Here is a 111,968-nt window from a genome sequence, read left to right as displayed (position 1 = left end):
TCGGAGACCTCCAAGGCGGCCAACGTCTTCGCGGCGATGCGCCGACGGGACATCCTGCTGCACCACCCCTACGACTCCTTCTCCACCTCCGTACAGGCCTTCCTCGAGCAGGCCGCCGCGGACCCGAAGGTGCAGGCCATCAAGCAGACGCTCTACCGCACCTCCGGGGACTCCCCCATCGTCGACGCCCTCATCGACGCCGCCGAGGCCGGCAAGCAGGTCCTGGCGCTGGTGGAGATCAAGGCCCGGTTCGACGAGCAGGCCAACATCTCCTGGGCCCGGAAGCTGGAGCAGGCCGGCGTACACGTTGTGTACGGCATCGTCGGGCTCAAGACCCACAGCAAGCTGTCGCTGGTGGTGCGGCGCGAGGGCGACCGGCTGCGGCGCTACTGCCACATCGGAACCGGCAACTACCACCCGCGGACGGCGCGCTACTACGAGGACCTTGGCCTCCTCACCTCGGACGACCAGGTCGGCGAGGACCTGTCGAAGCTGTTCAACCAGCTGTCCGGCTATGCGCCGCGCTCCACGTTCAAGCGGCTGCTGGTGGCCCCGCGCTCCCTGCGATCCGGCCTGATCGACAGGATCGAACAGGAGATCGCGAACCGCCGGGCCGGCCTGACCGCGCGCGTGGTCATCAAGGTCAACTCGATGGTCGACGAGGCCGTCATCGACGCGCTCTACCGGGCGTCCCAGGCGGGCGTGTCCGTGGATGTCATCGTCCGCGGCATCTGCGCGCTCCGACCGGGTGTGCCGGGGCTCAGCGAGAATATCCGTGTGCGCTCGGTCCTGGGACGGTTCCTCGAGCACTCCCGAGTGTTCGCCTTCGGCAACGCCGGCAGCCCCGTGGTGTTCATCGGTTCGGCCGACATGATGCACCGCAACCTCGACCGCCGGGTGGAGGCGCTGGTGCGCCTGTCCAACCGCGAAGACATCACCGAACTCGTCGCCCTGCTGGACCGCTACATGGACGAGCGCACCGCCAGCTGGCACCTCGACTCCGACGGGGTGTGGATACGCCACAACAAGTCCGACGACGGCGCGCCGCTGGACGACATCCAAAGCTGGCTGCTGGACTCGCGCCGCCGCCAGCGCGGCGCGGTCCGTCTCTGATGCCGCCCGTGCGCTCCTCCGACGAGCCGGAGATCGCGGCCGCGACGTTCGACGTCGTGGCCGCGGGGGTGCTTCCCTGGCGCATCAACGGCGACGGGCTCCAGCTGCTGCTGATCCACCGGGACCGCTACGACGACTGGTCCTGGCCCAAGGGCAAGCTGGACGAGGGAGAGACCGTGCCCGAGTGCGCGGTCCGCGAGGTCCGCGAGGAGGTGGGCCTCGACGTCGCGCTCGGGATTCCGTTGCCCGCCATCCGCTACGCGGTCGGGTCCGGAACGAAGGTCGTCTACTACTGGGCCGCGCACGTGGGCCGCGCCAAGGCGGTCCCGGACGGCAGGGAGGCGGACGCGATCCGCTGGGCGGCGCCCTCGGAGGCGCGCCGCCTCCTGACCAACCCGACCGACGTCGAGCCCCTGGACGCGCTGCTCGCGGCGCACGAATCCGGGAACCTGGACACGATGCCGTTCATCGTTGTCCGGCACGCGAAGGCCAAGCCGCGCTCCAGCTGGACCCAGGAAGAGGGCAAGCGACCCCTCGCCGCCACCGGCAAGCGTCAAGCGCTCGCGGTGTCCAACCTCCTGGCCGCCTGGCGGCCCGGCAAGGTCGCCACCAGCCCATGGACCCGCTGCGTGCAGACCGTGACGCCCTACCTCCAGCAGACCGGCTTCGCCGTGAAGACCGTCGGGGCCATCACCGAGCGGGACAACAAGCGGAACCCCGCCAAGGCGCGCCGCGCCATCGAGAAGCTCCTGGACAAGGGGCAGTCCACCGCCGTGTGCACGCACCGCCCGGTGTTGCCCAACGCGTTCGCCGTGCTCCGCGACAGGTTGCCGAAGAAGGCCGCGGCCCACCTGCCCGCCACCGACCCCTACCTGCGCCCCGGCGCCATGGTTGTTGTCCAGCAAAGTGCCGCCAAGGGGCGCAAGCTGGTGTCCGTAGAGGTCTACGAGTCCTTCGAGGACTAGTGTTACGTCCACCCCTTCCAAGGAGTCAGCGATGACAAAGCACCGGTCGGCCCAACAGCCGGAGAAGATTGTCCACGAGCGCCTGCGGCTCGACCGCGACGACGACCGCGGCCGCTACGCGCTGTGGCAGGACGAGACCTACATTGGCTTTGTGGGCTTCACGGAGGACGGCGACGTCGTGGACCTCCAGCACACCATCATCAACGAGGCTTACGGGCGCCGCGGCTACGCCCGAGCGCTGGTGACCCTGGTGCTCGAGGACCTGCGCGCACGGGGAAAGAAGATCGTTCCCGAGTGCACCTACGTGCAGGACTACCTTCGGCGCTACCCGGAGTACAACGATCTTCTGGCGGAATAGCCCGGGGTTCGCCGTCCGCGCGTTTGCGTGGGCTGGCGCGGTGTCCGCCGCGCTCCTGCTCTCCGCGTGCGGCGGGGCTCCACCGCCCGCATCCGGCGTGACGGATTCCCCCGCCGCGACGACGGCGGGAACGACCGCGGGCCCCAGATTCGGCGCCTACATCGATACGACGTCGTACCCGGTGCACGACTTCGCCGCCGAAGGACCGGCGTCGAAGGTGCTCGGCTTCATCGTCGCCTCTCCCACGGATCCCTGCCTGCCGTCGTGGGGTGGGTATTATTCGCTCGACGAGGCGGAGTCCGCGCTCCGGATGGACGCCCGGATCGCCTCCGTGCGCGGCGCGGGCGGCGACGTGATGGTGTCATTCGGCGGGGCGGCCCGGGACGAGCTCGCCACGGTGTGCGCCGACGGCGGACTCCTCGTCGACGCCTACCGCTCGGTGGTGGAGCGGTACGGAACGGACGCCATCGACCTCGACATCGAATACAACGATCTGCTGGACTCCGCGTCGAACCTGCGCCGCGCCGAGGCCATGGCGACCCTACAGCGGGAACGGTCCGACGCCGAGCCGCTGGAGATATGGCTGACACTGCCGGTAAAGCCCGGGGGGCTGACCGCGGACGGAGTGCGCGTGGTTTCGCAGTGGGTGGACGCCGGAGTAAAGCTGGCCGGCGTCAACATCATGGTCATGGACTTCGGCGGCAGCAAGCCGGCAGACGTCGGCATGGCCGCCGCGGCCAAGCGGGCGGCACTGGCCACCCACGGCCAACTCGCCGATGTCTACGGCCGCTCCGGCTCCGCCCCGTCCTCCGAGGCGTTGTGGGCAAAAATCGGGCTAACGCCGATGATCGGACAGAACGATGTCCGCGAGGAGGTCTTCGACCTGGGGGATGCCGCGGAGATCAACCGGTTCGCGCTGGCCCATGGACTCGGCCGGCTCTCCTACTGGTCCCAGAACCGCGACAGGCAATGCGGTTCCGATGTCGCCGACCCCGGGCAGGCCAGCGACCTGTGCAGCGGCGTCGACGACGAGCCGGGCGCCTTCGGTCGGGCGCTCGGCGCCGGGCTCTGACGGCCCGGCGCCCCACCGCTAGCCCGGCGTCGGCAGGACGCCGGCCTCCGCCGTGGCGGATCCGGCCCTCGACGGCGCCACCACGCTGTTGGTCCGCTCGGGCTTGTACCAGCCGACGGCCCGCCCCTTGAGGGCCTGGATAAGGGACGCATACAGGAGGTACGCCCGGAGCGGTTCGTAGATGAGCCGGTAGATGGGCACCACCAACAGGTGCATCGGGCTTTCGTGAACCATCAGGATGGCGATCACGCACACCACGGCGTGCATCAGGGCGACGAACAGGGCGAACAGCGCGATGCTCTCCCAGTTCCCCGCCATGAGGCTGAGGACCGCCATCACGATGGTGAGGGGAAGGAACAGCAGCGGGACGACGGTGGAGAGCAGGATGTGCGGGAGCGCCACCATGCCCAGCACGCCGTACTTGGGGCGGAAGATCATTCCGGCGTGCTTGCGGAGCGCCTGGAGGTTGCCAAACGTCCACCGCAGCCGCTGCTTGGCCAGTCCGCCGACAGTCATAGGCGCCTCAGTCCATGCCACGGCCTCGTTCTCCTGGACGATCGAATAGCCCATGCTCTGGATCGTCAGCGTCAGGTCCGCGTCCTCCGCCATGGTCTCGTGGGAGTAGCCGCCCGCTGCGACCATCGCGTCGCGGCGCCACGCGGCGCAGGCACCCGGGACGATGGAGATCGCCCCGACGACCCCCTCGGCCATGCGGGTGACGCAGATGCCGGAGATGTACTCGAGGCTCTGCCACGCGGTGAGCAGGTTCTTGCGATTGCCGACCTTGACGTGCCCGGCGACGGCGCCGACCTCTTTCCCGCGGTGCGGCTCGAGGAAGTGCCTGGCCAGCATCCGGACCGTCTGTGGTTCGAAGATCGTGTCGCCGTCGAGCGTGACGATGATGGCGCCCCGAGCCGCGGAGATGCCCAGGTTGCTGGCGACCGACTTCCCGCCGTTGCTTTGTGTGAGCACCCGCAACTGTGGCCAGTCGGCCGCAAACTCCCGCAGGATGCGGAGGGTCTTGTCGGTGGAACCATCGTCCACGGCAATGACCTCCATGGCCGGATAGTCGCTGTTGCGCAGGGCCTCCAGGGTCCGCGCCACCACGGGTTCCTCGTTGTAGACGGGCAGGACCACACTGACCAGCGGCAGCCGATCGTCCGGCGGCATGGAAAACACCTTGCCGCGTTGCCTGCGGAATCCGATGAGGGCCAGGACGAGGTAGAAGGTGGACATGATGGCGAGGGATCCGGTGCCGAACCAGAAAAGCCAGGTGATCACGACGTCGGGCAAAACCATCACGGCGGCCAGGCCGGCGACGGTCGCCACGTCGCCAAGTTCGGGGGTCGCGTTTTTGACCGGGACGAGATCCGGCGCAAGCAGCGGATCAAGGGTGGAGAACGTGTACCCCTTGAACTTCGCCTCCTTGATCAGCTCGCTCAGCATGACCACCGTTGCCGACCGGTCTCCGCCGCCGTCGTGCATGAGCACGATGTGCCCGTTTCCGTCCAGTTCCGGGCGGGCGATCCGCTGGCCGGGTGCGAACGACCAGTCCAACGTGTCGAAGTCCATGTCCACGTGGAGGTAACCCAACTGCTGGGCCTCCAGCAAGGCCAGCGCGTTGTTTTCCGGATCGCCCTCCGGAATGCGGAAAAGCCGCGTGGAGTATCCGCCGACGGCGCGCATGGACCTATCGGTGCCGACAAGTTCCTCGCGATGCTGGGCGTCCTGGGTGTCCCAGGTACGGATGTGCGTCATGGTGTGGTTGCCCACCATGTGCCCTTCGCGAACGGCCCGCCGGAAAACCTCCGGGTTCCTCACCACATTGGACCCGACGTCGAAGAATGTCGCCTGGACCCCCTCCGCGGCGAGCACGTCGAGGATCTGCGGCGTATAGACGGCATCAGGTCCATCGTCGAAGGTCAGCATCAGGACGCCCGGAGGTGCCGCGCCGAAGCGCTCCATCGCGTAGGGACTGTCCCCGATGGCGTCCTTTTCGGCGTCGTCCACGGCTCGGAAGATCGTGTCGCTGAAGGGATCCGCCAGGTAGACCGCGTTGCCGACGTGCTTCACGATCGCCATGCGCATAAAGGCGTAACTGGACTCCGGACCAACCAACGGAATGTCGTCGGGATTTCCGCTGGCGAGCAGTTCGCGCGGGTAGGCCGAGTCCTGGTTGAGCGGCTGATCCCACACCGGATCCACCGCCTGCGGCAGGACCCACGCCACGGAGGCCACCAGCGCCGCGCACAGCAGCGTGGAGGCGACCAGGATGCGGTGCCACCGGCGACCACCCGGGTCGAAGAAGACGGGAAGCGACGTCGCCACCGACCGCACCCGGTGCGGTATGCGATACCGGCGGCCGAAGGTCTGGCCGAACCTGGTCGTGGCCCTCTGGCCCCAGGGAGCGACGTGTCGTCCCGATAAGATGTTCCCCATACTTGCCCCCAAGTAGCAGTCCATTCCGCACGGACTGGCCAGCGGCCTGGTGCGGCGCGCCACCCCCAAGATGCCCCAAGCAACAGGGTGGCACCCGCCCAGACTAGGGCCGATCATGGAGGTGGCGGGGCGCCTGAACCTGTGTGTTTACACAGGTTTTACACAAGAATTCCCCCTCCCGACCCGCGCACAACAAAAAGTCACATGGGACCCGCGCGCTCAACCTCCCGGCGCAGGGCGGGACCTGGCGGCGCGGCTCGCCGAGGGGCCGCGCCTAGGGCCACGGCGGACGGCCAGCGCTCGGGGAACCCGGCTAGACTGGTCCGGTGACTATTCCGACCCCGTACGAGGACCTGCTCCGCGACGTGCTCGCCGACGGCACCCAAAAGTCGGACCGAACCGGAACCGGCACGCGCAGCGTCTTCGGCCGCCAGTTGCGCTTCGACCTGGCCGACTCGTTCCCGCTGATCACCACCAAGCGCGTCCACTTCAAATCGGTCGCGCTGGAGCTGCTGTGGTTCCTTCGCGGCGACTCCAATGTGTCATGGCTGCGGGAACAGGGCGTGACCATCTGGAACGAATGGGCGGACGACGCCGGAGAGCTCGGCCCCGTCTACGGCGTCCAGTGGCGCTCCTGGCCCACGCCCGACGGCGGCCACATCGACCAGATCGCCCAGGTCGTGGAGTCGATCCGGTCCAACCCGGACTCCCGGCGGCACATCGTCTCCGCTTGGAACGTTTCCGAGCTGCGGAACATGGCCCTGCCGCCGTGCCACGCCTTCTTCCAGTTCTACGTGGCCGACGGCAAGCTGTCCTGCCAGCTCTACCAGCGCAGTGCCGACATGTTCCTGGGCGTCCCGTTCAACATTGCCTCGTACGCGCTGCTGACGCACATGGTCGCCCAGCAGACGGGCCTGGAGGTCGGCGAGTTCGTCTGGACGGGCGGCGACGTCCACATCTACGACAACCACGTGGACCAGGTCAAGGAGCAACTTTCGCGCGAGCCCTACGAGTACCCCCGCCTGGAGATCGCACGAACCCCGGACAGCATCTTCGGTTACACACTCGAGGACTTCGACGTCGTGGGCTACCGGCACCATCCCTCCATCAAAGCGCCGATCGCCGTATGACGCTCCCCCACACCGGACCCGCCGACGCCGACGCTCCGGCCGCGGGCCGGCGCGTCGGGATGGTCTGGGCCCAGACGCTGGACGGCACGATCGGCAACCAGGGCACCATGCCGTGGCACCTGCCGGAGGACATGGCGCACTTCAAGCGGACCACCATGGGGCACCCCGTCGTGATGGGCCGCCGCACCTGGGAGTCCATCCCCCCGCGCTTCCGTCCCTTTGCCGGGCGCACCAACATTGTCCTGACGTCGGATCCCGCGACGGGCGCCGCGGTCGGCGCGTCCGGCGGCGTGGTGGCGCACTCCCCCGAGGAGGCCTTGGACGCGGCACGGGCCTCCGAGGGCGCAGGCGAAATCTGGGTCTGCGGCGGCGGGAAGGTCTACGCGGCGTGCGAGCCGTTCGCCGACACCGCCCTCGTCACCGTCATCAACGCCACCATCGAGGGCGACACCACCGCGCCGTCCCTCGGCGACGCCTGGCGCCTGACCATGTCCGAACCGGAGCAAGGATGGCTGACGTCCTCCACCGGCTTGGAATACCGCTTCGAACTTTGGGAGAAAACCCCGTGAAGGAAGCCTTCAAAGCCCTCGCCAACAAGCCGGAGCCGCTCTTCGCCCTCGGCTTTATGCTCTTGCCGCTCCTCGCCCTGATCTGCGCCGCCCTGGGGCTGTGGATGATCGTGACCGGGCAGAGCATCGGCGGGCTGGTGGTCCTGTTCACCATCACGCAGGCGTTCGCCCTGGGCGGCTTCTGGGCGATCAACCGCCGGCGCCGGCTCCTCGACGCGGACCCGGGCGCCCGCTGACCTCCCCCACCCCGGTCTCCGCCCGCCGCCCAGGGCCGTAACCAACTCTCGCTACCGCGCGCGGCCCACCTACCATGGACGTATGACTTCTTCAGTTGGTTTCGTCGGTTACCGGGGCATGGTCGGTTCCGTCCTGATGCAGCGCATGCAGGACGAGGGAGACTTCGCGGGCCTGGACCCCGTGTTCTTCTCCACCTCCAACGCCGGCGGCGCCGCCCCGGCCTTCGCCGAGGGTGCCGGCCCGCTCCAGGACGCGTACGACGTCGACGCGCTCGCCAAGCTGCCCATCATCGTCACCGCGCAGGGCGGGGACTACACGTCCGCCGTCCACCCTCAGCTCCGGGCGCGCGGATGGGACGGACTATGGATCGACGCGGCCTCCACGCTGCGCATGAACGACGACTCGATCATTGTGCTGGACCCGGTCAACCGCAACGTGATCGATGCCGGACTGTCCAACGGCACGCGCGACTACATCGGAGGCAACTGCACCGTCTCCTGCATGCTGATGGGCCTCGGCGGGCTCTTCCGCAACGGGTTGGTGGAGTGGAGCACGTCAATGACGTACCAGGCGGCCTCCGGCGGCGGCGCCCGCCACATGCGCGAGCTGCTGACGCAGTTCGGGGACATCAACTCGGCCGTCTCGGCGGAGCTCTCCGATCCGGCCTCGGCCATCCTGGAGATCGACCGCCAGGTCCTCGCCAGCCAGCGGGGCGGCCTGGACGCCACACAGTTCGGCGTGCCGCTTGCCGGTTCCCTCATCCCCTGGATCGATGCCGACCTCGGCAACGGACAGTCCAAGGAGGAGTGGAAGGCCGGCGTGGAAACCAACAAGATCCTCGGCCGCGCCGCGGGCGAGGAGATCGTCGTCGACGGGCTCTGCGTGCGCATCGGGGCCATGCGGTCGCACTCGCAGGCCCTGACCATCAAGCTGACCGAAGACCTCCCGGTGGCGGAGATCGAGCGGCTGTTGGACGCCGACAACGAGTGGGCCACTGTCGTGCCGAACACCAAGGACGCCTCCATGAAGCAGCTGACCCCGGTGGCGGCCTCCGGGACGTTGGACATCCCGGTGGGTCGCATCCGCAAGCTGGACATGGGTCCGGAATACATCTCGGCGTTCACGGTCGGAGACCAGCTGCTTTGGGGCGCGGCCGAGCCGCTTCGGCGCATGCTCCTGATCGCGCTCGGCAGGCTCTAGCCCCGGGGACCGCGCGGCCCCGCCCGGCCGCCGCGCGGAGCCCGCGGCGGCCCTAGTTCTCGCGCCTGACCCGCACGACGTCGTCGTTCGCGGCGTCGTAGAGGCGCTGGAGCTGCTCCAGCCGGGCGTCGTCGATGTCGCCCGCTTCGCGCGCCTTGACGCCCTGGTCCAGTAGCCGCTTGGCCTGCTTCAGGTTGGCCTGGGCCAAGTCCATCGCGTGTTCGAGGCTTGTGGTGTGTTCCATGACCCCATAGTGCTCCGCGTCGCGACGAAATGTCCACGGTCTTGTGCGGGCTTCGGGCGAGTGCCGGGCGGCCCTCCCCGCCGGGCGGCCCTACCCGGCGAGGAAGGCCACGTGCTCCCGCGCACGCGCCGCAAACGCCCTCGAGTGGCCCGGCGCGAGGGGGTCCTCGAAGGGTTCCGCCACGCACAGCGGCTTGGTCCGTGTGCCTCCCACGCTCCATGTGCCCACCGCGGTCCCCCCTGCCACCAGGATCCGGCGGAAAACGCCGTTACCCCCCGGAACCACGCGGTCGGCGTGCCGAGGTGGCAGCGTCGCGGACCGGTCCCGGTATCCGAGGAGCAGTTCGTCGAAGCCCGGAAGCGCCAGCACGGACCGGGAGCCGGGCGCCGGCGGGCCGGCGGCGTCCAGGAACGCGCCCGCGCGCGGATCCATCCAGTGGGTTTCCCCGCCGATCACGCGCGCCAGCAGGGTGCCGGGCGATTCGGCGATCGCCGCCAGCGCGGCCCGCACAGGGCGCACAGGCAGTCCGAGCCACCAGGCGAGGTCGCGTTCGGTGGCCGGCCCGTGGCTGCGGAAGTAGCGAACGGCCAGCGTGCGGAGCGCCTCCGCGGACGTGGCCGGCTCTCCCGCCGCTTGTGGGCCCAGCCAGCGGCCGTAGCGAACGAACAACTGTCCGTGTGTGGCGCCGTCGTCCACCAAGGGGCCCTGAATCAGGATTCGCCTGACGCTCAGGGCGAAGAGCAGGTGGATGCCGCGCTGGCCTGAGGTGGGCTGGCCGGCCGCGCGGAACGCCTGAAACAGTTGCTCGCGGGTGGCGCCGCGCTCGCCGCAGCGCTCCACGGCCACGGGCGCGAGCGCGTCGACGTCCTGCTCGGAGATTCCGAGTTCCCGACGGCGCGCCGCGCCGGCCGCGTACATCCGTTCCCCGGTCACCGACAGCACCAGGTGCACGTCCACCGGCGCCAGCAGCATCAGCGTTCCGCGGGCGCCCCACGTGCGGACCACGCTGCCTTGGTTCAGGGCCGCGCGCACCTCCGACGCCCGGCTGCCCGGCTGGCGCACTCCCAGGGCCCAGAACGCCTGCCGGAGGTCCTGCGCCTGCATCATGCCCATCCACGCCACGGTCGGCGCCAGCCCCGCCGCGCGCCCGAACCCGGGGACCAGGCCCTGGGCCGACAGCCGCGCCCGGGCGATCGCCCGAAGCTCCGCCCGGTTCGGCGGGACAAGCCGGTCCCCCATGGCTACAGGGCGCAGTTGATGAGAAGCGGCTCGTTGTGGAGCTCGATGCCGAACTTCTCCTTCACCCCGGCGCGCACGGCCCGAGCCACCGCAAGGATGTCCGCCGCCGTCGCCGCCCCGCGGTTGGTGATGGCCAGCGTGTGTTTGGTGGAGAGCGCGGCCCGCCCGTCGGCCAGGTACTCACCGGCCGTTCCCGGCAGCCCGTAGCCCTTCCCGAAGCCGGCCCGGTCGATCAGCCAAGCGGCCGACAGCTTGACCAGCCCGTCCTCCCCGGCCGGGAACCGGGGCGCGTCCGCAGGCAGCGTTTCGGCGACGCCGGCGTCCACGATGGGGTTGGTGAAAAACGACCCGGTGCTGAACGTGTCCCGGTCGCGGGAGTCCAGGACCATCCCCTTGCCGGCGCGCAGCCGCAACACCTCCGTGCGGATCCGTGACGAGTCGACCCGGTCGCCCACGCCGCAGCCGAGCGCCTTGGCCAGCTCCGCGTAGGCGATGGGGGCGCCCAGCTCCCCGGGCTCGAGTTGGAATTCGACCGTCAGCACCACGTAGCGCGGCGATCCGTTGGCGGTGGTGCGCTTGAGGAGCGAGTCGCGGTACCCGAAGCGCAGGTCGGCGCTGGCGAAGCCGCGGATGGCCCCGGCCTCCCGGTCCCAGGTCCGCACCCGGGAGATGGTCCGCGAGACGTCCGTGCCGTACGCCCCGACGTTCTGCACCGGCGTCGCGCCCGTGGAGCCGGGGATGCCGGAAAGGGCCTCGAGCCCGACGAGCCCCGCCGCGAGCGTCCGGGCGACGACGTCGTCCCACGGGTGCCCCGCCTGCACGGTGACGGTGGCCCCGCCGCAGGAGGCGACCGTGTCGTCGATAGTGATGCCGCGGGACACGATGCGCAGGACGGTGCCCGGGTAGCCGGCGTCGTCGACGACGAGGTTGGAGCCGCCCGCGACGATGAGAAGGTCCTCCGCGGCGGCGTCGGCGGCGGCCACCGCCTCGATGATCTCGCGCTCGGTGGCGGCCTCGAGGTACTGGCCGGCGGGGCCGCCGACCGCGGTGGTGGTCAGGGAGGAAATCAACGTGGTGCTCACACCACCCAGCCTAATCGGGATCGGCCGATTCTCCCGCGGCCGGGCTCCCCGGGCGGCCGGACGGCGCGGAGGGGACGGCCCGCGCCGGGGCGGAGGGCCGCGTGTAGCCCGCGAGGAAGAACGAGACGACAACCAGGATTCCCAGCGAGGCCAGGGCGTTGAGCAGGCCCACCTGGTCCGCCAACAGGCCCAGGAACGGCGGGCCGCAGAGGAAGGCCCCGTAGCCGATGGTGGACACCACGGACACCCGGGCCGCCGCGCGCAGGGGATCGTCCGACGCCGACGTCATGGCCACGGGGAAAACAAGTGCCACCCCGAGGCCCCAGAGGGCGAGACCGACGAAGGCCATGGGCACGGAGGTGCCCCAGGCAAAAAGGAGCACCCCGGCGAGCGCGGCCACGGCGCTGGCGCGCATCGCCGCGACGCTGCCGATCCGCTCCAGGATGCGGCCGCCGCAGAGCCTGCCGGTGGCCATGGCCGTCACAAAAACGCCATAGCCGAGGGCGCCCACCGCGTTGGCCGTGGAGTACCCGTCGGCTAGGGCGAGGGCTACCCAGTCCCCCGCCGCGCCCTCTGCGAGCGCCATGCCGAGTACCATCACGCCCAACAGGACGGTGCGCGGTTCACGCCAGGTGCGGCCCATCACCGAGCCCGAGGAGGAGGCGCCGGCGGTTGTCCCGCCGGTGTCGGCGCGGAACGCGCGGGCGGCCCACAGCACGAGGCCGGCCACGGCGGTGCCGGCCGCCAGGTAGTGCCAGCCCACGGGGAGGTGGACCCAGGACGCGAAGGCCCCGATGCCCGCCCCGGCGATGGTCCCGAGGCTGAAGCAGCCGTGCAGCACCGGCATGACGGAGCGGCCCAGCTCCGTCTCCATGGCGGCGCCCTGGACGTTGGAGGCCACGTTCCAGCAGGCGGTTCCCATGCCCAGCAGGGCCAGGGCGGCACCGGTCGCGGGCACGCTGCCCAGGACGCTTGTCCCGGCTCCGGCGGCCGCAAGGGCCGCCGCCACCAGCAGCGCGCCGCCGAGGATGGTGCGGCCGGACCCGACGCGCAGGACGATCAGCCCCGAGAGCGACACGCTCACGAACGAGCCGAACGTCATGCACAGCAACAGCAGGCCCACCTGGCCGTGGGTGAGGCCCAGGTCGTCGCGGACGGACGGGAGCCGGGAAACGAGCGTGGAAACAACGACGCCGGACGCGAAGTAGGCGGCGACGACGCCGTTGCGCCACGCGATGGTGGAGCGCCGGCGGGTCGGGAAGGGAGCGTGCGTCAGAAGCGCACCACGGCCTGAGCCTTGACCAGGACCTTCTGGTCGCCCACCCCGACGGTCAGGTCCACGCGCGCGGTCCTGGCCTCGGGATCGAGCTTGCCGATGGTGCCGGTCACGGCGATCTCAGTGCCCGGCGCGTCGGTCGGGTTGGACCCGGCCGGATCCTCGACGAGGACGGGCTTGGTGAAGCGCGTCTGGTAGTCGACGATGGCGGAGGGATCCCCTATCCAGTCAGTGACCAGCTGCACGGCCGCGCCCATGGTGAACATGCCGTGCGCGATCACGCCCGGCAGCCCCACCTCGACGGCGAAGCGCTCGTTCCAGTGGATCGGGTTGAAGTCCCCGCTGGCTCCGGCGTAGCGGACCAGGTCGGCGCGGTTCACGCTGACGGTGGCCGTGCCGATGGACTGCCCCGCCTCCAGGGAATCGAAATCGATGGCGGTCATTGCTAGTCCTCTCCGCGCACGAGCAGCGACGATACGGTGGTGGCGACGGGCTCGCCGGCGGCATTGGCGATCTCCGACCGCGTGGTGATCATTGCCCCGCCGCCCATGGCGCGGACCTGGTCGACGTGCAGCTCGACGACCAGTGCGTCCCCGGCCACGATGGGGCGGTGGTGCGTGAAGCGCTGGTCGGCGTGGACAACGCGCGAGAAGTCGATGCCGGAGCCGGGATCCGCGATGAGCTGGGCGTCGGCCCGCTGCGCGACGATGATCGCAAAGGTTGGCGGCGCGACGACGTCGTCGTGGCCCAACTCCGCGGCGGCCTCCGGCTGGAAGTGGGCGGGATGGGTCGCCTTGACCGCGGTCGCGAACTCCCGGATCTTCTCCCGGCAGACGACGTAGGGCTCGCCGGCGGGGTAGGTGCGCCCCTGCAGGGCAGGATCGATGGTCATGTCACTCCTGGCTCGGGGCGGCAGCCGTTCTGCCGCCACCATCAACCTTATCTGGCCAGCGCGGGCGAAGTACGGTATGATGCTTTTATCATATCGTTTTACTGGAGTGTGGCTCGTGAAGCTCGAACCGGGGCAAGCGCCCCTGTATGAAATCAAGGCGAACCTCTTCAAGGCGTTGGCCCACCCGGCGCGCATCCGCGTACTCGAGCTGCTCAGCGCGGCCAACGGAGAGCCGGTGGCAGTGGCTTTCCTCTTGGAACAGATCGACATCGAGGCCAGCCACCTTTCGCAACACCTGAAAGTGTTGCGCCGACACCGGGTGGTCGTGTCCGAACGGCGGGCCAGCAACGTCTACTACACGCTAGCGCATCCCGGCGTGTCGGAGCTGCTGCGCATCGCGCGCCGCTTCCTGCTGGACAACATTGAGCAGGAGCAGGCGTCTCAGGCGGCGCGGCTGCCGTCCACCGGTCCGGGCAGGCCGGTCCACGCGTCAAAGGCCGCGGCAGAGGCGCGGGCGAAGCCCGAGGGCCCCGGCGCCCCATGAGGGCGCGCACGGCGGCCATGACTTCCCACGCCCGGGCCTTCCTGCCCAGCCGCGGCGACTACGCGGGCATGGGGACGACATGGAGGGGCGACGTCCTCGCCGGCATCACGGTGGGCATCGTGGCGCTGCCGCTGGCCCTGGCGTTCGGCGTCTCCTCCGGGGTGGGCGCGGCCGCTGGCCTGGTCACGGCGGTTGTCGCGGGCGCCGTCGCCGCGGTGATGGGCGGGTCGCACGTCCAGGTGTCGGGACCGACCGGGGCCATGGTGGTGGTGCTTGCCCCCATCGTCGCCTCCCACGGGGCGGGTTCCGTCGCGCTGCTCACCCTGATGGCCGGCGCCGTTGTGCTGGCCATCGGGTTGCTGCGCCTCGGGCGCGCGATCGCGTACATCCCGTGGCCTGTGGTGGAAGGCTTCACCTTGGGGATCGGATCAATCATCTTCCTGCAGCAGGTCCCGCTGGCCACGGGAACCTCGTCCATCCCCGGCGTGAACACCGCCGTCGCCGCGTGGCAGGCGGCCGCGTCGGCGACGTTGCCCACGGCCGCGGCGACGCTCGGGGTGGTCGCCGCCGTCGCCGCCCTGATGGTGCTCCTGCCGAGAATCCGGTCGGGCATCCCGGCCAGCCTCATCGCCATCCTCCTAGCGACCGTCGCCGCGGAACTGATGCGCCTGGACATTCCACGCATCGGCGCCCTGCCGTCCTCGCTGGCCGCGCCGGTCCTACCGGCCGCGACCCCACAACTCGTCGCCGACCTCGCCGGACCGGCCGTCGCCGTCGCAGTGCTGGCTGCCATCGAATCCCTGCTCTCCGCCCGTGTCGCCTCCGGCCTGAACGGACCGGACGGATCGTCGACGGGTCCGTACCAGCCGGACCGCGAACTCACCGGGCAGGGGCTGGCATCGATCGCCGCCGGGCTCTTCGGCGGCATGCCGGCCACGGGGGCCATCGCCAGGACGGCCGTGAACGTCCGCAGCGGCGCCCGTAGCCGCCTCGCGGCGATCGTCCATGCCCTTCTCCTCCTGCTGGTGGTCTACGCCGGAGCCGCGCTGGTGGCGCGGATTCCGCTCGCGGCGCTCGCCGGGATCCTGATGGTGACGGCCACGCGCATGGTCTCGCGCCACACCGTGTCGTCGATCCTGCGGTCCTCCCGCGCCGACGCCACCCAGTTCGTGGTCACCGCAGTCGTCACCGTGGCGTTCGACCTGATCGAGGCCATCCAGATCGGTCTGGTGGTGGCCGCGTTCTTCGCGCTCCGCGGCGTCGCCAAGCTCTCCGGCGTCCGGAGGGAGGAGCTCCCCGGTGATCCGGTCCCCGGAGACGAACGGATCGCCGTCTTCCGCCTGGAGGGATCGATGTTCTTCGGCGCGTCCGAGAGGATCCTTCGGGAGATCGAATCCGTCCGCGGGATCGAGGTGGCGGTGCTGCGGCTGTCCCACCTGCGGATGCTGGACGCGACGGGAGCGAAGGCCCTGGCCGAAGTCGTCGGCTCCCTGGAGCGGCGGAAGGTGACGGTGCTGATCAAGGGCATCCAACCGCAACACGCGCGGCTGGCCGACACGGTCGGAATCATCGCCGCGCTGCGGCACTACAAGCACCGTTTCGACGACCTCGGGGCGGCCATCGAGCACGCGCGGGACCACGTGCGGCGCAACCGGGAGGCGGAGACGGGCGCCGGTCCTTTCGGTCCCCCTGCCGCGGGCGGCCCGGAGCAGCTGTAGCGCCGGATTCGATCCAGCGGATCGACCCTGTGCCCGATTCAGGCTTCTGGGTCACGTCGGCGAGGCGTGCCGTCGATCACCCTAGCCCCGGGCGCGTGGTTCCTTGCGCACGGGAGACCGCTTGCGGGCGGGCTTGCGTTCCCGCGGCGGCTGGGGCGTGGGCGGATTGAGCTTGCGGTACTCGCGGACGTCGCGTCCCCGGACCATCAGCCCCCCGACGTGCGTCAGGAGTCCCAGCAGGATGATCCCGACGGCCGTGTACATCAGGGTGCGGTTCTCCGTGGCCGCCCCGACGATCGCCAGGACGATGCCGACGGCGGACGTCGCCATGGACACAACGACCAATCGCTTGTAGAGGGTCGAGGCGGCATCCCACGGCGTGCTGATCATGCCCACCAGTCTATCGGCGGACCGGGATCAGAATAGCGCATCCTGGAGCAGCGGCACCGCGGTGGAGTGGGCGCCGAAAAGCAGCCGCCGCCCCTTCAGGACGGACGCGTCCGCCAGGAACCTGTCGCCGCTCCCGTCAAGGCGGACCTCCAGCGCCTGCCCGAGGACCGAAGCGGCGGTGAACCCGTGGGCCCCGCGATCGAGCGCGCCGGGATAGGAATGGAGGGTCCGGGCGTCCCAACCGCGCAACAGGTCGGCGGCCGCCGTGGGCGCCACCCACGGCTCGGCGCGGGTGGAAAAGGGCACTTCGGAGGCCTCGGCGGAGCGCTCGAGGAAGGATCCCACCCGCCGGGCGAGTTCGCCGTTCAATCCGGCCAGGGAAACGGCGTCGTGCGCGCCGCCGGGACCGGCCAGCGCGCCCGCCTTGGCAGCCGCGCGCACGGACTGCCCCAACCCCAGGGACTCGGTGACCAGATCCTCCAGGATGCGCACCGCTCCCCCGTCGTCCGCCAGCGCGACGTACGACGCCGCCACGGCGCCCTGTTCCGCGAGGCGGCGCCACTTGCCAACCGCCGCCGCGGTCCCGACCTTGGACGCCCCGTTCGCGAAGCTCGCCACGTAGAGCCAATGCTCCTGCGCCAGATAGTCGCGCAATCCCGCCGGCGCGCTACCCGAGCGGTGGAAGTCGTGCATGTGGCGCGTCTCGTCGCGGGCAAAACAGGGTCCGCACTGGTGGCCCCGTTCGGCCGGCGAGGCCGCCGGGCACTCCACTGCCGTCCTGTCCCGGCGCCCGCGCACCCTGGTGTGCCCGAGGCACCAGCGCCCCGCGGCGACGGCGAAGGACAGGCGCGTGCCGGGATCCAGCACAACGTCGGCCACCCCGTCCGCAGCGCCCAGCGCGAGGCGGGGAACGCCGTCGGACGAGGGCCAGCGGATGCCGTGGCAGAGCAGTCCCCCGCGCGCCGGCGCTGCCTCCTGGATGCCAGCCATCGGGTCGATCCAACCTCCCTGCGTTGAGGACCCCAGCTTGGGACCGGATCCGATTCTGCCGCGACAAGGCAAAAGACCCCCGGCGAAACGCCGGGGGTCTTTCCGTCTGGTAGCGGTGCCGGGACTCGATCCCGGGACCTCACGATTATGAGTCGTGCGCTCTAACCAGCTGAGCTACACCGCCACGAATGAGAAAGAACCCGCGCCTACATCTTCTCCAAGAGAGACATCGACGCGGGCCCTAATCATTCAGAGCCCCCCACCGGAATCGATCCGGTGACCTCGTTCTTACCAAGAACGCGCTCTACCACTGAGCTAGGGGGGCAACGGAGAAAAACTTTACCAGCATTCTTCCGCCGAATGAAATCGGAAAAGCCCTCCGTGGCGGACGCCACACGCGGGTCCTCCGGAGGCCCTGCGTGCCGGAGGTCCCACACCCCCGTCGCGCGCGGAAAACACCACTTTAGGGTCCGCCGCGCGGGGGCCCGCCGGCCAGCCAATCCGCCGCCAACCCGCGCCAGGGAGGCCGAAACGCGTAGACGCAGCCCAGGCGGATCCGGGCTGCCTCGGTGTAGGCGTCCAGCCTGTCCTGTCCGGCCCCCAGCGCCTCGGCTGCCGCCGCCACGGCCTCGACCGCCGTGCGGCGAGCCCGATCGTCGATGACCCCCTGGTCCCGGCGGAGGTCCACGTGCGCCAGCAGGTTTCCGAGATCGAGCTCGACGTCGGCCCGCGCGGCCGTGTCGAAGTCGAGGATGCCGAGCCGCCGCGTCTTCGGGTCGAAGAGCATCTGCTTGTCGTGCAGGTCCCGATGGGCCAGGGACTGGCGACCCGGACCGGCCGCTTCCAACGCGGCGGAGGCACGCCCCAGGCGCGCGTCGAGTTCCACCTTCGCGGCAAGGGACAGGCGCAGCGGATCGTGTTGCGCGAGGTGGCCCGCCCACGTCCGGAGCACACCCAGCTCGCTGGCGACGTTGTGCACCGGCAGCCCGGACGCGTCAGTGGAGGCCAGGCGCGGCCAGGCGACCGCCCAGGCCGCCCAGGCGCGGTGCCACGCCTCCGGCGGCAGACCGCCCAGCGCCTGGCCCGGCACCTCGGAGAAGCGCACAACCCCGTCGCCCTCCGCCAGGACCTCGGGCACGTGCAGGCCCGCCGCGGCGGCCGCCTCCGCGAGACGGCGGGACACCACCGCGACGGCGGCCGCCTTGCCGGGGCGCAGGACCTTCACGTATTCCGGGCCCCGCTCTCCGTTGCGGCGCAGCACCGCCCGGCGGCCGTAACGGTGCACCAGCAGGCTGCCTTCCCCGGCGAGCGCGGGCAGCCCGGGATCCGCGGCGTGCGGAAGCAGGCTGGCGGTCTGGCCGTCCCAGCGTCCGGCGCGGAGCCGGCCCGCGTCGTCGACGCCTTCGAACGTCTGCGTGCCGTCCGGCTTGGGCCAGGCGCGCCGGACGGATACGCCGCAGCCGTGGATTTCCAGACGGCCGGGCAGCACCGGCGGCGGATCTGCCGGCCCCGTCCGCGCGCTCACCGGGCGCCCCCGTTCTCCGGCGCCTCGGGAGGTCCGGGCTGACCGCCGGGCCCGCGGGCCATGCGGGCCGCGAGGCGCAAGCGGTCCACAACGCCCCGCTCCCACCCCGCGCGAGCCGCGCGGAACGGTTCGAGCGCGCGCAACATCAGATGCACCCCGGTCCAGGCCTCGACGCCGGTTGGCGCGTCCCGCAGGTCGCGATAGGCGTCCTGAAGCGGGATCAGGTATGTTTCGCCGCGGCCAGCGAGCAGTTCGGTGGCCGCGAAACAGCCCACGTCCCAGCCTGCCGGCCCCATGGCGGTGCGGTCCAGGTCGATCAGCCGCTGTCCGTCCGGCCCGCCGAGCACCTGGTCTGCGGAGAAGTCGCCGTGCAGCGGGACGTGGCGGCCCTGAAGCGGCTCCACGGCGCGAAGCAGCTCCGTGGCGGTTGCGGCGGCGAGCGTCGCCGTGCCGGGCAGGACGTCCGCGATCCCGCGCGCCACGGCCATCAGGCCGCGGCGCGGGTCGACGACGCCGTCCGGGCGCACGCCGCTGGAGTGCAGCGCCGCCAGGATGCGGCCGGCGGCTGCGGCCTCTTCCGCGCCGGCCCCGACCCTGCCAACCGGCCGGCCGGACCATGCCACGCCTAGGTCGCCGTTGCCGTAGTGCGCGTAGTCGAGCGTGCGGGGGTCCCGCCCCACGCGGGGAACAAGCACCGGCACACCGCGGGCGCGCAGCTCCCCCAGCAGGCCGGGAAGCCCATGGAGCGGGTGGACGGTGGTCTTCACAACCCGGCGGTCCCGGGTCTCGGTGCCACCCTCGGGTCCCGCGTCGTCGCGTCCCGTTCCCCCCGGGCGGCGCACCTGGAGCACAAGGCGCCTCCACGGGTTGTAGTTCAGCACGGTCCCGGCCGGGGACCCGTCGGCGCGGAGCAGTCCGGCCTCCCCCACCGCCGCGCTCAGGCGGTTGTCCAGGCCCACCGGCCCGGACATCAGGACGTGTCCCGGCGCGCCGGGGATCTCGACCTCGGACAGCGCGTAGCCGCCCGCGCCGGCCTTGCGCCGGAGCTTGGCCGCCTTGTCCCCTGCCGCGGGGGCGAACCCGGCGACCCACCGCGCGCCGCCGCCGCCTCCGACACGCCCGATCACCGACCGCCCCGGCTTGTGCCGGAGGTGGTCGACTTCGGCGCTCCCGCAGCCGAGCGCCTCCAGAACACCCGCCGACGCGGGGTGGGCGCCCAGCAGGACCGCCGCGGCCGGCAACAACGCCGCCGCCGTCCCGCTCATGCAGACACCTCCCTCGGCGCCGGGGTTGTCGTCGTCGTCCGGTCGTTCGTTTCCCCGGAACCCCCGGAGCCCGCGGAGCCCGCCGCCTCGCGGGCCACCCAGCCCGCGAACATGCCGGACGGATCGCGCAGCAGCTCGGCGGGCGTCCCATCCAGGACAACGCGTCCCCGCTCGATCCACACCACGCGGTCGGCGGCCAGCGCCGTCGCCGCATCGTGGGTGATGCTGATGGTCGTGCGCCCCGCGGTCAGGCGCCCCAAAGCCTCCAGCACCAACGTCGCCGACGCCGGGTCCAGGCCGGTGGTGGCCTCGTCGAGCACCACAACGGCGCTGTCGCGCAGCATGGCACGGGCAATCGCGATCCGCTGGCGCTGGCCGCCGGACAGCGTGCCGCCGCGTTCGCCCAGCACCGTGTCGTAGTTGTCCGGAAACTCGTGGATGAAGTCGTGCGCCTGGGCCCGGCGCGCCGCGTCCATGATCTCGGCGTCGGTGGCGCCGAGACGCCCGTAGCGGATGTTCTCGCGGATGGTCCCGCTGAAGAGCACGGACTCCTGCGGCACCAGGCTCACGTGCGAGCGCAGCGAGGCCAGCGTCAGCCTCCGGACATCCAGGCCGTCCAGCATCACGGCGCCGGCCGAGGGTTCCAGCAGGCGCGAAAGCAACAGCGAGAACGTCGATTTTCCCGAGCCGGACGGTCCGACGACGGCGACCTTCTGGCCCGCCGGGATGGTGAGCGTCAGGCCGTCCAGCACTTTTTCTCCGCCGTAGCCGGCCGTCACGTCGCGCAGCGCCAGGTTGCCGTCCGCTCGGGCCAGCGCCCGGGCGTCCGGTGAGTCCGCGATGCCGACGGGCACGTCGAGCAGGTCCGCGACGCGTTCGCCTGAGGCCGCGGCGCGCGCGATGCGGCCCGTGTACTTGGCCATGTCGCGCAGCGGCTTCATGGCCGTCTTGAGGTAGGTCAGGAAGATCACCAGGTCCCCCGGGGTCATGCCGCCCTGCACCACGCGCCAGCCGCCGCCGACCAGCACGGTGGCGGTGGCAACGCCCACGATGACATCGGTTCGGCGTTCCAGGCCGGCCGAGAGCCGCTTGGCCAGGACGCCGTCGCGCAGCGTCCTGTTGTTGCTGCCGGCGAACCTGCCCTCCAGCTCCTTCTCCAGGCCGTACGCGTGGACCACGCGCATGGCGCCGAGGCTCTCGTTGGCGATGTTGGCCAGCTGCCCCTCCCCCTTGCGCGTTTTGCGCGAGGCTCCGGTGATTTTCCCTGTGCTCCCCCGCGAACTCAGCAGGTAGGCCGCGGCCGCCACAACAACGACGAGGGCCAGCAGCGGGTCCAGCCAGAACATCACGCCTGCCATGGCCACCAGGGTGAGGATGTTGGCCAGCATGGGCAGTCCGGCGGTGACGGCGACCTCCTGCAGCTTCCCGACGTCGCCGACGAGCCGCTGGACCGTGTCTCCGGTCCTCGCGCCCGAGTGGTACGCGCCGGAGAGCGACTGCACGTGCGCGAAGACGCGCTGCCGCAGGGCCGTGGCGACGCGCGATCCGGCGAGCGCGAACGCCACCGTGGCCAGGTAGTTGGCCAGCGCCCGCAGTCCCACGATGACCACAACGGCCGCGCCGCAGGAGAGCATCAGCGAGAGCGTGGCGGCCGGGACGGAGGCGCCAAGTTGCGCGCCCAGGCTCTGGGAGACGGCGTCGACGACGAACTTGGTGGGCCAGGGCTCCAGCACCCGGAAGGCCACCTCGAAGATCAGGGCGACTATGCCCCCGGCCATCAGCTTCCGGTTGCCGGGGAGGTGCGGGCCCAGGACGGCCAGGGTGCGGCGCAGGGGGCCCGGGGGCCGCCGGTTTGTGCCGGTCTTCACGGCACTCACAACGACGCCCCCGCCGGGACGCTGTCCGCCACGGGAACCAGGTCCAGGCCTCCGAGCGCCCGTTCCAGGACGCGTTCCCAGCCGTGCTCGGCAACGGCCTCCGCCCGGGCGTTTCCGCCCAGCGTTGCGCGCCGCGCGGGATCCGCGGCGAGCGCATCCAGCGCCCGGGCCAGCGCACCGGCGTCGGACGGCTCCACCAGGACTCCGGTCCGCCCGTCGGCCACGATCCCGGGGACCTGCCCCACGCGGCTCGCGACGACGGGGAGGCCCGCGGCCAGGTACTCGTAGATTTTCAGCGGGGAAAAGTAGGCGTCCCGCGCGGCCGCGGCAGGGTAGGGCGCCACGGCGATGTCCGCCCGGGCAAGGAGCGCGCCGATGCGCTCCGGCTCCACGGCGCCGGCGAAATCGATCCGCGCGCGCACGGAGGGTCCGTGCGCGGCGGCCCTCGCCCTCAGGGCTTCCGCAAGTGGCCCGTCTCCGACGATCTCCAGCCGCCAGTCCCCGGCGGAACGGGCGACGGCGTCGACCAGCGTCTCGACGCCGTGCCATGGCTTCAGGGTCCCGACGAAAACGACCGTCGGAACCGCGTCGGCGCGGGGCCGGCTGCCCCGGTCGCCCGGGCGGATCCGTGTGGTGTTCACGCCGTTGGCTACGACGCGCACGCGCCGGGCCGCGGAGGCGTCGGCGTGGCCCAGCACCCAGTCGGCGACCGGCCCGGACACACAAACGGTCCGTGCCGCGGCGCCGACCTGGCGGCTCAGCGCCCGCCAGGAGTGGTCCTCCAGCACCAGCTCCCGGTGGGTGCGCTGTTCGTCGATGAGGGGCGCGTTGACCTCCAGGACGCCCGGAATGCCCTCCGCCTCGGCAAGCGTGGCCAGGACGGTACTGAAGAGGCTGTAGCGCTCGTACACGAGGTCCGCCCCGTCCGCGGCGATGCGCCCGGCCATTTCCCGGGAGGCGGCCAGCTGCGCGGCCTCGCGCTCTGCCGTTGTGCCCGGCGGGATCCGCAGCTCGGTGACCTGAACGTCGGCCAGGTCCGCGGGGACGTGGCCGCCCGCACGCGTGCAGTACAGGCGCACAGTGGCGCCTCGGGCGCGCAGCGCGCGGACGATCTCCTGCACGTGCACGGACGCGCCCTTCGTCCCGAAGAACGGTATGCCGGGGTCCACGCAGGCGTAGGCCACCCGAACGCCCGTGAGGTCCGCGACTTCGGCGAGCTCCGCGGGGTCGGCGAGCTCCGCGGGGTCGGCGAGCTCCGCGGGGTTCGGCGCCCCGGCCTGCTGGGCGGCGACGGCGCCACCCGGCGCGGCACCGTCCTCGAGCCGGGCCAGCGCGCGGGCCTGCGCGGCCGAATCGAACCGCCGCTCCACGAGGGCGCGGCCGGCGCGCGCCAGGTCGCTGCGCGGAAAGGCTGGATCCGCGGTCCGGACCAGCGCGCGGACCAGGGCCCCGGCGTCGTCCGGATCGATCAGGATGCCCGTGGCCGAGCCGGGGGTCCCGTTGCCGTTGACGACGGCCTCGGGGATGCCGGTCACCGCCGTGGCCACGCAGGTCACACCGATGGCCAGAGCCTCCAGCAGCACGGTGGGCAGGCCGTCCGCGTTGCCGTCCGCTCCGACCGTGCAGGGTGCGGCGAAAACGTCCGCCCAGTCCAGGAGCGCGCGGACCTCCGCCTGTGTCTGCGGCCCTAGGAGCGCCGCCGTGTTTCCGGCCTGCCGGGCGAAGGGCCCGCCGGCTTTCCCGCCGGCGGGCTCAAGGCCCAGCCGCGCGATGTGGGCGGCGAGCCCGGCGCGGAGCTCGCCGTCGCCGGCGATGCGGACGTCCGCCGCGACGCCGCGTGCCGCCAGGGCCGCCACGGCGTCGATCAGCTGCGCGAAGCCCTTCTTCTCGACGAGGCGCCCGACCGCCGCGATCCTCAGCCGTTCCCCCGGGACGCGGGGCTCGCGGAAGGGGAAGCGCGCCAGCTCCAGGCCGTTGTAGAGCAGATGGGTGCGTTCCGCGAGATCAGGGTAGTGCCGGGCCAGGTGCTCCAGGTTGAAGCGGCTGATGGTCACGGTGTGGGACGCGCGGCGCAGGGTCGTGCCCAGGCGCTCGCGGTCGACGGACTCGTGGAACAGGTCCTTGGCGTGGGTGGTGACGGAAAAGGTGATGCCGGCGAGCTCCGCGGCAAGCTCCGCCGTCCTGCCGGCGAGGGAACCGAAGTGCGCGTGCAGGTGGGTCAGTCCGGACCTGGCGGCGGACGTGGCGAGCGCGATTCCCTGGTGGACCTCGGTGGGATCGTAGCCGGCGAGCTCGGGCAGGAGGGCCGCGTAGCGGTCGGCGAATCCGGGCACCGTTCGGGTGGCGTCCCCCACCAGCTCCCACGCGTCGGAGAGCTTCAAGGGCTTGGGCACAAACGTGACGGGCGTCTGCACGCGGGCCAGCTCCGGGTGGAACCGGGCGTCGGTGCTGTGGCGAAGGGCAAAGATCTGCAGGCTCTCGCCGGCCGCCTCGCGGGCCAGGATCTCCGTCACGATGAACGTCTCGGAAAAGCGCGGGTAGACCTTGAGCACATATCCCGTGCGTCGGGCGTTAGACGGCGACATGGACGTATTCCTCTCTGCTCCCGGACGGGGCCGGGCTGGGGACTCGGAGTGGGGTGGTGGCGGCCGTGAGCCGCAGGGTGTGGCGGGCGATGGCCGCGAGGCCGTCAAGGGCGATGCCGTCCCGGGCCTCGAGCTGGGCGGGGCCGGGGTGGGCCGCGCAGGGGTCCGCCGCACCGGGTTGTCCCTGGCCGTCGTGGCGCCCCGAGCCCGCGATGTCGGCGAACCAGTCGGCGATGGCCGCGGAGTCCAGCCGGTCCGGGGTGAGCACCCGGACCGCGCCGCGCCGCTGGAGGGACACGGCGCGGATGAGTTGTTCCGTGCGCGGCGCCACCCGGGGAACCACGAGGGCCGGCGTCGGGGAACCCAACACCTCGCACACGGTGTTGTAGCCGCCCATCACCACGACGGCGGCCGCGGAGCGGATGTAGGAGAGCCCGTCGGGGACGGACGCGAGCACCCGGGTGCCCGGCGCCGCGGCGGCGACCACCTTCTCGCGCAGCGCCTTGGGCATCTGCGGTCCGGTGACCACGAGGTGCCGGTATCCCTCGGGGACGGCTGCGGCCGCAGCGGCCGCGGTGACGCCGTAGCCGTCGGATCCGCCTCCGGCCATGGTCAGCAGGTAGGGGCGGGCCATCGCGTCGGCGGGTTCGGCGCAGTGGCGGCCGGCGGAGAGGTAGCCGGTGTACCTGACGCGGCCGGCCAGGGCCCGCGGGACCTCGCCCTCGGCGACGGGATCGTGCACGCCGGCGTCCCCGTAGACCCAGACCTCGTCGAAGGTGTCGGCGACCCGGTCCACGCCGATGCTGGCCCACTCTTCGGACGCCGTGCGCGGGTCGTCGAGGACCTCGCGGAGACCGAGGACCACGCGGCAACCGGGATTGTCCCGGCGGAGATTCGCCAGCGGCGCGGCCAGCTCGCCGTCGACGCCGAAGGGGTGCCTGTCCACCACCACTATGTGGGGCCGGAAAGACTGCAGGACGCCGTCGACGACGGAGGAGCGGACGTCCATCAGCCGGTCCATCCCGACGTTGAGCGTGCGGGGCGCGTAGCGTCCGTTCCGCTTGTGGATGCCGGGCATGACCACCCAGTCCCAGCCGTCCGGCGCCGGGTAGCTGGTGGCCGTCCGCTCCCCCGTGATGAGCAGCCCGGAGACGCGCCGCCCGGTGGTTCCGGGGAGGGACCGGCTCAGGGCGTGGGCAATGGCGAGGTTCCGCCGCGTATGCCCCAGCCCCACCGAGTCGTGGGAATAGAGGGCCACACGGAGGCCCGGTTGGTGCTGGGTTCGTGCCATGTGCTGCCCGTCCTTGTCTCTCGCCTCCGGCCGGTGCCGGTGGAGCGCGGTCCCGCGGTGCGGGTGCGCCGTGCAACAGCGTGCCAACGGAACATGAGCCGGAGATGAACCGTTCATGAGACGCCTCTCATCAGGGCGTGGGGGCAGCAAAAAGGCCCGGCCGGGACACGTTGAACGTGTCCCGGCCGGGCCGGTTTATGCGGTGCCGGCGGCCGGGGGCCGCCGGTCTCGGCTAGTAGCCCCGGCTGCCGCCGCGGGCGCCGTCGAAGCCGCGGGAACCGGTGCGGGGCTTGCGCGATCCGCCGAAGCCGGCGCCGGAGCGCTCTCCGCCGCGCTCGGGCCGGTCCGAACCCTGGCGGCGCTCGCCGCGGTCGTAGCCGCCCTCTTCGCGCTTGCGGAATCCGCCGCCGCCGCTGCCGCCACGGCCGCCGCCGAAGCCGCCGGAACGCGGCGCGGAGTCGCGCTCGCTGCGCGGGGTGCGGCCGTTGTCCAGTTCCAGACGGATCAGCTCGCCGCCGATGCGCGTCTTGGACAGCGCCTGCCACTGGTCCTGCGAGAGCTCGGCCGGGAGCTCCACCAGGGTGTGGTCGGCGCGGATGTCGATGCCGCCGATGTCGGCGGAGCTGAAGCCGCCCTCGTTGGCGAGCGCGCCGACGATCGAGCCGGGCATCACACGCTGGCGGCGCCCGACGGCGATGCGGTAGGTGGCGTTGCCCTCGGTGAGCGCGCGGGACGGGCCGCGGGAGCCGAGTCCGTCCTTGGCGCCCTTCATGGCGCGGGCCTGCTTGGCCGGGGGCATCGGCATGTCTTCCATCAGCAGCGGTCGGCCGCCCTGTGCCATGTGCGCCAGCGCAGCGGCGATCTCGGCGGCCGTGACGTCGTGGTCGGCCTCGAACTTCTCCACCAGGCCGCGGAAGACGGTCAGGTCCTCGGAGGCAAGCGTTTCCGTGATGCGCTCGGCGAACTTGGCCAGGCGCTTGTCGTTGACGACGTCGACGCTTGGCAGGTGCATGAGCTCGACCGGCTGGCGCGTGGCCTTCTCGATGGCGCGCAGCAGGTACTTCTCGCGCGGCGTCATGAACAGGATGGCGTCGCCCTGGCGGCCCGCGCGGCCGGTGCGGCCGATGCGGTGCACGTAGGACTCCGTGTCGTGCGGGATGTCGAAGTTCACGACGTGGCTGATGCGCTCGACGTCGAGGCCGCGGGCCGCGACGTCGGTGGCGACGAGGATGTCGATCTTGCCCTCGCGGAGGTTCTCGACGGTGCGCTCGCGCTGCTGCTGCGGGATGTCGCCGTTGATGGCGGCCGCACGGAAGCCGCGGGACTTCAGCTTGTCGGCGAGGTCCTCGGTGGCCATCTTGGTGCGCACGAAGGCGATGACGCCGTCGAACGGCTCGGCCTCGAGGATGCGGGTCAGGGCGTCGAGCTTGTGCGGGCCCATGACCTGAACGTAGCGCTGGCGCGTGTTCTTGCCCGTGGTGGTCGTCGACTTGACGGTGACCTCCTGCGGGTTGCGCAGGTACTGCTTGGAGATGCGGCGGATGGCGCCCGGCATCGTGGCGGAGAACAGTGCGACCTGCTTCTCGACCGGGGTGGCCTCGAGGATGCGGGCCACGTCCTCGGCGAAGCCCATGCGCAGCATTTCGTCGGCCTCGTCGAGGACCACGTACTGGAGCTGGGACAGGTCCAGGGAGCCCTTGCTGATGTGGTCGATCACGCGGCCGGGGGTGCCGACGACGACCTGGGCGCCGCGGCGGAGGCCGGCGAGCTGCGGGCCGTACGGCGAGCCGCCGTACACCGGAAGAACGCTGAAGTTCTCGATGTGGCGGGCGTAGGACGTGAACGCCTCGGCGACCTGGAGCGCGAGCTCGCGGGTCGGGGCCAGCACCAGGATCTGCGTGTTGTGCGTGGGGCCGTTCAGGTCGGCGAGCTCCGCCATGCGGGACAGCGCCGGGACGGCGAACGCGGCGGTCTTGCCGGTTCCGGTCTGGGCCAGGCCCACAACGTCGCGGCCCTCGAGCAGGATCGGGATGGTGGCCGCCTGGATCGGGGACGGCTTCTCGTAGCCGACGTCGGTCAGGGCGGCGAGGACGCGGCCGTCAATGCCGAGGTCGGAGAACTTGATGGTCTCTTCGACGGGCTCGTTGGCTTCGGCGGCTTGGTTTTCGGGCATGTCGGAAGACATAGAGAATTACCTCATTCATAGGGGCGGATTCGCGCCACTCGATCAGGAGTGGCTTCCGCGGCACATTCGGACTTTTCACCTGCTAAGTCCGGCGCTCCCCTATGAAAACCGCCCGATTGAAGGGCTCACATGCGGTAGCTCTTGCCTCAAATATTGGGCAGGATGCGAGGGAAGCCGGATATCGGCGAACACTTAATACTAGCCGATCCTGCCGGAGCGTGGGCGGGAGGCGGCTGTGCGCTTGCGCACACGGGCCTCAGAGGAGCCGGAGGATCTTCTCCGGAAGCGTCCAGGCGCCGGCGTCGTGCCCCTCGCGCAGCGCATCGGCCTGCTCCGGCGCCAGGCGCCGGAAGACGTCCCGGACGGTGATGCCGTGCGCCGGCGTGTGCTCGACGACGATCGGGTCCCCGGCCTTGACCGCGCCCTTGCGCACCACGCGGAGGTAGCAGCCGACGTCCGCGCGTTCGGTGAAGCGGGCGACCCACTGCGGCTCGTCCAGGCGCCGGGCGAAGGTCGAGCACGGTGTGCGCGGCAGCGTCACCTCCAGGACGACGTCGGCGCCGATCCGCCACCGCTGGCCGATCACGGCGTCCGACGTCGCGATGCCGTCAACACGCAGGTTCTCGCCGAAGAGGCCTGGCTCGACGCGGCGGCCCAGCTCCTCGCCCCACCGCCGCGCCTCCTCCTCCGAGTAGGCGTAGACGGCCTGGTCCTCGCCGCCGTGGTGCTCGCGGGACGCCTGGACGTCGGCGTAGACGCCGAGGGGGCCCACCTTGACGGGCCCGTCCACGTGACGCTTGTCGATCGCGGTCACACCCACGGGGCCGCGGTCCGGGATCAGCTGGTGGACGCGGCAGACGGCGGCGAGGACTCCGGAGGCTCTTTCCATGGCTCCATGCTAGGCGGACGCCTCCGCTAGGCTCGGAATCGTGAAGAAACTCCCGGGAACCCTGCGCGCGGCCCTGCTCTGGTGGGCCGCCATGGCCGTCGCGGCGCTGGGCTTCGCCGCCGCCGCCGGCGGCAACGCCCAGGTCGCCTCGGACAACGACCGGCTGGGGCTCGTGGCGCTGGCCGCCGTCCTCGCCCTGCTGGGCGTGCTGGTGGGCTACGGCGCGTGGCAGTTGTCCCGGGGCAAGCTCGCGGGACGCGGCAGCCTGACCACCTTCGGCCTGATCGGCGGGGTGCCCCTGCTATTTCGCGGCCCGCGGCTGGGCGTGCTCGCCGTCGGGCTGCTGATCGGCGTGCTGCTGCTGTGGCTCCCGCCCAGCCTGGAGTACTTCAAGGCCCAGGCCCGCGCCGCCCGAGCTCGGCGCAAGGCCGAGCGCGCGGCGACCCGCCGCCCCACGCGCCGCTAACCCGCGCCCGCCACCGCACCCCATCACCCCCCACCACCGCACACCGGCACCCCACCGCCGGAAGTGGACATTTCCGGGGGTTAACGAACTGTGGGATTGTCCACTTCCGGAGGTGGGGCGGGCATTAGGGCGGACTGACACGGCCGCCCTAGGGCTAGACCGACTCTTGCGGCAGCGGCGCCAGAGACTCCAGGACGTCGACGACGGGCGCCAGCTCCGGCGTCGCCCTGGCCTCCTCCAGCGCCGCCCCGAGCGTCGCGTCATGCACCGGCCGCGTCGACTCCAGCAGCTTCCGGCCGGCGGCCGTCAGCTCCGTATACACGCCCCGCCGGTCGTCGAGGCACAGGATGCGCGTCAGGAGCGCGCGGTCCTCCAGGCGGTTGACGAGCCGCGTCGTGGCGCTGCTGCTCAGGGCCGCGGCGCGCGCCAGCTGCTGCATGCGCATGTGCCAGCCGTCCTGGCGGCTCAGCGCGTCCAGAACGGTGTATTCGACGACGGACAGCCCGGCCTCGGCCTGCAGCGCCCGCTCGAGCTCTGCCTCGATCAGCCCGTGGAGCGCCGCGAGCGTGCGCCACCCCTGGGCGCGGACCTCGACGGCGTCGTCCCTGATTCCCATGTGGCGTTCCTCTCCATCCTGCCGGGCGGGCCCGGTCGCGCTTGCGCAGATACCCGGCGCATGCAACTATTTACCAAGCGTCTGCAACTACCTGCTTCAGCAACTACCAGCGCCTGCACTTTCATCCAGTATACGAAGGAAACGAGGAACGATGCCCATCGGACTCTTGGCCCTGGCCATCGGCGGATTCGGGATCGGACTCACCGAGTTTGTGATCGCCGGCCTGCTGCCCGAGGTCGCCGCCGACCTGAGCGTCGACGAGGCGGCCGCGGGGTGGCTGATCTCCGGCTACGCGCTCGGGGTCGCGGTCGGGGCGATCGCCCTCACCGCCGCCGTCATCCGCCAGCCACGCAAGCGCGTGCTGCTCGGGCTGATGGTGCTGTTCATCGCCGGCAACCTGGTCTCGGCAACGGCCCCGGACTACCAGCTCATGCTGATCGGACGCATCATCGCGTCCCTGTGCCACGGAGCGTTCTTCGGCATCGGCTCCGTGGTCGCCGCGGACATGGTCGCCAAGGACAAGCGCTCCGCCGCCATCGCCGTGATGTTCACCGGCCTGACGCTCGCCAACGTCCTTGGCGTCCCGTTCGGCACCTTCATCGGCCAGGCCTTCGGCTGGCGCGCGACGTTCTGGGCCATCACCGGCATCGGCGTGCTCGCCTTCGCCGGCATCGCGGCCCTCGTGCCGGCGTCGGCCAACGCAGCCGGGAACGCGTCCCTCCGCGGCGAACTGCGCGCCTTCCGCTCCGGCCAGGTCTGGCTGTCGCTCGCGGTGACAGTCCTCGGCTTCGGCGGCATGTTCGGCGCCTTCACCTACATCGCCTACACGCTCACCGAGGTCGGCGGCTTCCCGACGGGCGCCGTCCCGTGGCTGCTGGTGCTCTTCGGCGCGGGACTCTTCGCCGGCAATATCGCCGGCGGGAAGGCAGCGGACCGACGCCTCGACCCGACGCTGCTGGTCCTGCTCGCTGGACTGACGATCGTGTTGGCGGCGTTCGCGCTCCTCGCCGCGAGCCGGCCGGCAACCTTCGTGCTGCTGGTGCTGATGGGCGGATTCGGCTTCGGCACCGTCCCCGGGCTGCAGACCCGCATCATGGGCTACGCGCCGCACGCGGCGACCCTCGCCTCCAGCGCGAACATCGCGGCCTTCAACATCGGCAATGCCCTCGGCGCCTGGATCGGCGGGATCTCCATCGCGGCCGGCTTGGGCTACACGTCCCCGCTGTGGGCCGGATCCGGGCTGACCGCCGTCGCCCTGGCCGTGATGGCCGCCGCTGCGCTCGCCGCCCGCCAGGCCCGTCCCGCCGCCCCGCGGACGGCGCCCGAGCCCGTGGCCGCGCCCGTCGCCTGAGGCCGCCGCCCTCCCGGCACCGCCCCACCAACCATCCCCACCCCTCACCAAGGAGACCCGATGTCCACCACGCCCACCCTCCCCACCGTCACACTCAACAACGGCCACCAGATGCCCCAGCTCGGCTTCGGCGTTTTCCAGGTGCCCGACGCCGAAACCACCACCGCGGTCGCCTCGGCGCTCGACGCCGGGTACCGAAGCATCGACACGGCCTCCGTCTACGGGAACGAGGCCGGGGTGGGCCGGGCGATCGCCGACTCCGGCATCCCCCGCGGCGACCTGTTCGTCACCACCAAGATCTGGAACTCCGACCAGGGATACGACGCCGCGCTCGCGGCCTACGATGCAAGCCTGGCGAAGCTGGGCCTGGACTACGCCGACCTGTACCTGATCCACTGGCCCGCCCCGGCGCTCGGCCTGTACGCCGAGACGTGGCGGGCGCTGGAGCGGCTCCTAGCGGAGGGCCGGGTCCGGGCGATCGGGGTGTCCAACTTCGAGCCGGAACATCTTGAGGCGCTCGCCCGGAACTCCGACGTCGTGCCCGCCGTCAACCAGATCGAGCTGCATCCCGCGCTGCAGCAGGCGTCGGTCCGCGCAGCGAACGCCGCGCGAGGCATCGCGACCCAGGCCTGGAGCCCGCTGGCGCAGGGCGGCGTGTTGGGCGACCCCGCCATTGCCGCCATCGCGGCACGCCACGGCCGCAGCCCCGCCCAGGTCGTCCTGCGCTGGCACCTCCAGCAGGGGCGCATCGCGATCCCGAAGTCGGTCACGCCGTCGCGCATCCGCGAAAACCTCGACGTCTTCGGCTTCGAGCTGGACGCCTCGGAGCTGGCCGCCGTCGACGCGCTGGACCGCGGGGGCCGCACGGGGCCGGACCCGCGGACCTTCAACGGCTGATCGGGGCCGGGCGCCGGACGCGCGGCGCCCGGTGTCCCGGGTCACCCCGCCGCCGGTTCGGCACTAGGGTCGAAGTACCCCTGCCGCACCGAAAGGACCACCACCGTGACCCTGCTTGCCATCACCAACGCCCACGTCGTCCCCATCGAAGGCGAGCCGTACGACGGGACCGTGGTCGTCCGCGACGGGAAGATCGCCGAGGCCGGCCCGGAGGTGCGCGTGCCGGACGGCGCGGAGCTCCTGGACGCCGCCGGCCGGTGGCTGCTGCCGGGGTTTGTGGACGCGCACGTCCACCTGGGCATGCATCCGGAGGGCGAGAACGGCTCGACGTCGGACGTGAACGAGATGACGGACCCGATCATGGCCGCCGTGCGGGCGATCGACGCCGTCGACCCGTTCGACACGGGCTTCGACGACGCGCTGGCCGGGGGCGTGACCACCGTCAACGTCAACCCGGGCTCCGGCAATCCGGTGGGCGGCCTGGCCGTCGCGATCCACACGCATGGCCGCTACATCGAGGAGATGGTTCTGCGCTCCCCCAGCGGCCTGAAGTCGGCGCTCGGCGAGAACCCCAAGCGCATCTACGGCGAGCGCAAACAGACGCCGGCCACGCGCCTCGGGACGGCCATGGTCATCCGCAAGGCCTTTATGGACGCTCGGAACTACATGGCCAAGGCGGATCCGCAGGCGATCGATCCGAAGCTGGAGGCGCTGGCCATGGTGCTGCGGCGGGAGATTCCGTGGCGGCAGCACTGCCACCGGGCGGACGACATCGCGACCGCGCTGCGCCTAGCGGACGAGTTCGGCTACGAACTGGTGCTGGACCACGGGACCGAGGCCCACGTGCTCGGGGACGTCCTCGCCGAGCGCGGGGTCCCGGTCCTGATCGGTCCGCTGTTCACCACGAAGTCTAAGGTGGAGCTCCGCGGCCGCTCGCTGGCCAACCCCGGGAAGCTGGCCCGCGCCGGCGTCGAAATCTCGATCATCACGGACCACCCGGTCATCCCCATCCACTTCCTGGTCCACCAGTGCACGCTCGCGGTGAAGGAGGGGCTGGACCCGGTGACGGCGTTGCGATCCATCACCATCAACCCCGCCAAGGTCCTGGGATTGGCCGACAGGATCGGCTCGATCGAGGCGGGCAAGGAATCGGATCTGGTCCTCTGGTCCGGCGACCCGCTGGACGTGATGCAACGGGCGCTGCGCGTCTGGATCGGCGGCCGCCAGGTCATGGAGTACGACGCCGAGGCAGGCACCCCGAGGGTGGTCGACCGCCGCGCCAACGCGGCGCGCTAGCCCCGACCCCCGGGCCGGGCCGCCCTCGCCCCACCCGGTCCCGCCCTCGCACGCCCCTTCCCGCCCGACAAAAGACCACGCGAAGTGGACGGCACCTCGGCTAACTAGCCGTGGGACCGTCCACTTCGCGTGGCTGGGACTGGGGTGGGGGCTGGGCCGTGGCGCTAGGCCGTGGCGCTAGGCCGTGGCGGAGGCGAGCATGCCGGCGCGGACCGCCGCGAAGCTGCGCGTCCAGGGAACCAGCTGGTCCAGGACCGGCGCGAGTGAGGCCGCCTGCTGCTCGGTGGGCCTGAACGTTGAGAACTCCTCGAAATCGGTGAAGAGGGAGAACATTCCGGTCTTCTGCACGTGCGCCACCTGCAGCTCGGACAGGACGTGGCGCAGGTGCTCCACCGAACGCGCGCCGTACGCCGAGCCGTAGGCCACGATCCCGGCCGCCTTGTTGTTGAACTCCGCGTTCACGAAAGACAGGGCGTTTGCCAGGGCCGGCGCGACGGAGTGGTTGTACTCCGGCGTGACGAAGACATAGCCGTCGAACTCCGCGATCCGCGCGGCGAAGGACACGGTGTGGTCCTTTTGGTAGTTCTGGTAGGCCGCGGGGTAGGCCTCGTCCAGCAGCGGGAGCTTGAAGTCGGCGATGTCCAGCAGCTCGTAGCTGGCGTCGCCGCGCCGCCGGGCCTGGGCGAGGACCCACTCGGCCACCCCGCGGTTAACGCGGTTTGGCCGGGTCGAGCCCGTGACGACGGCGATGCGCGGGAGGTCGGAGCCGGCCCCGACCACGGGGACCGACGCGGTCGTCGGAGCCGTGGCGCGGACGGCGTCGGACGGCGCTGCCGCCTCGGTTGCGGCGGAGTGGGCGCCCGTCGGGGCGGACTTGCGGAAGAGCTTCGAGAACCAGGACATGGCGGCCTCCGGGGCGGTCGGAACGAATAATTGAACTTTCAATCATCCTACCGCGTCGTCACGTGAAACGTCAACCTTTGTGCGCCCATGGCCGCCCACCCCGGCTACGCAGGAGGCCCGCCCCGCGCCCCAACCGCCGGAAGTGGACATCCCAGCGGGTAACTACTGGGGGAAATGTCCACTTCCGGCAGTTGGAGGGGAGGGAGCGGGCGGGCTGGAGGGCCATGCGGCCCATGCGGCCCATGCGGCCTACAGCTGGGCGAAGGCCTGCTCCAGGTCCGCGATCAGGTCCTCGACGTCCTCGATCCCGCAGGACAGCCGGAGCAGGTTGACGGGCACGGCCAGCTCGGTGCCCTTGACCGACGCGTGCGTCATCTCGGACGGGTAGTTCATCAGCGACTCGATGCCGCCGAGGGACTCCGCCAGCGTGAACACGCGCGTGGACTCGGCGATCTTGCGGGCCGCCGCTTTGCCCCCGGCGAACTGGACCGAGACCATGCCGCCGAAGCCGCGCATCTGCCTCTTGGCCAGCTCGTGTCCCGGGTGGTCCGGCAGCCCCGGGTAGAGGACGCTTTCCACCTCCGGGCGCGTCAGCAGCCACTCGGCCACGGCCTGGCCGTTGCTCGAGTGGCGGTCCATGCGCACGCCGAGCGTCTTGAGGCCTCGGGTGGTGAGGAACGCGTCCAGCGGCCCGGAGACCGCGCCGACGGCGAACTGGATAAAGCCGATCTTCTCGGCCAGTTCTGCGTCGTTCACCACAACGGCGCCGCCGACGACGTCGGAGTGGCCGCCGATGTACTTGGTGGTGGAGTGCACCACGATGTCAGCGCCGAGGTCCAGCGGCTGCTGGAGGTACGGCGACGCGAAGGTGTTGTCCACAACCAGAAGGGCCCCGGCGTCGTGCGTGATCTCCGCGATGGCCTGGATGTCGCTGATCTTCATCATGGGGTTGGACGGCGTCTCGAGCCAGACCAGCTTGGTCGGGTTGGCGGCGACGGCGGCGCGGACCGCGTCGAGGTCCGCCATGTCCACCGGCTTGTTGCCGATGCCCCACTCCCCCAGGACCCGACTGATCAGCCGGTACGTGCCGCCGTAGGCGTCGTTGCCGAGCACGATGTGGTCGCCGGGGCGGGTCAGCGCCCTGATGATCGCGTCCTCGGCGGCGAGCCCCGAGGAGAAGGAGAACGCGTGGTTTCCGTTCTCGACGCCGGCGAGCTGCTCCTGCAGCGAGTCGCGCGTGGGGTTGGTGCCGCGCCCGTACTCGTAGCCGTCGCGGAGGCCGCCGATGCCGTCCTGCGCGTAGGTGGTGGAAAAGTGCACGGGCGGCACAACGGCGCCCGTGCGGGGCTCGAAGTCCTGGCCGGCGTGGACGGCGCGGGTATTGAAGCCCGAGGTGGGGTTGCTCATCTTCAGTCTCCTTCGTGCGTGGGGTGCTAGTGCGTGGGGTGCTAGTGCGTGAGGTAGTTCAGCAGGTCGTGGCGGGTGACAACGCCAATGGCGTTGCCGTCGCGCGTGACCAGAAGGGCGTCCTGGTGCTGGAGCTTGGTGCGGGCGGCCGCGATGGACTCCTGCGCGCCGATCAGCTCCATGGGCGTGGACACCAGGTCGGCGATCGCGTCCGTCAGCGCGATGTCGCCGCGGAACAGCCCGGCGGTCAGGGTGCGCTCGTCGATGCTCCCGCGTACCTCGCCGATGCGGACCGGGGGTTCGGCGGAGAGCACGGGGAGTGTGGAGACGCCGTATTCGTTCATGATGCCGATGACGTCGCGGACCGACTCCTGCGCGTGCGTGTGCACGAGGTCGGGCAGGTCCCCGGACTTGTTGGCCAGCAGCGCGGCCACCGTGTCCACGCGCTCGTCCGCGGTGAAGCCGTAGGAGCGCATCCACTCGTCGTTGAAGATCTTGGCAAGGTAGCCGCGCCCGCCGTCGGGCAGGATCACGACGACGACGGCGTCCTCGGGCAGGTCGCGCGCGGCGCGAAGGGCCGCCACGACGGCCATGCCCGACGAACCGCCGACCAGCAGGCCCTCCTCGCGGGCGAGTCGCCGGGTCATGGCGAAGGAGTCGGCGTCGCTGACCGCGACGACCTCGTCCGGCACGGCGGGATCGTAGTTGCCGGGCCACATGTCCTCGCCGACGCCCTCGACGAAGTAGGGGCGGCCGGTGCCGCCGGAGTAGACCGAGCCGTCGGGGTCCGCGCCGATGACCTTGACGGCGCCGGACGCGCGGTCCCTGGACACCTCCTTGAGGTAGCGGCCCGTGCCGGTGATGGTTCCGCCCGTTCCGGCCCCGATGACGACGTGCGTGACCGTGCCGTCGGTGTCGCGCCAGATCTCCGGCCCCGTGGTCTCGTAGTGGCTCTCCGGCGCGGCCGGGTTGGAGAACTGGTCCGGCTTGTAGGCGCCGGGGATCTCCCGGACCAGGCGGTCGGACACGCCGTAGTACGACTCGGGGGAATCGGGTGCGACGGCGGTGGGCGTCACGACGACCTCGGCGCCGTAGGCACGCAGCACGTCGCGCTTCTCCTCGCCGACCTTGTCCGGCGTGACGAAGACCGTCTTGTAGCCCTTGAGCTGGCCAACGAGCGCCAACCCGACGCCGGTGTTCCCCGACGTCGGCTCCACGATGGTTCCGCCGGGCTTCAGGTCGCCGGAGGCCTCGGCGTTCTCCACCATCTTCAGCGCAATCCGGTCCTTGATGCTGCCGCCCGGGTTCAGGTATTCGAGCTTCACGAGGACGGTGGCCTTGATGTCCCCCGTGACGTGGGCGAGCTTGACGAGGGGCGTGTTGCCGATGAGATCCAGGACGGAATTGGCGTATTTCATGCCCAAGACTCTACCCGCGGGGCAAACTTGGCGCCCCACCGGGCGCAACCCGCCGTCATGCCGGTTCCGCCGGCGCCGGGTGGCACCATGGTGGCATGACAGTCTCCGATGCGGCCATCGATCCGGGCCTGCCCGCCGCCGAGGCCGAGTCGGAATGGATCGCGGAGGGACCGTACTCCCTCGCGTCCACGCTGGGCGTCCTGCAGCGCGGCTCCCATGACCCGTGCGTCCGGGTCGCCGGCCGCTCCGCCTGGCTGTGCTTCGACACCGCGGCCGGTCCCTCCTCCCTGTTCCTGTCCCAATCCGCCCGGCCTGGCCCGCAGGACGGGCCGACGGCCGTGGCGGTCCGCGCGTGGGGCCCCGGGGCGGCCGCCGCCGTGGCCTCGGCCCCCGGCCTGCTCGGCGCCGGCGACGACTGGGCCGGCTTCGACGCCCCCGACTTCCACACCACGCTTCCACGCATGGTCTCGCAGGCGCGGCGCCGCCACTCCGGCATCCGGCTGCCCTCGACGGGGCGGGTGTTCGACGCGCTGGTGCCGGTGATCCTCGAACAGAAGGTGACGACCATCGAGGCGCGGCACGCGTGGCGGTACTTGGCCGGGAGGTTCGGGACTCCCGCGCCCGGGCCGGTGCCCCCGGGCATGCGCATAGCGCCGGGTCCGCGCCAGCTGCGCCGGATCGGCAGCTGGGAGTGGCACGCGGCGCGCGTGGACATCTCCCGCCGGACCACCATCATGCGGGCGGTGGAGGCCGCGGCGGGGCTGGACCGGCTGGGCGCCCTCCCGCTGTCCGCGGGGCCGGGCGCGAAGCTGCGGACCGTGCCGGGGATCGGCCCGTGGACGGCCGCGGAGGTCCTGCAGCGCACGCACGGCGACCCCGACTCCGTCTCCGTCGGCGACTACCACCTCGCCGCCTACGTCGGCCACGCCCTCACGGGGCGCGCCACGGACGACGCCGGCATGCTCGAGCTCCTGAGCCCCTGGGCCGGGCACCGGCAGCGCGTGGTCCGCATGTTGGTGCTGTCCGGATTCCGCAAGCCCTCGTTCGGGCCGCGGCTCGCCCCCATGGACCACCGACGGCGCTAGCCGGGCGGAGCGGCCGCGACACATGATCGACTCCCGGCGCGCCGGTGGGTCAGACTGTGCACAGGACACATCGGCACGGCGGGGAGGAAACACCATGGAGGTCGGGGAAACGACGGCGGACGGCACGGACGGCGCGGCCGTCCAGGGACAGAACGTCACCACGCTCAGGTTCCTTGCGGCCCCCATGGACGTCGGGCACAGCGGCACGGTGGACGCGGGAACCATTCTGGAGTGGGTCGACAAGGCGGCCTACGCGGCCGCCGTCGCGTGGGCAAAGTCCTACTGCGTCACCGCCTACGTCGGGAACATCCACTTCGCCGATCCCGTGCAGGTCGGGGACATGGTCGAACTCGAGGCCCGGATCGTGCACACCGGCAGGTCCTCGATGCACATCCTCACCACCGTGACGTCCGGAGATCCGCGGACGTTCGGGGACGCCGGCGTACAGGCCGACGCGCGCAGCCAGTGCCTGGTCATCTTCGTGGCCGTGGACGACGCCGGCAAGCCCGTCCCTGTCACGCCGTTCGTTCCGGCGACGGCGGCCGAACGCGGGCAGGAGGCCAGCGCGATCGCGCGGGTCGATGTCCGCAAGCGGATCGTCGAGGCGATGGGGCGCGTCTCCTACACCGACGAGGGGACGGCGGAGCGCGTGGTCCTGCGGTTCCTCGCCGCTCCGTCGGACGTCAACTGGGGCGGCAAGGTGCACGGCGGCATCGTGATGGATTGGATCGACGAGGCGGCCTACGTGTGCGCGACGCGCTACTGCGGCAGGGACGCCGTGGCCGTGTTCTCAGGTGGCGTGCGCTTCTACCGCCCCCTCCTCATCGGCCACGTCGTGGAGGTGGAGGCGCGGCTCGTCTACACCGGCAACAAGGGTATGCACATCGCCGTGCACGTGCGCTCGGGCGATCCGAAGACGCGAGAAATGGAGCTGACGACGTACTGCATGACCGTGATGGTGGCGCGGGACGAGCAGGGCTCGGCCGTGCCCGTCCCGGTCTGGGTGCCGGTCAGCGGCGAGGACCGGTCCCTGCACGACCACGCGCGGGAGCTGATCTCCATCCGTGGTTCGGCGCCGGGCAACCGCCTGCCGGACCACCTGCTGCCGGCGCGGGGGCAGTAGCGGATCCGACCGGAATCGTCGCCGGCCCGCGGGACCCGGGCGGCCGCGCGGGTCCCCCATTGCCGTTGTGGCGCCTACGTGGCGGCGGGGTCCTTGTCGGCGGCGTCCTGCGACGCGAGCTGGGCGTGGACCTCCTGCATGTCGATGCCCTTGACCGCCTCGACCAGGTCTTCGAACTGCGACGCGCCCATGGCTCCGGGCTGCGAAAACACCAGGACCTTGTCCCGGAACGCCATCAGCGTGGGGATCGACGTGATGCCCGCCGCCGCGGCCAGCCCCTGTTCCGCCTCCGTGTCCACCTTCGCGAACACGACGTCGGAATACTTCTCCGACGCGGCCTGGAAGACGGGCGCAAACTGCCGGCAGGGTCCGCACCAGGCCGCCCAGAAGTCAACGAACACGATGTCGTTGTCCTCAAGCGTCTGTGCGAACTGGGCCTCGGTGATGTCGATGGTTGCCATGTGACAACGGTAGCCCTTGGACCCCGGGGCTGTCTCGCCCGCCGCACGACGCCGTGCGCGAGCCGAGTTGTCCACAATGCGCCGGCTTCCGCCCCGCACCCGTTCCGCTCGGCCTAGCCTCGGTACCCCAGAGGCATTTACGAGAGGACCACGCCATGCCGCGCCGCACACTGCTGATCATTGTGGAAAGGCACCTGCTCAAGGACGCGATTGTCCAGGGCCTCGCCCTGGCGGAGGGCTACGAGGAGATGGTGCCCGGGTCCTTGGCGGACGTTCGGAGGGAGCTGTACGCCGTGGGCGAGGCGGCCCGGATCCAACGCAGGACCAGGCTGCCCTCCGTGCTCCGCAATCCCTCGAGCGCCGGCACCTCCACCGGCGCCGTCCACGCCATGTGGTCCGGGGGCCTGTGGAGCACCCCGTCCAACTGCGCCCTTGCGCCGCCGGACGCGAACGGTGCAACCGACTGGCAGTGGGCGCACTACAACGCCGTGATGGGTGCCGCACCGACCGCGCACTTCCTGCTGTGGGACGTCTACTGGCGGGCCGAGGAAGGCAGTTTGGCGGCCTGACGGGTCCCGACGCCGAACGGGGTCCGGGGACCGGGGTTTCAGGGGCAACGAAAAACCCCGGACCCTAAGGTCCGGGGTTTCCGGTGGTCCGTTGCCGGACACATGTGGCAGATACTGGATTCGAACCAGTGAAGGCAATGCCAGCTGATTTACAGTCAGCCCCCTTTGGCCGCTCGGGTAATCTGCCGAACGCTCCGTAATGGAACGAGAAGAAACTTTACCTAAGTTTTGCCGCAGAATCGAATCGGGGCGTCCGGCCGCCCCGCCGGGCCTTCGCGGGCCGCTCCCGGTACGCTGGAACGCAACATAACCCGTCTACCAGGAGGACTCCCATGGCGAGCGATTCCACGTTCGATGTTGTCAGCAAGGTCGACACCCAAGAGGTGTCCAACGCCCTGAACCAGGCCCAGAAGGAAATCGCCCAGCGCTACGACTTCAAGGGAGTCGGCGCGGAGATCGACTTCAGCGGCGACACCATCCTGATGAAGGCCAACTCGGAAGAACGCGTCAAGGCGATCCTCGACGTCTTCCAGACCAAGCTGGTGAAGCGCAACATCAGTTTGAAGTCCCTGGACGCCGGAGAGCCCTTCGCCTCGGGCAAGGAGTACCGCATCGAGGCGAGCATCAAGGAGGGCATTGCCCAGGACGTCGCCAAGAAGATCAACAAGCTGATCCGCGACGAGGGCCCCAAGGGCGTCAAGTCGACCATCCAGGGCGACGAGCTTCGCGTCTCGTCGAAGTCGCGCGACGACCTGCAGGCCACCATGGCGCTACTGCGCAACTTCGAGGACGCGGACCTTCAGTTCGTGAACATGCGCTAGCGGCCACACACGCCACCGCGCACGCGAAAGGGCGGGGCGCGCACTCCCCCCGGGGTGCGCGCCCCGCCCGATTTCAATGCCGCGGATGGGCGGCCACCGCTGGCGGCGCCAGCGGTGGAAGTCCGGGTCAGTAGCCCAGCGGGCGGCCCGCCATCCGCTCCAGCCGCGCGATCCTGTCCGCCATCGGCGGGTGCGTGGTGAACAGCTTCTTCGCCCCGCCGCGGAACGGGTTGGCGATCATCAGGTGGGACGTGTTGACCAGGCGCTGGTCCTCTGGCAACGGGGCCCGCTGGACGCCCATCTCCAGTTTGCGCAGCGCGGACGCGAGGGCCAGCGGGTCGTTGGTCAGCTTGGCGCCGTCCTCGTCGGCGTCGTACTCGCGGGTGCGGCTGATGGCCATCTGGATCAGCGAGGCCGCGATGGGCGCCAGCAGCGCGGTGGCGATCATGGCCAGCGGATTGGCGTTGCGCCGGTCCCCGCCGCCGAAGAACAGCATGAACTGCGCGACGGACGTGATGACGCCGGCGACCGCCGCGGCGACGGACGAGGTCAGGATGTCCCGGTTGTAGACGTGCATCAACTCGTGCCCCAGCACGCCGCGCAGTTCGCGTTCGTCCAGGAGGTGAAGGATGCCCTCGGTGCAGCAGACGGCGGCGTTCTGCGGGTTGCGCCCCGTGGCGAAGGCGTTGGGCGCGGAGGTGGGCGAGACGTAGAGGCGCGGCATGGGCTCCTGCGCTGCGATCGAGAGCTCGCGCACGATCCGGTACATGCCGGGTTGCTCCTGCTCGGTGACCGGGTAGGCCTGCATGGAACGGATCGCGATCTTGTCGCTGTTCCAGTACCCGTAGGCCGTTGTGGCCACGCCGATGAGGGCAAAGATCCAGATGAAGGACGAGTTGCCCGTCCCGGATGCGATCAATGCGCCGATTGCCAGCAGCAGCGCAAACATGCCGCCCAGCAGTCCGGCCGTCTTCAGCCCGTTGTTGTGGTTATGCACCGGTTCTCGCTCCTCGTTAGTGCGGGTGCCGGCCGCGCTGCGCGGACCTGCTTACACCTAATTTAGTCAACGCCGCAGCGGCGCGCGGTGTTCCGCTAGGGCACCGGGCGGCGCGAGTCGTAGGCCATGAATCCCGGCTGCCATCTCATCAGGGCCGCGGCGAGCGCGATGCATGCCACCCCGCCACAGGCCAGCGTCCAACCCTCCCCGATCCCCGTGGAAACTCCGCCGGAAAGCATCTCCCCCACGCGCGGGCCGCCGGCGACCACCACGATGAAGACCCCCTGCAGCCGACCGCGCAAGTGGTCCGGGGTCGCCGACTGCAGGATGGTGGTCCGGAAGACGGAGCTGACGGCGTCCGCGATCCCCGCGGCCGCCATACACGCGGTCGCGGCCCACACCCACGCGGTCGCCGACCCGTCCGCGGGCAGGGGGTCGTTACCGGCCAGCACCACGACGAGGCCGAACACCCCGATGCTGGCACCCCAGGCGGCCACGGACCAGAATACGGCGACGCCCTGCCGGTGCACCCGCCCCAGCGGACCGGAGAAAACACCGACCAGGAACGAGCCCAGGGCCATGGCCGCCAGGAGCAGTCCAACTGTCGTCTCGCCCCCGCCGATCAGCACGGCCCCGATGGCCGGCAGCAGTGCGCGCGGCGCGGCCATGATCATCGCCACCAGGTCGATCACAAACGTCATGCGGATGTTGGGCTGGGTCGCGAGAAACCGGAACCCCTCGACGACCGACCGCAGCCCCGCACGCGCGACCCCGCCCGTGGGCGGGAGGGACGGGAGCCTGTAGACGGACCAGATGGCGGCCAAATAGGTGACGACGTCGATCGTGTAGGTCCACGCGAAGCCCACCTGCGCCACCAGGATGCCGCCAAGCAGCGGGCCAACCATTTGGGCGATGCCGAATGTCACCATGTTCAGCGAGTTGGCGGCGGGCAGCAGCTTCAGCCCGAGGATCGCCGGGATCATGGCTCCGCGGGTGGGCTGGTTGATCCCGCCGGCACCGGAGTGCACGGCGATCAGGGCGTAAAGCAGCCATACGTTGTCGGCGCCCAGCCAGGCCTGCGCGGCGATGGCCGCCGTGGCGGCCCACAAAACCACGGCGGATCCGAGCGCCACCTTGCGCCGATCGTAGGCGTCCGCGATGGACCCACCGTAGAGGCCCGCAAGCACCAGCGGCACCAGGGCAAAGAGGCCCAAGAGCCCCACGTGGAAGCTTGACCCCGTGAGGGCGTACACCTCCAGGCTGACCGCCAGGAGCGTGAGCTGGCTGCCGACGGCGGAGAGCGCGTTGCCGATCCAGAGGCGGCGGAACGCGGGGCTGGCTTTCAGCGGCGTCAGATCCGCAAACAGTCGGGGCACCGGAAGATTCTAGCCGCGCACAGGCCCGGGGTTAGGTCTGCCTTATTTTGATATCATCAAAATAACGGGAAGAATGGCGACCATGGACTTCTCGGAACGGCTGCGCGGCCACGGCCTGCGCGTCACGCGGCAACGGCTTGCCGTGCTTGCCGTCCTGGAGGCCCACCCCCACTCTTCGGCGGACGCCGTCGTGGAAACCGTGCGCGGGGAAATTCCGGACCTGTCGATCCAGTCCGTCTACAACGTGCTCAACGACCTGACCGGGCTCGGCATACTCCGCCGGTTCAGCCCCCCGCACTCGGCGGCACTGTACGAGACCCGTGTGGACGACAACCACCACCATGCCGTCTGCACGTCGTGCGGACGGGTCGAGGACGTCGAATGCGCGGTGGGCCACGCCCCCTGCCTGACGCCGTCGGACGACCACGGCATGGCCATTCAGATTGCCGATGTCCTCTACCAGGGCGTCTGTGAAGACTGCAGGGACAAGGCGGCCGGACATGCCAGCTGACCGCCGCCCCGCAGGGAACCCCATCAAAGAAGAAGGAGAATCTCTTGTCTGAGAACTTCACCACCACCCAGTCCGGCGCCCCGGTCGCGTCCGACGCGCACTCGCTGACGACCGGCCCCGACGGCATCACCGCGCTGCACGACCGCTACCTGGTCGAGAAGCTCGCCTCCTTCAACCGCGAGCGCGTGCCGGAGCGGAACCCCCACGCCAAGGGCGGTGGCGCGTTCGGCGAGTTCACGGTCACCGAGGACGTCTCCAAGTACACCCGCGCCGCGGTCTTCCAGCCAGGCGCCACGAGCGAGACACTGCTGCGCTTCTCCTCCGTCGCCGGCGAGCAGGGCTCCCCCGACACCTGGCGCGACGTGCGCGGCTTTGCGCTGCGGTTCTACACGACCGAGGGCAACTACGACGTCGTCGGAAACAACACGCCGGTCTTCTTCATCCGCGACGGCATCAAGTTCCCCGACTTCATCCACTCGCAGAAGCGCCTGGGCGGCTCCGGCCTCCGCGACGCCGACATGCAGTGGGACTTCTGGACCCTCTCCCCCGAGTCGGCCCACCAGGTCACCTACCTCATGGGCGACCGTGGCCTCTCCCGCTCCTGGCGCGAGCTCAACGGCTACGGCTCCCACACCTACCAGTGGATCAACGCCGAGGGCGAGCGCTTCTGGGTGCAGTACCACTTCAAGTCCCGCCAGGGCGTCCACAACATCGGGGCCGACGAGGCGGAGAAGCTGGCCGGCTCCGACGCCGACTACTACCGTCGCGACCTCTACGAGGCCATCGAACGCGGCGAGTTCCCGACGTGGGACGTCTCCGTGCAGGTCATGCCGTACGAAGAGGCGAAGACTTACCGCTTCAACCCGTTCGACATCACCAAGATCTGGTCCCACAAGGACTACCCGTTGATCCCGGTCGGCCACTTCACGCTGAACCGCAACCCGCAGAACTTCTTCGCCGAGATCGAGCAGGCCGCGTTCTCCCCGTCGAACCTGGTTCCCGGCATCGACATCAGCCCGGACAAGATGCTGATGGCGCGCGTGTTCTCCTACCCGGACGCCCAGCGCAACCGCATCGGCACCAACTACAACCAGCTGCCGGTGAACCAGCCGCACGCGGCCAAGGTGACCACCTACATGCACGAGGGCAGCATGCAGTACCAGTTCAACGACGCATCCGCCCGCGTCTACACGCCGAACTCCTACGGCGGCCCGGCCGCCGACGCGGCACGCGCCGGCGAGGGAAGCTGGGAAACCGACGGCGAGCTGGTGCGCGCCGCCCAGACGCTGCACTCCGAGGACGACGACTTCGGCCAGGCCGGCACGCTGTACCGCGAGGTCTACGACGCCGCCGCCAAGGAGCGCTTCCACGAGACGCTGCTGGGACAGGCCAACGGCATCAGTGTCGAGGCCATCCGCGAGCGCTTCTTCCAGTACTGGACGAACGTCGACGCGAACCTCGGCCTGATCCTGCGCGAGCGCTTCGCCGCCGGTGACCAGGGCGTCACCGAGGGTGCCGCCGAAATGGCCGCCCGCTAGAAGCACGCCGGCGTCCCCGCTCCCCCGGGAGCGGAGACGCCGGGGCCCTGACCCACCGCCACAACGGCGGCCGGTCAGGGCCCTTTTTTTGTCGCGAATTGGGGCACCTCCGGAGGGTGCCCTCCGTCAGCTCCCGGAAGGAAGCGTCGCGTCGCCGGCGAACGAGCGCCCTGCGTCGTCCGTCGCCTCGACGTGGAGCACGATCGGGCCGTCGGTCGCGGCGTCCGAACCGCGGACCAGGAACTGCACGGTCTGGGCGCCGCCCGTGTTGCACTGCCACTGCGACGGGCCCACCCTGCCGCAGTCGGTGCCCGGCGCCGGACGGTCCAGCAGCGTGCCCGCGCCGACCGTCAGGGTCACGCGCAGCGGGCCGCCGAAGCCGCCCGCGGGCTCGGCTAGCAGCACCAGGTTGGACCCGCCGCCCTGCACTGCCACGGAAAGGCTGCCCACCGCATTTCCGGAAGGCGACGACGTCGGCGGGGCGGACGACGTCGGGGCGCCGGACCCGGTGGGCGGAGTCGGGGCGGGGCCGCTCGGCGCGGGCTCGCTCGGCGTCGGCTCGCTCGGCGCAGGGTCGCTCGGCGCCGGCTCTTCGCCGGGGCTCGAGGGCGCGGGGCTGGAGGGCGCCGGAGTCGTGGCTTCGGGTCCGGACGGCTCTGGTGCCGGCGTGGTCCGCTCCGTGGGCGCAATAGTCGGGGACTGGCCCGGATCCTCGCCGGGGTCCCGGGTCGGGTCCTGCGGCGGGTCTTCGGTTGGACCGATCGGCTCCGGGGCATTCGTGTCCGGGCGCCCGGGATCCGATCCATCCCCGCCCGGGGCGGTGGACGCGGCTGGCGCGCCGTTGGGCGCACCACCCGGGGCGCCGGGCGAGTCGCCCTGGCCGGGGTCCTGCCCCGCCGCGTCGCCCGAGGCGGCGGCTCCGGTAGCCTGCCCGCCAACGGCCGGGGCGGACGACGGGGCGGTGCCGGAGGGCGCGGGGCCCTCCGCGGAGGTCGATTCCCCGGCCACGCCGCCGCCGACCGCTCCCCCGTTGCCGGCCCCGGTCCCAAGCCCGGCTTCGCCGTCCGCCGCGGCGCTGTCGCTGTGCCCGGCCACGGGCACGGTCCCGTCCAGGGCAGGGATGGTGGCGGCGGCACCGAAACCCACCGCGGCCAACGCAACCGTGGCCGCCGCGGCGCCGACGGAAACCCGGTTGGCGCGCGCGAAGGCCGCGGTCCCCGCGGCGGTCCTGCGCAGGGACGACCCGCCGCCCGCCGCGCGATCACGGAAGTGGACTCGGCGTCTCAGTTCGGAGTTTGCGGGCGGCGTAGGTTCCGGCGTGTGGCTGTGGACAGGTGGCACGGGATGGTCTCTCGATCTGGGTCGAAGGTCGCTCTCGGTGCGTGCAATGCAATGCCGGGCGCTCGGGCCGCCGCGTCCCCGCAGGGTTCCGGCGGCCGTCCCGTGGTGTCCCCACGGGATGGCCCCACCATCAATTTTCGACGACCCGGCCACCAATGCCTAATCGGGTCAGACCTGGGAGATGCGAACCATCTCTTCGCGCGGCACCACCTTGACGCGTTCACGGGTCACGGGACCACCCGCGGTGTCCACCGTCCCGGCGGCCTCGCCCAGCGCCTTTTCGTGCGCGTCGAGCTTCAGCCAGCCCTCCCAGGTGGTGTAGCCGACGCCCCGCGATTCGAGCAGATCGACGATGGCGCTCTCCTCCGGATGCTCCGCCGGCGGCAGGTCCAGGCGGTCCTCCAGCAGGTTGCCGATGGTCTCCAGCGCGTCCCCCTTCGTGTGGCCGATCAGTCCCACCGGACCGCGCTTGATCCATCCGGTGGCGTAGATGCCGGGAACCGGGCGGCCGCCTTGGCCGAGCACCCTGCCGCCCTCGTTCGGGACAACGCCACGCTTGGCGTCGAAGTCGACCTCCTCCAGCTCCGAGCCGAAATAGCCGATGGCGCGGTAGACGGCCTGCACGGGGTAGTCCACCATCTCGCCGGTTCCCCGCACGTTGCCCGTGCCGTCGAGTTCCTGGCGCTCGAACCGGATCCCGGACACCCTGCCGTCCTCCCCGACGACTTCCACGGGGTTGTGCAGGAAGTGCAGGTGCAGGCGGCGGGAGGCACCGGAGTCCTGTTCCTCGACCAGCCAGTTGGTCAGCGTGTTGACCATCGTCTTGACCTGGTTGTTGGTCTTGATGGCAGTGTCGGAGGCCTCGTCGAACTCGAAGTCCTCCGGGTAGAGCACGATGTCGACGTCGCGGCTGTGGGAAAGCTCGCGCAGCTCCAGCGGGGTGAACTTGACCTGGGCCGGTCCCCGGCGGCCGAAGATGTGCACGTCGGTGACGGGAGAGGCGGCCAGCCCCCGGTAGACGTTGTCCGGGATTTCCGTCACCAGCAGGTCCTCGGCGTGCTTGGCCAAGACGCGCGCCACGTCCAGCGCCACGTTGCCGTTGCCGATCACGGCGATCTCGCGGGCGTCCAGCGGCCACTCGCGCGGCACGTCGGGGTGGCCGTCGTACCAGGACACGAAGTCCGCCGCGCCGTAGGAGCCGTCCAGTTCGATGCCCGGGATGTTCAGGTCCGCGTCCTTGATGGCGCCCGTCGCGAAGATGACGGCGTCGTACATGGACCGGATGTCGCTCAGGAGCAGGTCGCGGCCGTACGTGACGTTGCCGAGGAACCGGATGTCGCCACGGTCCAACACCTTGTGCAGCGCGTTGACGATCCCCTTGATGCGCGGGTGGTCGGGGGCCACGCCGTAGCGGATCAGGCCGTAGGGCGCGGGGTACGCGTCGAACAGGTCGATGCTGACGTCGAATTCGCGCTCCGCCTTGGTGAGGATGTCCGCGGCGTAGACACCGGCGGGACCGGCGCCGATGATGGCAACGCGAAGGGGACGGTCGGCGGCTGGGTTGGACACGTGTGTTCCTTCCGAAAGGTAGGCGCGCGCGGCTAAATAGCGCACAGCCACCTAGTCTAATTGCCACCGTGCCCCGTCCGAAAACGGTGGCGGGGCGGCGGCGCGCTGGCCGTCCGCCCCGCCGGTCGCACGGCCGCGTCCCTAGATGGAGTCGATGATCCCGCCGACCTGGCGACCGGTGCCCGCCGCGGTCACTTGGTTGGTCTCGAGCAGCTTGCGCGCCTTGCGGACCAGCTCCAGCGTGTCGTTGGCGGCCGTGACCCAATCCGCCTCCTTCTTGTCGTAGCCCTCGCGGTTCTGCTCGTCCTCCCAGTTCTCGGCGACGAAGTTCTTCTGCTGCTCACGGTCGCCGATGATGCTCTCGATGCGTCCCGCGATTCGCAGGATGTCGCCCTCGATCCGCGCTGCCGCGCCGGAGTCGAAGGAGATCGTGTCCTTGTCCTTGCCCATGGTCTTGTCCTTTCGGTCCGGCCGCTCGGGCCGGGGGGGTAAGTGGTGTGGGGGTGGGCTAGGCGCCGCGGTTGAAGCCGGCGACGGTCACGCCGGAGGCCTGGCTTGTGGCGGAGGTGCCCTCGTCCTGCATGGTGTCGTCCATGGTGACGTAGGCCTTGGCGGTCTTCGCCTGGCCCGCGGAGATCGACGCCAGCGCGGTGATCAGCTCGGACTGCACGCGCTGGGACTCCGCCATGAAGTTGCGGTAGGCCGCTGCGCCGTTGCCGGAGAAGGTCGTCTCCAGGTCCTCGACACCGTCCACCAGTTCCTCGACGAGCTTTACCAGCTCGGCGCCGGAGTTCTCCGACTGGGTCGACGCGTCTCCCATGGCGGGGACGTTCATCTTTCCTTTGAAACTCATGCGATTTTCCTGCCTCTCGGTGTGGGGACTTCTCCCCGGTGGCCGGCCAATGCCTCCCCCGACGGCCGGCATCGGGCCCGGCGAATCTGGCAGACGGTTGATCCTTGAATCCCGCAAGGTGCGTTCGAATCTCTTCCGGGTAACTCCATACAACTTCAGTCACACAAACCCGGTCAAGCGACACCCATGGGGAGAACTCCCCATATGGGGGCCGATATCGCCGCTTTGCTCCAATGAAATGACATGATGGTTTCGAGTCAGACGCATCCCTTCAGCCCGAAAGGCCACAGTGGCGACAGAATTCGACAGCCAACTCATCGAATCCGTCGCCGTGCGCCGCAACCGAATGACCGATGCGCTGCTCTACGGCAACAACCCCACGGAACGCCGCTGGAAGGCGACGGCCAAGCAGTTCCTGTTCAGCGTGGTCGCCGCCGCCCTGATCGCCGCCATCTGTGTCGCGGTGTCCTTCGTGTCCGGGCTGTTGGCCGACCAGCAACGCCAGCGCGCCGAGCAGGAACAACAGGTGAATTCGTCGCCGGCAATCCGGAACGACGACGGGGCGTGGGCCTCGTGGGCGCAGGGCGCCCCGCACGCGGCACCCGCCGCCCAACGGAACGGAGTCTGAAGCCATGGCCCAGCCGCACACCCGCGTAACCCTTATGGGCTCGCGCCGGCACGTCGACCTGCTCCTGCCCTCGACCGCCGAGGTCGGCACGTTGATGCCCCAAATACTCGACCTGCTCGGCGACCGCCCGGGCGAGCGGGTGGCCACGAAGGTCCTGCTCACGTCGACCGGGGAATCGATCTCCTCGCAGGAGACGCTGGCGGACGCGGGCGTTCTGGACGGAGCCCGGCTGACGCTTTTCAGCAACGGGGACGCGCCGCCGCCCGCCGTCGTCTACGACATCGCCGACACCGTCGTCGAGCAGGCCCAGGAGGTCGGCGGGCAGTGGACTCGCAGGCACATGGTGGCCGCGTCGGGCATCTTCGCCTCCGCTGGGCTGTGCCTGGCGCTCGAGATCGTCTTCGGCGCCCTGCTGCCGGAGCAGCGCTGGTGGGCGTATCTCGCCATCGGCGGGGGACTCCTCGTCCTGGGCGCGGCCATCGCCGCCGCCACCCGCGCCGTCGCGACCACCCTGATGGGAGCAGGGTGGGTCGTCGCGCTGCTCGGCCTGTTCCACTGGGACGCGGCCCCGCCCCTGCGGATCCTGCTGGGGGCCGCCGCGACCGTGGCGCTGACCGCCTGCCTGTCCGCCGTCGTCCGCCAGCCCAAGTCGAACCTCACGGCGGCCGGTGTGATGGCCGCGCTCGCCGGTGTGTGGGCCGTCGCCATGCCGCTCTCGTCCTGGGCGTCCTCCGGAGGCGGCGTCAACCTGGCCGTCGGCGTGGGCGGGTTCGCCGGCATCTGCTCCGTGCTGGTCCTCGGGCTGCTGCCGGGCATCGCGCTGTCCGCCTCGGGCCTGGCCACCCTGGACGACAAGCGCGCGACCGGCTCCGCCATCTGGCGCCGCGACGCCCTGGCCGCAATCCGCGCCGCACACGGCGGGCTGACCCTCTCCACGGTGGCCGCCGCGGGCTCCGCCGGCCTGGCCATGTGGCTGGTCGCGACCGACGCCTCCGGGCAGGTGTGGTCGCTGCCGCTCCTCTTCGCGCTGGCGCTGGCCACGATGCTGCGTGCCAGATCCTTCCCGATGGCTATCGAGCGGTACGCGCTGTACGGTGCCGCCGGCGCCGGGGTCCTCGCGGGCGCGCTGGCGCTCGCCGCCCTCAACCCGGACACGGTCTGGATCGTTGGCGCCGGCGTCCTGGTCCTCTCGGTCCTCATAGGGCTGGGCCTGTCCGTGGACCTCCCCGAACACACCGAGGCGCGACTGCGGCAGATCGCCGAGCGCGTCGAGGTCCTGGCCATCCTCGCAACAGTCCCCCTGCTAGTCGGCTACTTCGGCGTCTTCGCGAAGATGCTTGAGACGTTCTAGGCCAAGGAAGCTCAGATGACCAACCAACAGCAGCCGCCCCACACGAACGCCGAGCGCCCCACAGTGGATCCCTGGGCCGCGCCCTCCGAGGATCCGTGGGCGCCCGCGCCCGCACGCCGCGACCGGCGGTCCAACAGGCAGATGGGGCAGCCTTCCGCCGGAGCGCCCGGCGCGGCCGCTCTGGCCGGCGCCGCGGTCCATACCCCACGTCGGCCCGCGGCCGGTGCTCCCTCCGCCTTCGAGTCCGCGCCCGCGGCGGTCCCGCCCGGCGCGGCCCCCGGGCCGTCGGCCGGTGTCGGATCCCCGCTGGACGGCGACCGGCGTCGACTGGCCAAGACCGCCGCGACCGGGGGCGGCCTGGGGCGGCTTCTCCGCGCCATGTTCACCGCCGACCGCACTCCCTCGGACATGGCGGGACAGGCGGCGCTCGCCCAGGCCCCCGTCGCCACCGGCCGTCGCATCGCCGTGGTCTCCACGCGCGGCGGCGCGGGAAAAACAACGTCCGCCGCGCTGCTGGCCCGCCTTTTCTCAGCGGTCCGCCCGGACACGGTCGCCGTGCTGGACCTCGACCCCGGCCAAGGGAGCCTCGGGCTGCGCCTGGGCATGGACGCCGCCCCGCCCATCGACGCAGTGGTGCCGCACGCGACCGGGGGGAAACTGCCGTCGGCCGCGGCGCTCGGCGACCTCTTGGGGCACGCGGCACCGAACTTGTTCGCCAGCGGCCCGCGGCAGAACGGCCCGGGCGGCGTCGTGGAGGCGCAGGCCGACGCCGCCGCGCTGCGCGCAACGTGCGCAGCCGTCTCCCGCTATTTCCCCGTCACGCTTCTCGACTGCCCCACCGGCTTCGACGCGCCCGCCACGCAGGCGGCCCTGGCCGACTGCCACGCCGCGCTGTACGTGGTCCCCGCGACACTGTCCGGGATGGAGGACGCGCTGGGCCAGCTCGCCCGCTGGCGGCGGGACCCCCGGCTGGCCAGAATCCCGCTCTCGGTCCTGGTCCTCCAGCAGGACAAGGCCGCGCCGCTGGCCGCGCTGGACCAGGCGGGCCGGCTCTCGCGGCTCGGGTTCGACGCGTACGCGATCGGCTACGACCGCCACCTGGCCGCCGGCTCAGCGGTGGCGCTGCCGCTCCTCGGACCGGACCACCGCGTCTCGGTGGCAACCATCGCCGGGCAGCTGCTGCAGCTGGCCAACGGGGTGCGCTAGGCCATGTCACAGCGGATTGTCCACCGCCCCGCGCGCACCTCCGCGCCGTTGCGCAGCTTCAGGCCGTTCGACATCGACGGCCCGCCGCCCGTTGAGGGCGACGCCCCCGGGCTGAACCTGATGGCGATCGTGCCCATGCTCGGCGGCGCGGTCTCCATGACGGTGATGATGATGTTCCGCAACTCCCCGTTCGCGGCCGTCGGGGCGATGATGATGATCCTGACCGTCATCATGTCCGTCTTTATGATGTTCAGCCAGCGGGGCAAGCAAGCCAAGACCCGCACCCAGGCGCGCGACAACTACATGCGCTACCTCGAGCGCACCCGCTCCAGGCTCCGAGCCGACGAGCAGGAGGCCGTCCGCACGGCCCGCGTGAGCAGCCCGCCCCCGCAGGCCCTGTTCGACATCGTGCGCACCCCCATGCGGCTGTGGGAGCGCCGGCGCGGCAACACCGACTTCCTCGACGTGCGCATCGGAACCGGCGAGCGCCCGTGCCGGCCCATCAACATCACCGACGGCGCCGGGTCCACCCAGCAGCTGGACTCGTTTATGGTCGCGGAGGCGGAGATCCTCAAGCGCCGCTATTCGGCCGCCCCCGACATGCCCATCACGGTTCCCCTGGATGCCGCGGGCAACGTCAGCATCGTGGGCACCCGCGAGTTCGCGGTTGCCCTGACCCGGAACATCCTCGCCGCGGCCACGGCGTTCCATTCCCCCGAGGACCTGGGCATCGCCATCAGCGCGCCCGAACACCACCGCGACGACTGGCAGTGGGCCGCGTGGCTGCCGCACCTGGCGGACCAGGGCCAGAGCGACTCCACCGGCCTGGTCCGCCGCATCGCGCCGGACATCCGGGCGTTGGCCGACGTCCTCGCGCCGGACCTGCAGCAGCGGACCAAGATGGCCGTGGAGGCCCGCAAGACCGACGCGTCGCTGGGCCAGGCACTGTCCCGGCTCCTCGTCGTCTCCGACTCCCACGGCGGCCAGTCCACCGAGCTGCCCCTGGCCGACAAGTTCGTCGAGCCCGCCCGCCTGGGCCTGACCGTCCTGCACCTGGTCCACGAGCGCGGCCAGGAGCCCAGCGACGTCTCCGTGCGGATCAGCCAGACCCCCGCGGGGTTCGAGGTGCAGAACTACCGCAACGACCCCGTGCACCCGGAGACCACCACCGGCACGCTCGACGAACTCGACCCCGCCACCGCCACCGCGCTCGCCCGCGAGATGGCGCCGCTGCGGCTGTCCGCGGACTCCCTGGAGCACAGCGGATCCGTCGAGGGCGCGCAGAGCTTCCTCGAGATGCTGGGGCTCTCCCACCGCCTGGACAGGGCCGACGTCGAACGCACCTGGCGCCCGCGCACCGAGGCCGACTTCCTGCGGGTTCCGCTCGGTCCGGACGACCGCGGCAAGCCCACCGTGCTGGACCTGAAGGAGTCCGCCCAGTTCGGCATGGGACCGCACGGCCTGTGCATCGGCGCCACGGGCTCAGGCAAGTCGGAGATGCTGCGCTCGCTGGTCTTCGGCCTCCTCGCCACCCACTCGCCGGACATGCTGGCCATGGTGCTGGTGGACTTCAAGGGCGGCGCAACGTTCGCACCCTTTGAGGGAGCGCCCCAGGTCACCGGCATCATCACGAACCTTTCGGACGACCTCTCGCTCATCGAGCGCGTCTATGCCAGCCTCAACGGCGAAATCCTCCGCCGTCAGGAGGTCCTCAAGGCCGCCGGCAACATCGCCAACATCACCGACTACCAGATCCACCGGACCGAGCGCCTGGCCCGCGGCGAGGCCATGGAACCGCTCCCGCACCTGGTGATCATCATCGACGAGTTCGGCGAGCTGCTGACCGCGCGGCCGGACTTCATCGACCTGTTCCTGTCCATCGGCAGGATCGGCCGTTCCATCGGCGTCCACCTGCTGCTCAGCAGCCAGCGCGTCGAGGGCGGCAAGCTGCGCGGGCTGGAGACCTACCTCTCCTACCGGATCGGGCTCCGCACGCTGTCCGAATCGGAGAGCCGCACGGTGTTGGACACCCCCGACGCCTTCCACCTGCCGCCCGTGCCGGGCTACGGCTACCTGAAGGTGGACACGACCGTCTATTCCCGCTTCAAGTCCGGCTACGTCTCCGGTCCGCTCGAGGCCGAGGAGGCGCCCGAGGATCGGGAACCCGCCGTTACCGAGCTCCCGGTTGTTGTGCCCGTCCCGCGCTACGCGGGCGACAACGAGGCGGCGTCCGGCGTGGCCACGGCCACCAAGACCCGCCCCGGCGCGGCCCGGCGGACCACCGGTCCCACCGTGATGTCCACCCTGATGGACACCCTGCGCACGTTTCCGCGTTCCGTCCAGGAGATCTGGCTCCCCCCGCTTCCCGCCGCCATCCCGCTCGACGCCGCCGTCGGTGCCGTGCGTCCCGGGGAACGCGGCCTGCGGCTGGAGCACGGAGGGAATCTCCGGGTGCCGATCGGCCTGCTGGACGATCCGGCCAAGCAGTGGCAGGGCCTGTGGGAGATCGACTTCACCGCCGGCGGCGGCAACCTCGTCGTCGTCGGCGGCCCCCAATCGGGCCGCAGCACCGTGCTGCGCACGCTGGTGGCGTCGTTGGCCCTGACGCACTCCCCCCACGAGGTGGGCGTCTACTGCATCGACCTCCTCGGCTCCGGCCTCCTGCCCCTGGGTGGTCTCCCGCACGTCGGCGGCACGGCCATCCGCACCAACAGGGAAGTGGTCCGCCGCACGGTGGAGGAGATCATGGGCATGCTGCTGGTGCGCGAGCGGGTGTTCGAGGCGCATCAGATCGATTCGCTGGCGACGATGCGCCGCATGTGCGCGGCCGGCCGCCTCCCCGAACTGCCCAGCGCCGACGTGTTCCTGGTCATCGACGGCTACGGCCAGATCGGCGACGACTTCGAGGAGGTCCAGGACAGCGTCAACAACCTGATCATGCGCGGTGGCGGCTACGGCATCCACGTGGTGACCACGCTCAACCGCAACGCCGAATTGCGCATGGCGCAGCAGGGGTTCTTCGGCAACCGGATCGAGATGGCCCTCACCGACCCGGCGGACTCCTCGATCGACCGCAAGATCGCCGCGGGCGTGAGTTCGGACGCGCCGGGCCGCGGCCTCTCGGACCGGAAGCTGATCGGCCATGTCGCCCTGCCCCGGATCGACGGCATCGCCGATGCGGACGACATGTCCGAGGGGCTCCGGGACCTGGTGCGCCAGGTCGCCGACTCCACCCACGCGCAAGCCATGCGCGTGCGGGTTCTCCCCGGCGCCGCCCCCTTCTCCGCCGTCGACAAGCCGGCCGCCAAGGGCATCTTCCCGCTCGGCCTGCGCGAGGTGGACCTGGCGCCGCACCTGCTGGACACGACATCCAAGGACCGGCACCTGATCGTGATGGGCGACGAGGAGTGCGGCAAGTCCAACATCCTTCGCAACTACATCGATACGCTGGTCGGCCAGCACACACCGGACGAGCTCCTGTTCGCGGTCTACGACCCCCGCAAGGGCCTGGACAACGTGGTGCCGGACGACTACCTGGGAGGCTACGCCGGGAGCGCGGCCGTGGCGGAGCAACTGTCCGCGGCGCTGGTCAAGGAACTCCAACTGCGCACCACCGGCGGCACCGACGAGGAGAAGCCGGGAACAGCCCGGCTTGTGGTCATCGTCGACGACTACGACATTCTCACCGCCAGCGGCGGCTCCCCCATGGGCCGCATGGCCACCTACCTGCCCATGGCGGCCGAACTGAACCTGAACGTGATCCTCACCCGCAAGGTACGCGGCGCCAGCCGGGGCATGTACGAGTCGTTCTTCGCCACGCTGCGGGACTCCGGTTCGGCGGCCCTCATCATGAACGGCGACCGGGCGGAGGGCGGCCTGATCAACAACATCCGGGCGCGGGCGCTGCCGCCGGGGCGCGGGCAACTGGTGCAGACCGGCAGGCCGCTGCAGACCGTGCAGACGTTCCTCCATGGTTAGCCGTGCCGGACGACGCCGGTCCGCGCACCGGCGTCGTCCGGTCCGCGCACCGGCGTCGTCCGGCGCGGGCGGAATACGGTCCGCGGCCGGGTTGTTGGCATAGGAATGCCCCAGACGCCAACGACGGTCGAGACCGCCCCCGCAGCCACCGCTTCCCCCGCACGCGGCACCGGCCTCTTCTACGGCCTCGGCGCCTACGGGCTCTGGGGGCTCCTGCCGCTCTACTTCCTGGCGATCGGCATCGCCTCCCCGGTGGAGATCGTGGCCAACCGCGTGGTCTGGAGCCTGCTGTTCTGCCTGCTCCTGCTCTCCGCCACCCGATCGTGGCCCCAGCTGGTGGCGCTGCTCCGCGACCGCGGGGCCATGCTGCGCCTCACCCTCGCCGCGTTCCTGATCGCCGTGAACTGGCTGACGTACACCTACGCGGTGCTCAACGGGCACGCCGTGGAGGCGTCCCTGGGCTACTTCATCAACCCGCTGGTCTCCACGGCCCTGGGCGTGGTGATCCTGAAGGAAAAGCTGAACCGCATCCAGTGGACCGCCATGGGCTTCGGCCTGTTCGCGGTCCTTGTGCTCACCTTCGCGTACGGCAGCGTGCCGGTGATCGCGCTGACCCTGGCCTTTTCGTTCGGCCTCTACGGCTTCGTGAAGAACCGCGTGGGGCGCACGGCGACCGCAGTGACGTCGCTGTCGGTGGAGACCGCGGTGCTGGCGCTGCCGGCGGCGGGCTACATGGCGTGGATCCTGGCCCGCGACGAGGCGACGCTGCTGACGTCGGGCACCGCCCACTTCTGGCTGATGGCGTCCGGGGGAATCATCACGGCGGTCCCGCTGCTGCTCTTCGGGGCCGCCGCCCGGAGGCTGCCGCTGAGCACGATCGGCACGCTGCAGTACCTGGCGCCCGTCCTGCAGTTCATCCTGGCGCTGACCGTCCTGAACGAGGAGATGCCGCTGGAGCGGTGGATCGGCTTCGGACTGGTCTGGGTCGCGATCCTGCTGCTCACGTTGGACATGGTTCGCCGCCCGCGGGTGCGCCGGAAGGCCGAACGGGCGGCCGCGGAGGCGGCCTGCACGCCGCCCGTCTAACGGGATCCGCGCCGCCGACCATGCGGCCCGCGCGTCGGCCCCTCGGGGACGCGCCCCGGCGGCTCACTCCGCCGGCGGCTCGTGGTCGCGGGGCACCACCAGCATCGGGACCGGGAGGGCGCGCAGCATCCGGTTGGCCGTTGTCCCCAGGAAGATGCGCCTCTTCTGGGCAAGCCGGCTCGAGCCGATCACGAGCAGGTCGGTGTCCTCCCAGTCCAGCTTGGAGATCGCCTCCTCGTCGTTGCGCCCCTGCGCGACCGTGACCTCGTAGTCGACGCCGGAGGGCAGCGAGCGGGCCGCCTCCATCAGGACGGTGTTGGCGTGCTTCAGCGCCTCGTTGACGTCCTCGCCGTAGCGGGCGGTGGCGGCGTCCAGGGCCACCAGCGACATCAGCCGCAGCGGCCGGTGGTGGCGTCTGGTGGACACCAGCGCGGTCGTAAGGACGCTCTGCCATCCCTCCCGCTCCCCCACGCCCGCGGTCAGGCGGCTGAAGGCCACGGTGTTGCGGTAGCCGCGCGGGGCCAGCATCACCGGCACGGGGCTGGAGTGGAGCAGCGCATTGGCGACCGAGCCGATCGTGTACCGCCCCAGCACCCCGCTGCGGGCGGCGCCGACAACAATGCGCACGGCGCCCAGCTCGTGGGCGGCGTCGATCAGGCCCTGGGCGGTGGAGTTGTTGCGCCGCAGGTGGAAGCGGACGGGCACGTCGTCCGGGACACGGGAGAGGACCTCGCGCTTGGCGGTGAGCAGGCGCTGCTCCTCCACGCTGACGCGGCTCCCCTGCGGGTGCGTCGCCACGTAGGGGGTGTCCTCGGGGACCACGTAGACGACGTCGAGCTCGGTCTGCAGCGTCCGCGCGCCGGCGATGCCGAGGGCCAGCGCCTCCGCACCGCGTTCGTCTGGTCGGTAGCCAACGAGATAGCGCATGTGTGCCTCCTGGGCGTGTCCCGGCCGCGCAAGGCCGCCGGCGTGTCGGTGGCTCAGACTCTACCGTGGAGGGCCGTGGCGCGGCCACGGCCCTCCAGTGCCACCGGATCCGACTCGGGCGCGCGCTACGCGTTGGCGCGGATGGCCGCCTCCAGCACGTCGAGGGCGTCATCCAGCAGTTCGTCCCCGATGACCAGCGGGGGCAGCAGCCGAACCACGTTTCCGTAGGTGCCGCAGGTGAGGATGACGACTCCCTGCGCGAGGCAGTCCGTTGCGATCTTCTTGGTCAAGTCGGCGTCGGGTTCCTTGCCGCCGGCCTTGACGAACTCGATGGCCAGCATGGCGCCGCGGCCGCGCAGGTCGCCGATGGCGGGGACCTCGGCCTGCAGGGGGCGCAGACGCGCGTAGAAGCGCTCCTCGATCTCACGGGCGCGCCCGGCGAGGTCCTGCTCCGCCATGTAGTCCACCGCCGCCAGCGCCGCCGCGACGGCGACGGGGTTGCCGCCGTAGGTGCCGCCCAGGCCACCCGGGTGGACGGCGTCGAGCAGTTCCGCGCGGCCGACGATCCCGGACAGCGGCATGCCGCCGGCGATCCCCTTGGCCAGCGTGAGGATGTCCGGGACCACTCCCTCGTGGTTCACCGCGAACCATTCGCCCGTGCGGCAGAACCCGGACTGGACCTCGTCGGCAACGAAGACGATGCCCTGCTCCTTCGCCCACTCGGCGATCCGCGGGAGGAATCCGTCGGCCGGGACGATGAAGCCGCCCTCGCCCTGGATCGGCTCGATGATGATGGCCGCGATCTGGTCGCCGCCGATCTGCTTCTCCATGCTGAGGATCGCCCGCTCGGCCGCCTCCTTGCCGGAGATGTTCGGGTTCTCCTCGCGGTACGGGTAGCTCATCGGCATCCGGTAGATCTCGGACGCCAGCGGGCCGAAGCCGCGCTTGTACGGGGCGGCCTTCGCCGTCAGGCCCATGGTCAGGTTGGTGCGGCCGTGGTAGGCGTGGTCGAACGCGACGACGGCGGTGCGGCCCGTGGCCACACGCGCCACCTTGATGGCGTTCTCCACGGCTTCGGCGCCGGAGTTGAAGAAGACGGACTTCTTGGCGTGGGTGCCGGGCGTCAGTTCGGCCAGCTTCTCCGCGAGTTCCACGTATCCCTCGTAGGGCGTGACCATAAAGCAGGTGTGCGTGAAGCGGGCGGCCTGCTCCGCGACGGCCGCGGCGACCCGCTCGTTGCCGGCGCCTACCGTGGTCACGGCGATGCCGGAGCCGAGGTCGATCAGCGAGTTGCCGTCGACGTCGACGATGACGCCGCCGTCGGCGTCTGCCGCGTAGACCGGAACGGACGAGGCGACGCCGGCCGCCACCACGGCCGAGCGGCGCTCGGACAGGGCTGCCGACTTGGGTCCGGGGAAGGGACCGGTGATGCTGCGCTTCTGGTCGAGCCGGTACTGGATGTCCACGGGGAGGTTCCTTTCGAGCCGAATATTCTCCGCCGAGACTACGTCCGGCCCACATGCTCCGCCACGGCCCCCGGCACAGAAGGGCCCGCGGGTCGCTGTGCATGTGCATAGCGGCCCGCGGGCCCCGGGGCGGCGCGGCGAACGTCAAAGTTCCGGCGCGTGCTCCTCCGGCAGGTGTCCCTCGTCCTCCGGGTGTCGGGCGAGGTTCATCAGCGCCAGCCCCAGCCCTCCCCAGACAGTCAGGATGGAGATGATCATCATGGTGATGGCAATGCCGGTCATCGGGATGCCTCCTCGTTCTCGTCGGCCAGGATGGCCTCGTATTCGGGATCGTTATGGAGCTTGGACTTCCTGCTCCAAGGGATCAGCGTCAAGATCAGCGCCACGACGATCAGCCCGATGGACATGCCCCAGCCGAAGACGTTGAGGAACCAGGCCGGATAGTCCTCGTAGGGGGTCGTGATTTTCGTGATCAAGTCGTTGATGAGCATGTAGGCAAGCGCGATGGGCGCCACGACCGAGACGAGAACCATCCAGCCCCGCCGCGACTTGACGGTCGATACTGCGTTCAGGTGCTCCGCCAGCATCGGGAGCCTGCGATAGAGCCACGCAATGGCGACGACCGCGACCAGCGCGCCCAGCATGATGCCGAAGCTGTTGACGAAGGCGTCCGAAACGTCCAGCAGGTAGAGGCCCGTCGCGGTGGGGAACAGAACCAGCGAGATGAAGGCGACCGGAACGGACACCGCCAGACTCGCCTTGACGCGGGCCCACCCCAACTTGTCCTGGACGGCGGCCACGATGACCTCCAGGATCGAGATGAGTGACGTCAGGCCCGCAAACACCAGTGCGCCGAAGAACAGGACGCCGAGCAGGGCGCCGAGCGGGGCCTGGGACACGATCGTCGGAAACGCGATGAACGCCAGGCCGATGCCCCCGCTGACCACCTCGTCCACGCCCGTGCCTGCCGCCTGGGCCATAAAGCCGAGCGCCGCGAAAACTCCGATGCCGGCGAGGATCTCAAACCCCGAGTTCGAGAAGGCCACCACAAGGCCGGATCCCGTGAGATCCGACTTCCGCTTGAGGTAGGACGCGTAGGTCACCATGATGCCGAAGGCGACGGACAGCGAGAAAAAGATATGGCCGTAGGCGGCGGCCCACACGCCCGGATTGGCCAGCGCTGCCCAGTCGGGCGTGAAGAACGCGTTGAGGCCGTCCATGGCCCCGGGCAGGAACAGGGACGTGATCACCAGAATGACGAACATGACCACGAGCAGGGGAAGAAAGATCCCGTTCGCCCGCGAGATGCCCTTGCGCACGCCGAGGACCATGATCCCGATGACCACGGCCCACACCGCGAGGAGCGGCCACAGAACGCCGGGCACGAAGTCGAAGCCGAGCGCCGGGACCTCGGCAATCTGGAGGAAGTCGTTGTAGAAGTAGCCTTCGGCATCGTCGCCCCAGGCCTTGGTCACGGAGAAGAACGTGTACATGGTGGCCCACGCGATGATCACGGCATAGTAGATGGCGATCACAAAGCAGACCAGTACCTGCCACCATCCGAGGACCTCCGCGCCCCGGTTCATCCGCCGGTACGCCAGCGGCGCCGAGCCGCGGAACTTGTGCCCCACGGCGTAGTCCAGGAACAGCAGCGGAATGCCTGCCGTCAGTAGCGCTACCAGATAAGGGATGAGGAACGCGCCGCCGCCGTTCTCATAGGCGATGTAGGGGAAGCGCCAGATATTGCCGAGGCCAACGGCGGAGCCGATCGCCGAAAGGATGAACAGTCTGCGCGAGGAGAACGTTTCCCTGGCGGCGGTGGGCGCGCCACCGGCCCCACCTTTGGATTGGTTGATCATGCAGACCACGGTAGACGCGTGCCGAACGCGTCACAATGACAGCACGTACACCCTCGTCACACTGACCAAATGTTGCGGTGCCCTCCGGTCCGATGCACAACGCCAGCCTACGATTGTTATATGGCGATCACATTGGCCGGGCTGCTGGCCTCGCCCCAATTGGACCTGCGCCCCCTGACCGGGCCGGGCGAGCACGCGGACGTCCCCATTCGGTGGGCCGCCGTGACCGAACTGCAGGACCCTTCCCCCTTTCTCGGCGGCGGCGAGGTGCTGCTGACCACCGGGTTGCGGCAGAAGACGGCGGCCGCCCAGGCCGCCTTTGTGGACCGCGCGGTCGACGCCGGCGCCCTGGCCCTGGGCTTCGGCACAGGGCTCTCGCACGCCAAGGTGCCCGCCGCTGTGGTGCGCCGCGCCGGCGAGGTGGGCCTGCCGGTGTTCGAGGTCCCCTACGACACCCCGTTCGTCGCCATCACCCGCATGATCGCCGAGGCGATCGCGGCCGACCACCTCGGCCGCGTCCAGCGCCTGCTTCAGGGCCACCAACAGCTCGCGGCAGCGCTTCTGGGCGGCGGCGGGCTGGAGCGGCTCCTGCGCGAACTCGACCGGCTCCTCGGAACCACGGTGTCGCTGAGCCAGTACGGTGCCCGGGTCTACGGCCCGGCGACGGACACGGGAAACTGGCACGAGGTCCCGATCGCCACGGGCCTGAAGGACCGCTGCACGCTCTCCCTTGCCGAGCCGTTCGCCCGCGACGGGCTGGTCGAATACGCGCAGTCGCTGATCGGTGTGGAACTGGCGGGCCAGGCCCGGCTCCGCGAGTCGCGGCGCACCGTGGCCGGGCAGGTCCTGGGCGACCTCACGCGGGGAAGCATCGAGGGCCAGGACGCGGCCCTGCGCCTGCAGACCGTCGGAATCGCGGCCACCGGCCTGAACTGCGTCCTCCTCGTCGAGTCGACCTCCGGATCGCCGAAGGCCCTCCGGGCCCTGCCGCTGCCCCCGGTCCTGGACCACGCCGTCGGTGCCCTCCTCGACGACCGCCTCGCCGTCGTGCTGGAGGGCGACGACGGCAGCGCCGCCGCCGCCGCGCTCGCCGACTACCTCGACGGCGCCGGCGTTGCCGCGCGCGTCTCCTTCGGCGGATCCTACGCCCAGGCGTCCGGCCTGCGCTGGAGCTACTTCGAGGCCCTCGGAGCGCTGCGCCATGGGGAACGGCTGAACCGCCCCTCGCGGCTGTCCCTGACGTCCCTCCTGCTGGCCGCCCGGGACGTGCCCCTCGAGGCGCTGGCCGGCGAGGCGCTGGAGCCGCTGGAGACGTTCGACGCCGCGCATGGCGCGGGGCTGATGCTCACCCTGCGCGCCTACCTGGACCTCAACGGTAGCGTCGGTGCAACGGCCGAGGAGCTGGGCCTGCACCGCAACACCGTCCGGTACCGGCTGCAGCAGATCGCCGAGCTCAGCGGCTACGACCCCTCCACGACGCAGGACCGCGTCCAGCTGTGGCTGGCCCTTTCGGCGAAGGACGTCCACTGATGGAGGGCGCCCTTCCCGGCGTCGACGCCGACGTGATCGGCCTGTGGCTGGACCTCGTCGGCATCTTCGCGTTCGCGGTCTCCGGGGCGCTGCTGGCCGCCCGCAAGGGGTTCGACATCGTGGGCTCCTTGGCGCTGGCCAGCATGGCGGGCCTGGGCGGCGGAATCGTGCGGGACCTCGTCATCGGGCAGGGCGTCCCGACGTCGTTCACGTCCGTCGTCTACCTGGTGCCGCCGCTGCTGGCGACCATCGCCGTCTACCTCGTCTCCGCGCGCCTGCAGCGCCTGAACCGGTGGATACTGCACTTCGACGCCGCCGGGCTGGCGCTGTTCTGCATCGCCGGAACGGACAAGGCCCTGGGCGCGGGACTCTCCCCCGTCGCTGCGGCGCTACTCGGCATCGCCACGGCCTGCGGCGGCGGGCTGCTGCGCGACATCGCCGCCAACGACGTCCCTCAACTGTTCAACCACCGGGACATCTATGCCCTGCCGGCCATGCTGGGGGCCGGGCTGACGGCGCTCACCGCCTCGCTGGGCGTGTTCAACCTCGGCGTCGGCACCGGGATCGCCGTCGTCGTCTTCGCCTTCCGCGAGCTGGCGCTGCGCTACAAGTGGCGCGCGCCACTGGCCGTGCGCGGGTGGACGCGTCCGTCGCGCTCCGGAGACCGATAGGATTCAGGCATGGCTGAGATGTTCGTTGAGAAGTTCCGTTCCCTGGTTCCGCAATACCTGGACGATGTCTGGGTCCCCGAGGACGGGTTGACCGAAAACGAGCTCGACGACGCCCTCGACGACGCCGGGGTCGAGATCCCGCAGGCTCTGCGCGAGTTCTACCTCGCCTTGGGCGGCTGCGAGGACCTGATGGAGGCCTACTACTTCGTGTGGGATCCCGAGGAGCTGGAGATCGAGGACGGCTTCCTGCTGTTTATGGAAGACGAGGACGAGCAGTACGTCTGGGGCATCCGCGAGGACCAGCTGGACATCCCCGACCCGATCGTGCACCGGCGCCACAACGTGCGGGGCGTGTGGAAGAGCGAGGAAGGCACGTTCAGCGAGTACATGCTGGACATGTTCACCTGGGTCTTCGACGAACTCGAGCCCGAACTGGAGAACTAGCGCCGTGTCCGCCGCGGGAACCTGGCCCAGCCATGCTCCCGCCGGATACGTTTGCCCCTTCTGCGAGCTGCTCGCCGGCGGCCCGCTCTCGGAGACAAACCTCTGCGCGCCCAGCGACCTGGTGTACCGCGACGAGGACATCGCCATCATCATGGCCTGCGACGGGTTCGGCTCGCACGGCGGCCACGCGATGGTTATTCCCGTGCGGCATTTGGAGACCCTCTACGAGCTGGACGACCGGGTGGCCACGGCCATCATGCTGGCCACGCGGCGCATCGCGGTGGCCATGAAGGACGCGTGGGAGCCGGACGGCACGTCCACCCGCCAACACAACGAGCCCGCCGGCAACCAGCACGTCTGGCACTATCACCAGCACGTGTTTCCCCGGTACCACGGCGACGAACTCTACCGTCAGCTCCGCCACCGCGTTGCGGTCGAGGACCGCGCGCGGAAGGCGGCGGAACTCCGCGACGCCCTGGACCGGTCGCGCTAGGCCGCGTCCTGCTCCCGCCCGCTTAGGCCCGGCCCACCCCGCGCCATGCCCGCTCTCGTGGATCGGTCCGAACCAAAGCCGGCTCGGACGGGCCAAAGCCGCTCAGGCGCTCAGGACGGGCGGCGGGGGCGTGAGGGCCGCGCAGCCCGGGCCCGGGCGTGTCCGCCGCGCGGCGGGCCTAGAGTTCGCGGGTGACGACGGCGTCGGCGAAGGCGGCCAGCGACGTCTTGACCGGCCCCTCGGGCAGCGGCGCGAGGGCCGCGCGGGCGTCGTCGGCCCACTGGCGGGCGACGGCCCAGGCGCGTCCGGTCACCGGGTGGCTTCCCAGCGCGGAGACGGCCGCGGCGAGTGCCTCGTCGGACTCGAGGTTGCCGTCCACCAGTTCCAGCACGGCGGACGCCGAGGCGTCGCCGTCGGCGGCATCCTGGCGCAGGAGCAGCACGGGAAGTGTGGGAACGCCCTCGCGCAGGTCGGTGCCGGGCGTCTTGCCGGACCGCACCTGCGCGCCGGTCACGTCGATCACGTCGTCGGCCAGCTGGAAGGCCACGCCGACCTTTTCGCCGTAGTCGCGCATGACCTCGCGCCACTGTGCCGCGCGGCCGAACAGGACGCCGAACACTCCGGCGGCGGAGAGCAGCGACGCGGTCTTGTCGGCGAGGACCTGCAGATGGTGCCCGACGGCGTCCTCGCCCTCGCGTGGACCGATCGACTCGTGCAGTTGGCCCAGGCACAGCCGCTCGAATGTGCGGGCCTGGATGTTGACCGCGTCCGGTCCCAGCTCGGCGCCGATCACGGAGGCGCGCGCAAAGATCAGGTCGCCGGTCAGGATGGCGACGGAATTGCCCCACACCTCGTGGGCGGTGGGTGCTCCCCGGCGATAGGGCGCGGAGTCCATCACGTCGTCGTGGTAGAGCGTGGCCAGGTGCGTGAGTTCGACGACGGCGGCGGCCTTGATGACTTCCGCGTTGACGCCGTCTCCCAGCAGGGAGGAAAGGATCACGAGCATGGGGCGGATGCGCTTGCCGCCGGCCTCGACGAGGTGCCGGCTGGTCCGGTCGATCAGCGGATCCGAGTTGGCCACGGCGTCGCGCAACAGTTTCTCGACGCGGGCCATGCCCTGGGAGATGGCCGGCCCGAACCCGGGATCCTCGGCGACGGCCCGGAAGCCCGGCGGCAGGTTGATGCCTGCCGCCAGTGCGGCGGTCTCCGGGTTCAGGTCCACGTTCTCCGGAACGCCATGTCCGGCGGTGGTCCAGTTGGTCTGGGAATCAGTCAAGGTTCTTGGACTTACTTTTCGTCGGTGCGGGGCGGCCACCGTCTCTCGCGCGGGGCGGACGCTGGTTGCTGGTGGGGGGAGCCAGCCTCTCCAGTACATGGATCACTCTATCCTCAAACGACTTGCCGCCCTCGTCCGTGAGGTTCGCGAGCATCCGCACCACCATCCGCATCAGCGCGGGGGTGCCCATGCCGGCCCGGAGCGCGAGCCGCATGACCGTGGGATTCCCGATCAGGCGCGCGAACACGCGCCCCAGCGTGAAGTGGCTGCCCCACTTGCCGCGGACCACGTCCGCGTAGGACGCATAGACCGCGTCACGGGAGGCACGGGTGGCGCCGCGCGCGCCGGACTCCGCGTCGATGACCAGCTCGGTCGCGTAGCGTGCGGACTCCATGGCGTAGCTGATGCCCTCGCCGTTGAACGGTGAGACCATGCCTGCCGCGTCGCCCAGCAGCAACATTCCGGGCGAATAGTGCGGCGTGCGGTTGAAGCCCATGGGCAGGGCCGCCCCGCGGATGCCGCCCACCTGGTTTTCGGCGTTGAAGCCCCACTCGGCGGGCATCCCGGCCGTCCAGTCGCGCAGTACCTGCCGGTAGTCCAGCTTGCCGAACTCCTTCGACGAGTTGAGGATCCCCAACCCTACGTTCGACGTGCCGTCTCCGACGCCGAAGACCCAGCCGTAGCCGGGCAGGGGCTTGCCGGCGCCGTCGGGAAGCTCGAGCCAGCCCTCCATCCACTCGTCCGTGTGCCGCGGCGACGTGAAGTAGGTGCGGTAGGCGACGCCGAGCGGCCGGTCGTCCCGCTTTTCGTACCCCAGGCTCAGCGCCGTGCGGGTGGAGTTGCCGTCGGCGGCCAGCACGATGTCGGCGGTGAAGTCGCGCGTCTCGCCGGTCTTCCGCCCGTCCGCGTCCAGCACGTTGGCGCGGGCCCCGACGACGCGGCCGCTCTCGTCCCGCAGTGCCTCGGTGACGGCGTGGCCCTCGTGCAGTTCGGCTCCCGCCGCCTGGGCGTGGCGGGCCATCGCCTCGTCGAAACCAAGCCGCGTCCGGATCAGCCCGTAGTCGGGGAAGTCGCCGAGTTCGGGCCACGGCAGCTCGATCGAGCGGCCTCCCGCCACGAGCCTGAGCCCCTTGTTCTTGCGCCACCCGTCCTCCTCGAGGTGCGGCAGGCCAAGCAGCCGCATCTCCCGAACGGCCCGCGGGGTGAGGCCGTCGCCGCACACCTTTTCGCGCGGGAACGACGTCTTCTCCAGGACGGTCACCTCGACGCCGGCACGCGCGAGGTGTGTGGCGGCGGTGGACCCTGCCGGACCGGCGCCGACAATCAGTACAGACACGTTGGGAAACCCGCTCCCCTAGAGGACACGCCGCGAGGCGTGGTGGCGCAGGTATTCGGACGCTTCCCCGTTGCGCTCGGCATCCGCCCCGGCACCGCCGCCGGGCTTGGTCGCGCGGTGGACGGCCACGATGCCGCCCGAGAGGTTGCGGTAGCGGCACTCTTCCCAGCCGGCCCCGCCGATCCACGCGGCCAGCCCGTCCTGGTTGGGCCAAGCTCGGATGGACTCCGCAAGGTAGACGTATGCCGTCGGATTGGAGGCCACCTTGGTGGCGATCGCGGGGAGCGCGCGCATCAGGTACTCGGTGTAGACGGTGCGCCACGGGGCGAACGTCGGGTGGGAGAACTCCGCGACCACCAGCGTTCCGCCGGGCTTGGTGACCCTATACATCTCCGCGAGCGCCTTCTTCGGGTCGGTGACGTTGCGCAGCCCGAAGCTGATGGTCGCGGCGTCGAAGCTGTTGTCCTCGAACGGGAGGTTGGTGGCGTCACCGGCGACGAAGTCGATGTCCGGGCGGCGGCGCTTGCCCACGCGCAGCATGCCCAGCGAGAAATCGCAGGCCACCACGTGGATGCCCGCGTCCGCGTAGGGCTCCGAGGACGTGCCGGTGCCGGCGGCCAGGTCCAGCACCCGCTGCCCGGCCTTTGCGCCCACCGCGTCGACCACGATCCGGCGCCAACGGCGGGTCTGGCCCACCGAGAGGATGTCGTTCACAACGTCGTAGCGGGGCGCGACGTCGTCGAACATGGCTTGGACTTCTTCGGGACGCTTCTCCAGCGATGCACGGCTCACCCGCCCATTGTCGCAAAGTTCGGCCGTGGTGGGAAAAGCCGGGTCCCCGCGCGCCGGGAGTAGGCTTGGGGCACCATGAAGATCGATTTTCCGGGCTCCCCCGCGCCGTCCTCCGGCGCGCAGGTCGGCCTCCGCGCCACGCCGGCGCTGCGCAGCATCACCTTTGCCCGCCCACCGATGAGCGAACACGGCCTCCTCGACTACGTGGTCCGCGACGACGCCCTCGTGTGGGGCCGGCGCGGCAACGGAATGGTCGGGTTTGGCGAGGCGGCGCGCTTCGAGTCCAGGGGGCCCGAGCGCTTCGCCGAGGCGCGCGCCTGGTGGGGCGGGACGCTCGCCGGCGCGGAGTCCACGGACAACGTCGGCATTCCGGGCACCGGCCCCGTCGCCTTCGCCTCCTTCTCCTTCTCCTTCACCAGCGCGCGTTCCTCGCGGATGGTCGTCCCGGAGATCGTGGTGGGACGCCGGGACGACGCCAGCTGGCTGACCTACACCACGGCGGACCCGGACGCCGAGCTCAGCGTGCAGGCCGCCGAGGAGCGGCTGGCCGTCCTGCTGGACGACGTCTCCGACGAACACGAACTCGGGGAGGGCGGCGACCGGCTCGTCCCGGGCGAGGTGTCCGAAGGCGACTACCGCGAGCGGGTGGCAGCCGGCGTCCGCGCCATCAACGCGGGACTCCTGACCAAGCTGGTGCTGGCCCGGGACGCCGTCGCCGAGCTCGCGGCCCCGATCGCCGTCGCCCAGGTGCTGCGCGAACTGGCGTTGAGGTACGCGGACTGTTGGACGTACTCGATGGACGGCCTGATCGGCTCGACGCCGGAGATGCTGATCCAGGTGGAGGGCAAGACGGCAAGGGCGCGGGTGCTCGCCGGGACACTGGACCGCGCCACGGCGCCGGCCGGCGACGCGGGCTACGCGCGCCGGCTCCTGTCCGGCGACGAGAAGCAGCGCCACGAGCACAGCCTTGCGATCGACTCGCTCACGGAGCAGCTGGGCCCGCTGGTCTCCGGCATGGTCGCGCCGGACGAGCCCTTTGTCCTGGAGCTGCCCAACGTGTGGCACCTCGCGTCCGACGTCGAGGCGCAGCTGAGCGTGCGCGGCGACGGCTCGGCCCCGAGCGCGCTGGACCTCGCGGAAGTGCTCCATCCGACGGCGGCCGTCTGCGGAACGCCGACGAAGGCGGCAGGCGCCCTGATCCGCGAACTCGAGGGCATGGACCGCGGCGCCTACGCGGGCCCCGTGGGCTGGGTGGATTCGGCGGGCAACGGCGAGTTCGGAATCGCGCTGCGCGGCGGCGTGGTGGAGTCCCCCACGCGCATCCGCCTCTACGCCGGCTGCGGGATCGTGGGGGCGTCCGACCCGGACGCGGAGCTGGCGGAGTCGTGGGCAAAAATGCGGCCGATGCGCGAGGCGCTGAACCTCTGAGCCCGGCCCGCAGTAAAGTTTTTGTAACGGCCGGCGATTGTTTACGCCGGATCTACTCCTGTAGCCTGTGATGCATATCTCATAACCGCGTTGCGGCCCGGGCTAGAATGACCGTGCTGACCCAGGCTCCGCCCGTTCACCACCCAGAAGGACACGTAACCACATGCGGATCAATCCGAAATTCACCAAGGCACTTGCCGTCACCGCCATCGCCGGCCTGTCCCTGACCGCCTGCGGCGGCTCCAACGACGAGCCGGCCGCGAGCGGCTCGGAATCCGCCATCTCCCTGGTCAACGAGGGCCAGCTGACCGTCTGCTCCGACATCCCGTACGAGCCGTTCGAGTTCGTCAAGGACGGCAAGAACGTCGGGTTCGACATGGACATCGCCGCCGAGATCGCCAAGGACCTGGACGTGGAGCTGAACGTCATCGACTCCTCCTTCGACGCCATCGAGTCCGGCCTCTTCGCGACCCAGTGCGATGCGGCCATCTCCTCCGTGTCCATCACGGAGCCGCGCAAGGCCAACATGGACTTCTCCGAGCCCTACATGGACGACGACCTGACGCTCGTCGCCAAGGAGGGCTCCGGCATCACGGACATCGAGTCGGCCAAGGGCAAGCGCGTTGGCGTGCAGCAGGCCACGACCGGCGCCAAGTACGCGCAGGACCAGGGCCTCGACGCCACGCAGTTCGAGGACGGCGGCCTTCAGGTCGAGGCGCTGAAGTCCGGCACCATCGACGCCGCGCTGGGAAACCAGTCGATCCTGGGCTACGCCATCAAGGACAACCCGGACTTCAAGCGCGTCGCCGACTTCACCACCGGCGAGCAGCTCGGCGTCGCCGTCAAGAAGGGCAACACCGCCCTCCTCGAGTCCGTCAACGGGACGCTCAAGCGACTGACCGACGACGGCTCCATGGCGAAGTACACCGCCACCTGGTTCGGCGAGACCGAGTAGCACCCGCGGTGGCCGGCGCACCCCGCGCCGGCCGCCGACCCTCACGTTCGGGCCCCATCCCCCGGCACCGGCATGCGCCCGCCCGGGCGTCCACACCCGAGTTACCCCCGGGCCGGCAAACCTAATGGAAGGCATTCCCCCATGGCCCTGACCGTCCGCCAGCGATCACGGATCAGCCAGATCGTCCAGCTAGCGCTCCTCGTCGTCGTCGTCGTCGTCCTGGTGCTGAACCTGGACTGGGAGGTGATGAACCGCTCCTTCTTCAACTTCGGTGCGCTGGCCCCCATGTTCCCCGACCTGATCGTCGTGGGCCTGAAGAACACGATCTTCTACACGATCATCTCGTTCGCGCTCGGCCTCACGCTCGGCCTGCTGCTGGCACTCATGAAGATGTCCAGCTTCCTCCCCTACCGCTGGCTGGCGACCGGCTACATCGAATTCTTCCGCGGCATCCCCGCGATCCTGGTTCTGATCGCCTTCGGCTACGGCATCCCCAGCGCGTTCCCGGGCACCATTTGGCCGCAGCCGGTTGTGGTCATGGTGGCCCTCGGCATGGTGGCCTCCGCCTACATCGCCGAGACGCTCCGCGCCGGCCTGCAGGCCGTGCCGAAGGGACAGATGGAGGCCGCCCGTTCGCTCGGCATGCCGGCCTGGCGCGCCATGGTCACGATCATCATCCCGCAGGCGTTCAAGATCGTCCTGCCGCCGCTGACGAACGAGGTCATTCTGCTGACCAAGGACTCGTCCCTGGCGTTCATCCTCGGGGCCATGGCCAGCCAGTACGAGCTCACCAAGTTCGGGCGCGACGGCATCACCAGCCTCGGCGCCGGCATCACGCCGCTGATCGTGGCGGGCGCCCTGTACCTGGTCATCACCGTCCCGCTGAGCCTGCTGGCTCGCAAGTTCGAAGCCCGCACCGCGCGGACCAAGCGATAGGCACCCAGACATGAACGAGACGGCCAACACCGAGTCCCCCTCCGAATTCAAGGCAGCCGGCGTCAACATCGTGGGCCTGCGCAAGTCCTACGGCTCCAACGAGGTCCTCAAGGGCATCGACCTGGAGGTCGCGCCCGGCGAGGTGGTCTGCCTCATCGGCCCCTCGGGATCCGGCAAGTCGACCCTGCTGCGCTGCGTCAACCTGCTCGAGCAGCCCAACGGCGGCACCATCCACGTGGCCGGGTTCGAGGCAACCGATCCGGACATCGAGCTGGACAAGATGCGCCGCAACGTCGGCATGGTCTTCCAGCAGTTCAACCTGTTCCCGCACCTGACCGTGATGCAGAACTGCACGGTCGCCCAGACCAAGGTGCTCAAGCGCTCGGCTGCCGACGCCGAACGGACGGCGCAGAAGCACCTGGACAACGTGGGCCTTTCCGACTTCGCCGGCCGCTTCCCCGACCAGCTCTCCGGCGGACAGCAGCAGCGCGTGGCCATCGCCCGGGCCCTGTCCATGGACCCGCAACTGATGCTCTTCGACGAGCCGACGTCGGCGCTCGACCCGGAGACGGTCGGCGAGGTGCTCTCGATCATGCGCCAGCTGGCGAAGGCCGGCATGACCATGCTGGTCGTCACGCACGAAATGGCGTTCGCCCGCGAGGTCGCCGACCGGGTGGTCTTTATGGACGGCGGCGTTGTTGTGGAGGAGGGCACGGCCAAGGAGGTCATCGGCAACCCCCAGCAGCCCCGCACCCAGGACTTCCTCCGGCGCGTCCTGGATCCCACGCACGTGGACGTCCAAGACTAGCCGCGCCGGCCGCGCGACGAGTCGGGCGCGCTACGGGGAGGGAGCGGGGGCCAGCGCCGCGGCCAGTGTCCGCTCCGCCGCCGGCGCCACGGCCCGGCCCACGGCGGCCGCGACGCGGCGGTGCAGGCCCCGCACGTCGGACCGGTCCACGGCCACGTCGATGATGCGGCGCCCGCCCCGTCCCCGTTGCCCCGCGGACTCCGAGTCGCCGGCGTTGGAGCCGAGGACCGCCCGCAGCGCGGCGGGTTCCGCGACCCTCACGTAGTCCACGCCGTACGCCGCGGCCAGCCCCTCCAGGCGCACGCCGTGCGGTGTGCCGAAGAAGCGTTCGACGGCGTCGCCGTAGTGGCCCGATTCTGCCACGGCCCCGTGCTCCAGCGTGGAGAAGATGGCCCCGCCGCCGTCGTTGAGCACCACGATGTCCAGGTCCGGCTCCGCGTCGCCCCGGCCCAGCAGCAGGCCGCCGACGTCGTGGAGGAATGTCACGTCCCCGACCAGCAGCGTGGTCCGCTCGCCGCCGGCCGCGCCAAGGGCGATTCCCGTCGCGGTCGCGAGCGCCCCGTCGATGCCGGCGAGCCCGCGGTTGGCGAATACGCGCGCGGCGGGCGCCCCGGCCGGTTCGCCCGCGAGGTCGGCGTCGCGGATGGGGTTCGAGGATCCGAGGACCAGCAGCCCGGTGGCCGCGGCCCACACCTCGCGGGCCAGCAGCAGGCCCGTGGCTCCCTCCCCCTTCAGCACTTCGCCGATGGCTTCCGACGCCGCTCCGCCGGCCTCCCGCCACGCCTCCAACCACCCGTCCGCTCCGCGCCCCGAGAAGCGGATGAGGTCCTCGGGGTCGTCGATGATGCGCTCGTTGCGGTGGCCGGCGTCGAACCAGGACACCGGCTCCGGCACGTAGAGTGCGGCCGGGACGCTGGCGTTGGCCAGGAGCCGGGCAATCGGCCGGCTGAGCGTGGGCCGCCCGAACACGACCACGCGCTCAATCGCCGACTCGAAGGCCGGGACCAGCAGCCGGTAGGGACCGATCGCGTTGGGGCCGAAGCGCGCGTTCGAACTGGGCTCCGCCAACAGCGGGAGGCCGTGCCGGCGCGCGAATTCCTCGGCGACGGGCCCGGCGTCGTGCCCGGCGACAACCACGGTGCGCCGCGCCGGCAGGTCGTCGGGCTCCGCGTCGTGCGTCGCGGCGGCGGGGACCACGGGGATCGGCTTGGTGCGCGTGTCCTCTTCCCCGGCCACGGGACCACGCGCCGAAGGGTCCGCGCCCTCGTCGGAACGGCGCGCGGCGGTCCCGAGCCGGTCAAGCGGGCCCGGCACCAGCGGCTCGCGGAAGGCGATGTTGACGTGGACGGGCCCCGGAGCCGCCACGTGCACGCTGACGCCCTCGATCCCGCCCAGCCCGTGGAGCTCCCCGCGGCCGTCGGACACGGCGATGCCTTCCGCGGCCAGCAGCGCCCGGCGGAGTTCCGGCGCCGGGTCCTCTCCGGCCGGTATGTCGACTCCGATGCGCACGTGGGTTCCGAAAAGGCCGACCTGGTGGGTTGTCTGGTTGGCGCCGGTGCCCCGCAGCTCCTCGGGGCGGTCGGCGCTGAGCACCACCAGTTGCGCCCCGGCGTGGTTGGCCTCCATCACCGCGGGCATCAGTTCGCCGACCGCGGTGCCCGACGTCGTGACGACGGCGGCCGGCCGGCCGCTGGCCAGCGAGAGGCCGAGCGCGGTGAAGCCGGCGTCGCGCTCGTCGATGCGGACGTGGACGCGAAGGGCTCCGCGGGCCTCCGATTCGGCAATGGCGTAGGCAAGCGGCGCGCTCCTCGAACCGGGGCAGAGAACCACCTCCCTGACTCCGCCGTCCTCCAGCGCGTGGACCGCGGAGCGGGCGTTCTCGAGGGCGGTCGGTCCGTCGGTGGTGCCGGGAATCCTCATAACCCCATCCTAGGCACGGGCCGGGCGTCCGCGGCGGCAAGGCGGCGGACGCCCGGACGCGGTGGGCGCCCCCGTCCGGAGAGGCAGCCGGTCGTTGGACCGGCGGCCGCGGGGAAGGGGGCGCCCTGTGGCATGGTCCGGACTAGCCGTTCCGGCGGGTTCCGTTGCCCTTGCCGGTCTGCGTGTCGCTCCCGCGCCCGGCGCCCTTGGCGCGTTCGTTGCGCGCCGAGTGGCCCTTGCCGCGGTTGCCGCTGGTGGAGAAGACCTGGACCACGGAGGGGCGCGGGCCGTACGCCTCGCCCCTCTTTTCCCTGCCGGACGCGGAGACGTAGTCGGGGAACAGCGAGTACGGCTTGGCGTACGAGCCGCCCTCCCCCGGGTGCTGGACGGCGACAAACACGGAGTCGTCCCGGTCATGGATCAGCGGGCCGCAGGTCTCCGCGCCGGCCGGGACGGCCAGGAACTGCTCCACGCGTCCGCGGTTCCTGCCGGTCAGCGTGACCTTGTGGAGCGCGTCGCAGTAGCCGATGGTGCCGGGCTGGCCGTCGGTGGAGATCCAGAGGTTGCCCTTGGAATCGAACGCCAGGTTGTCCGGGCAGGCGATGGGCGAGACCTTGTTCGCAGGGTAGCCGGAGAAGTACAGCTCCGACGCCGGCGCCTTCGGGTCGCCGCAGAGCAGCAGGATGTTCCAGCCGAAGGTCAGCGCCGCGGCGTCGTTGCGGCGCTCGGTGAGCTCGATGACGTGGCCGTCACGGTTGGCGGTCTTGCTCTCAAGTCCGGCACGTGGGTTCGGCTCGTCGGCGCCGGCCTTCTTGCCGGCCTTTCCGCGGTCCGTGTTGTTGGTCAGGGCGATGTAGAGCTTCCCGCTGGTCGGGCTGGGCTCCACGTCCTCCGGGCGGTCCATCTTGGTGGCGCCGACCTTGTCGCCGGCGACGCGCGTGTAGACGAGCACCTCGTCGACGCTCATGCCGGGCACCTTGGACTTGCCCCCGACCACCAGCGGGATCCACTTGCCGGAGCCGTCGAACGCGCCGTCGGACGGCAGCTCCCCGGAGCCGTCGACCTCGGCGGCCGGCGAGTTGCCGGAGAACTGGGCGACGTACAGGTCACCCTCGGAGAGCAGCGTCATGTTGTGGCGGCGGTTCCCCGGCTTGTACTTGTTCTTGGAGATGAACTTGTACACGTAATCGAAGCGCTCGTCGTCGCCGGAGTAGGCCACCACGCGGCCGTCATTGGCGATGCGGACGTTGGCGCCCTCGTGCTTGAAGCGGCCCAGGGCCGTGTGCTTGACCGGGGTGGACTCCGGGTTCTGCGGATCGATCTCGACGATCCAACCGAAGCGGTTGACCTCGTTCTCGTAGCCCTCCTTGCCGGAAAAGCGCTCCTCGATCTCCTCCCAGCCGCGCTCCGTGGCGCCGCCGGAGAGGCCGTAGCGCGCGTCGTGGGCGGCGCCCGAGGCCGTGAAGTACTGGTTGAAGTTCTCCTCGCCGGACAGGACGGTGCCCCACGGCGTGGTGCCGCCGGCGCAGTTGTTCAGCGTGCCCAGGATCCTCCTGCCGGTCCGGTCGTCCCTGGTCTTGAGCAGATCGGAGCCCGCGGCCGGGCCGTCGACGGCGAACGGCGTGGACAGGGTGATGCGCCGGTTGCGCTCGGCCCCGCGGACGTAGTCCCACTTCTGCCCGGCCTTCTTGCGCTGGACCTCGACTACGGAGAAGCCGTGGGCGGCCATGGCGATGCGGCGGGCCTCGTTGATGTTCGCGGCGTACCAGGCCTGGTCGAACATCAGGTCCTCGTTCGTGTATTCGTGGTTGGCCACCAGGACGCCGGTGCGCCCGTTGCCGCCGTCGGCGATGATGTTCAGGTAGTCGTTGTTGTAGCCGAACTGGCCGGCCTGGGCGGCCTCGGACTGGTTGCTGATGTCGAAGTCCGGCGTGCGCCTGAACAGCGGGTCGCCCCAGCGGATGATCGGCGCCCAGTCGTAGCCCTCGGGAACCGTCATGGTGTCGACCGTTCGCTCGACGGGCGCGATCGCGGTGAAGGAGAGCTTCCCGCCGCCCTTGCCGAAGCCGCCGAAGTCGGCGCTCGCCTGCGGAGCGGAGCCGAGGTCGGTTCCGATGACCACCGCGGCGGCGGCGACGCCGGACAGGCCCAACATTGCGCGGCGGGACAGCGCCGCGTCGGCGATGTCGCGGAAGTAGTTGTTCCCGGACGTGTTGCACACGTCCTTGGCGCATGCGTTCCCGCACTTGAAGTGGCAGGTGGCCGCGGAGCGGTTGCCCCGGGTGTGGCCCAGCATGGGCAGGAACTTGCGGTCGGTACTCATTGTGGCTGTCCTCCGGTTGGTCGGGCGTGTCCCGTGAGAACCTTTACACCCGCAGGCAACAGGGAGTATGCCACCGGGTAAACGGCCGCACTACCCGGATGTCACCAAAAGTTCATGGCAGCGGCGTAGCCTTTCGAGCCACCAGTCCCGGCGCTCCGCCGCCGCCGCATGCCGGCCCAACAGGCCGGGATCGGCGGTCACCGGATGGATCGCGAGTGCGCCGCCGCGCGCCTCGTAGCGTTCGGCGGCCACGTCCGCGGCGAAAAGGGACACCGTTCCAAGGCCGCACGCGTACGGCAGTTCCGGCAGTGCCGCGGCCAGGGCCGCCCCCGCGCGCGTCCCGATCGAAGAATCCAGCGCGGAGCTGACGACGGCGGGAAGCCCGGCCTCGGCCACGATCCTCAGGGCGCGGCGCACCCCGCCAAGGGGCGGGGCCTTGACCACGATCAGGTCTGCCGCGTCCGCGCGGGCCACGGCCAGCGGGTCCGACTCCTTGCGCACGGACTCGTCGGCCGCGATCGGGACGTCCCAGCCGCGGCGCACCACTTCCAGCCGGAGGCGCCGCAGGCCGTCGATGCCCGCAACGGGCTGCTCGGCGTACTGCAGGTCGAACGGGGCGAGGGCCTCCAGCGCCGCCAGCGCCTCGTCGTGGGCCCAGCCGGCGTTCGCGTCGATCCGCAGCGCGGCCCCCGGCAGCAGGCGGCGGACCTCCGCGACGCGCGCGACGTCGTCCCGAAGCGTTTGTCCGCGCTCGGCGACCTTGATCTTGACCGTGTGGGCGGCGTCGAAGGCCGCGAGGATCCCCTCGACGCCGGACGAGCCGACGGCGGGAACCGTGGCGTTCACGGGCACCGAGTCGCGGACCGGTGCGGGGAAACCCTTCCACCCCGCCTCGATGGCGCAGGCCAGCCAGGAGGACGCCTCGGAGTCGTCATATTCCGTGAAAGGCGAGAACTCGGCCCAGCCCGCCGGACCGTCCAGCAGCAGGACCTCGCGCTCCACCACCCCCCGGAAGCGGACCCGGAGCGGCAGCGACACCACGTGCGCCCGGTCCAGCAGCTCCCGGACGTCGGGCAGGGGGTTCCCGGACTGCCGATGCTCGCTCATACACCCACTGTATCGACGCGGGCTACAGGCATTTCACAAGCGCTTGTGGCACTCTGGAGCGGATGAACGAGACAAGCGTGCGGCGGACTGCCGGCAACGGTTCCCACAGCGCCGCACGAAACCCGCTGCTGTGGATCCTCGGGATGCTCTGTGTGGCGGCCGCGTTCGGCGTCGCGTATTGGGCGTTTGTCCTGACGGCCACGGGGCAGCAGGCGGACAACAACGCCCTGCGCGGAGCGATCGCCTACCTGGACGCGGACACCGCTCGCCGCCCCGCGCTCGCGCTCCTGGGTGAGCTTCCCACGGTCTCGGCAGGCATCGGCCTGCTCGCGCTGGCGCTTGCGGCCGCCGTCCGCCGGAGCCTGTTCGCGCCCGCGGTGGCGGCCCTCGCCTTCGGCGCGGCCGTGCTCAGCTCGCAGGTGCTCAAGCTCGTAGTCCTGGACCGGCCGGACAAGGACATCTCAGAGGCGACCGTCAATTCGTTCCCGTCCGGGCACAGCACGTTCGCCGCGGCGTCCATGGTGGCCGTGTTCCTGGTGACGTCTCCGCGTTGGCGGCCGCTGGTCGCCACGGGCGGCGGACTGTACGCGGCCCTCGCCGGCAGCGCCACCTTCGTCCTGGGGTGGCACCGGCCGGCCGACATCCTGGCCGCCTACCTGCTGGCCGTGTTCTGGGGGCTGTTGGGCGGGTTGGTCATCCTCCGCCGCCAGGCGTCGTGGAACGTGTGGCGGGGCTCCTCCGACCACTGGGCGTCCGCCCGCGCCTGGGTGGCGGTGCTATGGATCCCCGGTGTTGTCTCGCTGGGCGGCGCCGCGGCCGCCTACTGGTTCGTCGCCCACGCCCGCGGGGAGACCGGGACCGAAGGACTGGGGTGGTACCTGGTCGCCGGGGTGCTGCTGATCGTGGGTTCGGCCCTGTTCCTGTTCGGGCTGGGCAGCGCCTTCTTCTCGAACCAGACGCGCGCCCCACAAACCACGCGGCGCCGCCCCCAACGCTGAGCCCTTGGGCCACGACGTGGGCCCCGGGTGGCGACGCTCCGCGGCGCCCTCGCGCGGGCGGTCACGCCGGACGACGTGCTGACCCGACGGGCCAGCCGATGCCCGCCCTCCCGTGCGGAACCACCACTTGTTACCTGCGTCATATGGCCGTACAGTTTTCCCTAGCCATCCGGTGTCCGATTATCGAACGTAGAGTTCTAATATAGAACACGCGTTGCGGCGGCACAGACCACAAAGAAGTGAGGAAAGCCCGTGCAGTTCCACCACCACGGATACGTATCCGGTGACCCGCGCATCCAGCCGGCGTCCGGCGTCGGAGTCGATCGTCCCCGAGAGCTCCCCGACGAGATGGACGTCCTCATCGTCGGCTCCGGCCCCGCGGGCATGCTGGCCGCGGCCCAGCTCGCGCAGTTCCCGGACATCACCACGCGCATCATCGAGCGCCGCCCGGGCCGCCTGGAGATCGGCCAGGCGGACGGCATCCAGGCCCGCAGCGTGGAGACCTTCCAGGCCTTCGGGTTCGCCGAGGAGATCACCGCCGAGGCCTACTGGATCACCGAGATGGCCTTCTGGCGCCCCGACATGAAGGAGCCCACGAAGATCGTCCGCGGCGGTCGCGCCAAGGACGACGAGGCGGGCATCAGCGAGTTCAAGCACCTGATCGTCAACCAGGCCCGCGTGCTGGACTATTTCGCCAGGGTCGCCCTCAATTCCCCGTCCCGCCTCACCCCGGACTACGGCTGGGACTTCCGCTCGCTCGCGGTTGCCGACGAGGGCGAGTACCCGGTCACGGTGACGCTTGTGCGCAGCGCGGGACCGGACGAGGGCAGCGAACGCACCGTTCGCGCGAAGTACGTCGTCGGATCGGACGGCGCGCGCAGCAAGGTCCGCTCGGCGATCGGCTGCACGATGGCGGGAGACAGGGCCAACCACGCGTGGGGCGTTATGGACGTCCTCGCCAAGACCGACTTCCCGGACATCCGCACCAAGTGCGCGATCCAATCGCACGACGGCGGCTCCATCCTGTTGATCCCGCGCGAGGGCGGGCACCTCTTCCGCATGTACGTGGACCTCGGTGTGGTTCCCGAAGACGACAACGGCAAGGTGCGCCAGACCTCGATCGAGCAGATCATCGCCAAGGCCAACCGGATCATGAGCCCCTATACGGTGGAGGTGCGCAACGTCGCGTGGCACAGCGTGTACGAGGTCGGCCACCGGCTCACCGACCGCTTCGACGACGTCCTCCCGGACCAGGTGGGCGTCCGCACCCCCCGCGTGTTCATCACCGGCGACGCCTGCCACACGCACTCCGCGAAGGCGGGCCAGGGCATGAACGTGTCCATGCAGGACGGCTTCAACATCGCATGGAAGCTGGGCCACGTGCTGGAGGGCCGCAGCCCGGAATCTCTCCTGTCCACCTACTCCGCCGAGCGTCAGGTGGTGGCCAAGAACCTGATCGACTTCGACAAGACATGGTCCACGATGATGGCCAAAAAGCCGGAGGAGTTCGAGGACCCTTCGGAGCTGGAGGACTTCTACGTGCGCACCGCCGAGTTCCCGGCCGGCTTTATGACGGAATACACGCCCTCGCTCATCGTCGGCGAGGCCGCGCACCAGGAACTTGCCGCGGGTTTCCCAGTGGGGAAGCGCTTCAAGTCCGCCCGCGCCACGCGGGTTTGCGACACGAACCCGCTCCACCTGGGACACCAGGCGCAGGCGGACGGCCGATGGCGCATCTACGTCTTCGCCGACGCGGCGCTGCCGGGCGAGGACTCCCCCACCACCGCGCTGGCCGGGTGGCTCGCCACCGCGCCGGACTCCCCGCTGGCGGCCACGCCGGAGGGCGCGGACACCGACGCCTGGTTCGACGTGAAGGTGGTCTACCAGCAGCGGCACGAGGACATCGACATCAACGCCGTGCCCGCCGTGTTCAGGCCAGAGGTCGGCCCGTTCGGGCTGACGGACCTGGAGAAGGTGTTCGGGACCGTGCCGGGAGACGACATCTTCGACGTGCGCGGCCTCTCCCGGGACGGCGTTGTGGTTGTCGTCCGGCCCGACCAGTACGTCGCGGATGTGCTCCCCCTGACCGCGACGGCGGAGCTCGGCGCGTTCTTCGCGCCGATCCTCACCGGCCGGCACGCCCACCAGGCCTGAGCCGCCGCCGGGGTGGCGCGCCTAGGCCCCGCCCCGGCGGCCCACCATCTCGTTGATCCAGCTCGGCGCGTACGGGGACGTGCAGTTCGGCGGTGTCGGGTAGTCCTTGAGCACCCCGAGCCGCTCGCCGATGTCGAGCGCTCTGGCGCGGTGGCCGGCGTGCTCGATGCCGATGAACGCCAGCGTGTGGTTCATCGCCCACTGCAGGCGCTCGGGGGCGTCCCCCATCTGGGCCTCGATGGTGTCCAGCAGGACCGGCAGATCGAGCCCCTCCGGCTTCTTGGCCACCCGCTCGCTGGTCAACGCCCAGCCGGCGCTGGCGACGACGGGATCGGCGTCCGCGGTCCACGCGGTGCGCAGGTCCTCGGCGTGCGGGCTCTTCTTGACCACATAGTTCACCAGCCAGTCGTGGACCTTGGGCGCGCGGGCCTCCCGAAGCATGGCGTCGAGCTCTCCGCGCCCGAACAGTTTCGGCCGGCAGACCAGCAACGCGACAAGGCGCGCGGCGGTGTCGTCCGTCGCCCAGAGCTGGCGTGCGAGCTCGTGCTGGGTCCTGAGCCGCTTGGCCAGCGCTCGCAACTGCGTCAGGTTCACCCCGTGGTCGTCGCCCCGCTTCAGGTTCGCCTGGCGCATCCTGGGGTCCTCGATTTCGGCCAGTTCGGCAAGAATCCCGTCCACGGTCGTCCCATTCATACAACGCTCCCAATCCTCGGCATCCTGGGCTCCAGCCTACGACGGCGGGGCACCGCACGCCCTGCCCGCCCGGTGCAACTAGGCTGGGCGCAGGCGGTCGTGCCGCCACACTCGCGTCACGCCCAGCCCCCGCCCAACATCCCCGAGGAGAGACCATGGCCACCGAGTCAGCCATCACCGTCCGTGCCAACGGCGCACGCCACCGCCACGAACTCCTCGACGGCGAGGCCGTCATCGGCAAGGCGCACTGGCTCCACCTCGATCACACGCCCTCCTCGGAGCGGATTTTCTACCACACCACCGTCGACGACGCATACGGCGGGCGGGGGCTCGCCTCAAAGCTGGCCCGGTTCGCACTGGACGAGACGGTCGGGGCCGGCCTGAAGATCGTCGCCCTCTGCCCCTACATCAAGGCCTACGTCCGGAAGCACCCCGAGTACCAGGCGGAGACGGCTCCGGTGAGGCCCGAACATCTGGCCGCCGTCCAGGCGGCCACCGGAACCGGCACGTGACGGTCCTGCGGTCCGTCCTGCTGTTCGCCCTGGCCGCGGTGGCCGAGATCGTCGGAGCGTGGCTCATCTGGCAGGCCGTCCGCGAGGACCGCTCCTGGTGGTGGGCGGGCCTGGGCGTGATGGCGCTGGGCGTCTACGGATTTGTGGCGACCCTGCAGCCGGACGCCAACTTCGGCCGCATCCTCGCGGCCTATGGCGGCGTCTTCGTCGCGGGCTCGCTGGCTTGGGGCGTGGTCTTCGACGGTTTCCGCCCCGACCGCTGGGACGTGGCGGGATCCATCGTTTGCCTGGTGGGGGTTGCGGTCATCATGTTCGCGCCGCGCGGGCAGGTCGCCGCCTAGCCCCTCCGAGCGTCCGCGGGGCCAAAAGCTTCGAGTGTTCGAGTGTCCGCGTGTCCGAAAGTGACGTTGCCCGTCGACGCCCGCCCGGGGTTCCCCCGACCACGGGCGCCGTCCTACAGTGGGGCCAGGTCGAGCAAAGGCCGCCCGTGTCGATCCTGGGAGGCGCGCCCGAATGGTTCACGAACTACATCTCCGGATCAACATCGACCTCGACCGCCCGGCGGCGGAAGTCATCGTCAACGGCCACCTCACGCCGGACGGCGTCAAGGAACTCGTCCCCGTACTTCGCCGGACCCTCGGGGTGGTGGCGTGCGGAGTCGTCGTCAACCTCAACCCCGCCAGCCACATCGAGCCCGACGCGCTAGACCTGCTCCGGGGCATCGCCCCCTATATCGGCACCCCGCACGAACCGGACCACCAGCGCATCCTGATCGAGTACGACGGCGGGCGCGCCGCCGCGGGGCAACGCAATTGAGTCCCTAGCGCGGCGGGCGGGTGCGCGGGATGAAATAGCCGAAGACGGCGGAGCCCACGAACGCAAGCGCCGCCACCGCCCACACCCCGGACGCCAGCGAGGCCAGCCCGGTCACCAGGGCCAGCACCACGGGCCCGGCCATGGTCCCGGCGTCGGACAGCAGCCTCCACAGGCCCAGGAACTGCGGCCGCCCGGGCGTGGGCGAGTGGTCCGCGCCGAGCGTCATCACGATGCCGGAGCCGATCCCGTTGCCGAACCCCAGCAGCATGGCCACCAGCAAGAGGGTCCATGCCTGGTGCGTGAAGGGGAGCAGGACCAGCGCGGCGCCCATCACGGCGAGACACGGAACCGCCACCCAGGCCCGGCCCCTGCGGTCCATCACCTTGCCGGCAGGGTAGAACACCAGCATGTCGACCGCGCCGGAGATCCCGTACACCACGGACGCGGCCGCGGGGTCCAGGCCCAGCTGCTCCGACCACAGCGGAATGACCGCCTGGCGCGTGGAGCGCACCGCGGAAATCAACAGTACGCCGATGCCCAGGGTCGCCAGTGTTCGCCAATGCTCGGCAGCGATGGAACGCATGGTGGGTCCCGGGGCGGCAGCATCCACGGTCCCCGCCCCCGTGCTTCCGCGCCCGGCAAGTTCCGGGATCCGGATGCAGACGATCGCCGCGGCGACCATGGCGGCCAGGCCCACCCAGTAGGCACCGGCCAGACCGAGCCACACCATAAAGGCGGCGGCGACGAACGGACCGATGAACACCCCGATCCGCATGGTCCCGCCCAGCGTGGACATGGCACGCGCGCGGTGGCTGACCGGCACCGCCTCCGCAAGATAGCTTTGCCGCGCCAGGTTGAAGACCGACCCGGCCATGCCGATCATCAGGATCCCGCCGGCGTAGAACGCAAGGTTGGGTGCCGCCAAAGAGAGCCCCATGCCCAGGGTCGCCCAACCGGCCGCGCCGATCATGGACAGGCGCTCGCCGAAGCGGGCGGTGATCAATGCGGCCGGCACGTTGGTGATCAGCGATCCGACGCCGACGAGTGTGATGACCAGTGCCGCGGCGGCAATGCTGGCCCCGTGCCCGCGGGCACTGAGGGCGATCACGGGCACCACGGCACCGAGGCCCACGGCGTAGAGCAGCGAGGGCGCGTAGACGCGAAGGCCGATGTCCCTCAGCCTGAAGCCCTCGTCCGCCAACGTCAGCGCGGCGCGGTCTGGGGGCGGCTCGAGCCGGCCGCCTTGATGCGCGTCAGCAGGTAGCGGGACTGCACCGGACCGTAGGGCAGGACGGGGACCGCCTTCGTGTAGTCGTTCACCTGCTCCGTGATCGCACCCGTGCACGTCAGGATGGCCTGGCGCAGCTTGTGGAACTGCGTGCGGACGAATTCCAGGTCGACCGGGCGCCCGTGGCCGGGAACGATGACGGTGTACAGGTCGTCGATCGCAATGAGCTTGCCGAGCACCTTCTGCCACTCCTGCGGGAAGGAGTCCTCGAAGCTCGGCGGCGCCCCCTCCTCGACGATGTCGCCGGCAAAAAGGACCGACCCGGCCGACACCAGGAGATCGCCGTCGGTGTGCCCGCGGCCCAGGTGGAAGAGCGTCACGGTGTGGCCGCCGAGGTCGAGATCCACCGGCTTGTCCTTGACCACCGAGTCGGGCACCACAATCCGGGTGTAGGCGCCCTTCCCGGCCGCCATCTCGGGCTCGGCCGCCTTCACCAGCTCACGCTGGGACTCCCCGTCCGCGGCGATGCGTTCGGCGGTGCGGTGGTGCGCCCAAATCGTCTCGACGCCCCGGGCCCGGAAGTAGTCGTTGCCGAAGAAGTGGTCTCCGTGCGCGTGTGTGTTCACAACGATCAGCGGCAGGTCGGTGACGGCGCGGATCGCGTCGTAGGTCGCGGCCGCCTCGCGCGGACCGGCGCCCGGGTCGATGACCAGCGCCTTGTTCCCCCCGACGATCAGGCCGGTGTTCATTGTGAAGCCGGCGTTGACCAGCACCCAACTCTTCTCGCCGATGTACTCCCAACCGGCGGCCTCGGCCGCCTCCTTGACCTCGGGAGTCGGGATTGTGTTGCTCATGTGGCCCCTCGTTCGCAGGTATCCGGGCGTACGTGCCCACCCATCAAAGTACCGGCTGGGGAGCGCGGCCGCACAAACGGTTGCGCCGCCGCGGCGTCTCGGCGCGGCGGCGTTGCGGCCCCCGGAACACGCTCAGGTGACGCGGACCTCGCCGAAGGGAACGTTGTCGTCGACGAAGGCCTGCTCGTAGTGCGTTCCGAGTCCCCGGATGTGCACGCCGTGGTCGCCCTCGGCCACCGACTCCAGGAAGATGGGCCGCAGCGCGTGCGCCGTGTGCTCGTCCAGCGTCCTCAGGTACTGCTCGTAGCTGGTCGGAAGGATTTCCATGGCCTAAGGATAGGCGTCGGGGCGCCCGGTGGGGAGGGGATCGAGCGCCTCCCCACCAAGCCGCCTACAGGTCCGCCAGGACCGAGCCGGGGCTCTCCATGGCGTCCGCAACATATCGAAGGAACCCGCCGGCGGTGCCCCCGTCGCACACGCGGTGGTCGAAGGTCAGCGTCAGTTCGGTGACCTTGCGTACGGCCAGCTGCCCGTCGACGACCCAGGGGCGGTCGATGATCCGGCCCACACCAAGGATGGCGGCCTCGGGGTGGTTGATGATGGCCGCGGATCCGTCGACACCGAAGACTCCGTAGTTGTTCAGCGTGAACGTCCCGCTGGTCAGCTCCTGCGGCGTCGCCTTGCCCTCGCGGGCGATGCCGGACAGCCGCTTCAGCTCCGCGTCCAGGGCGCGGGCGCTCAGCCGGTCCGCGCGGCGGATGCTGGGCACCATCAGGCCCCGGTCGGTCTGGGCGGCGAAGCCCAGGTTGACGCCGTCGAAGGACACGATCTCCTGGCTGCCGTCCCCGGCGGTCTCCACACGCGTGTTCAGCTCCGGGTATTTGGCGAGACCGGCGAGCACAAACCGCGCGATGAACGCCAGGAGCCCCGGGGCCCCTGCGGGGTCCGACCGCTTTAGCCCCGCCCGCAGGTCCACCAGTGCGGTGGCGTCGACATCGACCCACACCGTCGCCTCCGGGATCTCCGCCCGGGAGCGCGCCATGGCCTGCGAGATGGTCTTGCGCACACCCTTGACCGGCGTGCGCGCCGCGACTCCGAGCCCGGACCGCGCGTCCCGGCCGGCCGCGTCGGCGGCTCCGGTGCGCGTCTGGGTGACGGCGGCCACGGCTGCCGGCGGAACCGCGCCCGCGTCCGGCGTGCCGGTCGGGGCGACGGCGGACGAACCGCCGCCGGCCCTGATGGCGGCGTCGACGTCGTTGCGCAGCACGAGCCCGTTTTTGCCCGATCCGGCGATGCTGCCCACGTCGATCCGGTGCTCGCGTGCCAGCTTTCGCACCAGCGGCGAGACCACCAGCGGAGCCGACGGCGCGGCCGGCCCCCCGGCGCCGTTCGCGCCCGGAGCGCCGACCGGACGGTCGGCGATGCGCGCGGTGACCGCGGCTGGGGCGACGCCGAGCGGCGCGGTGCGCGGGCGTCGCGTTCGGCGCGCCGCGCCGGTCCCGCCGGGCGTCCCGTAGCCGATCAGGACGTTGCCGGATCCGCCTTCGGATCCGGAGGCCGGCTGGGCGGCCCCGGCGCGCTCCTCCTCGCGGTAGGCCTCGCCCGACGAGTCGGCGGATTCGGCGTCGGATTCGTCTTCCTCGTCTCCCATGCCCTGCGCGATGGAGACCAGGGGCTTCCCGACGTCCATGGTGTCCCCGGCGGCGCCGAAGAGTTCGCGGACGACGCCGGCGTACGGGCTGGGCACCTCGACCATCGACTTGGCGGTCTCCACCTCGACGATCGGCTGGTCGACGGCGACGGTCTCCCCCACGTCCACGAGCCAGGCAACGATCTCGGCTTCGGTCAGGCCCTCTCCCAGATCGGGGAGCAGGAAGGTCTTGACGGACATGGTCAGTTCTCCCACTGCAGGTCGTCGATCGCGTCGAGAATGCGGTCGACGCTCGGAAGGAAGTAGTGCTCGAGTTTGGGGGCCGGGAACGGTACGTCGAATCCGGTGACGCGCAGGACGGGGGCCGCCAGCGAGTGGAAGCACCTCTCCTGGACCCGGGCCACGATCTCGCTGGCGACCGAGGCGAAGCCGGGCGTCTCCGCGATGACGACGGCGCGGCCGGTCTTGCGCACGGAGGCGCACACCGTTTCGTCGTCGAACGGGACGATGCTGCGCACGTCGATGACCTCGATCGACCGGCCTTCCTCGGCGGCGGCCGCCGCGGCGGCCAGGGCGGTCGGGACCGACGGCCCGTAGGCGATCAGCGTGGCGTCCGTTCCGGTGCGCGCGACGGCAGCGCGGCCCTCGGTGCGTGCCGTGCCGGCGTCGTGCTCCTCCCGCAGCGCGTCCAGGTCCAGGAGTTCCTTGGACCAGTACAGCTTTTTGGGCTCCATAAACAAGACCGGGTCGTCCGAGGCTATGGCCTCGCGCAACATGCGGTACGCGTCGGCCACGGTGGCTGGCGCGAACACCTTCAGGCCGGGCGTGTGCGCGTAGTAGGACTCGGAGGAGTCGCAGTGGTGCTCGACCCCGCCGATTCCGCCCGCGTACGGGACGCGGATAACCATCGGCATCTTCACCGCGCCGCGGGTGCGGTTGTGCATCTTTGCGACATGGGAAAAGATCTGCTCAAGGGCGGGGTAGGCGAACGCGTCGAACTGCATCTCAACGACGGGACGCATGCCGTTCATGGCCATGCCGATGGCCATTCCCACGATCCCCGACTCCGCGAGGGGCGTGTCGAAGCAACGCTGAACGCCGAAGCGGGCGGCCAGGCCGTCGGTGATGCGGAAGACGCCGCCGAGGGTTCCGATGTCCTCGCCGAACAGCACAACCCCGGGATCGGACTCCAGCGCGTCGGCCAGCGCGGTGTTCAGGGCCTTGCCGAAAGTCACGGTCGCCGGACCGGGTGCGGCCTCGGCCCCACGGGCGGCCGCGCGCGCGGTGGCCGCACTGACGTTGCCGTTGGCGAGGGAGGAGGTGGTGACTTGGGTGCTCACTTGGCGTTCTCCTCTCGGGAGAGCTCGTCGGCCAGCCGGGCGGACTGCTCGGCGAGCTGCGGGGTGGGGGTGCTGAAGACGTAGCGGAAGAGGTCCAGCGGGTCGACCTCGACGTCGGCGTTGAGTCCGTCGCGCAGTGCGGTGGCGACGTCCTCGGCGGCCGCGGCGATGCGCTCCGACTCGGAGTCCTGAAGCAGGCCCCGGTCGGTGAGGTAGGCCTTCATGCGGGCCACCGGGTCCTTCGCCATCCACGCCTGGACCTCGGCGTCCTGCCGGTAGCGCGTGGCGTCGTCGGCATTGGTGTGGGCCTGCATGCGGTAGGTGTGAGCTTCGACCAGCAGCGGACCGGAGCCCGCGCGGGCCAGGCGGACGGCGCGGCCCAGCACGGCCATCAGCGCGACGAGGTCGTTTCCGTCGACGCGCTCCCCCGCCATGCCGTATCCGACGGCCTTATGCGCCAGCGACGGGGCAACCGACTGGTGGGCCAGCGGCACGGAGATCGCGTACTGGTTGTTCTGCACGAAGAACACCACGGGCAGGTTGAACACGGCGGCAAAATTCAGCGCCTCGTGGAAATCCCCTTCGCTCGTGGCGCCGTCGCCACACATGGCCAGCACCACGGTGTCCTCGCCGCGCAGCTTGGCGGCGTGCGCCACGCCGACCGCGTGCAGCAGCTGGGTCGTCAGCGGCGTGCACTGGATGCCCACCTTGTACTTGGCCGGATCGTAGCCTCCGTGCCAGTCTCCGCGGAACAGGGTCATGGTCTCCACGGGGTCCACGCCCTTGGCCATCACGGCAACGGAGTCCCGGTAGGTCGGGAACATCCAGTCGTCCTCTTCCAGGCAGAGGGCCGCCGCCACCTGGCACGCCTCCTGCCCGTGGCTGGACGGGTAGACGGCCATCCGCCCCTGGCGGACCAGCGCGGAGTTCTGGTCGTTCACCCTGCGTCCGACGACGAGCCGCTCGTACGCGCGCATCAGCGCGGCGTCGGAGGGAAGCGGGTATTCGTGACCCGGGGCCGTGCCCTGGTCCTCCGTGGCGCGCAGCCGGCCGGATTCGTCGACGATCTGGATCTGTCCGCGGGCGGGAAGCAGGTAGTCCTCGACGGAGATGCCGAAGTTGCGGCAGGCGTCGTCCAGGGCGGACCCGTGCGCGTGCCCGGCATGGGAATCCGCCCGCGTGGCGGCGGCCTGTGGCGTTTCGCGGTCATGCTCCGGACGGCTCATGGTTCTCCCTGATCTCGGTGGCTGCACGGCGGCACGTGGCACGGGTGACCGGCACCACATTTATCGGCAATTCTCGACTCAAGTATGCGGATTGAACACTATTCGTATCCAGTCTCGGCGAAAATCGTGGATGATTGTTGACGGAAGCACGTCCCTGTTGGACAAATCGCCACTGTGACCCGGGCTACACACCATTTCGTGGACGGCACGACCGGAAGGCCAGCAATGGAAGCAACACCAGTACCCCTCGACGACGTCGACCGGCGCATCCTGGCGGAGTTGACACGCGACGGGCGCCAGTCGGTGACGGCCATCGCCCAGACCGTGCACGTCTCGAGGGCGCACGCGTACTCGCGCATCAACCGGCTGCAGGACGAGGGCGTGGTGACGCGCTACACCGCCGTGGTGGATCCCGTCCGGGCGGGCCTGCGCTCGTCGGCCTACGTGACCCTGAAGCTGAGGCAGCATTCCTGGCGCGAGATGCGCGAACGGCTGGCGGCGCTTCCGGCGGTGCACCACATAGGGCTGGTGGGCGGCAACTTCGACGTCATCCTGCTGGTCCGCGCCCGCGACAACGTGGACCTGCGCCGCGTCATCTTCGACGAGTTGCAGTCGATGCCCGGTGTGCTGGACACGCAGACCTTCCTGATCTTCGAGGACGTGGATACCCGCTAGGGCCGCCGGACCCCGGGGGCCGCTTGGGCCGTTCCGCGGAAGACCGGCGCGCGCTTTTCCTGGAACGCGGCAAAGCCCTCCGCGTAGTCCCGGGTGGCGCACAGTTCGGCCTGCGCGGCGTTCTCCTGCGCCATCGAGTCCCAAAGCCCCAGGCGGCGGTCGCGGATCGCGGCGACGAGCTCCTTGGAGGCCACAAAGGCGCCGGTCGCGCCGCGGGCGACGCGGGAGACCGTGGCCCGCGTGGTCCCGAGCAGTTCCTCCGCCGGCATCGAGCGGCTGAACAGCCCCGAGCGCACCGATTCGGCCCCGGACACCAGCTCGGCGGTGTAGATCAGGTCCAGCGTCCGGTGCGCTCCGAGCCGTTCCGTGAAGAGCCAGTGGCCGCCCGAATCGAGCGTCGCGCCAAGGTTCGCGAACGGCGATCCGATCTTTGCGTTGTCCGCCACATAGACGACGTCGGTGGCGATGGCCAGCCCGAGTCCAACACCCAGGCAGGCGCCCTGGACGGCGGCGAACGTCGGCGCCGGGAAGGCGGACATCTTGCGCAGCAGGGGCTCCAGGAGCCCGCCCAGGTAACCCTGGACGTCGTCGTCGGCGGGGACGACGCCGGAGATGTCGCGGCCGGCGCAGAAGCCCCGCCCCTCGCCACGGAGCAGCAGGGCGCGCACGTCGCCGCGCCCGGCGGCCGCGGCGGCGTCGTCGTAGGCCGCGGACAACTCCGCGAGCGCGGCACCGTCCAACGCGTTCATCTTTTGCGGGGCGTTGAGGACAATCTCGGCCACGCCGTCGGCGATCACCAGGTCGATCATGGGGGCTCCTGTTCTTAGCGGTATGTCCCGCGGCGGTCTTGCCGGCGGGGCTGGGCCCGTGCCGGCGGCCGGGCTACGCGTCGAAGTCGACGGAAACCTTCTCGCTGGTGGGATGGGACTGGCAGGTCAGCACGAAGCCGGCGGCCACCTCGTCCGGCTCCAGCGCGTAGTTCTCGTCCATGTCCACGGTCCCGGTGACCAGCTTGGCCCGGCAGGTGCCGCACACGCCTCCGGCACAGGCGAAGGGAACGTCCGGCCGGACCCGCAGGGCCGCGTTAAGGATGCTCTCGCGCGCCGAGACGGGGCTCTTGACCTGCCCCTGAAGGCCGTCGAGGCGGAACTCGATCTCGTACCCCTCACCGTCCCCGTCGTCCACAACGGGGCGGCCGACGTGCCCCTCGGGGCGCGTGGGCTGGCCGGTCGTGAAGAGTTCGAAGCGAACCTTTTCCGGGTCCACGTCCTGCGCGGACAGGTTGTCGCGGACCAGCTGCACCAGCTCGAACGGTCCGCACAAGAACCATTCGTCGACCTGATCGGTGCGGATGACGGAGCCGAGGAGCGTGGTTAGCTTCTCCGAGTCGATGCGCCCGGACAGCAGCGGAGAGATGCGCTGCTCGCGGGACAGGACGTGGTGCAGCGCGAAGCGGGAGGGATAGCGGTCCTTCAGGTCCGCCAACTCCTCCAGGAACATAACGTCCATGGCGGCCTTGTTCGCGTAAACGAGGTCGAAGTGGACGTTCTCGTTGGCCGCGAGCACGGTGCGCGCGATGGCCAGGACCGGCGTGATGCCGGACCCGGCGGCGACGGCGACAAACACGTGGTCCGTGTCCGTGTCGATCGACTCGGGGTCGTTCAGGCCCGTCATCTTGTGCTTGGAGATGAAGGCACCCGAGGGGCTCATCACGTCCATGGTGTCCCCGGCGGCCAGGCTCTCGTTCGCCCAGGTGGAGAACAGGCCGCCGAGGTCGCGCTTGATGGCGACCTTGATCTCGCCCGGCCTGGGTTCGGCGCAGATGGAGTAGCTGCGGCGGACCTCGCGGACGGCACCCTCGGCGTCCGGCAGCTCCTTGCGCAGCGCCACGTACTGCCCGGGCAGGTAATCGTACTCGTCCCGCAGGCTCGCCGGGACCTCGAAGGTCACCTCGATGGCATCCGCGGTGAGGCGACGCACCTCGGACACCCGGAGCGTGTGGAACGCCGCGCGGCGGCGTCCGCCCGCCGCGTCGGAACCGGACGCGGCCTTTGCGAATGCACTGGTTTCAGTCATGAGAGCACCTTGAAGTAGTCGAAGGGTTCCAGGCAGTCCCTGCACTGGTAGAGCGCCTTGCAGGAAGTGGACCCGAAACGGGAGAGTTCGCGGGTGTTCAGCGAGTGGCAGCGGGGGCACTTGACCGTGAGCCCGAGGGTTACCGGACCGCGGTGGCCCTTCCCCGTGGGGGGCGCGATCCCGTACTCCTCGAGCTTGGCCTTGCCCGCCTCGCTCATCCAGTCCGTGGACCAGGCTGGCGAGAGCACCAGCTCCACCCTGACCCGGCCGTAGCCCGCCAAGCCGAAGGCCTCTTCGAGGTCCTCGCGGATGGCGTCCATCGCTGGGCAGCCCGAATAGGTGGGCGTGATGGTGACAACGACGCCCTCGTCGCCGTCGGCCTCCACGCCGCGGAGGATGCCGAGGTCCTCGATGGTGAGGACCGGGATCTCCGGGTCGGTGACGCTGGCGGCGATCCGAAGCAGTTCCGGAGCTGGCGCGGCCATGGCAGCCCCTACCAACTCGCGCCGGGGTGCTTGCGTGCCAAGACCTGCATCTCGGCGAGGATCGGGCCGAGGTGTTCCGAGTGCTCGCCCTTGCGTCCACCGCACATCGCGAACGGCGCCTTGGGGACCTCGAGGCCGGCCTCACCCAGCACGGTGTGGAATTCGGACTCCCATGCGGCCCTGAGCGTGGAGGGGCGGACACCGGCGTCGCCGATCTCGTCGTGCAGGGGCTCGTCGACGAACATCTCGTCGATGTAGGGCCACAGCACATCCAACGCGTGGCGCATCCGGCGCGCCGACTCCTCGGTTCCCAGGCCCAGGCGGAGCGTCCACTGGATTGCGTGGTCCCGGTGGTAGTCGACCTCCTTGACGGCCTTCGCGCTGATGGCCGCAATCGTGGCGTCGCTGGAGTCCAGCAGCCGCGAATACAACAGGTGCTGGTAGATGGAGACGATCAGGCCCCGGAGGATGGTGGCGCCGAAGTCGCCGTTTGGCTGCTCGACGATGTGGAGGGAACGAAATTCCTCCTCCTCCCGCCAGTAGGCGAGGTCGTCCTCGGTCTTGTCCCACGCCAGCCCGGCGTAGCTGAGGAACGATCGCGCGTGGCCGAGCTGGTCCAGCGCGATGTTGCCCAGGGCGATGTCCTCCTCGATCTCCGGTCCGCGGGAGATCCAGTGGGACAGCCGCTGCGCCAGGATCAGGGCATCGTCGCCGAGGCGGACGGCGTAGCGCGCCACGGCGTCGGACGGCTTGTCCCGCTGGACCTGGATGTCCTCGGGGCGCAACGCATTGCCCGGCGTGACCCGGGTGGCCGAGGCGGCCGAGTCGCCGAAGCTGTCCAGGCTGTGGTCCACGCCGTGCGATCCGTGGCTGTCGGTTGTCTCGGGCGCGCTCACAGGTGCTTCACGCCTTCGCTCTTCTTGTAGTACGTCGCGTGACGGTAGTCCTTGCCCTGCGGGGATTCGAAAAACTGCCCCTTCGCGTCGGGGTCGGAGGCCACGATGTTCTCGGACGCGACGACCCAGAGCGAGACACCCTCGTTGCGACGCGTGTAGAGGTCGCGGGCGTTGCGCACGGCCATCTCCGCGTCCGGGGCGTGGAGCGAGCCCGCGTGGACGTGGGACAGTCCCCTGGACGAGCGCACGAACACTTCCCACAAAGGCCAACCGTTGGAATCAGCCATGCCTAGGCCACCCTTTCCTGTGTCTTCTTCGCGTAGGCCGCCGCGGCCTCGCGCACCCATGCGCCCTCGCGGTGGGCCTCGCGGCGGCGTTCCAGCCGCTGCGCGTTGCACGGACCGTTGCCGGCGATCACCGCGGAGAACTCTTCCCAGTCCAGGTCCATGTGGAGCCACTTGCCGGACTCCTCGTCGAAGCAGAGCTCCGGGTCCGGAAGCGTGAGGCCAAGGACCTTGACCTGCTCGGCGATCATGCCGACGAAGCGCTGGCGCAGTTCGTCGTTGGAGAACCGCTTGATGTTCCACTTCATGGACTGCGACGAGTTGGGGGAATCGCTGTCCGGCGGCCCGAACATCATCAGCGAGGGGGCGTAGAAGCGGTCGACCGCGTCCTGCGCCATCTTCTTCTGCGCCTCGGTGCCGTTGGCGAGTTCCAGGAGGATCTCGAAGCCCTGGCGCTGGTGGAAGGACTCTTCCTTGCAGACGCGGACCATGGCCCGTCCGTAGGGGCCGTAGGAGGCGCGGCACAGCGGCACCTGGTTGGCGATCGCGGCGCCGTCGACCAGCCAGCCGATGGCACCCATGTCGGCCCAGGAACGGGCGGGATAGTTGAAGATCGAGGAGTACTTGGCCTTGCCCGTGAGCAGTTGATCGTTCAACACGTCGCGCGGCGTGCCCAGCGTTTCGGCCGCCGAGTAGAGGTAGAGCCCGTGGCCCGCCTCGTCCTGGACCTTGGCCATGAGTATCGACTTGCGCTTCAGCGAGGGCGCCCGGGTGATCCAGTTCGCCTCCGGCTGCATGCCGATGATTTCGGAGTGGGCGTGCTGGGAGATCTGGCGCGTGAGCGTCTTGCGGTATCCCTCCGGCATCCAGTCGCGCGGCTCGATGCGCGAGTCCTGGGCAATCAGGGCGTCAAAGCGGGCCTGGCCCTCCTGCTCCTCGGCACTCGGGACGGCGGAAAGGTGCCCGCCGGCGTCGTTTTGTGCACCCATCGTGCTCACCTCACTGTGGCTGGTTCGAATTACTGACCGTTCGTTCAGGATATGCGGTGCCCCGCCGATCGTCAACACCCGCGGGCGGCAAGGCGAGGGGCTTGACAGGCAAACTAGTTAGCCACACAATCTAGTTATGAAAACCGCCACGGCCGGGACATCCGGCACCCACCCGGGCGCGGAGTGGCCCAGCGACTGGCTCCGTGCCGCGCTCGGCCTGTGCGTACTGCGCGCCCTGGAGGAGGGACCCTCCTACGGCTACGCCATCATCGCCGAACTGGAGCGGGCGGGGCTCGGCACCATCAAGGGCGGAACGCTCTATCCCCTGCTGACGCGCCACGAGGCGTCCGGCTGGGTGACCACCGAATGGAAGGCGGGCGACGGAGGACCGGGTCGCAAGTACTTCGCCCTCACCGACTCCGGCCGCGACGAACTCCACCACCAGGCCGACCGGTGGAACGCCTTCACCGCCGCGAGCATCCGCTACATCAGCCCCGCCGGGAGCGGGAACAAGCAAGGGAGAACCGCATGAACAACACGCTGCACCGGAAGTGGTTCGACGACTTCGTGCTCGAGCTGCGCCTGCGCGACGTGCCCGGCGACGCAATCGGAGACGCCGCGGCGACCGTCAGGGAGTTCCTCGCGGATTCGGGCCAGGCGCCCGAGGACGCCTTCGGCCCGGCCCGCGAATATGCCGCCAGCCTTGAGCTGCCCCGTGCGGCCGACGCTGCCCGGCTCGGCTCCACGGTGGCGCGGGCTGCGGCGGGGCTGCTGGCCTTCCTGGTCCTCAACTCGACGTTCGCGCCGCTGATCGACGGCCGCCCACTGCTCTACTCGTTGCCGCAGGCGCTGCTGCTCGCCGTGCCCATCGTGGCGGTCGCCTCGCTGCCCGCCTACTTCAACGCCGCCCTGCGCAACCGCCGGGTCCTCGCCGGGGTGGTGGTGGCCGTGATCGCCGCGGGCATTCTCTCCGGACTCTTTACGCCGCGCGCGGCCGATGCCGCGTGGCTGTCCATGCCGGCGGCCGCGGTCGCGATCGTCGCGGGGGCGGTCCTGCTGGCCACCTCGGTGTGGGACACCGTACGCGCGCTGCGCACGGCGGCAGACCCGGTGGTCGATCCCCTGTCCGGACCCCGCGCCGGGCGGGGCGCGACGGCCATGGCGGTCGCCGCGCACTGGGTGCTTCCGGCCGGCGCGCTGTGCTTCTGGCTTGTGGCGCTGGCCGCGGGGTAGGCCGTGGGTAGGCACGGCGCCGCGACGCCCGGCGAGGGGAACGACGACGGCGGCCGCACCCTTCGCGTGAAGGATGCGGCCGCCGTCGTCTGCGTGCCTTGCGCCTAAAGGACCTTCGAGAGGAAGTCCTGCGTGCGCTGCTGCCGGGGGTTTCCGAAGAGGTCCGATGGCTTGCCCTGCTCGCAGATGACACCGTCGGCCATAAACAGCACCCGGTCGCCCACCTCCCGGGCGAAGCCCATCTCGTGGGTCACCAGGACCATCGTCATGCCGGATTTGGCCAGGTCGCGGATGACCTGGAGGACCTCGCCGACCATCTCCGGGTCCAGCGCCGACGTCGCCTCGTCGAAGAGCATGATGCCCGGGTTCATGGCCAGGGCGCGGGCGATCGCCACGCGCTGCTTCTGCCCGCCGGAGAGCGACGCCGGGCGCGCGTCGGCCTTCTCGCGCAGTCCCACCTTGTCCAAGAGCTCCAGCGCCTGCTGGCGGGCCTGTTCCTTGGTGGCCTTCTTCAGTTCCACCGGCGCCAGCATGATGTTCTCCGCCACCGTCATGTGCGGGAACAGGTTGAAGTGCTGGAACACCATGCCGATGCTCCGCCGGACCTGGTTGATGTCCACCTTGGGGTCCACGAGGTCGAACCCGTCCACCACCACGTGGCCGCTGGTGATGTCCTCCAGCTTGTTAAGGCAGCGCAGGAACGTGGACTTGCCGGACCCGGAGGGGCCGATCACGCACACCACCTCGCCCTCTGCGACGTCCGCGTCGATGCCCTTGAGAACCTCGTTGGAGCCGAAGGACTTGTGGAGCCCGCGGACCATGATCTTGCTCTTGCGTGGCTCGTTCGCCATGGATTCGCTCACTTGTTGAACCTCCTGTCGACGGCATTGGCCAGCTTGGTCAGCGCCATGATGGCCACGAAGTAGATGACCGCGACGATGAACAGCGTCTCGGTGATCCGGAAGTTGGACGCGTAGATCTGCTGGCCCTGGTAGAGCAGCTCGGCGAAGCCGATGGCCAGCAGCAGCGAGCTGTCCTTGAGCATGATGATCAGCTGGTTGATCAGCGACGGCGTCATCATCTTGAACGCCTGCGGCACCACGACCTTCTGCATGGACTTGCCATACCCCAGGCCCAGGCTGCGGCTGGCCTCTAGCTGCCCCGGATCCACGGACTGGATGGAGCCGCGGACGATCTCGGTGATGTACGCGGCGGAGTTCAGGGACAGGGTCAGCACCGCGGCGACCCAAATGTCGATCGGCTGCCCGGTCAGCTGTGGAATGCCGAAGTAGAAGAAGAACGCCCACACCAGCAGCGGCGTGCCGCGGAAGATGTTGACGAACGTCGTCGCGATTCCGCGCAGCACGATGTTGTGGGAGACCTTGAAGAACCCGAAGAAGAGCCCCAGCACCATGGCGAGCGCAAAGGAGATCGCAGTGACCAGCAGGGTGTTGCCCAATCCCTTCATCAGTGCGGGGAAGGAACCGCCCAGCAGCTCCCAGAACGTGGTGGGCTGCGCCGCCGTCGGATCCGCGAGGTACTCGTCCAGGATCTTCTGGTATTCGCCGTTGGCCTTGAGCTCGGCGAGCCCGTCGTTGAACGCGGCCAGCAGTTCGGGATTGTCGCCCTTGTTCACGGCGAACCCGTAGGAGCCCCCGGGAACCTTCTCGGTCACTGTCTTGAGCCCGTTGTTCTGGGCGATGCCGTAGGCCAGCACCGGGTAGTCGTCGAACACCGCGACGGCGTTGCCGGACTTGACGAGCTCGTACATCGTCGCCGACTGGTCGAGGGAGTTCACCTGGAAGCCGTACTGGTCCGCGATCGACTTCGCGTAGGTCTCGCCCTCGGAGCCGGTCTTGGCGGTCACCGTCTTGCCGGCCAGGTCCTCGTAGCCCTTGACGGTGTCGTCGTTCTCGTCGACCGCCATCTGCACGCCGGATTCGAAGTACGGCTCGGAGAAGTCGTAGATCGCCTTGCGCTCGTCGGTGATGGACATGCCGGCGATCACGCCGTCCACCTGGCCGGACGAGAGCGCCTGTAGCGCCGCGTTGAAGCCGAGCGACCGGATCTCCACCTCGAAACCCTGGCTGTCGGCGATCGCCCGCATCAGGTCCATGTCGATGCCGGTCATCTCGCCATTGGAATCGCGGAACTCGAACGGCGCGAACGTGGTGTCCGTTCCGATCACGAAGGTCTTGCCCTCCGCCGACCCCGCTTCCCCGGTCGATGTTGCCCCGGCGGCCGTGGCGCCGAACAACAGGGCCGCGACCGCCAGCAGCGCCGCGACCACCGCCCCGGTCCTGCGCCGCGGGCCGCGGGCCTTCGTGTGGTTTCTCAAGGTGTCTACCCCGTTCTTGGTGACATGGGTCTCCACGGTTCCCGGGAGCCCTTTTGCTCCCTAGAGAATAGGCCGACTCCGCCCGCGCCGGAAACGGCCCACGACCGGGGACGCCCGAAGGATTGGGACGCAGTTCATGCGGGGGCCACCATTCGGCCAGCTGCGTCCGGTGGACTGTGCCCCATGATCGACTCAACGAAAACCGTCAACCGTCGCACGCTGCTTGTCGGGACCGCGGGAGCCTCCGTCCTCGCGGCGGCCGCCCTGCCCGCCGCGGCGTCGACCGCCCGCAGGCCCGCCGCGGCGCCCCTCGTGACCCGTCGCCTTACGCTGCCGTCCGGGATCTCCATGGGAGACGTCACCCGCGATTCCGCCGTGCTGTGGTCCCGCGCATCCGGACCCGGGCGCCTGCACGCCGTGCTGCGTCCGCTGGATTCCGGCGGCGCTCCCCTGCGCGGCCGGCACGCCCGCACCCTGCGGCTGGCGGGGGGCCAGGCCACGGAGGCCAGCGACTTCACCGCCAAGATCAGCGCGCGCGGCCTACCGTCCGGAACGCGTTTCGACGTCGCCCTGATGTTCGAGGACGAGGACGGCCGCATCGGCGAGTCCGGGCGCGGCACCCTGGTGACGGCCCCGGGCACGTCCCCCGGCCGCGGCGCCGGCGGAAGGCGCGGACGGGACGACGACGGCGCCCAGAGCTTCGTCTGGACGGCGGACACCGCGGGACAGGGCTTCGGCATCAACGAGGAGATCGGCGGGATGCGCGGCTACGCCGCCATGCACGGAACCCGTCCGGACTTTTTCATTCATTCCGGCGACACCGTCTACGCCGATGGCCCCATCGCGGCCACCCAAGTGGAGCCCGACGGCCAGATCTGGCGCAACGTGGTCACGGAGGAAGTCTCGAAGGTGGCGGAGACGCTCAACGAGTACCGCGGGCGGCACCGCTACAACATGATGGACGCCAACCTCAGGGCCATGTACGCGGAGGTTCCCGTCATCGCCCAGTGGGACGACCACGAGACCGTGAACAACTGGTATCCCGGTGAGATCCTCCAGGATCCCCGCTACACCGTGCGCGACGTCGACACGCTCGCCCGCCGCGGTCGGCAGGCGTGGCAGGAATACATGCCGATCGCGGATTCCCGGGCGCTGCGGCCGGGCACCGGCTTCGAACCGGCCCGCATCTACCGCCGGATCGACCGCGGCCCGCAACTGGAGGTCTTCGCGCTGGACATGCGCAGCCACAAGGGACCGAACACCGACGGCCTGGAGACGGCGCAGACCCCGCTCCTCGGCGAGGAGCAGCTGCAGTGGCTGATCCGAGGGCTGCGCACGTCCCGGGCCACGTGGAAGGTCGTCGGCAACGACCTGCCCCTAGGCCTCGTTGTCCCGGACGGAAAGGCCCAGGAGTCCATCTCCAACGCGGACAACGGCGCCCCGCTGGGCCGCGAGCTGGAGCTCGCCCGCCTGCTGAAGGCCATCAAGGACCACAGCATCAAGAACGTGGTCTTCGTGACCGGCGACGTGCACTACTGCGCCGCCCACCACTACTCTCCCGAGCGCGCGGCCTTCCGCGACTTCAAGCCGTTCTGGGAGTTCGTCGCCGGTCCCATCAACGCCGGCTCGTTCGGGCCCAACAAGCTGGACCTGACGTTCGGTCCGCGCGTCGACTTCGAGCAGGCCGGCCCGCCACTCGGCTCCCCCCGCTCCGGCGACCACCAGTACTTCGGCCACGTCGACGTCGCGGGGGACGGCTCCGAGTTTACGGTCAGCCTCGTCAACGCCAACGGAGCGGTGCAGTACAGCCGGACCCTGGTTCCGGAACGCTAGGTCGGCACGCCGGACGCCGACGGCGAACACGGGGCCCGCGGGCTGGGAACGCGGGGGTGTTGCGGGTTGAATGGTGCCCATGAGTGAAACGACCGCACAGCACCAGACCCCCCAGGACGCGGCTCCGGAAGAGGCTTCCGGTGCCGTTGGTCCCGCGGGGCCCTCAGGCGGCACGCGCCCGCCTGTCGCGAAGAAGGTGCCTGTGCAGCGCACGCACCACGGCGACACGTTCGTCGACGACTACGAGTGGCTCCGAGAGAAGGACAGCCCCGAGGTGGTGGAGCACCTCAAGGCCGAACACGCCTACATGGAGGCCGTCACGGCCCACCAGCAGCCGCTGCGCGACGCGATCTTTGCCGAAATCAAGGAGCGTACGGAGGAGACCGACCTCTCCGTCCCCGCACGCAAACGCGGCTGGTGGTACTTCACGCGCACCGAGGAGGGCAAGCAGTACGCCGTCCACTGCCGGGTCGCGGCACGGGACACGGGTGACGCCACCGCCGACTGGACGCCCCCCGTTGTGGAACCGGGCGCGCCGTTCGGCGGCGAGGAGGTGCTCCTGGACGGCAACGCCGAAGCCGAGGGCAAGCCGTTCTTCTCCATCGGCGGGATGGCGGTCACGGAGGACGGCTCGCTCTTGGCCTACGCCCAGGACAACGCCGGCGACGAACGCTTCACGCTGCGCGTCAAGGACCTCGCCACCGGTGCGCTCCTCCCCGACACCATCGAGAACGTGTTCTACGGCCTGGCCTTCTCGCCGGACGGCCGGCGCGTGTTCTACACGGTCGTCGACGACTCGTGGCGACCGCACCAGATCAAGGTCCACACCCTGGGCACGGCGCCCGAGTCCGACGTCGTCCTGTTCCAGGAGGACGATCCGGGCATGTGGCTGGGCTTCGACCTGTCGCCGGACCGCCGCGAGCTGCTGATCGGCATCGGCAATTCCGAATACAGCGAGACGCACACCCTGGACCTGGTGGACCCCGCCGCGGCGCCGCGACTCCTGCTGTCCCGCGACGAGCGGATCCTGCACAGCATGGACCCCGTGGACGTGGCGGGCGCGCGCGCCTACCTCGTCACACACAACCACGACGCCGTGAACAACATGGTGTCGCTGGTGCCCGGCGACGAGTTCGCCAAGCCGTTCGCCCAGCAGCATTGGGCGACCGTGCTGAAGCACCGCGACGACGTCAAGGTGGAGGGAACCGCCGTCACCGCGACGCACGCCGTCCTGTCCGTGCGCAAGGACACCACCGAGCGGGTCCAGATCCTGCCGCTGGCCGGGATCGGTACGGCGGACCAGCAGGCTGCCGCCGAACCGGCCTTCGACGAGGAGCTCTACACCTGCTCGCTGGCCAACGCCGAGTTCGAGTCCCCGCTGGTGCGGCTCTCCTACACCAGCTACACCGTGCCGCCCCGGGTCTACGACTACGCGCTGGCCGACGGCGGGCTGGACCTGCGCAAGGAGACCCCGGTCAAGGGCGGCTACGATCCGTCCGATTACGTGGCCGAGCGCGACTGGGCCACCGCCGCCGACGGGGTCCGCGTCCCGGTGAGCATCGTGCGGCGGCGCGACGTCCGCCCCGACGGCACCAACCCGGCCCTGGTCTACGGCTATGGCAGCTACGAGATCAGCATGGACCCGGCCTTCGCCATTCCGCGGCTGAGCCTGCTGGACCGGGGGGTGGTGTTCGTCGTCGCGCACGTGCGCGGCGGCGGCGAGCTGGGCAGGGCCTGGTACGACGACGGCAAGAAGCTCGCCAAGAAGCACACCTTCACCGACTTCATCACCGTGACCGAACACGTGGCGGCCGCCGGATGGGCCCATCCGCGCCGCATCGCCGCCATGGGCGGTTCGGCCGGCGGCCTGCTGATGGGCGCGATCGCGAACCTCGCGCCGCAGCTGTACTGCGCCGTCGTGGCGCAGGTGCCGTTTGTCGACGCCCTCACCACGATCCTCGATCCAGAGCTCCCGCTGTCCGCTCTGGAGTGGGAGGAGTGGGGCAACCCGATCACCGACCGGGAGGTGTACGAGTACATGAAGTCCTATACGCCCTACGAGAACGTCGCGGACGTCCCGTACCCCCGGATCGCTGCGGTGACCAGCTTCAACGACACCCGCGTGCTGTACGTCGAACCGGCGAAGTGGGTCCAGAAGCTCCGGGAGCACACCACCGGCTCCGAGCCGATCGTGATGAAGATCGAGATGGACGGCGGACATGGCGGCGCCTCGGGCCGCTACGAGGGCTGGAAGGACCGCGCCTGGGACTACGCATTCGCGCTCGATGCCCTCGGTGCCACGGAGCGCCTCGCCTGATCCACGGGTGCGGCGGACGGGTGGTCCCGTCCGCCGCCTCCAGCCCGCGCGCCGCGCGGGCCGCGCCCCGGCGCGGTCCGTTCGGCGCGTTTTTCGCGTCTCTCCCGCGACCGCCGGATGGCCCTCCCCCGGGCCCCGCGACGCGCCGACGCCCTTGACATTTTCCGCCGCACAGGATTACCTAATGAACATTCGGTAAATAACAGTGAAGGGCATCACATGACCGACATCGACGTCGAATCCCGCGGCCCCGGCGGCTCCAAAAACCTCGCCACACGCCACGCCATTCTCGAGAACGACCACACGGCCGCGTGGCTTGGCGTCGAGGTGCACCACGTGGCAGACGGGCACGCGAGGATCGCCATGACGCTCCGCCGCGAAATGCTCAACGGCTTCGGGATCGCCCACGGCGGCATGGTCTTCGCGCTGGCCGACACGGCCTTTGCCATGGCCTGCAACCCCGCCGGCGGGTCCCCCGACACCATCACCGTCGCCGCCGGCGTCGACATCAACTTCCTGAAGTCCGGCATCGCCGGCCGCACGCTCACCGCGGTGGCGGACCGCCGTCGCCAGGCCGGCCGCAGCGGACTCTACGACATCGTGGTGACCCAGTCCGTCCCCGGCGGCGACGACGAGGTCATCGCCGAGTTCCGCGGGCGCTCGCGCACCGTCCCGAAGCGCTGACAAGCGCAGCCTCCAGCCCACCACGCACCAAAGAAGGCCGATGATGACCGAAACGCTCTCCACGACGGAACTCGCCAACCCTCTCGATCCCGAAGAGACCATGAGTCGGGACCAGATCGAGGCCATCCAGCTCACGCGCCTCAAGGAGACCGTGGCCTACGCCTACGCCCGCGTGCCCCTCTACAAGGAAAAGTACGACACCGCGGGCGTCCATCCCTCCGACCTCAAGGAGCTCGCCGACCTGGCCAAGTTCCCCTTCACCGAGAAGGAGGACCTGCGGCGCACCTACCCGTTCGGCATGTTCGCCGTCCCGCGCGGGGAGGTGGCCCGCATCCACGCGTCCTCCGGCACCACCGGCCGCCCCACGGTCGTCGGCTACACGCAGTCGGACCTCGACGACTGGGCGAAGCTTGGCGCCCGCTGCCTGCGGCTCTCCGGCGTCAAACCGGGGTGGCGGGTCCACAACGCCTACGGCTACGGGCTGTTCACGGGTGGCCTCGGCGCCCACGCCGCCGCCGAACGCCTGGGCACCACGGTCATCCCCATGTCCGGCGGACAGACCGAGAAGCAGATCACGATGATCAGGGACTTCGAGCCCGACGCGATCCTCTGCACGCCCACATACCTGCTGACCATCGGCGACGCCATGCAGCGGGCCGGCGTCGATCCGCGCTCCACATCCCTCAAGGTCGCCGTCCTCGGCGCGGAGCCGTGGACGCAGGAGATGCGCCACGAACTGGAGGTCATGTTCGGCATCGACGCCTGCGACATCTACGGCCTGTCCGAGGTGATGGGCCCGGGCGTCGCCGGCGAGTCGAACGAGACGAAGGACGGCAGCCACATCTGGGAGGACCACTTCCGCCCGGAGATCATCGACGCTTTCGACGCTTCGCGCGTCCTGGGCGACGGCGAGCACGGCGAGCTGGTCTTCACGTCCCTCACCAAGAAGGCGCTGCCGATCATCCGCTACCGCACCCACGACCTCACGCGGCTGCTGCCGGGCACGGCCCGCCCGGGACACCGCCGCATGGGACGCATCACGGGGCGCAGCGACGACATGATCATCCTCCGCGGCGTCAACCTGTTCCCCTCGCAGATCGAGGAACTGGCCCTCAAGATCCCCGGACTCTCCCCGCACTTCCAGTTGGAGATCACGCGGCCGAACCGCATGGACGAGCTGGCGGTGAAGATCGAGCGCCGCGAGGAGTGCGATTCGGCCCGCGGTCAGGCTGCCGGGCTGGAGCTTCAGAAGGCCATCAAGATCAACATCGGCTCCTCCTGCCGGATCGAGGTCATGGATCCCGGGAGCCTCGCCCGCTCGTCGGGCAAGCTGCGCCGCATCTACGACCTGCGCGACAAATAGCGACCGAGGTGTGAAAACATCGTGCCCATGCCCAACACAGCAATGAAGTCTGCCGGCGCCAAGCGCGGCCGTCCCGGATACGACCAGGAGTCCGTCTTGGGGATCGCCGTGCAGGTGTTCAACAAGCACGGCTTCGACGCCACGTCGATGGGCACACTCGCCGACAACCTGGGCATCAGCAAGTCCGCGATCTACCACCACGTCCCGTCAAAGGGCGACCTGCTGCGCCTGGCGCTGGACCAGGCGCTGGTTCCCCTGGAGGCGATCGGCGAGGAGGACGGCGCGCTGCACGGCACGGCGGAGGAGCGGCTGGAGTTCATTCTGCGCTCCACCATCCGGGTGCTGATCGAGCGCCAGCAGTTCGTCACCCTGCTCCTGCGCCTGCGCGGAAACACCGAGGTGGAGCGCGACGCGCTCGAACGCCGCCGCGCGGTGGACCGCAAGGTCACCGACCTCGTCGTGCAGGCCCAACACGAGGGCACGCTTCGCGGGGACATCGATCCGCGGACCACCACCCGGTTGCTGTTCGGCACCATCAACTCCCTGGTCGAGTGGTACCGGCCGGACGGCCCCGTGACGGCGTCGCAGGTGGAGGACAACGCCATCGCGATGATGCTCCACGGGCTGCACACGCGCAACGGCTAGGGCCCCGGGGCGATACCATCGAGGGCGTGCCCCGCGGGGCGCGCCCCACCGCCGCGAGCGGACCGCAACATCTTTTCGATAGGCAATTCTGACGTGGACCAGCTTTTCTTCGAACTCTTCGGGCAGGCGCCCGGAACCTCCACCGCGACCATCGTGGCCCTCAGCGCCCTCTCCACCCTGTTGACCGGCGTGGCCCTCCTGCTGCTGGCGCGGCGCAGCGATCTGGGATGGTGGGCCCAGGTCCTCGCCGTCTTCGGCGGACCGTTGGTCACCGCGCTGCTCTTCGGGTACGCGGGGCTGCTCGCGGCCCTGCCGGCCATGTTCCTCGCCGCGTACGGGCTCTGGCGCTTCAGCAAGTACCCGCTGGCGGGCCGCTTCGGCCGGAGCGTCGAAGTGCGGGGGTTCGCGCCGGTGCAGGTCCTCTGGGGCGCCGCGGTCGTCGTGGTCCTCACCGGCCTGCGCCTTGGGCCCATGCTCACCTCAGGGCTCGCCCTCGACGCCGCCGCGACGTCGCTCTGGCTGAACGCCGCGCTGGGCGCGGCCGTCACGGCGGGCCTGGTGGGCATCGCCAACGGGGTGCGCTGGGCATGGCTCGCCATCGCGGCCGCGTCCGTGGCCTACATCGTCCTGTTCTTCGGCAGCCAGCCCGCCCTGGCCACCCTGGCCGTGCTTGTGCTCCAATTCGGCGCGTCCGTGTACGGCTGGTGGGCGTGGCGCCAACTCCCGGCGGAAGCGGCCGACGAGTCGGTCGAGGCGTATCCCCCGCATCCCTATTCGGCCTAGCGCGGCCGCACGGACCGGCCCGTGGGACTATCCCAGGGGAAGCGGCGCGGCCCGCGGCGCGGGGTCGCTAGCCAGCCGAGACCACCGGGCCACGTCGTGCCGCTCCCAGCCGCCGCCGGCGGTGGGATAGCGCAACTTCGCGCGCTCGATGCCCTCCGGGCGGAATCCCGCGGCGGACGCCACGGCGCCCGAGGCCGGGTTGTTGGTGCGGTGGCCCAGCTCCAGGCGGAACAGGTCCAGGTCGTCGAAGCAGTGGCGTGCGAGCCCGGCTGCCGCGGCGGCCGCCAGGCCCCTGCCCCTGTGGCCCGGCGCCACCCAGTAGGACACCCAACCGGTCTGGTGGTCCCCGTCGATGCCGGAGACCATCACGTGCCCCACGGCGCCAACCACACCGCCCACACCGCCCAAATCGATCGCGAAGGCGCGCGCGGAGCCCCCGGCGCCGGGCACCATCCCTGTCAGCCAGTCCAGGGCGGCCTGCCGCGTGGTGATCTGCCCGGCGGCCTGGCGGCGCATGTCCGCCGCGCCGAAGGCGCCCAACACCGCCGAGACGTCCGATTCGTCCGCGGTCCACGGCCTGAGGTGGGCCGCGGCGCCGTCGTCGGGCCGGCACGCGGGCCACGGGGAGGCTTTCATGCACCCAGCCTAGGCGCGCGGGCGCGGGACCGGTGCCCCGCTGCGCGTCAAGGGAATGTGATGCGCGTCGCATGCATGACCGCCGCGTGTCATGCCGACTGCGCGGTAACCATGGCGTGGCGGTATTTTGGGTCGACCACGGCGTTATCGACGTCGCGCGCCTGTGTGTGAGCCGCCGTGGCACGTGACATTTGATTTCAAAGGCGAAAGAGGTCACCCAGTGACGCAAACGGCTACGTCAGCGGAAGCACCCGCACCGGCAGCGGCAACGAAGTCCGCCGGACACGTCATCGTCGACACCTTGGTGGCGCACGGTGTGAAGCGAACCTACGTGGTGCCCGGGGAGAGCTACCTGGACGTGTTGGACGGGCTCCACACGTCCGACATCGAGACGGTCGTCTGCCGCCACGAGGGCGGGGCCGCCTACATGGCGGAGGCCGACGGCAAGATGAACCCCGTGCCCGGCATCGCCATGGTGACGCGCGGGCCGGGCGCCGCGAACGCGCACGTGGGCCTGCACACCGCGTGGCAGGACTCCACGCCCATGGTCCTCTTCGTTGGCCTTATCCCCTTCGAGCACCGCGACCGCGAGGCCTTCCAGGAATTCGATCCGAAGGCCTGGTTCGGAACCGGCGCCAAGCGCGTGATGGTTCTCGACCACGCCGAGCGCGCCTCGGAGATCGTGGCCGAGGCCATGTTCGCGGCCGTCAGCGGACGCCCCGGACCGGTTGTCATCGGGCTCCCCGAGGACATCATCAAGCAGCAGATCGACGCCACCCTGCACCCGCAGATTCCCGTGGCCCAGGGCGGCATGACCGTGACCGACTGGAAGGCGCTGAACGAGGCGCTCAAGGAGGCCGAGAAGCCGCTCTTCGTCACCGGAGGAAACGATTGGTCGGCCGAGGGCGCCGCGGCGTTCACCGCCTGGCTGGAGGAGCACGACCTCCCCGCCGCGGCCGAGTGGCGCACGGAGGGCACGGTCCCCTTCAACTCCCCGTCCTACGTAGGCCCGATCGGCTACGGCCGACCGAAGCCGACCTACGACCTGCTCACCGAGACCGACCTGCTGGTGTTCGTCGGGACCGTGCCGGGCGACGTGATCACGGACGGGTTCGCGGTACGCCAGAACTGGGACAAAAAGAACTTCCTGGTCACCATCGACCCGTCACTGCGCGGACGCTCGGGCCCCGTCTCCTACCAGATCGCCTCGAAGCCGGATGTTTTTGTGCGCGACCTCGTCCGCATGGACCTCCCCGTCAAGGCGTCCTGGAGAGAGTGGACGGAACGCATGCGCGGAGAGCAGGAGAAGTTCTCCGCACTACCGTCGGCCGTTCCGGGCGACGGACAGGCCAGGATGGCAACACTGATGGCGAACATGGTCCAGGGGCTCCCCGAGGATTCCATCGTGACCTTCGGCGCGGGCGAGCACACCAACTGGGCCCACCGCTACTTCCCCACCAACGGCTACGCGTCGATGATCAGCGCGCGCAACGGCTCCATGGGCTACTCCATCCCCTCGGCGGTCGCGGCGTCGCTGAACTACCCGGGCCGCCGCGTGGTGACCATTGCCGGCGACGGAGAGTTCCTGATGAACGGCCAGGAACTGGCCACCGCCACGCAGTACGGGGCGACCCCGCTGGTTGTGGTCATGGACAATCAGGAATACGGAACCATCCGCACGCACCAGGAGCGGGACTACCCGAACCGCGTTTCCGGCACGCAGCTGCAGAACCCCGACTTCGCGATGATGGCGCAGGCGTTCGGCGGCTTCGGCGTTCGCGTGGAGCGCGATGCCGATGTGCCGGCGGCACTGGAGGCTGCGCTCAAGACCATCGACGAGGAGGGCAAGTTCGCCCTCATCCACCTCATCGTGGAACAGCGCGTCAAGGCGTACTAGAGGCGCCGCGCCACCGTCCACACACGGGAAGGGCCCGGAACGCGCCACGCGGCGCGTTCCGGGCCCTTCCGCTTACGGCGCGACTAGGCCTGGGCCTGGGCCGGCCAGTTCCTGTAGATCGTGTCTTCCTTCTCCACCAGCGTCAGGACGTCGTAGTTCGCGACGATCTCGCCATCCTGGTTGTGGATCACGGCGTCCCAGCAGACCTCGCCGTATTCGTCGGTCACGCGCGGCGTGATCTTCTTGGCCGTCAGCGTGATCCGGATGGAGTCGCCGGCGGGCACGGGTGTGACGAAGCGCAGGTTCTCCAGACCGTAGTTGGCGAGGACCGGCCCCGGCGCGGGCTCCACGAACAACCCCGCGCCCCAGGACACCAGCAGATACCCGTGGGCCACGGTGCCGGGGAAGAAGGGGTTGGCCTCCGCGGCCGCGGGATCCACGTGGGCATAGAAGGTGTCCCCCGTCGTCTCGGCGAAGTCGGTGATGTCCTGTTGGGTCACCCGGCGCAGCGGGGAGGCGAAGGCGTCGCCGATCCGCAGCTCGGACAGCGACTTCCGGAACGGATGCACCGCTCCCTGCACGCCCCCGAATTCCGGGGCGCCGGCGATGTTCCGGTCCGCCCCGGTGTGCCACGTTCCCGTGACCGCGGTGAGCATGTTCGGCGATCCCTGGACCGCCGTGCGCTGCATGTGGTGTTTGACCGAGCGGATGCCTCCGAGTTCCTCGCCGCCTCCCGCGCGGCCCGGCCCGCCGTGGACCAGGTGCGGCACCGGGGAACCGTGCCCGGTCGAGCTGCGCGCGGTTTCGCGGTTCAGGATGTGCACGCGGCCGTGGTGGCCGGAGATCCCGATCGTCAGCTCACGGGCGGTGTCGGCGTCGTTGGTGCACACCGTGGCGACCAGCGAACCGGCCCCCTTGGCGGCCAGCCGGACGGCGTCGGCCAGGTCCGTGTACCCGATGACCGATGTCACCGGGCCGAAGGCCTCGCGGCTGTGGACCGCCTCGTTCTCGACGTCGTCCCACGTCAGCAGCAGCGGCGACATAAACGCTCCGGCGCCCACCACGGACTCCTCGCCGGATGCGGTCCGCACCACTGGGGCGTCGAGCGTTCCGTAGGCCAGCTCGCCTCCGGCGGCGAGCATGTCCTCGACGGCGCCGCGCACGTCTCGCAACTGCTCGAGCGAAGCCAAGGCCCCCATGGTCACGCCCTCGGCGCGCGGATCGCCCAGCACAACGCGCTCGGTGAGGCGCCGGCCCACGGCGGCCACGACGTCGTTCACCAGGTCCTTTGGCACGATGGTGCGGCGGATGGCCGTGCACTTCTGCCCCGCCTTGGACGTGATTTCCGTGGCGACGGCCTTGACGAACGCCTCGAACTCCGGCGTTCCGACGACGGCGTCCGGACCGAGGATCGCCGCGTTGAGCGAGTCGGTCTCCGAGGAGAAGCGGACGCCGCCCTCGACGACGTTGCGGTGGGACTTGAGCGTGTTCGCCGTGCTTGCGGAGCCGGTGAAGGCGACCATGTCGCGGTAGTCCAGCACGTCCAGCAGTGTGCGCGCGGAGCCGGAGATGAGCTGGAGGGAACCGGCCGGCAGGAACCCGGACCCGACCATCAGCCGGACGACGGCCTCGGTCAGGTAGCCGGTGGGCGTAGCGGGCTTGACGATCGTCGGTACGCCGGCGATGAAGGCCGGGGCGAACTTCTCCAGCATGCCCCACACGGCGAAGTTGAAGGCGTTGATCTGCGCCGCGACACCGGGGATGCGCGTGTAGATGTGCTCGCCGATGAACGATCCGTCCTTGGAGAGCACCTCCGTCGGCCCGTCCGGGATGACATTGGAGTTGGGCAGCTCCCGGCGTCCCTTGGAGGAGAACGTGAAGAGCACGCCGATTCCGCCGTCGATGTCCACCATGGAGTCGATCTTCGTCGCGCCGGTTCGGTAGGAGATCGCGTAGAGCTCCTCGCGCCGGTCGTTCAGGTACTTCGCCAGGTCCCGCAGCCGGAGGGCTCGCTCGTGAAGCGTCAGCTTCCCCAGTTCGGACTGGCCGACGGTGCGTCCATGCTCCACAACGGCGGCGAGGTCCAGCCCCTCGGTGCTGACCCGAGCCAACTCCTCGCCGGTGTTGGCATCAAGGACCGCGGTGGCCCCTGCGCTGTCGCCGGGGGTCCACCATCCGTCCTGAACATAGCTGGGAACAAGCTCCGCCGTCTGCGTCGTCATCGTTGACAAGTCCTTCCTGAACGATCGGTCGGTAATCATGACCACACTAACAGCCGCGGCTCGCCGCGGACAGCCCCAGCTCGCCCCGGCGGTCAGCCGGCGGATCGTCGGGTGAGTCATTGACAAGATTCAATCACTCGTGGTGGACTGGTTGCGCGGCCAATCCGGCCGGCTTGACGACCCCCAAGGAGGACCCGATGAGCGTCTCTGCAGCAGTCTGCGATCCCACGCCCGGCAACACCCTCCACAGGAGTCCAACCACCCATGAAGCAACCGGCTGACCTTCAGCACCCAGACACCTTCGAACCAACCCGGCGCGCCGGCCGCGCCTTGAACCCGACGCGCCGATCGGACGCCGATCGCCCGGCGGACTGGAACGTGCTCGACGACGAGCTCGCAGAGAACCAGCGCTGGTCAACGTGGCCCTCCGTCGAAAAGCTCATGCGCGGTCCGGCGCCGTACCCCGAATTCGTCGTCGAGGACGCTGGCGCGATCGACACGGATCTCGGCGTGCTCAAGACCGGCAAGGAGGCGGACGTCTTCCTGCTCGAACGCGCCACGGCCGAGCACCGGTCGATCCTGGCCGCCAAGCGCTACCGCTCCCCCGACCAGCGGCTCTTCCACCGTTCGGCCGCCTACAACGAGGGCCGTTCCGTGCGGCGCTCCCGCGACGCGCGCGCCCTCAAGACGGGCAGCGGCTACGGCCGGTCGGTCGAGGCGGCGCGGTGGGCCAACTCTGAATGGACCTACCTGCGCCTGGCGTACGAGGCCGGCGTTCCCGTCCCCTATCCCGTGCAGATCTGCGGAACGGAAATCCTCATGGAGTTCATCGAGGATCCGCAGGATCCCGGGGCGGCGGCCCCCAGACTGCAACAGGTCCATCCCTCGCCGGAGCGCCTGCGCGGCTACTGGCGGCAGCTGGTCGATGCCATGTCGGGATTCGCCAG

The 111,968-nt window shown here is 70.3% G+C and carries 103 protein-coding genes and 3 tRNA genes (2 of these 106 only partly in view); 49 read left to right on the top strand and 57 right to left on the bottom strand.

What is annotated here, in order from left to right; translation table 11 throughout:
• The 4 genes from AC3ZJJ_RS02610 to AC3ZJJ_RS02595 form a co-directional block, all read left to right on the top strand.
• Positions 1–1,113, top strand: the 3' portion of a protein-coding gene (locus AC3ZJJ_RS02610; RefSeq protein ID WP_489893715.1) for an RNA degradosome polyphosphate kinase. 1,104 nt of this gene lie to the left of the window's left edge; only the last 1,113 of its 2,217 coding nucleotides appear in the window; the start codon falls outside the window, past its left edge; the stop codon is at positions 1,111–1,113.
• Positions 1,113–2,078, top strand: coding sequence for an NUDIX hydrolase (locus AC3ZJJ_RS02605; RefSeq protein WP_489893714.1), 966 nt, complete (start codon positions 1,113–1,115; stop codon positions 2,076–2,078). Before AC3ZJJ_RS02610 ends, AC3ZJJ_RS02605 begins: the two co-directional genes overlap by 1 nt.
• A gap of 31 nt (positions 2,079–2,109) precedes the next feature.
• Entirely contained in the window at positions 2,110–2,436 is a 327-nt protein-coding gene (locus AC3ZJJ_RS02600) for a GNAT family N-acetyltransferase (protein ID WP_489893713.1), read from the top strand.
• A 97-nt stretch (positions 2,437–2,533) separates the two neighbouring features.
• Positions 2,534–3,508, top strand: coding sequence for a chitinase (locus AC3ZJJ_RS02595; protein ID WP_489893712.1), 975 nt, complete (start codon positions 2,534–2,536; stop codon positions 3,506–3,508).
• Positions 3,509–3,526: 18 nt separating this feature from the next.
• Here AC3ZJJ_RS02595 and AC3ZJJ_RS02590 read toward each other — a convergent pair whose 3' ends face one another.
• Positions 3,527–5,836, bottom strand: coding sequence for a bifunctional polysaccharide deacetylase/glycosyltransferase family 2 protein (locus AC3ZJJ_RS02590; RefSeq protein WP_489893711.1), 2,310 nt, complete (start codon positions 5,834–5,836; stop codon positions 3,527–3,529).
• Between the two features lie 437 nt (positions 5,837–6,273).
• Here AC3ZJJ_RS02590 and AC3ZJJ_RS02585 point away from each other — a divergent pair, with 437 nt between their 5' ends.
• The 4 genes from AC3ZJJ_RS02585 (at position 6,274) to asd (ending at position 9,083) form a co-directional block, all read left to right on the top strand.
• Positions 6,274–7,077: a thymidylate synthase gene (locus AC3ZJJ_RS02585; protein WP_489893710.1), complete on the top strand. Its 804-nt coding sequence runs from the start codon at positions 6,274–6,276 to the stop codon at positions 7,075–7,077.
• A 59-nt stretch (positions 7,078–7,136) separates the two neighbouring features.
• A complete protein-coding gene (locus AC3ZJJ_RS02580) occupies positions 7,137–7,646 on the top strand; it encodes a dihydrofolate reductase (RefSeq protein ID WP_489895653.1) in 510 nt (169 codons plus the stop codon).
• The gene (locus AC3ZJJ_RS02575; protein ID WP_489893709.1) at positions 7,643–7,882 is read left to right on the top strand and encodes an NF038396 family protein; all 240 of its coding nucleotides are present in this window, start codon (positions 7,643–7,645) and stop codon (positions 7,880–7,882) included. Before AC3ZJJ_RS02580 ends, AC3ZJJ_RS02575 begins: the two co-directional genes overlap by 4 nt.
• Positions 7,883–7,964: 82 nt before the next feature.
• Positions 7,965–9,083: an aspartate-semialdehyde dehydrogenase gene (gene asd, locus AC3ZJJ_RS02570; RefSeq protein ID WP_489893708.1), complete on the top strand. Its 1,119-nt coding sequence runs from the start codon at positions 7,965–7,967 to the stop codon at positions 9,081–9,083.
• Between the two features lie 52 nt (positions 9,084–9,135).
• On the opposite strand, the gene AC3ZJJ_RS02565 is transcribed toward asd, so the two are convergent.
• The 6 genes from AC3ZJJ_RS02565 to AC3ZJJ_RS02540 all read right to left on the bottom strand — a co-directional run bounded on the left by AC3ZJJ_RS02565 (position 9,136) and on the right by AC3ZJJ_RS02540 (position 13,816).
• Positions 9,136–9,327 carry a hypothetical protein gene (locus AC3ZJJ_RS02565; protein ID WP_489893707.1) on the bottom strand — a complete coding sequence of 64 codons (192 nt, stop codon included), beginning with the start codon at positions 9,325–9,327 and terminating at the stop codon, positions 9,136–9,138.
• Positions 9,328–9,417: 90 nt separating this feature from the next.
• On the bottom strand, positions 9,418–10,566 hold the full coding sequence (locus AC3ZJJ_RS02560) for a winged helix DNA-binding domain-containing protein (protein ID WP_489893706.1): 1,149 nt from the start codon (positions 10,564–10,566) through the stop codon (positions 9,418–9,420).
• Positions 10,567–10,568: 2 nt separating this feature from the next.
• The gene (locus AC3ZJJ_RS02555) at positions 10,569–11,648 is read right to left on the bottom strand and encodes a UDP-N-acetylmuramate dehydrogenase (protein WP_489893705.1); all 1,080 of its coding nucleotides are present in this window, start codon (positions 11,646–11,648) and stop codon (positions 10,569–10,571) included.
• Between the two features lie 10 nt (positions 11,649–11,658).
• Positions 11,659–12,885, bottom strand: coding sequence for an MFS transporter (locus AC3ZJJ_RS02550; RefSeq protein ID WP_489895651.1), 1,227 nt, complete (start codon positions 12,883–12,885; stop codon positions 11,659–11,661).
• Between the two features lie 35 nt (positions 12,886–12,920).
• Complete coding sequence (locus AC3ZJJ_RS02545) at positions 12,921–13,367, bottom strand: MaoC family dehydratase (RefSeq protein WP_489893704.1); 447 nt, start codon at positions 13,365–13,367, stop codon at positions 12,921–12,923.
• Positions 13,368–13,369: 2 nt separating this feature from the next.
• Positions 13,370–13,816, bottom strand: a complete 447-nt coding sequence (locus AC3ZJJ_RS02540; protein WP_489893703.1) for an FAS1-like dehydratase domain-containing protein — start codon at positions 13,814–13,816, stop codon at positions 13,370–13,372.
• On the opposite strand from AC3ZJJ_RS02540, the gene AC3ZJJ_RS02535 reads away from it, so the two are divergent.
• Positions 13,815–14,360, top strand: coding sequence for an ArsR/SmtB family transcription factor (locus tag AC3ZJJ_RS02535; RefSeq protein WP_489893702.1), 546 nt, complete (start codon positions 13,815–13,817; stop codon positions 14,358–14,360). The two genes, AC3ZJJ_RS02540 and AC3ZJJ_RS02535, sit on opposite strands and share 2 nt — an antisense overlap.
• 17 nt (positions 14,361–14,377) lie before the next feature.
• The gene (locus AC3ZJJ_RS02530) at positions 14,378–16,078 is read left to right on the top strand and encodes a SulP family inorganic anion transporter (protein ID WP_489893701.1); all 1,701 of its coding nucleotides are present in this window, start codon (positions 14,378–14,380) and stop codon (positions 16,076–16,078) included.
• A gap of 81 nt (positions 16,079–16,159) precedes the next feature.
• Here AC3ZJJ_RS02530 and AC3ZJJ_RS02525 read toward each other — a convergent pair whose 3' ends face one another.
• The 11 genes from AC3ZJJ_RS02525 to AC3ZJJ_RS02475 all read right to left on the bottom strand — a co-directional run bounded on the left by AC3ZJJ_RS02525 (position 16,160) and on the right by AC3ZJJ_RS02475 (position 29,075).
• Complete coding sequence (locus AC3ZJJ_RS02525; protein ID WP_489893700.1) at positions 16,160–16,468, bottom strand: hypothetical protein; 309 nt, start codon at positions 16,466–16,468, stop codon at positions 16,160–16,162.
• A gap of 27 nt (positions 16,469–16,495) precedes the next feature.
• Positions 16,496–17,458 carry a DUF2797 domain-containing protein gene (locus AC3ZJJ_RS02520; RefSeq protein WP_489893699.1) on the bottom strand — a complete coding sequence of 321 codons (963 nt, stop codon included), beginning with the start codon at positions 17,456–17,458 and terminating at the stop codon, positions 16,496–16,498.
• Positions 17,459–17,565: 107 nt separating this feature from the next.
• Positions 17,566–17,642: transfer RNA gene (locus tag AC3ZJJ_RS02515), tRNA-Met, on the bottom strand.
• 69 nt (positions 17,643–17,711) lie between these two features.
• Positions 17,712–17,783, bottom strand: a tRNA-Thr gene (locus AC3ZJJ_RS02510).
• A 138-nt stretch (positions 17,784–17,921) separates the two neighbouring features.
• The gene (locus AC3ZJJ_RS02505) at positions 17,922–18,983 is read right to left on the bottom strand and encodes a phosphotransferase (protein ID WP_489893698.1); all 1,062 of its coding nucleotides are present in this window, start codon (positions 18,981–18,983) and stop codon (positions 17,922–17,924) included.
• Positions 18,980–20,248 (bottom strand): phosphotransferase family protein, encoded by a 1,269-nt coding sequence (locus AC3ZJJ_RS02500; RefSeq protein WP_489893697.1) that lies wholly within the window; start codon positions 20,246–20,248, stop codon positions 18,980–18,982. The genes AC3ZJJ_RS02505 and AC3ZJJ_RS02500 overlap by 4 nt, the downstream gene beginning before the upstream one ends.
• A complete protein-coding gene (locus AC3ZJJ_RS02495) occupies positions 20,245–22,125 on the bottom strand; it encodes an ABC transporter ATP-binding protein (RefSeq protein WP_489893696.1) in 1,881 nt (626 codons plus the stop codon). The genes AC3ZJJ_RS02500 and AC3ZJJ_RS02495 overlap by 4 nt, the downstream gene beginning before the upstream one ends.
• A complete protein-coding gene (locus AC3ZJJ_RS02490; protein ID WP_489893695.1) occupies positions 22,122–24,710 on the bottom strand; it encodes a glycosyltransferase in 2,589 nt (862 codons plus the stop codon). Before AC3ZJJ_RS02490 ends, AC3ZJJ_RS02495 begins: the two co-directional genes overlap by 4 nt.
• The gene (locus AC3ZJJ_RS02485) at positions 24,697–26,001 is read right to left on the bottom strand and encodes a glycosyltransferase family protein (RefSeq protein ID WP_489893694.1); all 1,305 of its coding nucleotides are present in this window, start codon (positions 25,999–26,001) and stop codon (positions 24,697–24,699) included. The genes AC3ZJJ_RS02490 and AC3ZJJ_RS02485 overlap by 14 nt, the downstream gene beginning before the upstream one ends.
• Before the next feature lie 232 nt (positions 26,002–26,233).
• Positions 26,234–28,186 carry a DEAD/DEAH box helicase gene (locus AC3ZJJ_RS02480; RefSeq protein ID WP_489893693.1) on the bottom strand — a complete coding sequence of 651 codons (1,953 nt, stop codon included), beginning with the start codon at positions 28,184–28,186 and terminating at the stop codon, positions 26,234–26,236.
• Positions 28,187–28,442: 256 nt separating this feature from the next.
• Positions 28,443–29,075, bottom strand: coding sequence for an MOSC domain-containing protein (locus AC3ZJJ_RS02475; RefSeq protein WP_489893692.1), 633 nt, complete (start codon positions 29,073–29,075; stop codon positions 28,443–28,445).
• Positions 29,076–29,115: 40 nt separating this feature from the next.
• On the opposite strand from AC3ZJJ_RS02475, the gene AC3ZJJ_RS02470 reads away from it, so the two are divergent.
• A complete protein-coding gene (locus tag AC3ZJJ_RS02470; protein WP_489893691.1) occupies positions 29,116–29,541 on the top strand; it encodes a hypothetical protein in 426 nt (141 codons plus the stop codon).
• A gap of 154 nt (positions 29,542–29,695) precedes the next feature.
• Here AC3ZJJ_RS02470 and AC3ZJJ_RS02465 read toward each other — a convergent pair whose 3' ends face one another.
• Positions 29,696–30,157, bottom strand: a complete 462-nt coding sequence (locus AC3ZJJ_RS02465; RefSeq protein ID WP_489893690.1) for a MarR family winged helix-turn-helix transcriptional regulator — start codon at positions 30,155–30,157, stop codon at positions 29,696–29,698.
• Between the two features lie 151 nt (positions 30,158–30,308).
• Here AC3ZJJ_RS02465 and AC3ZJJ_RS02460 point away from each other — a divergent pair, with 151 nt between their 5' ends.
• The 3 genes from AC3ZJJ_RS02460 to AC3ZJJ_RS02450 all read left to right on the top strand — a co-directional run bounded on the left by AC3ZJJ_RS02460 (position 30,309) and on the right by AC3ZJJ_RS02450 (position 33,701).
• Positions 30,309–31,508: an MFS transporter gene (locus AC3ZJJ_RS02460; RefSeq protein WP_489893689.1), complete on the top strand. Its 1,200-nt coding sequence runs from the start codon at positions 30,309–30,311 to the stop codon at positions 31,506–31,508.
• 60 nt (positions 31,509–31,568) lie between these two features.
• Positions 31,569–32,405 (top strand): aldo/keto reductase, encoded by an 837-nt coding sequence (locus AC3ZJJ_RS02455; RefSeq protein ID WP_489893688.1) that lies wholly within the window; start codon positions 31,569–31,571, stop codon positions 32,403–32,405.
• Between the two features lie 105 nt (positions 32,406–32,510).
• A complete protein-coding gene (locus tag AC3ZJJ_RS02450) occupies positions 32,511–33,701 on the top strand; it encodes an amidohydrolase (RefSeq protein ID WP_489893687.1) in 1,191 nt (396 codons plus the stop codon).
• A gap of 177 nt (positions 33,702–33,878) precedes the next feature.
• Here the strand turns inward: AC3ZJJ_RS02450 and AC3ZJJ_RS02445 are convergent, their stop codons facing one another.
• The 3 genes from AC3ZJJ_RS02445 to AC3ZJJ_RS02435 form a co-directional block, all read right to left on the bottom strand.
• Positions 33,879–34,646: an NADPH-dependent FMN reductase gene (locus AC3ZJJ_RS02445; protein WP_489893686.1), complete on the bottom strand. Its 768-nt coding sequence runs from the start codon at positions 34,644–34,646 to the stop codon at positions 33,879–33,881.
• A gap of 207 nt (positions 34,647–34,853) precedes the next feature.
• Complete coding sequence (locus AC3ZJJ_RS02440) at positions 34,854–36,011, bottom strand: cystathionine gamma-synthase (protein ID WP_489893685.1); 1,158 nt, start codon at positions 36,009–36,011, stop codon at positions 34,854–34,856.
• Positions 36,012–36,052: 41 nt separating this feature from the next.
• Positions 36,053–37,429, bottom strand: a complete 1,377-nt coding sequence (locus tag AC3ZJJ_RS02435; RefSeq protein WP_489893684.1) for a cystathionine beta-synthase — start codon at positions 37,427–37,429, stop codon at positions 36,053–36,055.
• Between the two features lie 95 nt (positions 37,430–37,524).
• Between AC3ZJJ_RS02435 and AC3ZJJ_RS02430 the strand changes: the two genes are divergently transcribed.
• Both AC3ZJJ_RS02430 and AC3ZJJ_RS02425 read left to right on the top strand, forming a co-directional pair.
• Positions 37,525–38,514: a DNA-3-methyladenine glycosylase family protein gene (locus AC3ZJJ_RS02430; RefSeq protein WP_489893683.1), complete on the top strand. Its 990-nt coding sequence runs from the start codon at positions 37,525–37,527 to the stop codon at positions 38,512–38,514.
• Positions 38,515–38,608: 94 nt separating this feature from the next.
• Complete coding sequence (locus AC3ZJJ_RS02425; protein ID WP_489893682.1) at positions 38,609–39,637, top strand: acyl-CoA thioesterase; 1,029 nt, start codon at positions 38,609–38,611, stop codon at positions 39,635–39,637.
• A gap of 74 nt (positions 39,638–39,711) precedes the next feature.
• On the opposite strand, the gene trxA is transcribed toward AC3ZJJ_RS02425, so the two are convergent.
• Positions 39,712–40,098 carry a thioredoxin gene (gene trxA, locus AC3ZJJ_RS02420; protein WP_489893681.1) on the bottom strand — a complete coding sequence of 129 codons (387 nt, stop codon included), beginning with the start codon at positions 40,096–40,098 and terminating at the stop codon, positions 39,712–39,714.
• 155 nt (positions 40,099–40,253) lie between these two features.
• On the opposite strand from trxA, the gene AC3ZJJ_RS02415 reads away from it, so the two are divergent.
• Positions 40,254–40,667, top strand: coding sequence for a hypothetical protein (locus tag AC3ZJJ_RS02415; protein ID WP_489893680.1), 414 nt, complete (start codon positions 40,254–40,256; stop codon positions 40,665–40,667).
• A 105-nt stretch (positions 40,668–40,772) separates the two neighbouring features.
• Here the strand turns inward: AC3ZJJ_RS02415 and AC3ZJJ_RS02410 are convergent.
• Positions 40,773–40,854: transfer RNA gene (locus tag AC3ZJJ_RS02410), tRNA-Tyr, on the bottom strand.
• Positions 40,855–40,999: 145 nt separating this feature from the next.
• On the opposite strand from AC3ZJJ_RS02410, the gene AC3ZJJ_RS02405 reads away from it, so the two are divergent.
• Positions 41,000–41,488, top strand: a complete 489-nt coding sequence (locus AC3ZJJ_RS02405) for a YajQ family cyclic di-GMP-binding protein (RefSeq protein WP_489893679.1) — start codon at positions 41,000–41,002, stop codon at positions 41,486–41,488.
• Between the two features lie 127 nt (positions 41,489–41,615).
• On the opposite strand, the gene htpX is transcribed toward AC3ZJJ_RS02405, so the two are convergent.
• Both htpX and AC3ZJJ_RS02395 read right to left on the bottom strand, forming a co-directional pair.
• Positions 41,616–42,485 carry a zinc metalloprotease HtpX gene (gene htpX, locus AC3ZJJ_RS02400; RefSeq protein ID WP_489893678.1) on the bottom strand — a complete coding sequence of 290 codons (870 nt, stop codon included), beginning with the start codon at positions 42,483–42,485 and terminating at the stop codon, positions 41,616–41,618.
• 95 nt (positions 42,486–42,580) lie between these two features.
• Positions 42,581–43,861: an MFS transporter gene (locus AC3ZJJ_RS02395; RefSeq protein ID WP_489893677.1), complete on the bottom strand. Its 1,281-nt coding sequence runs from the start codon at positions 43,859–43,861 to the stop codon at positions 42,581–42,583.
• A gap of 73 nt (positions 43,862–43,934) precedes the next feature.
• Here AC3ZJJ_RS02395 and AC3ZJJ_RS02390 point away from each other — a divergent pair, with 73 nt between their 5' ends.
• Both AC3ZJJ_RS02390 and AC3ZJJ_RS02385 read left to right on the top strand, forming a co-directional pair.
• Positions 43,935–44,372 (top strand): Fur family transcriptional regulator, encoded by a 438-nt coding sequence (locus AC3ZJJ_RS02390; protein ID WP_489893676.1) that lies wholly within the window; start codon positions 43,935–43,937, stop codon positions 44,370–44,372.
• A gap of 44 nt (positions 44,373–44,416) precedes the next feature.
• Complete coding sequence (locus AC3ZJJ_RS02385) at positions 44,417–45,910, top strand: catalase (RefSeq protein ID WP_489893675.1); 1,494 nt, start codon at positions 44,417–44,419, stop codon at positions 45,908–45,910.
• Positions 45,911–46,036: 126 nt separating this feature from the next.
• Here AC3ZJJ_RS02385 and AC3ZJJ_RS02380 read toward each other — a convergent pair whose 3' ends face one another.
• The 4 genes from AC3ZJJ_RS02380 to AC3ZJJ_RS02365 all read right to left on the bottom strand — a co-directional run bounded on the left by AC3ZJJ_RS02380 (position 46,037) and on the right by AC3ZJJ_RS02365 (position 49,673).
• Positions 46,037–47,251 carry a hypothetical protein gene (locus tag AC3ZJJ_RS02380; protein WP_489893674.1) on the bottom strand — a complete coding sequence of 405 codons (1,215 nt, stop codon included), beginning with the start codon at positions 47,249–47,251 and terminating at the stop codon, positions 46,037–46,039.
• A gap of 168 nt (positions 47,252–47,419) precedes the next feature.
• Positions 47,420–48,820 (bottom strand): FAD-dependent oxidoreductase, encoded by a 1,401-nt coding sequence (locus AC3ZJJ_RS02375; RefSeq protein WP_489893673.1) that lies wholly within the window; start codon positions 48,818–48,820, stop codon positions 47,420–47,422.
• A gap of 141 nt (positions 48,821–48,961) precedes the next feature.
• Complete coding sequence (locus tag AC3ZJJ_RS02370) at positions 48,962–49,270, bottom strand: hypothetical protein (RefSeq protein ID WP_489893672.1); 309 nt, start codon at positions 49,268–49,270, stop codon at positions 48,962–48,964.
• A gap of 58 nt (positions 49,271–49,328) precedes the next feature.
• Entirely contained in the window at positions 49,329–49,673 is a 345-nt protein-coding gene (locus AC3ZJJ_RS02365) for a WXG100 family type VII secretion target (protein WP_489893671.1), read from the bottom strand.
• 289 nt (positions 49,674–49,962) lie between these two features.
• Between AC3ZJJ_RS02365 and AC3ZJJ_RS02360 the strand changes: the two genes are divergently transcribed.
• The 5 genes from AC3ZJJ_RS02360 to rarD all read left to right on the top strand — a co-directional run bounded on the left by AC3ZJJ_RS02360 (position 49,963) and on the right by rarD (position 57,922).
• Positions 49,963–50,301 carry a hypothetical protein gene (locus AC3ZJJ_RS02360; protein ID WP_489893670.1) on the top strand — a complete coding sequence of 113 codons (339 nt, stop codon included), beginning with the start codon at positions 49,963–49,965 and terminating at the stop codon, positions 50,299–50,301.
• 4 nt (positions 50,302–50,305) lie between these two features.
• Positions 50,306–51,652: a type VII secretion integral membrane protein EccD gene (gene eccD / locus AC3ZJJ_RS02355; protein WP_489893669.1), complete on the top strand. Its 1,347-nt coding sequence runs from the start codon at positions 50,306–50,308 to the stop codon at positions 51,650–51,652.
• A 15-nt stretch (positions 51,653–51,667) separates the two neighbouring features.
• Positions 51,668–52,858: a nucleotide-binding protein gene (locus AC3ZJJ_RS02350; protein ID WP_489893668.1), complete on the top strand. Its 1,191-nt coding sequence runs from the start codon at positions 51,668–51,670 to the stop codon at positions 52,856–52,858.
• 3 nt (positions 52,859–52,861) lie between these two features.
• A complete protein-coding gene (gene eccCa, locus AC3ZJJ_RS02345) occupies positions 52,862–56,836 on the top strand; it encodes a type VII secretion protein EccCa (RefSeq protein WP_489893667.1) in 3,975 nt (1,324 codons plus the stop codon).
• 105 nt (positions 56,837–56,941) lie between these two features.
• Positions 56,942–57,922 carry an EamA family transporter RarD gene (gene rarD, locus AC3ZJJ_RS02340; RefSeq protein WP_489893666.1) on the top strand — a complete coding sequence of 327 codons (981 nt, stop codon included), beginning with the start codon at positions 56,942–56,944 and terminating at the stop codon, positions 57,920–57,922.
• A gap of 63 nt (positions 57,923–57,985) precedes the next feature.
• Here the strand turns inward: rarD and AC3ZJJ_RS02335 are convergent, their stop codons facing one another.
• From AC3ZJJ_RS02335 to AC3ZJJ_RS02320, 4 genes are all read right to left on the bottom strand, one after another.
• Positions 57,986–58,849, bottom strand: coding sequence for a universal stress protein (locus AC3ZJJ_RS02335; protein WP_489893665.1), 864 nt, complete (start codon positions 58,847–58,849; stop codon positions 57,986–57,988).
• A gap of 125 nt (positions 58,850–58,974) precedes the next feature.
• Complete coding sequence (gabT, locus tag AC3ZJJ_RS02330; RefSeq protein ID WP_489893664.1) at positions 58,975–60,315, bottom strand: 4-aminobutyrate--2-oxoglutarate transaminase; 1,341 nt, start codon at positions 60,313–60,315, stop codon at positions 58,975–58,977.
• Positions 60,316–60,459: 144 nt separating this feature from the next.
• Entirely contained in the window at positions 60,460–60,597 is a 138-nt protein-coding gene (locus tag AC3ZJJ_RS02325; RefSeq protein WP_489893663.1) for a methionine/alanine import family NSS transporter small subunit, read from the bottom strand.
• On the bottom strand, positions 60,594–62,174 hold the full coding sequence (locus AC3ZJJ_RS02320) for a sodium-dependent transporter (protein ID WP_489893662.1): 1,581 nt from the start codon (positions 62,172–62,174) through the stop codon (positions 60,594–60,596). Before AC3ZJJ_RS02320 ends, AC3ZJJ_RS02325 begins: the two co-directional genes overlap by 4 nt.
• Positions 62,175–62,294: 120 nt before the next feature.
• On the opposite strand from AC3ZJJ_RS02320, the gene AC3ZJJ_RS02315 reads away from it, so the two are divergent.
• From AC3ZJJ_RS02315 to AC3ZJJ_RS02300, 4 genes are read left to right on the top strand one after another with little or no spacing between them, the layout of a single operon-like run.
• Positions 62,295–63,704: a PucR family transcriptional regulator gene (locus AC3ZJJ_RS02315; RefSeq protein WP_489893661.1), complete on the top strand. Its 1,410-nt coding sequence runs from the start codon at positions 62,295–62,297 to the stop codon at positions 63,702–63,704.
• Positions 63,704–64,375, top strand: a complete 672-nt coding sequence (locus AC3ZJJ_RS02310; protein WP_489893660.1) for a trimeric intracellular cation channel family protein — start codon at positions 63,704–63,706, stop codon at positions 64,373–64,375. Before AC3ZJJ_RS02315 ends, AC3ZJJ_RS02310 begins: the two co-directional genes overlap by 1 nt.
• 9 nt (positions 64,376–64,384) lie before the next feature.
• A complete protein-coding gene (locus AC3ZJJ_RS02305) occupies positions 64,385–64,819 on the top strand; it encodes an SMI1/KNR4 family protein (protein WP_489893659.1) in 435 nt (144 codons plus the stop codon).
• Positions 64,820–64,823: 4 nt separating this feature from the next.
• Positions 64,824–65,312, top strand: coding sequence for an HIT family protein (locus tag AC3ZJJ_RS02300; protein ID WP_489893658.1), 489 nt, complete (start codon positions 64,824–64,826; stop codon positions 65,310–65,312).
• Between the two features lie 178 nt (positions 65,313–65,490).
• On the opposite strand, the gene AC3ZJJ_RS02295 is transcribed toward AC3ZJJ_RS02300, so the two are convergent.
• Genes AC3ZJJ_RS02295 through AC3ZJJ_RS02285 form a run of 3 tightly spaced genes read right to left on the bottom strand, consistent with a single transcriptional unit; the run spans position 65,491 to position 68,716 of the window.
• Positions 65,491–66,588 (bottom strand): polyprenyl synthetase family protein, encoded by a 1,098-nt coding sequence (locus AC3ZJJ_RS02295; protein ID WP_489893657.1) that lies wholly within the window; start codon positions 66,586–66,588, stop codon positions 65,491–65,493.
• Positions 66,581–67,924, bottom strand: a complete 1,344-nt coding sequence (locus AC3ZJJ_RS02290; RefSeq protein ID WP_489893656.1) for a geranylgeranyl reductase family protein — start codon at positions 67,922–67,924, stop codon at positions 66,581–66,583. The genes AC3ZJJ_RS02295 and AC3ZJJ_RS02290 overlap by 8 nt, the downstream gene beginning before the upstream one ends.
• 18 nt (positions 67,925–67,942) lie before the next feature.
• Entirely contained in the window at positions 67,943–68,716 is a 774-nt protein-coding gene (locus tag AC3ZJJ_RS02285) for a demethylmenaquinone methyltransferase (protein WP_489893655.1), read from the bottom strand.
• Between the two features lie 177 nt (positions 68,717–68,893).
• On the opposite strand from AC3ZJJ_RS02285, the gene AC3ZJJ_RS02280 reads away from it, so the two are divergent.
• From AC3ZJJ_RS02280 to AC3ZJJ_RS02265, 4 genes are all read left to right on the top strand, one after another.
• A complete protein-coding gene (locus AC3ZJJ_RS02280) occupies positions 68,894–70,144 on the top strand; it encodes an isochorismate synthase (protein WP_489895649.1) in 1,251 nt (416 codons plus the stop codon).
• A gap of 163 nt (positions 70,145–70,307) precedes the next feature.
• On the top strand, positions 70,308–71,099 hold the full coding sequence (locus tag AC3ZJJ_RS02275; protein ID WP_489893654.1) for an ABC transporter substrate-binding protein: 792 nt from the start codon (positions 70,308–70,310) through the stop codon (positions 71,097–71,099).
• A 141-nt stretch (positions 71,100–71,240) separates the two neighbouring features.
• Positions 71,241–72,035, top strand: a complete 795-nt coding sequence (locus tag AC3ZJJ_RS02270) for an amino acid ABC transporter permease (RefSeq protein ID WP_489893653.1) — start codon at positions 71,241–71,243, stop codon at positions 72,033–72,035.
• Positions 72,036–72,045: 10 nt separating this feature from the next.
• A complete protein-coding gene (locus AC3ZJJ_RS02265; protein ID WP_489893652.1) occupies positions 72,046–72,843 on the top strand; it encodes an amino acid ABC transporter ATP-binding protein in 798 nt (265 codons plus the stop codon).
• A gap of 30 nt (positions 72,844–72,873) precedes the next feature.
• Here the strand turns inward: AC3ZJJ_RS02265 and menD are convergent, their stop codons facing one another.
• The 3 genes from menD to AC3ZJJ_RS02250 form a co-directional block, all read right to left on the bottom strand.
• The gene (gene menD / locus AC3ZJJ_RS02260) at positions 72,874–74,763 is read right to left on the bottom strand and encodes a 2-succinyl-5-enolpyruvyl-6-hydroxy-3-cyclohexene-1-carboxylic-acid synthase (protein WP_489893651.1); all 1,890 of its coding nucleotides are present in this window, start codon (positions 74,761–74,763) and stop codon (positions 72,874–72,876) included.
• A 142-nt stretch (positions 74,764–74,905) separates the two neighbouring features.
• Positions 74,906–77,086: a PhoX family protein gene (locus AC3ZJJ_RS02255; protein ID WP_489893650.1), complete on the bottom strand. Its 2,181-nt coding sequence runs from the start codon at positions 77,084–77,086 to the stop codon at positions 74,906–74,908.
• A 90-nt stretch (positions 77,087–77,176) separates the two neighbouring features.
• Positions 77,177–78,193, bottom strand: coding sequence for an o-succinylbenzoate synthase (locus AC3ZJJ_RS02250; RefSeq protein WP_489893649.1), 1,017 nt, complete (start codon positions 78,191–78,193; stop codon positions 77,177–77,179).
• Positions 78,194–78,255: 62 nt separating this feature from the next.
• On the opposite strand from AC3ZJJ_RS02250, the gene AC3ZJJ_RS02245 reads away from it, so the two are divergent.
• On the top strand, positions 78,256–79,191 hold the full coding sequence (locus AC3ZJJ_RS02245) for a phosphatase PAP2 family protein (RefSeq protein ID WP_489893648.1): 936 nt from the start codon (positions 78,256–78,258) through the stop codon (positions 79,189–79,191).
• Positions 79,192–79,443: 252 nt separating this feature from the next.
• Positions 79,444–81,345: an FAD-binding monooxygenase gene (locus tag AC3ZJJ_RS02240; RefSeq protein WP_489893647.1), complete on the top strand. Its 1,902-nt coding sequence runs from the start codon at positions 79,444–79,446 to the stop codon at positions 81,343–81,345.
• Between the two features lie 21 nt (positions 81,346–81,366).
• Here the strand turns inward: AC3ZJJ_RS02240 and AC3ZJJ_RS02235 are convergent, their stop codons facing one another.
• Positions 81,367–82,038 (bottom strand): DNA alkylation repair protein, encoded by a 672-nt coding sequence (locus tag AC3ZJJ_RS02235; RefSeq protein ID WP_489893646.1) that lies wholly within the window; start codon positions 82,036–82,038, stop codon positions 81,367–81,369.
• A gap of 155 nt (positions 82,039–82,193) precedes the next feature.
• Here AC3ZJJ_RS02235 and AC3ZJJ_RS02230 point away from each other — a divergent pair, with 155 nt between their 5' ends.
• The 3 genes from AC3ZJJ_RS02230 to AC3ZJJ_RS02220 all read left to right on the top strand — a co-directional run bounded on the left by AC3ZJJ_RS02230 (position 82,194) and on the right by AC3ZJJ_RS02220 (position 83,366).
• Entirely contained in the window at positions 82,194–82,550 is a 357-nt protein-coding gene (locus tag AC3ZJJ_RS02230; protein WP_489893645.1) for a GNAT family N-acetyltransferase, read from the top strand.
• The gene (locus tag AC3ZJJ_RS02225; protein WP_489893644.1) at positions 82,547–82,891 is read left to right on the top strand and encodes a YnfA family protein; all 345 of its coding nucleotides are present in this window, start codon (positions 82,547–82,549) and stop codon (positions 82,889–82,891) included. The genes AC3ZJJ_RS02230 and AC3ZJJ_RS02225 overlap by 4 nt, the downstream gene beginning before the upstream one ends.
• A 172-nt stretch (positions 82,892–83,063) precedes the next feature.
• A complete protein-coding gene (locus tag AC3ZJJ_RS02220) occupies positions 83,064–83,366 on the top strand; it encodes a hypothetical protein (protein ID WP_489893643.1) in 303 nt (100 codons plus the stop codon).
• Positions 83,367–83,370: 4 nt separating this feature from the next.
• On the opposite strand, the gene AC3ZJJ_RS02215 is transcribed toward AC3ZJJ_RS02220, so the two are convergent.
• The 6 genes from AC3ZJJ_RS02215 to pdhA form a co-directional block, all read right to left on the bottom strand.
• On the bottom strand, positions 83,371–84,567 hold the full coding sequence (locus AC3ZJJ_RS02215) for an MFS transporter (protein WP_489893642.1): 1,197 nt from the start codon (positions 84,565–84,567) through the stop codon (positions 83,371–83,373).
• Between the two features lie 2 nt (positions 84,568–84,569).
• Positions 84,570–85,448, bottom strand: a complete 879-nt coding sequence (locus tag AC3ZJJ_RS02210) for an MBL fold metallo-hydrolase (RefSeq protein WP_489893641.1) — start codon at positions 85,446–85,448, stop codon at positions 84,570–84,572.
• A gap of 132 nt (positions 85,449–85,580) precedes the next feature.
• Positions 85,581–85,775 carry a hypothetical protein gene (locus AC3ZJJ_RS02205; protein ID WP_489893640.1) on the bottom strand — a complete coding sequence of 65 codons (195 nt, stop codon included), beginning with the start codon at positions 85,773–85,775 and terminating at the stop codon, positions 85,581–85,583.
• Positions 85,776–85,839: 64 nt separating this feature from the next.
• A complete protein-coding gene (locus AC3ZJJ_RS02200) occupies positions 85,840–87,339 on the bottom strand; it encodes a dihydrolipoamide acetyltransferase family protein (protein WP_489893639.1) in 1,500 nt (499 codons plus the stop codon).
• Between the two features lie 2 nt (positions 87,340–87,341).
• Positions 87,342–88,439 (bottom strand): alpha-ketoacid dehydrogenase subunit beta, encoded by a 1,098-nt coding sequence (locus AC3ZJJ_RS02195; protein WP_489893638.1) that lies wholly within the window; start codon positions 88,437–88,439, stop codon positions 87,342–87,344.
• Positions 88,436–89,665 (bottom strand): pyruvate dehydrogenase (acetyl-transferring) E1 component subunit alpha, encoded by a 1,230-nt coding sequence (gene pdhA / locus AC3ZJJ_RS02190; RefSeq protein ID WP_489893637.1) that lies wholly within the window; start codon positions 89,663–89,665, stop codon positions 88,436–88,438. Before pdhA ends, AC3ZJJ_RS02195 begins: the two co-directional genes overlap by 4 nt.
• A gap of 225 nt (positions 89,666–89,890) precedes the next feature.
• Here pdhA and AC3ZJJ_RS02185 point away from each other — a divergent pair, with 225 nt between their 5' ends.
• Positions 89,891–90,340 carry an Lrp/AsnC family transcriptional regulator gene (locus AC3ZJJ_RS02185; RefSeq protein WP_489893636.1) on the top strand — a complete coding sequence of 150 codons (450 nt, stop codon included), beginning with the start codon at positions 89,891–89,893 and terminating at the stop codon, positions 90,338–90,340.
• On the opposite strand, the gene AC3ZJJ_RS02180 is transcribed toward AC3ZJJ_RS02185, so the two are convergent.
• The 6 genes from AC3ZJJ_RS02180 to paaA all read right to left on the bottom strand — a co-directional run bounded on the left by AC3ZJJ_RS02180 (position 90,337) and on the right by paaA (position 95,070).
• Complete coding sequence (locus AC3ZJJ_RS02180) at positions 90,337–91,149, bottom strand: enoyl-CoA hydratase/isomerase family protein (protein ID WP_489893635.1); 813 nt, start codon at positions 91,147–91,149, stop codon at positions 90,337–90,339. The two genes, AC3ZJJ_RS02185 and AC3ZJJ_RS02180, sit on opposite strands and share 4 nt — an antisense overlap.
• A gap of 73 nt (positions 91,150–91,222) precedes the next feature.
• A complete protein-coding gene (gene paaE, locus AC3ZJJ_RS02175) occupies positions 91,223–92,416 on the bottom strand; it encodes a 1,2-phenylacetyl-CoA epoxidase subunit PaaE (protein ID WP_489893634.1) in 1,194 nt (397 codons plus the stop codon).
• Positions 92,413–92,901, bottom strand: coding sequence for a 1,2-phenylacetyl-CoA epoxidase subunit PaaD (gene paaD / locus AC3ZJJ_RS02170; protein ID WP_489893633.1), 489 nt, complete (start codon positions 92,899–92,901; stop codon positions 92,413–92,415). Before paaD ends, paaE begins: the two co-directional genes overlap by 4 nt.
• Before the next feature lie 8 nt (positions 92,902–92,909).
• A complete protein-coding gene (gene paaC, locus AC3ZJJ_RS02165) occupies positions 92,910–93,797 on the bottom strand; it encodes a 1,2-phenylacetyl-CoA epoxidase subunit PaaC (protein ID WP_489893632.1) in 888 nt (295 codons plus the stop codon).
• Positions 93,794–94,084 carry a 1,2-phenylacetyl-CoA epoxidase subunit PaaB gene (paaB, locus tag AC3ZJJ_RS02160; RefSeq protein WP_489893631.1) on the bottom strand — a complete coding sequence of 97 codons (291 nt, stop codon included), beginning with the start codon at positions 94,082–94,084 and terminating at the stop codon, positions 93,794–93,796. Before paaB ends, paaC begins: the two co-directional genes overlap by 4 nt.
• 2 nt (positions 94,085–94,086) lie before the next feature.
• Positions 94,087–95,070, bottom strand: a complete 984-nt coding sequence (paaA, locus tag AC3ZJJ_RS02155; protein WP_489893630.1) for a 1,2-phenylacetyl-CoA epoxidase subunit PaaA — start codon at positions 95,068–95,070, stop codon at positions 94,087–94,089.
• 136 nt (positions 95,071–95,206) lie between these two features.
• Here paaA and AC3ZJJ_RS02150 point away from each other — a divergent pair, with 136 nt between their 5' ends.
• Positions 95,207–95,602, top strand: a complete 396-nt coding sequence (locus AC3ZJJ_RS02150; protein ID WP_489893629.1) for a PadR family transcriptional regulator — start codon at positions 95,207–95,209, stop codon at positions 95,600–95,602.
• Positions 95,599–96,303 (top strand): hypothetical protein, encoded by a 705-nt coding sequence (locus tag AC3ZJJ_RS02145; protein WP_489893628.1) that lies wholly within the window; start codon positions 95,599–95,601, stop codon positions 96,301–96,303. The genes AC3ZJJ_RS02150 and AC3ZJJ_RS02145 overlap by 4 nt, the downstream gene beginning before the upstream one ends.
• A 104-nt stretch (positions 96,304–96,407) precedes the next feature.
• Here AC3ZJJ_RS02145 and AC3ZJJ_RS02140 read toward each other — a convergent pair whose 3' ends face one another.
• Both AC3ZJJ_RS02140 and AC3ZJJ_RS02135 read right to left on the bottom strand, forming a co-directional pair.
• Entirely contained in the window at positions 96,408–97,154 is a 747-nt protein-coding gene (locus tag AC3ZJJ_RS02140) for an amino acid ABC transporter ATP-binding protein (protein ID WP_489895647.1), read from the bottom strand.
• 8 nt (positions 97,155–97,162) lie between these two features.
• Positions 97,163–98,578: an amino acid ABC transporter substrate-binding protein/permease gene (locus AC3ZJJ_RS02135; protein ID WP_489895645.1), complete on the bottom strand. Its 1,416-nt coding sequence runs from the start codon at positions 98,576–98,578 to the stop codon at positions 97,163–97,165.
• A 246-nt stretch (positions 98,579–98,824) separates the two neighbouring features.
• Between AC3ZJJ_RS02135 and AC3ZJJ_RS02130 the strand changes: the two genes are divergently transcribed.
• From AC3ZJJ_RS02130 to AC3ZJJ_RS02105, 6 genes are all read left to right on the top strand, one after another.
• Positions 98,825–100,474 carry an alkaline phosphatase D family protein gene (locus AC3ZJJ_RS02130; RefSeq protein WP_489893627.1) on the top strand — a complete coding sequence of 550 codons (1,650 nt, stop codon included), beginning with the start codon at positions 98,825–98,827 and terminating at the stop codon, positions 100,472–100,474.
• Between the two features lie 79 nt (positions 100,475–100,553).
• Positions 100,554–102,791 (top strand): S9 family peptidase, encoded by a 2,238-nt coding sequence (locus tag AC3ZJJ_RS02125; protein WP_489893626.1) that lies wholly within the window; start codon positions 100,554–100,556, stop codon positions 102,789–102,791.
• Positions 102,792–103,010: 219 nt separating this feature from the next.
• On the top strand, positions 103,011–103,475 hold the full coding sequence (gene paaI, locus AC3ZJJ_RS02120; RefSeq protein ID WP_489893625.1) for a hydroxyphenylacetyl-CoA thioesterase PaaI: 465 nt from the start codon (positions 103,011–103,013) through the stop codon (positions 103,473–103,475).
• Between the two features lie 43 nt (positions 103,476–103,518).
• A complete protein-coding gene (locus AC3ZJJ_RS02115) occupies positions 103,519–104,838 on the top strand; it encodes an AMP-binding protein (protein ID WP_489893624.1) in 1,320 nt (439 codons plus the stop codon).
• A 27-nt stretch (positions 104,839–104,865) separates the two neighbouring features.
• On the top strand, positions 104,866–105,483 hold the full coding sequence (locus AC3ZJJ_RS02110; protein ID WP_489893623.1) for a TetR-type transcription factor C-terminal domain-containing protein: 618 nt from the start codon (positions 104,866–104,868) through the stop codon (positions 105,481–105,483).
• Between the two features lie 93 nt (positions 105,484–105,576).
• Positions 105,577–106,266 (top strand): nicotinamide mononucleotide transporter, encoded by a 690-nt coding sequence (locus AC3ZJJ_RS02105; protein WP_489893622.1) that lies wholly within the window; start codon positions 105,577–105,579, stop codon positions 106,264–106,266.
• A 27-nt stretch (positions 106,267–106,293) separates the two neighbouring features.
• Here AC3ZJJ_RS02105 and AC3ZJJ_RS02100 read toward each other — a convergent pair whose 3' ends face one another.
• Positions 106,294–106,902: a GNAT family N-acetyltransferase gene (locus tag AC3ZJJ_RS02100; RefSeq protein ID WP_489893621.1), complete on the bottom strand. Its 609-nt coding sequence runs from the start codon at positions 106,900–106,902 to the stop codon at positions 106,294–106,296.
• A gap of 220 nt (positions 106,903–107,122) precedes the next feature.
• Here AC3ZJJ_RS02100 and AC3ZJJ_RS02095 point away from each other — a divergent pair, with 220 nt between their 5' ends.
• Positions 107,123–108,799 carry a thiamine pyrophosphate-dependent enzyme gene (locus AC3ZJJ_RS02095; RefSeq protein ID WP_489893620.1) on the top strand — a complete coding sequence of 559 codons (1,677 nt, stop codon included), beginning with the start codon at positions 107,123–107,125 and terminating at the stop codon, positions 108,797–108,799.
• An 83-nt stretch (positions 108,800–108,882) separates the two neighbouring features.
• On the opposite strand, the gene paaZ is transcribed toward AC3ZJJ_RS02095, so the two are convergent.
• The gene (paaZ, locus tag AC3ZJJ_RS02090; protein ID WP_489893618.1) at positions 108,883–111,021 is read right to left on the bottom strand and encodes a phenylacetic acid degradation bifunctional protein PaaZ; all 2,139 of its coding nucleotides are present in this window, start codon (positions 111,019–111,021) and stop codon (positions 108,883–108,885) included.
• 264 nt (positions 111,022–111,285) lie between these two features.
• Between paaZ and AC3ZJJ_RS02085 the strand changes: the two genes are divergently transcribed.
• Positions 111,286–111,968: the 5' portion of a serine protein kinase RIO gene (locus tag AC3ZJJ_RS02085; RefSeq protein ID WP_489893616.1), read on the top strand. The gene runs 223 nt beyond the window's last position; the window shows 683 of its 906 coding nt (coding positions 1–683); it begins with the start codon at positions 111,286–111,288; its stop codon lies beyond the right edge, outside the window.

Source organism: Arthrobacter sp. AOP29-A2-19 (assembly GCF_058138025.1).
Note: the sequence above shows the minus strand (reverse complement) of the source record. Positions and strands in the feature narration are given on the sequence as shown.

What these genes read in the sequence shown, in the direction of transcription:
- AC3ZJJ_RS02605 (WP_489893714.1), top strand. Translation starts at nt 1,113, where the DNA reads ATGCCGCCCGTGCGCTCCTCCGACGAGCCGGAGATCGCGGCCGCGACG.
- AC3ZJJ_RS02600 (WP_489893713.1), top strand. Translation starts at nt 2,110, where the DNA reads ATGACAAAGCACCGGTCGGCCCAACAGCCGGAGAAGATTGTCCACGAG.
- AC3ZJJ_RS02580 (WP_489895653.1), top strand. Translation starts at nt 7,137, where the DNA reads ATGGTCTGGGCCCAGACGCTGGACGGCACGATCGGCAACCAGGGCACC.
- asd (WP_489893708.1), top strand. Translation starts at nt 7,965, where the DNA reads ATGACTTCTTCAGTTGGTTTCGTCGGTTACCGGGGCATGGTCGGTTCC.
- AC3ZJJ_RS02565 (WP_489893707.1), bottom strand. Translation starts at nt 9,327, where the DNA reads ATGGAACACACCACAAGCCTCGAACACGCGATGGACTTGGCCCAGGCC.
- AC3ZJJ_RS02560 (WP_489893706.1), bottom strand. Translation starts at nt 10,566, where the DNA reads ATGGGGGACCGGCTTGTCCCGCCGAACCGGGCGGAGCTTCGGGCGATC.
- AC3ZJJ_RS02545 (WP_489893704.1), bottom strand. Translation starts at nt 13,367, where the DNA reads ATGACCGCCATCGATTTCGATTCCCTGGAGGCGGGGCAGTCCATCGGC.
- AC3ZJJ_RS02535 (WP_489893702.1), top strand. Translation starts at nt 13,815, where the DNA reads ATGTCACTCCTGGCTCGGGGCGGCAGCCGTTCTGCCGCCACCATCAAC.
- AC3ZJJ_RS02540 (WP_489893703.1), bottom strand. Translation starts at nt 13,816, where the DNA reads ATGACCATCGATCCTGCCCTGCAGGGGCGCACCTACCCCGCCGGCGAG.
- AC3ZJJ_RS02530 (WP_489893701.1), top strand. Translation starts at nt 14,378, where the DNA reads ATGACTTCCCACGCCCGGGCCTTCCTGCCCAGCCGCGGCGACTACGCG.
- AC3ZJJ_RS02525 (WP_489893700.1), bottom strand. Translation starts at nt 16,468, where the DNA reads ATGATCAGCACGCCGTGGGATGCCGCCTCGACCCTCTACAAGCGATTG.
- AC3ZJJ_RS02520 (WP_489893699.1), bottom strand. Translation starts at nt 17,458, where the DNA reads ATGGCTGGCATCCAGGAGGCAGCGCCGGCGCGCGGGGGACTGCTCTGC.
- AC3ZJJ_RS02500 (WP_489893697.1), bottom strand. Translation starts at nt 20,248, where the DNA reads ATGAGCGGGACGGCGGCGGCGTTGTTGCCGGCCGCGGCGGTCCTGCTG.
- AC3ZJJ_RS02490 (WP_489893695.1), bottom strand. Translation starts at nt 24,710, where the DNA reads ATGTCGCCGTCTAACGCCCGACGCACGGGATATGTGCTCAAGGTCTAC.
- AC3ZJJ_RS02485 (WP_489893694.1), bottom strand. Translation starts at nt 26,001, where the DNA reads ATGGCACGAACCCAGCACCAACCGGGCCTCCGTGTGGCCCTCTATTCC.
- AC3ZJJ_RS02480 (WP_489893693.1), bottom strand. Translation starts at nt 28,186, where the DNA reads ATGTCTTCCGACATGCCCGAAAACCAAGCCGCCGAAGCCAACGAGCCC.
- AC3ZJJ_RS02475 (WP_489893692.1), bottom strand. Translation starts at nt 29,075, where the DNA reads ATGGAAAGAGCCTCCGGAGTCCTCGCCGCCGTCTGCCGCGTCCACCAG.
- AC3ZJJ_RS02465 (WP_489893690.1), bottom strand. Translation starts at nt 30,157, where the DNA reads ATGGGAATCAGGGACGACGCCGTCGAGGTCCGCGCCCAGGGGTGGCGC.
- AC3ZJJ_RS02460 (WP_489893689.1), top strand. Translation starts at nt 30,309, where the DNA reads ATGCCCATCGGACTCTTGGCCCTGGCCATCGGCGGATTCGGGATCGGA.
- AC3ZJJ_RS02455 (WP_489893688.1), top strand. Translation starts at nt 31,569, where the DNA reads ATGTCCACCACGCCCACCCTCCCCACCGTCACACTCAACAACGGCCAC.
- AC3ZJJ_RS02440 (WP_489893685.1), bottom strand. Translation starts at nt 36,011, where the DNA reads ATGAGCAACCCCACCTCGGGCTTCAATACCCGCGCCGTCCACGCCGGC.
- AC3ZJJ_RS02435 (WP_489893684.1), bottom strand. Translation starts at nt 37,429, where the DNA reads ATGAAATACGCCAATTCCGTCCTGGATCTCATCGGCAACACGCCCCTC.
- AC3ZJJ_RS02430 (WP_489893683.1), top strand. Translation starts at nt 37,525, where the DNA reads ATGACAGTCTCCGATGCGGCCATCGATCCGGGCCTGCCCGCCGCCGAG.
- AC3ZJJ_RS02425 (WP_489893682.1), top strand. Translation starts at nt 38,609, where the DNA reads ATGGAGGTCGGGGAAACGACGGCGGACGGCACGGACGGCGCGGCCGTC.
- trxA (WP_489893681.1), bottom strand. Translation starts at nt 40,098, where the DNA reads ATGGCAACCATCGACATCACCGAGGCCCAGTTCGCACAGACGCTTGAG.
- AC3ZJJ_RS02415 (WP_489893680.1), top strand. Translation starts at nt 40,254, where the DNA reads ATGCCGCGCCGCACACTGCTGATCATTGTGGAAAGGCACCTGCTCAAG.
- AC3ZJJ_RS02405 (WP_489893679.1), top strand. Translation starts at nt 41,000, where the DNA reads ATGGCGAGCGATTCCACGTTCGATGTTGTCAGCAAGGTCGACACCCAA.
- AC3ZJJ_RS02390 (WP_489893676.1), top strand. Translation starts at nt 43,935, where the DNA reads ATGGCGACCATGGACTTCTCGGAACGGCTGCGCGGCCACGGCCTGCGC.
- AC3ZJJ_RS02370 (WP_489893672.1), bottom strand. Translation starts at nt 49,270, where the DNA reads ATGGGCAAGGACAAGGACACGATCTCCTTCGACTCCGGCGCGGCAGCG.
- AC3ZJJ_RS02365 (WP_489893671.1), bottom strand. Translation starts at nt 49,673, where the DNA reads ATGAGTTTCAAAGGAAAGATGAACGTCCCCGCCATGGGAGACGCGTCG.
- eccD (WP_489893669.1), top strand. Translation starts at nt 50,306, where the DNA reads ATGGCCCAGCCGCACACCCGCGTAACCCTTATGGGCTCGCGCCGGCAC.
- AC3ZJJ_RS02350 (WP_489893668.1), top strand. Translation starts at nt 51,668, where the DNA reads ATGACCAACCAACAGCAGCCGCCCCACACGAACGCCGAGCGCCCCACA.
- eccCa (WP_489893667.1), top strand. Translation starts at nt 52,862, where the DNA reads ATGTCACAGCGGATTGTCCACCGCCCCGCGCGCACCTCCGCGCCGTTG.
- rarD (WP_489893666.1), top strand. Translation starts at nt 56,942, where the DNA reads ATGCCCCAGACGCCAACGACGGTCGAGACCGCCCCCGCAGCCACCGCT.
- AC3ZJJ_RS02335 (WP_489893665.1), bottom strand. Translation starts at nt 58,849, where the DNA reads ATGCGCTATCTCGTTGGCTACCGACCAGACGAACGCGGTGCGGAGGCG.
- AC3ZJJ_RS02325 (WP_489893663.1), bottom strand. Translation starts at nt 60,597, where the DNA reads ATGACCGGCATTGCCATCACCATGATGATCATCTCCATCCTGACTGTC.
- AC3ZJJ_RS02320 (WP_489893662.1), bottom strand. Translation starts at nt 62,174, where the DNA reads ATGATCAACCAATCCAAAGGTGGGGCCGGTGGCGCGCCCACCGCCGCC.
- AC3ZJJ_RS02315 (WP_489893661.1), top strand. Translation starts at nt 62,295, where the DNA reads ATGGCGATCACATTGGCCGGGCTGCTGGCCTCGCCCCAATTGGACCTG.
- AC3ZJJ_RS02310 (WP_489893660.1), top strand. Translation starts at nt 63,704, where the DNA reads ATGGAGGGCGCCCTTCCCGGCGTCGACGCCGACGTGATCGGCCTGTGG.
- AC3ZJJ_RS02305 (WP_489893659.1), top strand. Translation starts at nt 64,385, where the DNA reads ATGGCTGAGATGTTCGTTGAGAAGTTCCGTTCCCTGGTTCCGCAATAC.
- AC3ZJJ_RS02280 (WP_489895649.1), top strand. Translation starts at nt 68,894, where the DNA reads ATGAGCGAACACGGCCTCCTCGACTACGTGGTCCGCGACGACGCCCTC.
- AC3ZJJ_RS02275 (WP_489893654.1), top strand. Translation starts at nt 70,308, where the DNA reads ATGCGGATCAATCCGAAATTCACCAAGGCACTTGCCGTCACCGCCATC.
- AC3ZJJ_RS02270 (WP_489893653.1), top strand. Translation starts at nt 71,241, where the DNA reads ATGGCCCTGACCGTCCGCCAGCGATCACGGATCAGCCAGATCGTCCAG.
- AC3ZJJ_RS02265 (WP_489893652.1), top strand. Translation starts at nt 72,046, where the DNA reads ATGAACGAGACGGCCAACACCGAGTCCCCCTCCGAATTCAAGGCAGCC.
- menD (WP_489893651.1), bottom strand. Translation starts at nt 74,763, where the DNA reads ATGAGGATTCCCGGCACCACCGACGGACCGACCGCCCTCGAGAACGCC.
- AC3ZJJ_RS02255 (WP_489893650.1), bottom strand. Translation starts at nt 77,086, where the DNA reads ATGAGTACCGACCGCAAGTTCCTGCCCATGCTGGGCCACACCCGGGGC.
- AC3ZJJ_RS02250 (WP_489893649.1), bottom strand. Translation starts at nt 78,193, where the DNA reads ATGAGCGAGCATCGGCAGTCCGGGAACCCCCTGCCCGACGTCCGGGAG.
- AC3ZJJ_RS02245 (WP_489893648.1), top strand. Translation starts at nt 78,256, where the DNA reads ATGAACGAGACAAGCGTGCGGCGGACTGCCGGCAACGGTTCCCACAGC.
- AC3ZJJ_RS02235 (WP_489893646.1), bottom strand. Translation starts at nt 82,038, where the DNA reads ATGAATGGGACGACCGTGGACGGGATTCTTGCCGAACTGGCCGAAATC.
- AC3ZJJ_RS02230 (WP_489893645.1), top strand. Translation starts at nt 82,194, where the DNA reads ATGGCCACCGAGTCAGCCATCACCGTCCGTGCCAACGGCGCACGCCAC.
- AC3ZJJ_RS02220 (WP_489893643.1), top strand. Translation starts at nt 83,064, where the DNA reads ATGGTTCACGAACTACATCTCCGGATCAACATCGACCTCGACCGCCCG.
- AC3ZJJ_RS02210 (WP_489893641.1), bottom strand. Translation starts at nt 85,448, where the DNA reads ATGAGCAACACAATCCCGACTCCCGAGGTCAAGGAGGCGGCCGAGGCC.
- AC3ZJJ_RS02205 (WP_489893640.1), bottom strand. Translation starts at nt 85,775, where the DNA reads ATGGAAATCCTTCCGACCAGCTACGAGCAGTACCTGAGGACGCTGGAC.
- AC3ZJJ_RS02200 (WP_489893639.1), bottom strand. Translation starts at nt 87,339, where the DNA reads ATGTCCGTCAAGACCTTCCTGCTCCCCGATCTGGGAGAGGGCCTGACC.
- pdhA (WP_489893637.1), bottom strand. Translation starts at nt 89,665, where the DNA reads ATGAGCCGTCCGGAGCATGACCGCGAAACGCCACAGGCCGCCGCCACG.
- AC3ZJJ_RS02185 (WP_489893636.1), top strand. Translation starts at nt 89,891, where the DNA reads ATGGAAGCAACACCAGTACCCCTCGACGACGTCGACCGGCGCATCCTG.
- AC3ZJJ_RS02180 (WP_489893635.1), bottom strand. Translation starts at nt 91,149, where the DNA reads ATGATCGACCTGGTGATCGCCGACGGCGTGGCCGAGATTGTCCTCAAC.
- paaE (WP_489893634.1), bottom strand. Translation starts at nt 92,416, where the DNA reads ATGACTGAAACCAGTGCATTCGCAAAGGCCGCGTCCGGTTCCGACGCG.
- paaD (WP_489893633.1), bottom strand. Translation starts at nt 92,901, where the DNA reads ATGGCCGCGCCAGCTCCGGAACTGCTTCGGATCGCCGCCAGCGTCACC.
- paaB (WP_489893631.1), bottom strand. Translation starts at nt 94,084, where the DNA reads ATGGCTGATTCCAACGGTTGGCCTTTGTGGGAAGTGTTCGTGCGCTCG.
- paaA (WP_489893630.1), bottom strand. Translation starts at nt 95,070, where the DNA reads ATGGGTGCACAAAACGACGCCGGCGGGCACCTTTCCGCCGTCCCGAGT.
- AC3ZJJ_RS02150 (WP_489893629.1), top strand. Translation starts at nt 95,207, where the DNA reads ATGAAAACCGCCACGGCCGGGACATCCGGCACCCACCCGGGCGCGGAG.
- AC3ZJJ_RS02145 (WP_489893628.1), top strand. Translation starts at nt 95,599, where the DNA reads ATGAACAACACGCTGCACCGGAAGTGGTTCGACGACTTCGTGCTCGAG.
- AC3ZJJ_RS02140 (WP_489895647.1), bottom strand. Translation starts at nt 97,154, where the DNA reads ATGGCGAACGAGCCACGCAAGAGCAAGATCATGGTCCGCGGGCTCCAC.
- AC3ZJJ_RS02130 (WP_489893627.1), top strand. Translation starts at nt 98,825, where the DNA reads ATGATCGACTCAACGAAAACCGTCAACCGTCGCACGCTGCTTGTCGGG.
- AC3ZJJ_RS02125 (WP_489893626.1), top strand. Translation starts at nt 100,554, where the DNA reads ATGAGTGAAACGACCGCACAGCACCAGACCCCCCAGGACGCGGCTCCG.
- paaI (WP_489893625.1), top strand. Translation starts at nt 103,011, where the DNA reads ATGACCGACATCGACGTCGAATCCCGCGGCCCCGGCGGCTCCAAAAAC.
- AC3ZJJ_RS02115 (WP_489893624.1), top strand. Translation starts at nt 103,519, where the DNA reads ATGACCGAAACGCTCTCCACGACGGAACTCGCCAACCCTCTCGATCCC.
- AC3ZJJ_RS02110 (WP_489893623.1), top strand. Translation starts at nt 104,866, where the DNA reads ATGCCCAACACAGCAATGAAGTCTGCCGGCGCCAAGCGCGGCCGTCCC.
- AC3ZJJ_RS02100 (WP_489893621.1), bottom strand. Translation starts at nt 106,902, where the DNA reads ATGAAAGCCTCCCCGTGGCCCGCGTGCCGGCCCGACGACGGCGCCGCG.
- paaZ (WP_489893618.1), bottom strand. Translation starts at nt 111,021, where the DNA reads ATGACGACGCAGACGGCGGAGCTTGTTCCCAGCTATGTTCAGGACGGA.